Raw genomic sequence first — 106,836 nt, 5'->3', positions numbered from 1 at the left:
TCATGCGGGCCGTCGAGCGGCGACCGGACTAGACCGTCACCCCGGCTCCCGCCGAGTCCCTTCACCAAGCACCGTAGTGGTGCCTGCGAGAAAGATGGTGCCGTAGTGACCCGGCCGCCCGTCCCGCCGTTCACCGCTGAAACCGCCCGCGTCAAGGTGCAGTCCGCCGAGGACGCCTGGAACACCCGCGACCCGCAGCGGGTCGCTCTCGCCTACACGGCCGACTCGGTCTGGCGCAATCGCGACGAGTTCGTCACCGGTCGCGACGAGATCATCGCCTTCCTGACCCGCAAGTGGGAGCGGGAGCTCGACTACGCGCTCCGCAAGGACCTCTGGTCATTCACCGACGACCGGATCGCCGTCCGGTTCCAGTACGAGTGTCACGACGCCGACGGGCAGTGGTGGCGCAGCTACGGCAACGAGCTCTGGGAGTTCGACGCCGAAGGGCTGATGCGGCGGCGGGAGGCCAGCATCAACGACCTGCGCATCACCCCGGAGGAGCGCCGGATCTTCGGCCCGCGCCCGGAGAGTGAGCACGGGCTGTCCATCCCGCTCCGCTAGCTCACGCGAGACGGGCGCGGGCCGCCGCGCGGTCGATCCCCAGGTGGTCGACGAGCTGCGCCACCGGGTCGGGGTGGCCCTGCCCGAGCAGGACGAGCGCGAGCTGCCGGTGCGCCTGCGCCGACCGCGTCTTCAGGGTCGTGCGCTTGATGGCCTGGTTGATGACCGCCCTGGCGCTGGAGGTCAGGGCGGTGCCGGGGACCGGCCGGTGCTTGCGCGGCTTGCGCGGCAGGTCGCCGACGTCGAGGCCGAGCATGCGCAGCGCCTCCCGGTCCAGCTCGGCGAGGGCCGACCGGGCCCGGTCCAGGTCCACGCCGAGGGCCTGGGCCGAGTCGCGATGATGCAGGAGGCCGAGCAGCAGGTGCTCGGTGCCGAGGCGCCGGTCGCCCCGCTGCCCGGCCTCCTCGAACGCGGCCTTCACGACCACATGGAACGGCGTCTTCTCCTTGCCGAAGCCGAACATCGCCCGTCCTCACTTCCCGTATTTGGCGTGCACCGACTGCCGTGACATGCCGAGCGCGTCGCCGATCTGCTCCCACGTCCAGCCCTGCTCGCGGGCCTGCGCCACGGAGATCGCCTCGACCTGCTCGGCCAGCCGGTGCAGCGCACCCACCGCCCGCAGCCCCATCGCGGGGTCGTTCGACCTGATCCGCTCGGCCAGCTCTGTCATGTCCACGCTGTCAGGCTAGATTGACAGTCGCAGATTTGTCAATCTAGCCTGACAAGCATGGAAGATGTGCTGATCGTCGGAGCCGGCCCCGTCGGCCTCATGCTCGCGTGCGAGCTGGGCCTGGCGGGCGTCCGCCCGATCGTGCTGGAGAAGAGAGCCGAACCGAGCCAGTTGCCCAGGGCCAACGGCCTGGGCGGGCAGATCGTCGAATTACTCGACCACCGCGGCCTGCTGGAGACCTTCAGCGAGGGCAGCCTGTTCGCGGGACGGCCGCCCGGCTTCCCGTTCGGGTCGGTGCCGCTGCGGTTCACCGGGGTGGACGACGTGCCCCTGCGCCTGCTGATGATCCAGCAGCCGCGGCTGGAGCGGCTGCTGACCGAGCGCGCGGAAGACCTCGGGGCCGAGATCCGCCGCGGCCGCGAGGTGGTCTCCCTCGACCAGGACCCGGACGGCGTGACGCTCGGGCTGACCGGCGGCGAGATCCGCGCCCGCTACGTCGTCGGCTGCGACGGCGGGCGCAGCCGGGTGCGCGAACTGGCCGGGATCGGCTTCCCCGGCACCACCGACGACGAGGTCCTGCGGCTCGGCCACTTCAGGTTCGACGGCGACCTGTTCGAGGCGCCGGAGACGGGCGGCCTGCGGCAGGGCTGGAACCGTACCCCGCACGGCCGGGTGCTGCTCACCTCGCTCCAGCCCGGCGTGCTCGTCGCCGGCGTCCGCGAGCGGGGCGAACTCCCGGACGGGCCGGTGACGCCTGAGGACTTCCGCGCGGCCGTGCGCCGCGTCCTCGGCCGGGAACTGCCGCTGGGCCCGCCGATCTGGCTGTCGAGTACGGTCGCGCAGGCCAGGCTGGCCGACCGATACCGGAACGGGCGGGTGTTCCTGGCCGGGGACGCCGCGCACCTGTTCCCCGCTGGCGGCTCCGCGCTCAACGTGGGCATGACCGACGCGGCCAACCTGGCCTGGAAACTCGCCGCCGCCCTCCACGGCCGGGCACCCGGAGGACTGCTCGACACGTACGAGAGCGAGCGCCGCCCGGCCGGCGAGCGCACCCTGACGCAGACCCGCGCCCAGGCCGTGCTCGACCGGCTGGACGGCGAGGACGGGACCGCGCTGCGGACGCTGCTCGGCGAGGTGTTCGCGTACGAGCAGCCGGCCCGGCACCTGGCCGCGCTGCTGCACGGCTCCGACGTCCGGTACGGCTCCGGCGGGCATCCGCTGACCGGCCGGTTCGTCCCGGATCTCGCGCTCGCGGACGGGCGGCGGGTGGCCGAGCTGATGCGCCGGGCGCGGCCCGTCCTGCTCGATCTGGGGGCCGGGGTCACGGTCGGCGGCGACGGGATCGACGTGGTCGAGGCGCGCGCCGACGACCCGCCCGCCGACGCGCTGCTGATCCGCCCTGACGGCTACGTGGCCTGGGCGGGCGCGGAAGGGCTCGCGGAGGCGGCCGGCCGGTGGTTCGTGCTGAGGAGATGAACCCGGGCTGCTCGCCGCCGGAGACCGACACTATCCTGTGATATTGCGGCATATCCGGCTGGATGCGCCGTTTCACCAGGTAAGACGGCTTCTGGTACGAGTAAAGCGCTGGCCCCGATCCGTCCGACGAAAGCAACCGATTGAACCTCTCCTCCATCCTTCCGCGCCCGAGAAAGCTCACCGTCACCGCCCTCGCCGCCTGCCTCCTCGCGACGGCGGCCTGCGGCGGCGGCAGCGGCGACACCCCGGCCACCCAGCAGGAGCCCCGCGCCACCGTGCGCCTCGCCCTCGACTGGGTGCCCAACACCAACCACGCCGGGTTCTACCTCGCCAAGGCGAAGGGCCTGTACGAGAAGGCGGGCATCGACCTGCGGATCCTGCCCTACTCGGACGCGCCCTCGGACACCGTGGTCAGCGCCGGGCAGGCCGAGTGCGGGGTGACCGCGCCGCCGTTCGCGAGCATCTCCATCGCCAAGGGCGGCAAGGAGACGATCGTGATGCCGGTAGTGCAGAAGCCGCTCGGATCGCTCGCCGTGCCGGCCGACTCCAAGTACCAGCGCCCCGCCGACCTCGACGGCGCCACGTACGGCGGCTTCGGCTCCGCCGGGGACGAGGAGCTGATCAAGGCCATCATCCGCCAGGACGGCGGCAAGGGAGACTTCACCTACGTCAACCTGACCTCCGGCACGACCGAGGCGCTCTTCGCCGGCCGGGTCGACTTCATCAACGCCTACGTCAACAACCAGCCGATCCTGGCCGAACTGCGCGACAAGCCGCTGCGCGTCTTCCCCTACGCCGACTTCGGCATCCCGTCCTACCCGGGCGTCGTCGTGGCCTGCAACAACGAGTGGCTGGAGCAGAACGGCGACACGGCCAAGCGGTTCGTCGCCGCCTCCGCCGACGGCTGGGAGGCCGCCCAGGCCGACCCCGAGAGCGCGGCGCAGACCCTGATCGACGAGAACCCGGGCGGCTTCGCGACCGACGAGGCCAAGGAGGCCCAGCGCCGGAGCCTGGCCAAGATGGCCGCCGACGGCCTGATCGTCAACGAGCAGGGCCGCGCCGGCTGCCTCGCCGTCGACCAGCTCGACGCCCTCGGCAAGCACCTCACCGAGATCGGCTTCTACGAGGCCTCCGGGGTCGACCCGGCCCCGGACTTCACGAAGATCGCCACCAGCGCCTACCAGCCGGAAGCCTGCGCGACTTCATGATCGTCGTTGAGGGCCTGCGCAAGAGGTTCATCGGCCGCGATCGCCGCCCGATCCCCGTGCTGGACGGGATCGACCTGTCCGCGCGCACCGGGGAGTTCGTCAGCGTGATCGGGCCCAGCGGCTCGGGCAAGAGCACGCTGCTGAACATCCTGGCCGGGCTCGACACCGCCGACGCCGGCCGGGTCGAGCTCGACGGGCGGCTCCTCGAACCCGGCCGCCACGCGGTCGCCTACATGCCGCAGCGCGACACCCTGCTCCCCTGGCGCTCGGTGCTCGACAACGTGGCGCTGCCGCTCCAGATCCAGGGCGTCGGCCGGGCCGCCGCCCGGGAACGGGCCCGCGAGCTGCTGCCCGCCTTCGGGCTGGACGGTTTCGAACGGGCCCACCCGTTCACCCTCTCGGGAGGGATGCGCCAGCGGGCGGCGCTCGCCCGTACGATCATCCAGGACCGCTCGACGCTCCTGCTGGACGAGCCGTTCGGCGCGCTCGACAGCCTCACGCGCAGCGAGATGCAGGAGTTCCTGCTGTCGGTCTGGGCCCGGTACGAGCGGACCGTCCTCTTCGTCACCCACGACATCCGCGAGGCGACCTACCTCTCGGACCGCGTCCTCGTCCTGTCCGGGCGGCCGGCCCGGGTCGTCCGCACCCTCGACATCGACCTGCCGCGCCCGCGCACCATCGAGCTCACCACCACCCCGGAGTTCGCCCGCCTCGAAGCACTCCTGCTCCAGGCGCTCCGCGACTCCTCCACCCTCGACCCCCCCACACCCAGGAGGTCCGGCTCTCCTTGACTTCCTCCCCTTCGTAAACGAAGGGGATTCCCACGGTCGCCCGTGAGGCTTCCTGCTTCACAGCCGGTCGCCTCGTCCGAGAGGACTCTCGTTGAGGTCTTACACCAGCTCCACAGGCGTTTCAGCTCTCCGCCAGCCCGGCGGCGAGCACGTTCCTGGCCGCGTTGACGTCCCGATCGTGAACCGCGCCACACGCGCAGGCCCACTCCCGGACGCTCAGCGGCATCCTCTCCTGCACTGCACCGCACACCGAGCACAGCTTGCTGGAAGGAAACCAGCGATCCACCACCACCAGCGTGCGGCCGTACCACCGGGCCTTGTACTCCAGCATGCAGCGCAGTTCCCGCCAGCTCGCATCAGAGACGGCGCGGGCCAGCGTGCGGTTCTTGACCATGTTGCAAACGGTCAGGTCCTCGATCACGACCGTTTGACTCTCACGGACGAGCCGAGTGGTGAGCTTGTGCAGGAAATCCCGGCGGCGGTCGGTGATCCGGGCATACACCCTGGCCACCTTCAGCCTGGCCCTGGCCCGGTTGGCCGAACCCTTCTCCTTGCGGGCCAGCGCCCGCTGAGCACGGGCCAGCCTGCGCCGGTCGCGGCGCTCGTGACCAGGGTTGGCGATCTTCTCGCCAGTGGAAAGCGTGACCAGGGCGGTGATGCCCGCGTCCACGCCCACCGACCGCTCCACGGGGTCCAGCGGCCGGATCGTCTCCTCGACCAGGATGGACACGAACCAGCGCCCGGCCGCGTCTCGGGACACGGTGACAGTGGACGGCTCCGCCCCTTCCGGCAGCGGGCGCGACCACACGATGTCCAGCGGCGCGTCCATCTTCGCCAGCGTCAACCGGCCCTCGCGCCAGCGGAACGCCGAGCGGGTGTACTCTGCCGACGCCCGGGACTTCCTCTTGCTCTTGAACGTCGGGTATTTCGCCCGCTTGGCGAAGAAGTTCGCGAACGCGGCCTGCAGGTGACGCAGTGCCTGCTGCAACGGCACCGACGACACCTCCGACAGGAAGCCGAACCCGCCGTTGCGCTTCCACGCCGTCAGGGCGGCCGACGACTCCCCATAGGAGACCCGGCGGCCCTGGGCATAGGCGCGGGTACGTTCCTCCAGCGCCTTGTTGTACACGAAGCGGACGCAGCCGAACGTCCGGGCAAGCTCTTCGGCCTGCTCGGGTGTCGGGTAGAAGCGGTACTTGTAGGCCCGCTTCACGATCTGCGCCACACTTCACATTCTGCTTTGACGATCGTTCAAGAGTCGTGTGTTTGCTCGAAACGCCGGTTCGCCTGGCGGCGAATCGGCTGCCCCTGTCCTGCTCGGCAGGGGTCCGATTCCTCCCCCGCCTGAAGGCGGGGTCTCCTCGGAGGCATCCAATGACCACCAGCGTGACCGACCAGATCTGGGCCGTGATGGCGCCCATCTACGACAAGATGCTCGAACTGCCGTTCATCCGCGAACTGCAGGACGGCACCCTGCCGAAGGAGGTGTTCGCCCGCTTCGTCGTCCAGGACACGCTCTACCTGGAGGACTACGGGCGGGCGCTGGCGCTGCTCGGCTCGCGCCTGGGCGACCAGGACGGCCTGATGTTCTTCGCCGGGGCCACCACCCGCGTGATCAACGTCGAGCGCGAGATGCACGGGACGTTCCTCGGCGAGCTCGGCATCACACCCGAGCAGATGGCCCAGGCCGAGAAGATCCCCTCGGTGGCCGCCTATACGAGCTGGGTCAAGCAGGCCGTCGGCATGGGCCGGGCGCACGAGGGCCTGGGGGCCGTGCTGCCGTGCTTCTGGGTCTACCGCGACGTCGGCCGGGAACTGGCCCGGCGCGGCGGCTCGCCCGACCCCGTCTACCAGCGCTGGATCGACAAGTACTCCGGCGAGGCCTTCGGCGCGTCCGCCACCGCAGCCATCGAGCTCGCCGGCCGCGTCGGCGCCGGCCTCGACGAGCGGGGCCGGGCCGAGATGGTCAAGGCCGCCCACCTGGCCACCCGGTACGAGTGGATGCTGTGGTCGGCCGTCTACGAGGACGAGCGGTGGCCGGTCTGAGCCGGCTCTCCCGGGGCGGCGCACTCGTGGCGCCGCTCGCCTTCCTGGCCGCCTGGCAGTTCCTGCCCGGCGTGCTCGGGGTCGACCGGATGATCCTGCCGACCCCGTCGGAGATCGTCGGCCAGCTCGTCGCCACCCGCGAGATCGCCTGGGAGCACACTCTCCACACGCTGGCCGAGACGGTGACGGGGTTCACCGCCTCGGCGATCGTGGCGCTGGCCGTCGCCGTGCTGATGGACCAGGTCGGCTGGCTCAAGCGGGGGCTCTACCCGATGCTCGTCGCCTCGCAGACGATCCCGATCATCGCCATCGCGCCACTGATGATCATCTGGTTCGGGTTCGGGCTGCTGCCGAAGGTGCTCGTCGTCGTCCTGGTGACGTTCTTCCCGATCGTGGTCGCGGTGCTCGACGGGTTCGCGAGCACCGACCCGGACGCCGAACGCCTGCTGCGCACGATGGGCGCGAGCAGGCGCCAGGTGTTCCTGCGCGCCCGGGTGCCGAGCGCGCTGCCCGGCATGTTCACCGGCATGCGGATCTCGGTCTCCTACGCGGTGACGGCGGCGGTCGTCGCCGAGTACGTGGGCGCGGAGCGGGGGCTGGGCATCTGGATGCAGCAGTCCAAGGCGGCCTTCCAGACCGACCTGGTCTTCGCGGCCATGCTCGTCGCCGCCCTCATCAGCACGACGCTCTTCCTGCTCACCAACGCCATCGCCCGCCTGGCCATCCCCTGGCACTACGCCCGGCGCTGACCTCAGCCGTCCTGCGGGAGCCCTCTGTTCTGCTCTCGTTCGTACGCGCGAAGCCCGTCCTCGTCGATCACCTCGCCGGCGGGCGGCGCGGCGATGACCGGAGGGGAGCCCCAGGTGTAGCGGGTGTCGGTCCGCTTGACCAGCGCGCCCACGGTGTCGGTGGTGAGCAGCCGCCTGGGCCGGCCGTCGCGGCCGGTCCAGAGCCGCCAGCTGACCTTTCCCTTGCCGCTGATGGGCCGCCCCGACGTCCAGCCGATGACGGTGGTCTTGGAGATCCTGCTCAGGTCTCTGTACGTGATCGTGCCCCTGTGCAGGAAACCGCCGGTGACCGGGCTTCGGGTGGAGCGCTTGAGCAGGGCTTTCAGCGTGGCCCGGTCGTACACGTCGATCGGCTGCAGGCTGGCGTCCCGGTCCATGTCGCGGCCCAAGCTGCCCCGGTGCTTGCCCGGAAAGCGGACCCAGCTCTTGCCTTCCGGGACCGGGCCGGGGATCTGGGCGGCATGCACGTACACGTTCTTGCCCACGCGGATCACGCGGTAGGGCTTCGCTCCGTCCCGCCAGGTGTAGCCGACGGCCACCGGACCCGAGGAGGCGAGCCTCAGACGGCCCTCGATCCTGGTCGTGCTCGGCTTGCCGCCGAGGACGTAGCGGCTCGTCTCGGAGACGCGGACGCCCTGCTCGTGCCGGGGCGCGGCCGCCGCGGGGGTCGCGGGCACGATCAGCACGGCGGCGGCCAGGGCGACCCAACGTCTCACGTGTTCCTGCCAGGCGATCGGGGATGAGCTGCGATTGTTGCCGACCTACGGAGTTCCGGCAAGACCGGTGGTGAAGGAGATCCACACGTCAGGAGGACAGTCGGGCCGGTTCGGCACCGGCAGCCGGACCTCCGTCCACGCGTCGCCCGCCACCTCGGTCGCGACCCGCCGCCAGAACACGACCGCCGCCGAGTTCGCGTCCTGAAAGGCGACCTTCCAGGGGCCCGGATGCCGGGAGATCACCTCCCGCACGGCCCGCATCCCGATCCCCGACCTTCGCGCGCCCCGCACCACGAAGAAGCTGTTCAGCACCCGCTCCGGCCCGGACAGCGCACGCACGAACGAGAACCCCACAGGCCGGTCGCCCACGGTGAACAGGTACGCCGCCCAGTCGGGGTCGTGGAAGGCCCGGCGCAGCCGGTCGCTGTGGTAGGTGGCGTCGGGGCTGGGCAGCCCGCCCTGGAACTCCGCCATGTCGTGCCGGAACATGAGCCAGAGCCGCTCGACGACGGGACGATCCGCGGCACTCACCGGCCGCACGTTTGCCTGAAAAGTGGTCATAAAACCAATTTCCGGCCGGAAGCAACCCCGGCCGGAAAGGTAAACCTAGCAGGAGTTGTCCTGAGGTGCCGGTGTGCCAGATTCGGACCTTCCGGTGAATCAGCAAGATCAGCACGGCCAGGACTCACACGGCGAGAGCGTCCTCCTTGGCTTCGATGGCGGCCGACAGGTCCGTACGGAGCGCGTACCGGACGAAGGCCACCATCACCACGAGCGCCACCACCGTCGCCAGGCCGAACGCCATCCGCACCCCCCACACTTCCGCCACCACCCCGGCCAGAGCGGCCCCCGGAGGAAGCACGCCCCAGCTCAGCACCCGCGAGGCGGCATACACCCGGCCCAGCAGCTCCGGCGGGGAGAGGTTCTGCCGGATGGTGGCCACAAGAATCCGCCAGATACTCGACCCCGCCCCCGCCACCACCACCCCCACCGCGATCACCCAGGCCGGAGCCCCGACCGCGACGGGCAGCACCAGCAGCACAGTGCCACCCGCATCGGCGATCAGCAGCGTCGTCACCCCGAACCTGCGCCGCAGCCGCTCCACCACCATCGACGCCCCGAGCCCGCCGACCGCCATACCGGTGAGCAGCAGGCCGTACTGAGTGGTGCTCAGCCCGAGCGGCCCGGGCGCGACCGCGTACACGACGAGCAGAGCGGTGGCAGCGGCCCAGACGAGGTTCATCACAGCGGTGTAGAGAGTGAGCGTACGCACCACCGGCTGCCCCCACAGATAGCGCAGCCCCGCGCTCAGGCCACCGCGAGCCGAATCCTGAGGCTCCTCCGCAGGCGTGGCGACTCTTCCGGCGGCCGGCACTTCACCCGGGTGTCCGTGCTCGGTGGTCAGCGCTTCGCCTGGGTTGCTGGGTCCGGCGGTCAGCGGTTCACCCGGGTGGCTGGGCTTGGAGGTCAGCGGTTCGCCTGAGTTGCTGGGCTCGGCGGTGCGGGTTCTGGCCGGTACGGGTGGGAGCGTCATGACGAGGATGCCCGCGATCGCCAGCACGTAGAGGACGGCCCCGGCGCCGGTGGCGAGGGCGAGGGTGGCGGCGGCCAGAAGACCGGCGAGCGGCGGCCCGGCGAGCTGGTTGGTGATGTTGATCGTGCCCTCGATACGGGCGTTGGCCCGGTTGCGCGCGGCGGGAGCGACGATCAGCGGAATGGTCGAGGTCAGCGCCGTATCGACAAGCGTCTCACCCACGCCGAGCAGCACGGCGGCGGCCAGGATCAGCGGCAGTGTGAGAACACCCGCGAGATGGGCGACGGTGAGCCCGCCCAGCACGACCGCGCGGACCAGGTTGACCCCGGCGAGCAGGGCACGCCGATCGACACGGTCGACGATCCATCCCGCGTGCAGCCCGAAGAGCGGCCAGGCCAGCGTGATCGCGGTCGTCACAGCAGCCACCCCGCCAGGCGAGGCCCCAACGCCGATCGCCAGCAGAGGCAGCGTGAACAGCGCCACGCCGTCACCGAGGTTGGCGGCACCGGTGCCGAACCACAGCCCATTGAACGACCGCCCAAGCGACCGGGGAAGAATGCCCATCCATCTCACCTTTCAAAGCCAGATGAACGGTAAGACTCGACCCTCTTACCTGTCAATCGCATTTGATCAGTGAGATAGTGGAGGCATGACCGAGGTGGAACTAGTGGGCAACGCGCTCTGCCTGGACTTCGCCAACACCGTCAACGCCCGCCCCGCCGCCACCCGCGACTGGCTGGCGACCCCCGAGGAGACGCTGACCTGGGCACACGCCGTCGGCCTGCCCATCGAGAACCCCGCCGAGCTCACCCGGACCCTGCCCGAGGCCCGGGAACTGCGCGAGGCGGTGTTCAGAGTGTTCGAAGCCCTGACCCAAGGCAGGCAACCACCGCAAAAGGACCTCGACGCAGTACTGACCACCCACGCCGAGGGCATCGCCCAGGCCAGGCTGCAAGAGCGCGGAGACGTGTACGAGCTCCAATGGGAATCCCCTCGTACGTTCCGCGTCCTGCTGTGGGAGGTAGCGACGTCAGCGGTCGAACTCCTCACCCACGGACCGCTGGACCGGCTCGGCGCCTGCCCGTCGTGCATCTGGCTGTTCCTCGACACGAGCAAGAACCGGCGCCGCCGCTGGTGCAGCATGGCCACCTGTGGCAGCCGCGACAAGTCACGCCGCTACTACGCCACCCGCTCGTCCTAGCTGACTCAGCTCATCGACCGACGCCAGATAGTCGTCCCAGCGGGTCAGCCCGCTGAGTCACCCCAGTCGCTCGTCCCAGCGGGCCAGGGAACTGAGCTACGTCCTACTCTCGTCTTGTCGAGGCCGGTCATCGAGCTACACCAGGCGGGTCGGGTCACTGAGTCACGCCACGCCCACGACATAGCGAGCCAGGTCAGTGAGCGAGGTTCTCCCGTGAGTAGTAGTTGTGCAGGCCGGTCACCTGACGCACCCAGAACGCGTCCTTCTGTGCCCGCGAGGCATTGCGCGGCAGCAGCCCCAGATCGGCCGCGAGGCCGTAGAACCCGCCACCGGCGTCGTTGCCGTCCAGATAGATCACCAGCGCGGAGATCATCAGCTGCGTTTCCGGGAGGTTCCGCTCGACGATGCGCCCGAGCAGATGACCCATCGCACTGCGCCCGTCCTGACGCCCGAAGTCGAAGCCGGGAAGGCCGGTCCGGAGTTCGAGTTCCGTGTTGAGCTCGGTGTAGGAAGTCGTCCCGCCGAGCCGGGCGCGTTCTATCAGGAACTCCAGGCCCGCCTCGATCAGCTGGTCCCAAGTGTCCTCGTCGCGCCCGTATTTGTTCACGTATCGACCTCCCAGGGAAGGGTAACGCTTGGCCACGGGGCGTGAAGGCAGAAAAGACGGGCTCGGTCACTTGATCTCCTTGCGGGAGACGCGGAGGATGCCGAGCGCGAGCGGGACCACGATCCACAGGGTGACCGAGACGGCTAGAGGCGCGAGGTCGGCGGCGGTCAGCTCACCGGACGCCAGGGGAGCGGTGGTGCGGTTGAGGTCGAGCCAGGCGGCCAGGGTCTCGCCGGTCGAGCTGAGCGAGGCCACGGTGTTCCACACGATGGTGGATGTCAGGTGGATGACGATCGCGGCCGGGCCGTTCAGCAGGAGCGCGCCGAGCGCGACTCCGGAGACGGTGAAAATCATGAGCGTCAGGGTCCACCCGGCCACCCCGGCAAGTTCCGCGTTCCATTCGGCGGGGACACCTTGCACGGCACCGGTCACCGCGGTGGCGGGCAGCGCGACCAGCACCGCGAACAGGCACGCCACCACGGTCGCGGCCATCGGCGGGACGGTCTTCGCCACGATCACGCGCCATCTCCTGGGCTCCAGGGCGAACGTCGTCAAAGTCGTACGGTGGCTCCACTCGCCGGTCACCGCCAGGATGCCGAGCACGGGCAGGAGCGTGCCGTAACTGATGCCGGCCGTCCAGATCAGCCGCTGCAGGTCGGGGCCGAGGTAAGCGGCGCGACCGGCGATGGCCGCGACTGCCAGCGCGAGCAGGATCGCAGTGATCACCATCGCGCTCCGGGTGTCGAAGAGCTTGCGAGCCTCAACGGCCAGCAGGCGGGGGAATGGCATGGAAAGCTCCGATCAGCTCAGGTAGTGAAGGGGCTGGTACGCAGTGCGCTTCGATCGGCTCAAGTGGTGAAGAGGGACGGCCGCAGGGTGCTCCGAACAGCTCAGACGGAGGACGGCCAAGGAGTCAGGTCTAGCGAAAATAGACGGCTATCACCAAGGACGCTTCGATCAGCTCGGATGGAGGGCAAGGATCAAGGACGCCCAGATCCTGCTCCTAGTAACGGGCGATGATCGAGAGCATCAGATCTAGCGAAGCTGGCGAGCGGCGACCAACGGCGCTCAGATCAGTTCAGACGAAGGGCGATGGTTACGGGCGCACAGATCAGCTCACATGGAGGGCGATGGTCGAGGGCGCTCGGATCACTTCCTCAACGGGACGGGATGGTCAGGCGGGGCTTCGGTCGGTGGTGGCGGTCAGGGCGAGGAAGGTCTGCTCAAGGCCGCCGCCCTGGTTGAGCTCGGCGGCGGTGCCTTGGACGAGCACCCGGCCTTGGCCGATCACGACGATGCGGTCGGCGACCCGTTCCACCTCGTGCAGCAGGTGGGAGGAGAGCAGCACGGCGCAGCCCGAGTCGGCCAGGTCGCGCAGGAGCACGCGCATCCACTGGATGCCCTGGGGGTCGAGCCCGTTGGCCGGTTCGTCGAGGACGAGGGCGCGCGGTCTGCCGAGCAGGGCGTGGGCGATGCCGAGGCGCTGGCGCATGCCCAGGGAGTAGGCGCCGACGGTGCGGCGTGACTCTTTACGGGTCAGCCCGACCAGATCGAGCACCTCGTCGACGCGGGACCTGGGCAGCCCGAGGGCGATCGCGCCGAGCGTCAGCGTCTCCCGGCCAGTACGCCCGGGGTGGAGGGCGCCCGCGTCGAGCAGCGTGCCGACCTGGCGGCCCGGGGACTCGAGCGCGGGGTAGGGGACGCCGAGCACGGTGGCCGAGCCGGAGGTGGGGCGGCAGAGCCCGGCCAGGATGTGCAGCGCCGTGGACTTGCCGGCGCCGTTGGGGCCGACGAAGCCGGTGACGCTGCCCGCCTCGACGGTGAAGGACACGTCGTCGAGCGCTTTCACGTCTTTGTAGGTCTTGGTCACATGCTTGAACTCGATCACGTGCCCTAGTTCATCGTGAAGGGGCCGGGCCGTTCATCGGAGCCAGGTCGATGATGCGATAGACCCAGGGCGACCCTGCCATCGACCCAGGTCGCTAAAAGCACACCGCGCGTTTTCCTAGGCTTGACGTCGTGCGCCACCACCCCGATTACCAGCCGCCCCTCAGCCGAGGGGACAGCCTGCTGCGTTACCTCGCGGCGCTGGCGCCGATCCTCTTCTACGCAGTGGTCATCACCTGGACGGTGACCCGCCACCCCGAGCGGCTGCCGACCGGCGTGCTCGACCTGACGCTGGGGTTGCTCGGGCTGGTTCTGATCCGCTGGCGGCGCCGCTGGCCGTGGCAGATCGCCGCGGCGACCGTGCTGCTCACCGCCGCGTCGGCCGCGGCGACCGGCCCGGCGTACGTGGCCTACGTGTCGCTGTGCACCCGCCGCCGCTGGCGCTGGATCCTGCCGATCGCGGGCCTGTTCCTGGTCTGCCTGAGCGTCTACTCGCTCGACGACGGCTTCACCCAGCAGGCCATGATCAGCATGGTCAGCGGCGTCACCATCCTCGGTGGCCTGACCGTCTTCGGCCTCTACCTGCGGTCCCAGCGCGACGCCGACCTGGCCGCCGAACGGGCGGAGCGGCAGCGCATCGAGCAGGCCAAGCTATCCGAGCGCACCAAGATCGCCCAGGAGATGCACGACGCGCTGGCCCACCGCATGTCCCTGCTGGCGATGCTCGCCGGCGGCCTGGCCTACCGCGTCGACCTCAGCCCCGAAGAGACCCGCGAGACCGCGCGGGCCATCCAGGTCAACGCCCACCAGTCGCTCCAGGAGCTGCGCACCGTGCTCGGCACCCTCCGCGCCGACGGCGGGCTGGCGCCGCCGCAGCCCACCCTGGCCGACCTGGACGAGCTGTTCCGCGAGGTGCGGGCCGCCGGGCAGAAGGTGCTGGTGGCCGACACCATCGAGCAGCGCGACGAGCTGCCCACCCAGACGGGCCGCAACGCGTACCGGATCGTCCAGGAGGCGCTGACCAACGCCCGCAAGCACGCGCCCGGCAGCAGCGTCACGGTCGAGCTCGCCGGGCGCCCCGGAGAGGGGCTGCGCATCCACGTGGCCAACCCGATGCCCTACGGCGTGCGGGCCGGTCCCGGAGGCAGGCTGGGGCTGGTCGGCCTGGCGGAACGGGTGCGGATGGCGGGCGGCACGATTACCCACGCCCAGCAGAATGGGCGGTTTGTTCTCGATGTCCGGTTGCCGTGGGAGGCTTGACGCTGTGACGCGCGTGCTGATCGTCGACGACGACCCGATGGTACGGACGGGGCTCCGCCTCATCCTGGGCGGCGAGCCCGACCTGGAGATCGTCGGCGAGGCGGGCGACGGTCACGAGGCCATGACCCTGGTCCGCGACTGCCGGCCCGACGTCGTGCTGATGGACATCCGCATGCCCGGCCAGGACGGCCTGGTCACCACCGAGCTGCTGGTCGCCCAGCCGGACGCGCCGCGGATCCTCGTGCTGACGGCCTTCGACGCCGACGACATGGTGCTCCGCGCGCTCCGCCTCGGCGCCGCCGGGTTCCTGCTCAAGGACACGCCACCGGCCAAGATGATCGACGCCGTCCGCGCGGTGGCGGCAGGCGAGCCGGTGCTGTCGCCCAGCGTCACCTACCAGGTGATCGCCGCAGCTACCGGCGGTCACGAACCCCAGAGCGAGGAGGCCCGGCGGGAGCTGGCCAAGCTGACAGACCGGGAGCTGGAGGTCGCCATCGAGGTGGCCAGGGGAAGCTCCAACGCGGAGATCGGCGAACGCCTCTACATGAGCGTCGCGACCGTCAAGGCCAACATCACCCGCATCTTCGCCAAACTCGGCACCGACAACCGCGTCCAGGTCGCCATGAAGGTCCGCGACGCCGGCCTCCTTACCTAACCCTTCTGTACGAAGCCGCCTAAACGGTCTGCGGCCTGTACGGAGTAGCCCCGATTGTCTGCGGCTGCGCGAAGTCGCCTCAAGGGTCTACGGGTCTGTACGGAGTCGTTCCAACGGTCTGCGGCCTGTGCGAAGTCGTCTCAACGGTCTGCGGGTCTGTACGGAGTCGTTCCAACGGTCTGCGGCCTGTGCGGAGTCGCCATCGGTTGTGGCCTGTACGGAGTTGCTTCACCGGGCTGCAGCGGGCGTGTAAGACCGGATCTTCCTGGCGGCCAGGGCGAGCAGGGCGATTGCGGCGACCGCGAAGACGACGTTCCCGGCCAGGTCCACCGCCGGATCGGCGGGAATCGCGGGCGGCTGCGGGAACCCGTGCCAGGCATAGGTGACCACGCCCCCGGCCGCCAGCGCGAACCGTTGCCAGAGCCCCCACCCCGGCTCCCGCGCCCAGCGCACCACCAGCACGCATACGGTGACGTACAGCGCCAGATGCATCACCATGACCAGCCAGCCGCCGAGCGCGTCCAGAAACATCACGGACAACCAGAACACAGCACCCGCCACCAGCGAGAACACCAGCACCGCCCAGCCACCCGGCACCCGCTCAGCCGATCGCCCGGATTTATCTGCCAGACCAGCCCCGGCACGCTCAGCCGATCGTCCTCGCTCAGGCGTCGGACCGGCCTCGGCGTGCTCGGGCTGGGCTGTCGGGCCAGTCCCGCCGCGCTCAGCCGGTTGCTCGGGCTGGGCTGCCGGGCCGGTTCCGCCGTGCACGGCCGGTTGCTCGGGCTGGGCTGCTGGACGAGTCTCGGCGAGCACGGCCGGGTGCTCTCGCTCGGCCGTCTGACCAGCTACGGCGCTGCTGGTTGCCGGACGCCGCTTCAGGGCGATGAACACCAGCAGTCCTGCGAGCAGAGCCGCGCCCACCAACTGCCAGGCCCCCGGCTCGTACGGGTCGATCGTGTACGCGGCTGCCGCTCCCAGCATGAACAGCACGCCGGCGACCACCAGTCCCGGGGTGCGCAGCCAAGGCTCCGTCGCCCGGCCGGGCACCAGTGACTCCATCACGGCGATGGGCACGCAGATGCTGCCCACCACGTGGACACCCAGCACGAACACCGTCCACCAGGCGCTCACCCCCACGCCGGGGATCCAGAGGTACGACTGGAGGTCCATCCCCGCATAGCCGGGGTTGAACAGGGAGCGGGTGACCAGCCCCTCCTCGATCAGGCCGTACGCGACGGCGAGCAGGACGATGCCCGGCCAGCCCGCGCCCCGCCGCCTGGCCAGCTCGCGGACGAGCAGCGCGCCGCCCCCGTACAGCGGCGCCAGGGTGATCAGCGCGAACAGCATGGTGATGGGCAGGTTGCCCAGCAGGAACTCGCCGACGAGCGGCGACAGGAAGAAGAGCCCTAAGGCGGGCGCCACGCGTTTCCACATGTCCACCAGCCTCACTGGGGCGGGGCGCGGCCGGTAGTGACGTTCGTCAGAGCCAGCCCTTGGTCTCCGCGGCGCGCGCCGCCTCCGCCCGGTTGCGGGCGCCCAGCTTGCCGATCGCCGACGACAGGTAGTTGCGTACGGTGCCGTCCGACAGGTAGAGACGGCGGGCGATGTCGGCGATCGTGCCGCCCTCGGTGGCGGCGCGCAGCACGTCGCGTTCCCGGGCGGTGAGCGGGTTGGCGCCCTCGGACAGACTGGCGGCGGCCAGCTTCCGGTCGAACACCCGCTCACCGGCGTGCACCCGGCGGATCGCGTCGGCCAGTTCCCCGGCCCTGGCGTCCTTGACCACGTACCCGGCGACACCGGCGTCCATGGCGCGCCGCAGGTAGCCGGGGCGGCCGAACGTGGTCAGGATGATCACCCGTACGCCGGTGAGCCCGGCCGCGACGGTGAGCCCGTCGCCGCCGGGCATCTCGATGTCGAGCAGTACGACGTCGGGCCGCGACTCGGCGACCGCGGCGGCCACCTCGTCCCCGCGGCCCACCTGGCCGACGACCTCGATGTCCGGCTCCAGGCCGAGCAGCGCCGCCAGCGCCTCCCGTACGAGATGCTGATCGTCGGCGAGCAGCACGCGAATCACGGACTACCTCCCGAGAGCTTGAACGAAGACCTGTGATGGGCGCGCGTCGTCGGCCCAGAGGGGCGTCTAGGGGCTTGGCTCGCGGCACCGGCCGTAGTGTCCGCCGGGCTTGGCGACGGTAGGGAAGGGGCCGGTGTCATGGCGGTGGGGAGGCGTCAGGGGCGGGCGGCAGGGGGAGCCGGGCGTGGAGGCGGAAGCCGCCGGTGGGGGCGGGGGCGGCGTGGAGGGTGCCGCCCACGAGTTCGATCCGCTCGGTAAGACCGCGAAGCCCGGTGCCGCCGGTGTCGCCGGCGGGGCTGTAGTCGGTGTCGGAGCGGAGGGTGGTGTCGGCGCTGGTGCCGCCCTCGGTGACGGCAGGGCTGTGGTCGGCAGCAGGAGTGGGGTCGGAGCGGGTGTCGGTGGCGGCGCGGGCGGTGGTGCCGCCGTTGGTGACAGCAGGAGTGGGGTCGGAGCCGGTGACGAGGCCGGGGGTGGGGCCGTCGTTGGTGATGTCGATGTAGGCGTCGCCGTTCGAGGTGCCGAGGCGGATGTGGCATCGGCGGGCGCCGCTGTGACGGACGACGTTGGTGGTGCCTTCTCGTACGACCCAGGCCAGGACCGGTTCGGCTTCGGCGGGGACCGGGTCGGCGGAGAGTTCGAGGTGGATGCCGGCGGCGGCGAGGGCGCGGCGTGCGGCGGCGAGTTCGCCGGGGAGCGACGGTTGACGGTAGCCGGCGATCGCGTCGCGTACGTCCGAGAGCGCCTGGCGGGACAGCTCCTCGACCTCGCCGATCTCCGAAGCGGCCCGCGCGGGGTCGGCGGTCATCAGTCTGCCCGCGAGCTGGCTCTTCAGCGTCATCACCGCCAGGCTGTGCCCCAGGATGTCGTGCATGTCGCGGGCGAACCGGAGCCGTTCGTTGTCCACGGCGAGCCGTTCCACCTCGGCGTTCGCGAGGGACAGGGCCCGGTTGGCGGCGGCGAGTTCGAGGAAGGCGCGCATCGCCCCGGCGAAGACGGCCACCTGCAGCGGGATCCACCAGTTGTCCGCGAGCGGCGCGCCGAGCAGCGGCAACGAAAGGGTGACGGCGCCGACGGTCAAGACGGTCCCCAGCAGCATGGGCCGTCTGGGCAGGGCCGCGGCCAGCGCCGTGATCAGGAAGAACGACGCGGCGAACACCCACAACTCGCCCAGCGCTACAGCCAGAAGGGCCGCGACCGCGTACATCAGGGCGAGCGCGTACGGGGTCGCGTTCAGATGCGGGCGGGCCAGCGCGGTCCACACGACCCGCAGGTAGAGCGCGGCGAAAAGCAGCAGCCCCACGACGACGAGCCCCACCTCGGCGGCGGACGGCGAGCGGGACAGGAAACCGGGGACAGGCCACACCAGGACGGCAAGGTAGACGGAGGTCCAGAGCCGGCCCTTCATGCCGATCACCCTAACCACGCGGCGACGGGAAGAGACCTGACGAATGTCACGGCACCCCCGCTTGATCTCTCCCGGCGCCGAGGGTTCAGGCTTGGGGGTATGGACGAAGTATTCGACAGCCCCACAGACTGGGTGGCCGAGCACATCCGCCGCTACGTGGAGACGGACGGCGAGAAGGGTCACCTCTTCCAAGGATTCCCGTCGCTGCTGCTCACCACTCGGGGCCGGAAGTCCGGTCAGTTAAGGAGAACGGCCCTGATCTACGCGCAGGACGGCGACCGTTACCTGGTCGTCGCCAGCGCCGGCGGCTCGGACCGCCATCCGGCCTGGTATCTCAACCTGTCCGCCCATCCGGACGTCACCGTGCAGATCAAGGCGGACACTTTCGCCGCCCGCGCCAGGACGGCCACCGCGGAGGAGAAGAAGGAGCTGTGGCCGCGCGCGGTGGCCGTGTTCCCGATGTGGGACACGTACCGGTCGAAAACAGACCGGGACATCCCACTGGTGATCATCGAACGGTCAGGCGGAGACGAGCCCGCGGACGTCGGCGAGAAGCTCGAAGGAGCGTAGCCAGGCCTCGCGGTCGGGGGCCGCGGACACCACGATGAGCTCGTCGGCCTGGGCATGCTCGGCGAACCGGTCGAGATAGTCCTTGACCTCGCCGGGCGTGCCGATGGCCGAGTACTTGGTCATCTGGAGGATCTGCTGCCCGGCGGGCGACTCCAGGATCATGTCGGCTTCCTCGTCGGTGAACTCGCGGTCCCGGCCCAGCAGCAGGCTGACCCGGTTCCGCTTGGCGGCGAGGAACTGCTCTTCGGCCTTCTCCTTGGTGTCGGCGGTGATCACGTTGACGCCGGCGATCACGTACGGCTCGGCGAGCTGCGCGGACGGCTTGAACTCGCGCCGGTAGAGCGAGACCGCCTCCTCCAGCGCCGCGGGCGCGAAGTGCGACGCGAACGCGTACGGCAGCCCGAGCATGGCGGCGAGCTGGGCCCCGAACAGCGAGGACCCGAGGATGTAGAGCGGCACGTTCGTGCCCTTGCCCGGGGTGGCGTCGACGCCGGGGATGCGGGACTCGCCGGTCAGGTAGCCCTGCAGCTCCAGCACGTCCTGGGGGAAGTTGTCGGCCGAGGACGGGGTGCGGCGCAGCGCCCGCAGGGTCTTCTGGTCGCTGCCGGGCGCCCGCCCGAGCCCCAGGTCGATCCGGCCGGGGTGGAGGGTGGCGAGCGTGCCGTACTGCTCGGCGATGGTCAGCGGCGAGTGGTTGGGCAGCATGACGCCGCCCGCGCCGAGGCGGATGGTGCTGGTGTGCGCGGCCACGTGCGCGATCAGCACGCTGGTGGCGGACGACGCGATCGTGGGCATGTTGTGGTGCTCGGCGTACCAGATCCGGTGGTACCCCCACTCTTCGGCACGCCGCGCCAGCTCCACGCTGGCGGCGAAGCTGTCGGCGGCGGTCTCTCCCTTGCCGATGTACGCGAGATCGAGAATGGAGAGAGGCAGAGCCATTGGGACGTACCTTTCGTTATCGGGGTGCACGATGCGTAACCGCCTTGGGGGCGCCGTTATTTCCCGCCCAGCGCGCGGACCCAGAGCCGCACGATGGCGTCCAGGTGTCCGGGGTCGTCGAGCAGGGCGCCGTGGACCTGGGCTTCGACACCCTGGACGGCCAGCAGGGCGGTGACGCCGGGGTCGGGGGCGCCCAGTCTGGCCAGCTCGACGGAGAGCGCGTCCGCCATGCGCCGTTCGGCCTCGCGGAAGCGGGCGACGAGTTCCGGCGTGCGCGGGGCCTGGTCGAACAGCAGGCGGTGCAGTTCCGGCCGGTCCGCGTGCAGGGCGGCCACGCACTCCACCAGGTCGGTCACCAGCCGGGTCAGATCAGGAGGCTCTTCGGCGAACCGGGCGAACACCCGCATGACCTCGCGTTCGGCCGCCTCCAGGTGCAGGTCGGCCAGGGCCAGCAGGAGCGCGTCCTTGTTGGGGAAGTACTGGTAGAGCGATCCGACGGACACGCCCGCCCGGTCGGCGATCTTGTTCGTGGTGGTCGCCGCGTAGCCGTGCCGCTGGAAAAGCTGAGCAGCCGCCTCCAGGATCGCCTCCACCGTCTCGCGTGAGCGCTGCTGGCGGGGCCTTTTGCGGGGCGTGAGCACGTGTCTCCCAATGCGAGTACCAAAAACTGAAGATTACTCGCATTATGGCCTGGTGCTCCCCGAACTGCTCCCCTACACCGCCCGGATCCTGCCGGGCCTCCTCCTGATCGGCGTCTGCTTCGCCCTGGCCCGTGAGCCGCTGCTGCGCATCGTGGCGCTGGTGCTCGGGTTCGTGCTGATCAGGGACGCCATGACACCGCTCGGCTTCTGGCGCATCGGCACCTCCGGCCCGGCGCCGTGGCTGCGCTTCGCCGACGACGCGGGGCTCCTGCTGGTGTTCGGCGCCGTCACACTCCTGCTCACCGCCGCGGTGCTGCGCCTGGACGGCGAGTTGAGAGCGCTGGTGCGCTGGGGCCGCCCGATCACCGCGCTCGCGGGCCTGGGCGGCGGCCTGCTGATCGCGGGGCCGGTGCTGCTGCTGTCGCTCTCCGTCCCGGTGGCCGAGCGCGGCGGGCCGGTCGCCGCGGGCCTGCTGCCCGCCCTGCTGTTCTTCGCCCTGGCCGGCAACCTGGCCGAGGAGGTGCTCTTCCGCGGCCTCCTTCAGGGGTATCTGGAGCGCTCGGGCCCGGTGCGCGCCGCCCTGCTGTCCGCGGTCATGTTCGCCGCCTGCCACGCCTATCTCGCCTCGACGGTGACCGACCTGGGCTGGCCGCTGCTGGCCTTCACCCTCTACGAGGGGCTGATCTGCGCGTTCCTCCGGCTCCGGTACGGTGTCCTGCCGGCCGCCCTCGCCCACGGCCTGGCCATCTTCCTGCTGGCCGCCGGGTAGCATCCGCACTGTGAACCGTCGCATCATCGCCCTTATGGTCATCATCGGGATGGTCGGGATGAGCGGGCTGGCCGTCGTCCTTTCGGCGGTGCAGTCGGCCGGTTGGTGAAGTCGCTGACCTAGAGCGGGATTCGTGACACGATGTCGGTGACTCCGAGGAGTGTCCGATGTGTGACGATCCGCTGCTTCCCGAGCCCGTCGCCCGCGCCCTGGCCGAATACCGTGACCTCCGTGACCGGCACGGAGTGTGCTGGGGTGAAGAGCCTCTTTCGTACGTGGTCCAGGCCTGGGCCACCGTCTTCCTCGAACGCCGCCACGGCTACTGGGACACCGGCATGCGCCAGCTCGCCGAACGCCTGCCCGGCGCCTCGGAGGACGAGATCGACGACCGGATGGGCGAGGTGGACGTGGACCGGGTGGTCCGCGACGCGCTCGGCGGCGAGGTCGTCGCCTCCCTGCCCGCGCTCCGGCTGCGGCCCGGCGCGGTCGCGCTGGAGGCCAGCCCGCGCGTGGTGCTCGGTGACGGGCCGTTCCGTACGTGGTTGCTGCTGGATTCGAGCCGGGACGAGGCGGCCACGGTGGTCGTGGACGGTGAGACGTACGAGATCCCGGCCCGCGGCGCGAAGATCGTCGGCGTGCGGCGGGAGGTCGTCGCCGACGGGGCACCGGTCGACCTCAAGCCGCTGACCAGGCGGGCGGAGGCGGCGGCGGTGCGGCTGCGCGCCGGGTTCCCGTGCCGGTGGAGCGTGACGTCCGCCGACGGCCAGGGCTGGTACCCCGAGGGCGCCCCGCCCAAGGTCGACGGGCGCGGCAGGCCGTACTTCCACGGCGACGACCTCGTGGTGGCCGTGCCTGCCGAGCCGATCACGGTGACGGTGACCAGGGGGATGGAGTACGCCGAGTCCGAGGTCGCGCTGACCCCGGCGGCGGGTGCGGAGACGCCGGTCGAGCTGACCCCCGAGCGGCTGTACGACGCGGCGGCCCACGGCTGGTACGGCGGCGACATGCACGTCCACCTCAACTGGATGGGCGAGGAGCCAGCCGCCCCCGAGTTGGCGGCGAAGGCCCAGCACGGCGAGGACCTGCACGTGCTCAACCTGGTGGCCGGGAACGTGGCGAGCGCCCGAGTCTACGACCGGGAGGCGCTCGACCACTGGCTGGGCCGCGACCTGCCGTGGTCCGACGAGCGCCACCTGGCCAGGATCGGCGTCGAATACCGCAACGACCTGGTCGGCCACGTCGGCGCGTTCGGCCTGAACGCGCTGCCGGAGCGTTTCCACACCGGTTTCGCGGGCGACGCCGACTGGCCGCCGAACGCGGTCGCCTGCGAGGAACTGCGCCGGGCGGGCGCGGTGCTCGGCTACGGGCACCCGTTCCACCTGCCGGTCTCCGACACAGACCCGCCGGAGGCGGGGGTGCAGCGCGGGCGCAACTGCTCGGCCAGGGAGATCGTCGCGGACGCGGCGCTCGGCCTGGTCGACACGCTGGACGTGCTCAACCACTCGTCGATCCAGGGCACGGCCACGGTCTACCGGCGGCTGATCGGGGCGGGCAACCGGCTGGCGGTGACCGCCGGCACGGACGCGGTGCTGTCGTTCTGCCACCGCGGCACCTCGTCGGGCCCGCCCGGCTGGGAGCGGGTGTACGCGAAGGTGGACGGCCCGCTCACCGCCGAGTCGTTCGCCGAGGCGATCCTGATGGGCCGCACGTTCGCCACCACCGGCCCGTGGCTCGGGCTGACCGTGAACGGCCACGGCCCCGGCGACACGCTCGACCTGGCGCCGGGGGAGGAGGTGGAGATCACTGTCACCTCGGTCGGCCCCGAGGTCGAGAACCTGGAGATCCGGACCGCCGACGGCGTGCTGGCCCAGGGACCGCCCGGCCGCCTCACGGCCACCCTCCGAGCGGGCGATCCCACGTACGTCGTCGCGGTCGCGACCGGCGGCCCGCACCAGCGGACCTTCCACGGCAGCGGCGCCTACGCGCACACGAGCCCGGTCTACCTGAACGTGGCGGGCGCGCGCGTGGCGCGGCCCGAGGACGTGCGGTGGTGTCTCGGCTGGCTGGACCGGCTGGAGGAGGTCGTGCGGGAGTCGGGCGTCTTCGCCGCCGAGGAGCAGTACAAGGACCACGTGGCGCTCTACGACCGCGCCCGCGAGGTCTATCGGGCCCGGCTGCGTTAGGCCAGGCAGAGCCCGGCGTCGTCGTCGATGCCCTCCAGGAGGAGGGCGGCCAGGCTGCGGCGCTGGGCCGCGGTGAGGGTCATGGGCAGCACGATCGGCATCAGCTCGACGGCTCCGCCGGGCAGGTGGCGGACATGGCAGGGGACGTGGGAGACGGGGGAGGTGTGAAGCACCCGCTCACTATCGCAGCCGCCACCGACAAGAATGCCGCCATGACGTACGAAAGCGGGCTGCTCGACGTCGGCGACGGCAACCACGTCCACTGGGAGGCGTACGGCGCGCCCGGCGGGAAACCGGCGGTGGTGCTGCACGGCGGCCCCGGGTCCGGCGCGGAGCGGGGCCGGCTGCGCCACTTCGACCTGGAGACGTACCGGGTGGTCCTGTTCGACCAGCGCGGCTGCGGCCGGAGCACGCCCGACGCCGCCGACTTCGGCACCGACCTGTCCGTTCACCACCTGGTCGCCGACTTGGAACTGCTCCGCTAGCACCTGGGCGTCGAGCGGATCACTGAGGGCGTCGGCCGTTACTTCCCCCGCGAGTGGGAGCGGTTCCGCGACGCCGTCCCGCCGAGCCTGCGCGGCGAGCGCCTGGTCGACGCCTACGCCCGCCTGCTCACCGACCCCGACCCCGCCGTCCCCGCGCCTGGTGCGACTGGGAGGACTCGCATGTACGGGTGCGCGCCGATCAGCCGCCTGACCCGCGCTACGCGGACCCCCGGTTCCGGATGCGGTTCGCGCGCCTGGTCACCCATTACTGGAGCCACCACGCCTGGCTGGAGGACGACGAGATCCTGGCCGGCGTGGCGGGACCGAGGGGCGCTGGGCGCGGCGACCGCGCGCTTCGCCGCTACTCGTCGGGGAGCGGGATCCACCGGTGCGCCCAGGTCGCCAGCTCCTCGAACGCCGGCCGCAGGTCGCGGCCCATCTCCGTCAGGTGATATTCGACCTTGACGGGGGTGGTGTCGAGCACCCGCCGCTCGATCAGCCCGGCGGCGTGCAGTTCGCGCAGCCGGCGGGCCAGCATGGTGTCGTTCAGCCCGGGGATCGCGGCCCGGATCTCGGCGTAGCGGTGGGCGCCCTTGGAGATGGCGTGCAGCACGGCGCCCGACCACCGCGCTCCGATCAGCTCCAGGGCGGTGTGGAAGCGGACGCAGACGGTGTGGGCGCTCACGTCCAAGATTCTAATTTTGCTCAACGCCGCTTAGCTACTCAATAATGTTGAGCAGCTACACATTCGCAAGCAAGGAGCGTTCATGTCGAAGCCGGTTCTGCACGTCGTCGTCGCGAGCACCCGCCCCGGCCGGGCCGGCCTGCCGATCGGCGAGTGGGCCCGCGACCGCGCGGTGGCCTCGGGACTGTTCGACGTCGAACTGGTTGACCTCGCCGAGGTCGGGCTGCCGCTCCTGGACGAGCCGCACCACCCCAGGCTCAAGCAGTACGAGCACGCCCACACCAAGGAGTGGAGCGCCACGGTCGACCGGGCCGACGCCTTCGTCTTCGTCACTCCGGAGTACAACCACAGCTTCCCCGCGAGCCTGAAGAACGCCCTCGACTACCTGCACCACGAGTGGCATCACAAGCCGGTCGGGTTCGTCAGCTACGGCGGGGTCTCGGGCGGCACCCGCGCGGTCAACGGCCTGCGCCAGGTGTGCAGCACGCTCCGGATGTTCCCGCTGCTCGAAGCCGTCAACATTCCCTTCCACACCGAGGTGATCGGCGAGGACGGCGCGGTCAAGGCCAGTGAGGTGATGGACAGCGCGGCCGGGGTGATGCTGGCCGAGCTGGCCAGGATGGCGGAGGCTCTGCGCCCGCTCCGGGCGGCTTGACAGGGTCCGGGCCGCCTGGCCGCTCAGCGCTCGTCGTCCGGGAGCAGTTCGTCCAGGACGCGGTTGACGGCGTCGCCCAGCGGGCGGAACGCCTCGGTGAGCGCGTTGGCCAGCGGCCCGAAGATCTCGGTGACCTCGTGCAGCAGGTCGTCGTTCTTCTCTTCCGGTGGTGACCAGCGCATGGCGTCGGCGCTCAGCGTCTCCCACTCGTCGACGACGCCGTCGATGGCGTCGAGCACGTGGTCTGGATCCCTCGACATGACGTTCTCCAGGAGAGAAATCGGGATAACACCACCGTAACCCGTCCCCGGCCGGTCCCGTCAGGCCGGGACGGACACTCCTACGCCGCCCCGGGTCTGCCCGCCGTACCGCTCCTTGTCGGCGGCCAGGTCGAGCGGCCGGATGCGGGTCCGGGCGGCCAGCAGCTCGTCGTCGATCAGCTCGGCGGGCACCAGCCAGGACACCTCGAACTCCAGCCCGTCGGGGTCGCGCGCGTACAGGGCCTTGGTGGTGCTGTGGTCGGAGGCGCCCACCAGCGCGCCCAGCTCGCTCAGCTTGGTGGCGATGCGCTCCAGTTCGTCGAGCGTGTCGACCTCCCACGCCAGGTGGTAGAGCCCGACGGTGCTCCGCCCGGCCTGCGACGGCCCGGCCGCCTCGCCGATCTGGAACAGGCCCAGGTCGTGGTCGTTGGACGAGCCGTCGGCCTGGAGGAAGGCCGCGCCGGGCATCTCCATGACCACGTCGAAGCCGAGGGCCTCGCGGTAGAAGGCGACGCTGCGCTTGACGTCGCGTACGTAGAGAACGGCGTGGTTGAGCCGCTGAACCGGCATGATGATCTCCTTTGAGAGGTTCTGTCCATAAGTGTATGAGAGTTCAAGTAAAAAGTACATGAGGGTTCAAGTACATTGGCAGATGTGACCCGATGGCTGAACGACGAGGAGCAACGCACCTGGCGGAGCTTCCTGGCGGCGACCCAGCTCGTCCACGAGGCGCTGGACCGGCAGCTACAGCGCGACGCGGGGATGCCGCACGCCTACTACATGATCCTGGTGGCGCTCTCCGAGGCCCCCGGGCGCTCGATGCGCATGAGCGAGCTGGCCTCGAAGGCGCAGAGCTCCCAGAGCCGGCTCTCACACGCGGTGGCCCGGCTGGAGGAGCGCGGCTGGGTCCGCCGCGAGCGCTGCCCGGAAGACCGGCGCGGCAACATTGCCGTGCTCACCGACGACGGCTTCGCCGCGCTGGAGTCGGCCGCGCCCGGCCACGTCGAGGAGGTGCGCCGGGCCCTGTTCGACCCGCTCACACCCGAACAGCTCCGCGGTCTCCGGGAGATCTGCGACACGGTACGGAACACGCTGGAGGGGTAGCGGCAAAACTGTCGGCGCCCCCTCGTAGGGTGTCCCGGGTAAGTCAGACGGCTCGACGAGGAGACGGGGATGCACGACGATGAGGCGCTGTTCCGCACGGTTCACGGCATCGCGGGCCAGATGGCGGGTCAGCCCGTGCCCACGGTGATCGACGCCCTGGTGCGGCAGTTGCCCCAGTCCTCCGGCCTCACCGGCGACGACCTGCGGCGCATCGCCGAGGAGATCAGCGTGGGGCGCGACCCGTCGGGGCTGTGAGGGCCAAGCCCCCGCGCTGATCACTGCTCGCGCAGGCCCCAGGGCGACCCGTACGTTTCCAGCAGATCCAGGAACGGGCGCGGCGGGAACGCCTCGGGGCCGAGCACGCCTTCGCCCTTCCACACACCGGAGGCCACCAGCTCCAGGGCGGCGACGGGGTTGATCGCGGTCTGCCAGACCACGGCCTGCGAGCCGTACTCACGCATCGACCACTCGTTGTCGACCACGTGATAGAGGTACACCTCGCGCGGCCGGCCGTCCTTGACGCCCTTCACCCAGGTGCCGGCGCAGGTCTTGCCGCGCATGCGGTCGCCCAGCCCGGCCGGGTCGGGCAGCACGGCGGCCACCACGTCGCGCGGCGACACCTCGGCCGGCCCGAGGCTGGTCGGCACGGTGACCGGCCGGGTGTCCGACAGGCCCAGCTCGCGCAGGGTCTTGAGGCGGGCGACGAACTCCTCACCCAGCCCGTACTTGAAGGTGACCCGCCCGGCGTCCACCCAGCGGGGCACCAGCACGACCTCCTCGTGCTCGACGTTCACGCACTCGATCGGGCCGATGCCCTCGGGGAAGTCGAACACCTCGGGCTCGCTGAACGGCTCGGTGGTGAACCAGCCGCGGTCGCGCTCGTACACGACCGGCGGGTTGAGACACTCCTCGATCGTGGTCCAGATGGAGAACGACGGGGCGAACTCGTAGCCCTCGACGGTCAGGTTCGCGCCGTCGCGGACGCCGATCTCCTCGATCTCGTCGAAGAGCTCGTCGGCGGCGTAGCGGGCGAACACGTCGGACATGCCCGGCTCGACGCCCATGCCGACGAGGGCCAGCCGCCCGGCCCGCCGCCAGTCGTCGTCGCGGGCGAACTGCTCGTCGCCGAGCTTCACCCCGACCTCCTCGTACGGGCGCTCCGGGTGCGGCCTCGACAGCGACATCGCCATGTCGAGGTAGTGGGCCCCGCTCGCGAGCGCCGCCTCGAAGAGCGGCATCACGAAGCGCGGGTCGGTGGCGTTGAGCAGGACGTCGCACCGGTGGTCGCGGAGCAGGCCGGTGATCGCCTCCCGGTCCGCGGCGTCGGCCCGGACGGCGGTGAAGCGGGGGCCGAGCGGGGCGACGGCCGCCCGCGCCCTGGACAGGTCGTAGTCGGCGACCACCATGTGGTCGAAGAACTCGCGGCGGGCGGCGATGCCGGTGATGGCGGTGCCGACACCGCCGGCGCCGACAAGCAGAATGCGCATGATCTCTCCTGGTCAAGGGGGGTGCGAATCCAGGAAAGCCAGTACGCTCGATAACGTCAATGGCGTTGACATAAGGAGCGGCATGTCCAGGCGCGCTGTCCCCGGCGAGGCCCGGCGGCGGCGCAGGCCCACCCGGCAGGGCCAGGTGCTGAGCCACGAGCTGATCATCGAGACCGCACTCCGCGTGCTCAGGGAGCACGGCGCGGCGGGCCTGACCGCGCGGCGGCTCGGGCTGGCGCTGGGCGCCGACGCGAGCGCGATCTACCGCTACTTTCGCGGCATGGACGACCTGACCCTCGCCATCGCCGACGCGCTGCTGGCCTCGGCCCTGCGCGGCTGGCGCGCGACCGGCGACTGGCGGGCCGACCTGCGGGCGCTCGGGCTGAGCATCCACCGGTCCTACCTGGCGCACCCGCAGGCCGCCGTGCTCACCGCGAGCCGGGTCGCGGGCCGCCCCAACGAGGTGGCGGTGGACGAGACGATCCTCGGCATCCTGCGCACCGCCGGCTTCCCCGACGCCGACGCGGTCCGGATCTACCACGCCTTCATCGACCAGAGCCTGGGCTTCGCCGTCCTGGACGCCGCCTCCCTGGCGCTGCCCGAGGCGGCCCGGGTCGCCGACGAGCAGGTCTGGCAGGACACCTACGCCCGCCTGCCCGCCGAGACCCACCCGCACATCGCCGCCACCGCGCCCCTGCTGGTGGCCAGGATGAACGACAGCGGCTACCCGGCGGCCCTGGACATGCTCCTGGACAGCGCCGCCCGGCAACTCGGAGAGAGCTGACCGCCTCCCTGCTGGGATGGACTACGGCGGCCCTTCAACTCAGGGGTCGTGATGGCCGGAATGAACGGCAGCGGCCCTGGGCAGTGCGGTCCGGCGACTCAGGGATCGCTCAGGGTGAGGTCGGGGGCGACGCCGGATGTCCCGGAGCGCGCCGCGCGGAAGACTCACTGTCATGACCAAGGTCTATCCGCTCGTCGCGCTCGCCGCGATCGTGTCGGGGGTGGCCGGGATGGTGTTCGGCCAGTTCGGCCCGGACGCGCGCCTGGACCCGCTGCACACGACGGCGGGCGAGTTCGCCGTGGCCGGACGCGGGGGCGTCACGGCGCTGGCGACGGCGGTGATCGCCCTCGGCTCGCTGGCGCTGCTGGCCGGGCTGCGGGCGGCGGGCGCTCCGGTGAGGGGGACGCCGGAGCGCCTGCTTCTGGTCTGGTCGGGCGCGCTGCTGACGGCGCCGTTCGGGGCGGGCCCGGTCTCCCGGTACGTGACGGTCGCGGCGTTCGCCTGCCTGCCCGCGGCGGGGGCGCTGCTGGTGCCCCGGCTCTCCGGCGATCAGGTGTGGCGGCCGGTGGCGAGGACGGTGGAGTGGCTGGCCCTGGCGGGCGGGCTCGGGGTGCTGGCGCTCACCTACGTGGCGCTGCCCGGGGAGGGGGTCATGCTCGGGCTCGTGGAGCGGTTGCTGCTGGGTGCGGATGTGGCGCTGCTGGCCGTGCTGGCAGTCTGGTTGGTCCGCGTGGTCTGGGGCGGTATAGCAGTCAAATTCACTACATATCACAGATTTATCGCTAGTTGATCTTAAGTCGGCCTCGATGAGTGCTATTCTCTCCGGCGATCTTCTAACCGGGAGCAGGTGTCATGGCATCGGGCAGATCCATCCGATTCAAGATCTCGACGCTGCTCGTCGTCCCGCTGGTCTCCCTGGTGGCGCTCTGGGGATTCGCCGCGAGCACCACGTCCAGGGAGGCGCTGAACCTCCTCAAGGTCGAGGCCTTCTGGACCGGGATCATCGACCACGCGGACTACCTCGTCATCAACCTCCAGACGGAGCGGCTGGCCTCCGCCGAACTGCTGGCGGGCGCCGTCACCGACCCCAGGAAGCTGACCGAGGCCCGCACCAAGGTCGACCAGGTCAGGAAGCTCCTGACGGACGGCGCGATGGCCGAGGACACCCAGGCGGTGCTCACCGATGACATGAAGGCGCGCCTGTCCGCGGTCTTCGAGGCCGTCGACCGGCTGCCGCAGATCAGGAACGGGGTGGACAAGGGGTCGCTCACCCCGCACAACCTGATCGCCGAGTACGCCACCATCCCGGACGCCATGGACCGCCTCTACGCGGCCTTCACCGCCAGCACCGACGCCGAGCTGTCCCGCCAGTCGCAGGGCCTCATCATGGCCGCGCAGGTGCGCGAGCTCCTCAGCCGCGAGCACGCCCTGATCGTCGCGGGCAACTCCGTGGTGGACGGCGACGGCTGGACCATGGACGAGATCCACATGCTGGCCGGCATCGACGGCGCTCGCTCGTACCTCCTCCCCAAGGCGATGGCCAACCTGGACGCGGAGATGCGCGCCCCGCTGGAGCGGCTGACCGCCACCGGGAACTACGGCTCGATGGAGCGCCTGCTGGAGTCGTACATCTCCGGCGACCCGGTGAACCTGGAGCTGTGGCGGAGCACGGTCGAGCCGGTGCTGGAGGAGTTCAACCAGGCCCTCTGGACGACCGGCGAGACCCTGCTGGAGCGGATGGAGCCCGCCGGCATGGCGATCATCGTGCGCGCCGCCGTCGCGGGCGCGCTCGGCCTCATCGCGGTCATCGTCTCGATCTTCCTCTCGGTACGGGTCGGACGGCGGATCTCGCGTGAGCTGGCGGAGCTGCGCGGCTCCGCCCAGGAGCTGGCCGAGGTCCGGCTGCCCGGCGTGGTCGCCAAGCTGCGCGAGGGCGAGCCGGTGGACACCGCCGCCGAGGCGCCGCCGATCCAGGTGGCCCCGGGCGCCACCGGCGAGGTCACCGACCTGGCGAACGCGTTCGACCGCGTCCGCTCCACCGCGGTCGACGCCGCCGTGGAGCAGGCCCGGCTGCGCGAGGGCATCTCCCAGGCGCTGCGCAACCTGGCCAGGCGCAGCCAGTCGCTGGTCCAGCGCCAGCTCAAGCTGCTGGACGAGATGCAGCGCCAGACGGAGGACCCGGAGGCGCTGGAGCACCTGTTCAGGCTCGACCACCTGACCACCCGCATGCGCCGCCACGCCGAGGGCCTGGTGCTGCTGTCCGGCGGCTCGGCCGGCCGGCGCTGGCGCGGCGTCATCGGCATGGAGGACGTGCTGAGCGGGGCCGCCGCCCAGGTCGAGGAGTACACCCGGGTGCGCGTCTACCCGATGCCGGAGTGCGGCGTCTCGGGCGAGGCCGTGGCCGACCTCATGCACCTGTTCGCCGAGCTCATCGAGAACGCGGCCACCTTCTCCTCGCCCGGCAGCGAGGTGTCGGTCCGCGGCGACCTGGTCGGCAAGGGCTTCGCGGCCGAGATCGAGGACCGCGGGCTGGGTATGTCCGACGAGGCCAGGGAGGCGATCAACTGTCGCCTGGCCAGCCCGCCCGAGTTCGACCCGGCGCAGACCGACCAGCTCGGCTTCGCCGTCGTCGGCATGCTGGCGGCCCGGCACGGGGTGAGCGTCACGCTCAAGCCCTCCCCGTACGGGGGGACCACCGTGATCGTGCTGGTGCCCTCGCACCTGGTCCAGCCGCTGCCGGCGATCCGCCCGCCGGAGCCGCCCGAGCTGGAGTCCGTCACCGTGTCGGTGGTCGGCAGGGAGAACGCGGAGAGCAGAGAGAGCACGGCGAGCACGGAGATCAGGGAGATCAGGGAGAGCCCGCCGGAGGAGAGCGCGCCCCGCGGGCAGCGGCCCCCCGCCGGCCCCGGGCCGAGCGAGCTGCCGCGCCGGGTCCGCACCGCCAAGCGCAAGACGGCCGCCCCGTCGGCGGCGGGAGCCGGGCTGCCCCGCCGGGTGCGCCAGGCCAACCTGCCGCAGCAGCTCAGGAAGCCGCCGCAGCCGGACGCGCCGGTCGCGGACCAGCCGCCGCCCCAGCCCCTGTCGGAGCGTTCACCGGAGGAGGCCAGGGCGCTGCTGTCCTCGCTGCAGTCAGGCTGGCAGCGCGGACGGCAGGACAATGACCATGACGGGGGGACGCCATCGTGAGCAACGAGCACGAGTGGGTCGACGAGGAGGCCGGTCCGGTCGTGCGCCCGTACGCGGTGACCCGCGGACGCACCAAGCCAGCCGCCAAGGCGCTGTCGACGCTCGACCTGCTGGCGACCGTGTCGCTCACCGGGCGGCCCGCACCGGCCCACGCGGAGCTGAGCGTCCAGCACCGGCGGCTGCTGAACTGCGTGGTCCAGCACGCCAGGCCGGTCGCCGAGGTCGCGGGCGAGCTGGACCTGCCCGTCGCGGTGGTCCGGGTGCTGCTCGGCGACCTGATCGACTACGACCTGGTGGCCGTCAAGGCGCCGCGGCCCAAGGCCACGACGCCGACGGAGAGCCTCCTGCGCGAGGTGATCAACGGGCTGCGCGCGCTCTAGCCGGTCATGGTCAGCTGCCGGAGCGAGTGCTCCACGAGCGTGATCATGACTTCCTTGGCGGAGTTGCGCCGGCGCACGTCGCACAGCATCACCGGGACGTCGTCGTCCAGGTCGAGGGCGATCCGCACGTCCTCGACGCTGTGCCGTTCGGCGCCGTCGAAGCAGTTGACGGCCACCACGAACGGCGTGCCGCGCTGTTCGAAGTAGTCGACGGAGGGGAAGCAGTCGGTCAGCCGCCGGGTGTCGGCGATCACGACCGCGCCCAGGGCGCCGTAGGACAGCTCGTCCCACATGAACCAGAACCGTTCCTGGCCGGGGGTGCCGAACAGGTAGACGACCAGCCCGTCGCGGATGGTGATGCGGCCGAAGTCCATCGCCACGGTCGTGGTCGTCTTGGTCTCGACGCCGTCGGTGTCGTCGACGCCCACTCCGCGGTCGGACAGCACCTCTTCCGTCCGGAGCGGCCTGATCTCGCTGATCGACCCCACCAGGGTGGTCTTGCCGACGCCGAACCCCCCGGCAATGAGGATCTTGAGCGCGACGGGGTCCTCAGAGAGCACGGAGTCCATTGATCACTTCCTTGAGAATGCCCTCACTCGGGCGCGATCCGGCCGCGGAGGGGGCCGATACCGAGATGAGGCCTTGGTCACGCAGGTCGCCCAGCAGGACGCGGACGACTCCGACTGGCAAGTCGAGCTCGACGGCCACGTCGGCCACCGAGATCGGGTTGCGGGCCGCGCGCATGATGAGCGACTGCTCGGGGGAGAGGTCGTCCCGGGCTTCCCCCACGGCGCGCACGGTCGCGACGAGGTCGAGATTGTCCCCCGACGACCTCGTACGACCTCGGATGAGAGCGTAGGGCCGCACGATGGGCCCGGCGTCCTCGTCCAGCCACTGCGGGGTATCGCTCATGGCATGGCTCGCGGGTTGGTCGTGATGTGCTGGCCGACCCGCTTCACCAGCATCGCCATCTCGTAGGCGATGTGGCCCACGTCGACGTTGGCCTCGGCGAGCACCGCCAGGCATGTGCCCTGCCCCGCCGCGGTGACGAACAGGAACGCCGACTCCATCTCCACGATGGTCTGGCGTACCTCGCCGCCGCCGAAGTGGCGGCCGGTGCCCCGGGCCAGGCTCTGGAAACCGGCGGCCACGGCCGACAGATGCTCGGCGTCCTCGCGGGTCAGCCCCTTGCTGTAGCCGACGGCCAGGCCGTCGGTCGAAAGGATGACGGCCTGCCTGACCGCACCCACCCGGGTGGTCAGGTCGTCAAGGAGCCAGTTCAGCTCACCGGTGTTGGTCGTCGGCACGCTCATGCCTCCCCCTTCTCATCAGCTTCTTCACGTGCGCGCTCCGTTCCCCGCTGGAACGCGGAGAACAGGTCGCGCACCTCGTCGGGAGAGCGTTCATTCTTCCGCTCGGGCTCCGGCTCGGGCGGCGGAGCGTCCTTGAGCCGGGATGACAATGTGGCCTGCCGGACTCGCCTTGGCAAGCCCGCGTGCGTGCCACTGACCACCGCCAGCGCTTTCTTCCGGGTCCGTCCGGGCAGCGAGGGCAGCTCGTCGCTCTTGGCTTCGGGCAGCTCAGGCTGGTCGGTGATGAGCCTGTCCGGCACGAACACGATGGCGGTGGTGCCGCCGAACGGCGATCGCCGCAGCAGCACGTTGATGGAGTGCCGCTGGGCCAGCTTGGCGACCACGAACAGGCCGAGCCTGTCGCTGTCGGCCAGGTCGAACTCGGGCGGCTCGCGCAGCACGCGGTTGTACGCCTCGTACTCCTCCGGCTGCAGGCCGAGCCCGCGGTCCTCCACCTCGACCGAGTAGCCGTTGCTGACCCGGTCGCCGCGGACGTGGACCGCGGTGTCGGGCGGCGAGTAGATCGTGGCGTTCTCCACCAGCTCGGCGATCAGGTGGGTGAGGTCGGCCGCGGCCGAGCCGTCGATCGCGCTGCGGGGCATGTTCGCGACCTCGACCCGGGTGTAGTCCTCCACCTCGGCGATGGCGGCCCGGACGACGTCGATCACCGGCACCGGCTTGCGCCAGGCCCGCCCGGGAGCCGAACCGGAGAGGATGATGAGGCTCTCGGCGTGCCGCCGCATGCGGGTGGTCAGGTGGTCGAGCCGGAAGAGCTCCTCCAGCTGGTCCGGGTCGTGGGTGCGCCGCTGCATGCCGTCCAGCAGCGCGAGCTGGCGGTGGAGCAGGCCCTGCTTGCGCCGGGCCAGGTTGAGGAAGACCTGGCCGAGCCCGTGGCGGAGCGCCGCCTGGCCGACGGCGGCGCGCACGGCCGTGTCCTGCACCGCGCCGAACGCGCCGGCCACGTCGCTGATCTCGGCCGAGCCGGTGACCGCGATCGGCTTGGCCTCCTCGGTGACGTCGATCTCCTCGCCCTTGCTGAGCCGCCTGACCAGGTCGGGCAGGCGCCGCTGGGACATCTCGACGGCGGCGGAGCGCAGGCCCGCCAGCTCGGCGCCGAGCCGGCGGCCGAAGCGCACCGAGATGATGATCGAGGCGAGCACGGCGACCAGGCCGACGCCGCCGGCGACGCCGATCTGGATCCGGGTCGCGGTGGCCGCGTCGGCGGCCCGGCCGCCCAGTTCGGCGGAGATCTGGCCGCTGATCCGGTCGAACTCGGCGATCACCTTGCCGACGGCGTCGTTCCACCGGGCGGTGTCGGGCGGCGGCGCGCCCGTCCTGATGATCCGCGCCTCCATCGTGGCGAAGGTCAGGAACTCCTCGCTCTTGAAGAGGTCCGCGTACGGCTGGCGCAGCTCGACCTCGAGGCCCGCCTGGCCGCGCGCGTGCAGGAACTTCCGGGAGGAGGCGTACTCGGTGAACGCGGTGGTCTCGCCCTCGGTCAGCCGCCCGTCGAGCTGGGCGGCCTGGACCAGGGCGTGCTCCCGGAGCAGGTACTCGTGCGCGTTGCTCATCGTCTGCAGCGCGGTGACCTGCTGGTAGATGGCCAGCTCGGGAGCGGGCGCGAGGTGGTCGTAGAACCGGTACATGGCGTCGAGCAGCCGGTTGTACTCGCTGAGGTCGAGCATCCGGGTGCTGAAGCCGCCGTCGACGCCCGTGCGGATGGCGTGCAGCCGGGACAGCTCGGCCTGGACGGTGTTCAGCGGCGTCCGCATGTCGTCGGTGAGGTTGCGCTCGGCTTCCCGGACGGACTCGCGGAAGTCGTGGAGCGCCGCGTCGGTGCGGGCACGCTGCTCACCGAGCTCGGCGCTGGGCTCGCCGTGCGTGAGCTTGAGCAGTGTCCGCTCACGCTCGGCCTGGAGCTGGACGCCCAGTTCGGTGGAGGTGACGCCGACCGTCTGGTACAGGGACTCCCCGCGCAGCAGCGACCAGCCGTCGCTCACGGTGAGGTTGAGCACGAAGCCCCAGAGCGCGCTCAAGGACAGGAGGGGTAACAGCAGCAACAGAAAGATCTTGAACCGAATTGACCGGTTTTGCGAGCCCATGTCCCAACCTCGGAGTCGAGGGCATTTCCACAAACTGTGTAAATACACCTCCGGAAGATCGCACAGGAGACTAGCACCGATTATGCGTCTCCTGCAGGGGATGAACAGGGATGTTTTACGCGGGCGCGGAGCAAGACTCAAGAAGGTCCCGAACGGGACACGAGGGCATTACCACCTCGTCTCACTCCATCAGTTCCCCGACGGCCCGATGGGCTGCCGTGACGGCGGCGTCCGCCCGCGCCGAGGGCGCCGCGTCCGACCCGGCGAGCGCGATCCGGCCGAACCGCCGCCGCGCCGTCTCCGCCGGTGACGGCCCGTCGGGATGGAACCCGTGCCAGGGCCGGCAGTACTCGGGCGCGTACCCGTGACCCCACCGGTAGACCGTCACCTCCTCGACGTCCCTGCCGGGATCGAAGCCACCGGGCCCGAGCAGCCGCGCGAGCTGGTCGCGCGCCCCGAACTCCAGCGTCTCGTACGGGGTGCGCAGCAGCGCGTGCCGGCCCGCGACCGCCCCTTCGGCGGGACCCAGCTCCGACCGGGAAGGCGTGGCCACCAGGCGCGCCGTGACACCGCCCGCGGAGTGGCGCACCAGCTCGCTCAGCGACCAGTACGCGCCCGTCCAGCGGGTGCGGGCGACGCCGAGCCGCTGCCAGGCGTCCCCGCCGCGCAGCCGCACCAGGGCCTCCACCAGGGGCGTCTTCACCGCCGCGCGCAGCGCCTCACGCTGCTCGCGGGGCAGGTCCTCGACGAGGTACGGGACGACCGCGTGCCAGCAGGCCAGGATCACCGCCCCGGCGGCGACGGACCTGACCCCGTGGCCGTCGAAGTAGGCGACGGTGGCCGAGGACGCGGTCTCGGGCGGGCCGTCGTTCCGTACGGACACGACCGGGCTGGACAGCCGGAGCCGGGCGGAAGTCTGGTCCAGCATCGCCCGGATCAGCCCGTGCACCCCGCCGGGCAGGTGCGCGACCCGGCCCGCCGTGCCCCACTCCTTGGCGACGGTGGGCGCGCTGAACCGCGACGGCTTGCTCGCGTCCAGCCCTAGCCCCCCGAACCCCGGATAGCCGAGCCCCCAGGCGTCCACCGCCCCCAGGGCACGCGTGTCGTACCCCCAGGCGGCGCTGGGCAGGGTCCGCAGGAACCGCTCGGCGTCCGGGTGCACCCGCAGCGCCTCCAGCAGGTAGCGGGAGTAGGTGAATCCGGCCAGCCGCTCGTGCTTGGCCTCCGCCGGCAGCCCGGGGAACGGGTCGGCGGGGTTCGCGTACAGGGCGAGCAGGTCCTCCCTGGCGGCGTCGGCGACCGGCAGCACGCCGATCCACTCGCCGGCCGGCGCGCCGGTGCGGACCAGCACCTCGACCGGGAACGTCTCGCGGTCGCACATCACGCTGTCGTCGGCGCCGCACTCCTGGCAGGGCGCCGCCGCGACGCCCAGCCCGTCGAGCAGGTCGCGGAACTCCGGGGTCCAGGTCGCGGGCGCCGCCATCGACCCCGAGCCGGGGCGCTGGAGATGGCCCCCGGTCGTGTCGTGGTTGTCCAGGATCAGCACGCGCGCGCCGGGGTGGCGGCGCAGCCACTCGTGCGCGGCGCTCACGCCGCTCAGCCCGGCCCCCACCACCACCAGGTCGTAGCGCTCTCCCGTCGGCTCGGGCGGGTCCGCCTGCTGCCAGAACCGGCCGTCGCGCAGCGCGTGCAGCACGCCGAGCGCCTGGGAGGTGTTCCCGCGGAACGCGGCGACCGGCGCCGAGGCGGCGGCGTAGACGGCCCCCGGCCTTGCCGGCCCGGTCAGGGCCGCCGCGCCCGCCGTCACGGCCACGCCGTCGAAGAAGTCCCGGCGCGAAATGGCCCGGCCCATGCCCAGTTCGCGACCCGCTGCCGAACGGCCGATGTCCTCCATGCGGCGATCCTCATGACTCGCCCGGAAAAGGCCGCGCGCGGCGCGCGGCCGGTGGCGGAGTCTTTGCGTTCCCTGGTACGGGAGAAAGGCCGCGCGATCCGTTGCCCCGGGGACGTCATGGCAGCTCACCCGACCTGACGGGCTTCCCGCATAAAGCGATGAAACCGGTGGATAGCGCCGTTGACGGCTTCCGGCGGGCGCGTTTCCTTTAGCGTTTCCCTGAATGCCGTTGACGTGAAATGGAGAACTCATGCTTAAGGCATTTTCCGCCGTATTTCTAAGCATGACGGTCATGGCGGGATGCTCTTCCGGCGAGAAGGCCGACATTCCGGAGCCCGCCGCGTCCGCCTCACAGTCCGCGTCCGCCGACGCGGCCAGGCTCCGCGCCGCGCTCCTGCCGCTGCCCAAGGGCATGAAGGTCGCGTACGGCCCCGAGACGGGCGCGTACGGCACCCTCACCTCCACCAAGCAGGGCATGGAGGCGGTGCGCCAGGCCAAGCTGGAGCACCCCGAGTGCGCGGGCGCCGCCCAGCTCGACGTGGCCCGGCCGGAGATCGCCGAGGCCCCGGCGGCCGCGGTCGGCTACACCTCGTCGCGGGGCTCGATCACCCAGGCCGTGGTCGCGCTGTCGCCGGAGGCCTTCCCCGGGCCGCTGCCCAGCCAGTGCGACGCGTACCAAGCCGAGGTCCGCGGCACCCAGGTCGTCTACCGCACCCGCGACCTGCGGATGCCCCGGCAGGGCGACGAGTCGCGCGCCTACATCACCACCGCCTCCGGCGGCGACCGGCAGGCTCAGATCGGCACGGTCACCATCCGGCGCGGCGGCATGGTGATGAACCTCGTCGTCGTCGGCAACGAGGTCAAGCGCGAGGGCCTGCTGGAGCTCGGAAAGCTCGCCGACCAGAACCTCGCGCAGGCGGCCGCCTGAGTCAGATCAGCACGTGGTCGTCGGGGCGGCCGACGAAGGAGAACTGGGCGTTCCGGGTCAGCTTGATGTGGTCGGCCTGCCAGGTGTGCATGGCGGTGTCGGCGCTGCGCCAGTAGACGAAGTTGAACCGGTCCGCCGAGTAGATCTTGACTCCGTCGTCCTTGAGCCGGCGGACCAGGTTGGTGTCCTCGCCCCGGGTGAGGTCCGCGAAGCGGTACCTGCGGAACATGTCCGCCGTGCCGAGGAACGTCCCGCCCTGCACCAGGAACGAGTAGCGGTGCTCCAGGCCGGGCAGGCGGAGCATGGTGGTGTTGGTGCCTTCGAAGTAGGAGTAGTGGGCGCCCTTGCCCACCAGCTCCGCGTCCGTGTAGTCGAAGGCCCGCACCAGGTCCGACAGGTAGTGCTCGCCGTAGAGGTTGTCGTCGTCCATCTTGGCGATCAGCTCGCCCTCGGCGGCGTCGATGCCCAGGTTCATGCAGGCGCCCAGCGTCAGCGAGGGGTCGGCCGCGAGCACGGTCACGTCGGTGACGCCCGCCATGCGCGCCTTGTCGGCCACCACCACCGGGTCGATGTCCAGGCCGTGCAGCACCATGACCAGCTGCACCGGCCGGTGGATCTGCTTGGCCACCGACGAGATGGCGTGCTCGATCTGGGAGGCGCGGTTGGTCGGCAGCACCACCGAGATCGACCGCGACCGCGGCGTCACCGGCCGGCCGAGCACCTGGAGGATCTGGTCCACCCGGTGCGTGAACAGGTGCTTGTCGAACACCTCGCGCATCGCCAGGTGGCCCATCCGGGCACGCAGCTCGGGGCTGTTGATCAAATGGAGCACCTGGTTGTACGACTCGATCGGCTCGCGCGCGATCGGGATCAGCTCGCCGAACGTCTCCTCGATGGCCCGCGACCAGCCCGACACCACGGGGGTGGCGCAGGCCGACAGCTCGAACACGCGCCGGGCGCACATGGTCGGCGAGTCGAGCACCGAGTTGACGTTCAGGAAGACCTTGTACATTCGGTACGCGGCGAGCATCTGGTCGTAGGGCAGCTCGCCCACGATGTGCGGGCGGTACTTCTCCGGCCAGGCGTACTTCTCGTCCACCTCGCCGTTGCGGGCGAAGATGTGCAGGCCGAGCTCCCGCACCGGGTCGAGCACGGTCTCCATCTGCTCGCGGCGCTCGGGGTGCTTGTCGCGGAAGTACATGCCGGCGAAGACCACGTCGTGCAGCCGGCCCTCGCGCTGCTGGACCGGGTTGTGCACGCGCGGCTGGGCGGCGAACTGGAGCACGTCCACCCGGTCGTGCCCGAGAACCTCGCGATACTTCGGCAGCATGTCACCGTCGCAGGTGAACACGTAGTCGAACAGCTTGGCCGTGTCGATGAAGAAGTCGAAGTTCGGCGGGTCCTCCTTGTTCCAGAAGACCGTGGGGATGCCCTCCGCCTTGCACCAGGCGACCAGCTCGCGCAGCGGCTCCTTGGGCGCGTTGGTGCCGGTCATCTGGTAGCGCCAGCGGCCCTGGTTGCCGTGCCAGGCCGACTCGCAGAAGAGCAGGTCGGGCCGCTTCTCCGCGAAGATCTCCGGCCAGTCCTTGAGCCCGAACTCGATCTGGTCCCACTCGTAGCGGAAGGCCATCCGGGAGAAGTCGTCCAGGATCACCGCGACCTTGAGGTCCGGGCGGTTGATCGGCCCGGCGGGCCACTTGACCGCGGGCACCTTGACCTCGGGCGGCCGGTGGTTGGCCAGCTCGATGGCCTCGTTGACCGGCTTCGGCGGCTTGGGGGCGCGCTCCTTGGACCGGACGGCCCGCAGCACCTTGCCGGGGCTCTTGGACCCTATGGCCTCGCCCAGCTTGAAGGTCCGCTTGGCCTGGGTGGCCTCCAGCTTCCAGGCGGCGTAGGCGGCCTTGGCCTCCGCGATCTCCAGCCGGCGGCGCAGTTCGCGGATCTCCGCGTCGTAGCGCTCGACGACCTTGCGCTCCTCGGGTAGCCAGTTCACCGGTCCGAGGCGCTGGAACGTGGGCTCTTCAGGAGTTTCGGCCATCAGCTATCGCCTATCGCTGGTGCGGGATATGTCATAGTACGGCGAGATCCGTACCAGATTTCGGGATTACTCGGAACGCGTCCCCTGAGCCGCGGGCGACAGGTTGTCTCCTTTCAGCCACGCGGAGATCACCCGCGCGATGCGCGGACCGGCGGCGCCGTCCCAGAGCGGGGGCAGCTCCCCGGCGGGCGTGGCCGCGCCGTCGGCCAGCGCCTTCTCCGCCGCCGCCGACAGCAGAGCGGGCGTGACCAGCCGGTTCGTGCCGTGCGTGATCGTGACCGGGCGCTCGGTGTTGGGCCGCACGGTCAGGCAGGGCACGTTCAGCATGGTGGTCTCCTCCTGCACGCCGCCGGAGTCGGTGACGACCAGCGCGGCGCCCCGTACGAGTGAGAGAAAGTCCACATAGCCCAGCGGGTCGACCACCCGCACCGAGGGGCCGTCGACCAGCCCGGCCTCGGCCAGGCGGGTACGGCCGCGCGGGTGGATCGGGACCACGAGCGGGATCTGCCGGGACACGTCGAGCACGGCCGAGACCAGCTCGGCGGCGGCCTCCGGGGTGTCGACGTTGGCCGGGCGGTGCAGCGTCGCGACCGCGTACCGCTCGGGCAGGCCCAGCCGCTCCACCACCGGGGCCGGGTCCAGGGAAGGCAGCGCGGAGAACAGGCTGTCGATCATCGGGTTGCCGACCAGGTGCACCTTCGAGGCGGGCACGCCCTCGGCCGCCAGGTGGGACAGCGCGTCCGGAGAGGTGGCGAAGAGCAGGTCGGACAGCGCGTCGGTGACGATCCGGTTGACCTCTTCCGGCATCGACCGGTCGAACGAGCGCAGCCCGGCCTCCACGTGCGCGGTCTTGATGCCGAGCTTGGCGCAGACGAGGATCGCGGCCAGCGTCGAGTTGACGTCGCCGTAGACGACCACCAGGTCCGGGTCGTGCTCCTGGAAGGTCTCCTCCAGGCCGATGAGCAGGGCCGCCGTCTGCTTGGCGTGGGTGCCCGAGCCCACGCCGAGGTTGGCCACCGGGTCGGGCAGGCCGAGGTCGGCGAAGAACACGTCCGACATCAGCGCGTCGTAGTGCTGGCCGGTGTGGATGATGCCCTGCCGCACGCCGAGCTCGCCGAGAGCGCGCACGACAGGGGCCGCCTTCACGAAGTTGGGACGGGCGCCCAGAACGTGCAGAACCAGGGGGTTCTCCCTCATGACCTCGCCTTTCATAGCGGAAGGGAAAAAACGCTGCCTATGGTACGGTCACCGCGTGGCATCCGACGCCAGTCCTCCAGACTCCTCGAAAAGTTCGGCTGGGGTGTCCGCGAAGTCCGCCCGGGCCGGCGTCGGGGGGCTTCTCAAGGGCTTCATCCAGCATCCGATCGTCGTCTCGCGCGTGGTCGTGACCAAGGTCAGGTCCGACCCGGTCCGGGCCGCACAGGCGGCCGCCGACGCGATGCCGCCGCGCCTCCGGCCGGTCATCGGCAAGTTCGCCTGGCCCGCCGCCCGCCGCGCCCGCTACGTCGCGCGCAAGCTCGGCATGCGCATGGTCCGCGCGCCCTGGGACGAGGCCAAGGAACACTGGGACTCCGGGCGCGTCAGCATGGCGGCCGAGGTGCTCGAACCGTTCACCAAGTACCCGTTCGTCAGCCGCAGGGCCGCCTATTACCGCGGCGAGCTGGCGGCGATCAGCCCCGACCCGATCCCGCCCGGCCCCAAGGTGGCCATCCTGGAGCGGGTCTCCGGTCGCGTGCTCCACCTCGTCACGAACGCGCTCCCGTACACCCAGGCCGGCTACACGGTCCGGACCCACCGCATCGTCACCGCCCAGAAGGCCGCCGGGCTCGACCCGCACGTGGTCACGAGCTGGGGCTTCCCCATGCTTCAGGGCCACGCGGACGCGACCCCGTACGAGGAGCTGGACGGCATCCCGTACTACCGGCAGATGCCCGACGGCCGCGGCGAGGTGCCGTTCGAGATGCACGGCCGCATGATCAAGGGCGCCGACGCCGTCACCAAGCTCGTCACGGAGCTGCGCCCGCAGGTCCTGCACGCCGCCACCGACCATCGCAACGGCTCGGTCGCGCACGCCGTGCGCGACCGCACGGGCACCCCCTTCGTGTACGAGGTACGCGGGTTCCTGGAGGAGACCTGGGCCTCGCGCGACCCCAAGCGGGTGGGCAGCCAGCGCCACGTGCTCCAGCGCGAGCGTGAGGCGTTCCTCATGCGGGAGGCCGACGCGGTGGTCACGCTGGCCGAGACGATGGCCACGGAGATCGTCGAGCGCGGCGTCCCCCGGGAGAAGATCCACCTGGCGCCGAACGCGGTCGACGACTCGCTGCTCACCGCCCAGTACGACGGCGCCTCGTTCCGCCGCGCGATGGGCATCGAGGACCGCGAGATCGTGGTCGGCTCGGTCTCCAGCATCGTCGCGTACGAGGGCTTCGCCACCTTGCTGCGGGCGGCGGCGCTCCTGCGTGACGAGGGCAACCCGGTGCGGGTCCTCATCGTGGGCGACGGCACCGAGCGCGAGAACCTGCTGGAGCTCGTCGAGGAGCTCAAGCTCACCAGCGCGATCCTGCCCGGCCGGGTGGGGCCCGAGGAGGCCCTCCAGGCGCAGGACGCCATCGACATCTTCGTCTGCCCCCGGGAGGACCTGCGGGTGACCCGGCTGGTCACGCCGCTGAAGCCGGTGGAGGCGATGGCGCTGGGCAAGCCCGTCGTGCTGAGCGACCTGCCGGCCCTGTCGGAGCTGGTCGGCAGCGACGGCGCGGGCGAGCTGGTGGCGCCGGGCGACCCGGCGGCGCTGGCGGAGGCGCTGGGCGCGCTCGCGCAGGATCCCGCGAAGCGGGCCGAGATGGGCGAGGCCGGTCGCGCGGAGGTCGCGGCCAAGCGTACCTGGAGCCGTGTTGCCGAGACTTATCAGGCTCTGTACAGGACCCTTGCCGAATGATGACCTTCGCATTGCCTGTCTGTTCTGACGGGTTCGGACGCATTAGGCGTGAGCTAGGTGGACTTGAGATAACCTTTGCGACCATGAAGTGTTGTTTCCGGCTCCCTAAGGCACAGCTGTGACAGAAATCGACTTGGCTGTCATCGGCCTCGGCTACGTCGGCATGCCCCTCGCCAAAGAGGCGGTGGCCGCCGGGCTGAAGGTCGTCGGCGTCGACGTCGACCCCGCCAAGGTCGACGCTCTGATGGCCGGACAGTCGTACATCGATGACCTGACCGAAGCCGATCTCGAGCACATGCTGTCCAACGGGTTCAGCGCCACCCTCGACGAGGCGATCCTGGCCGAGAGCAGCACGATCGTCATCTGCGTCCCCACCCCCCTGGACGAGGACCACCGGCCCGACCTGTCGGCCGTGGAGAGCGCCAGCAAGGCCGTGGCACGCAACCTGCGCGAAGGCACGCTCGTCGTGCTCGAATCCACCACCTGGCCGGGGACCACGGACGAGCTGGTCCGTCCCCTGCTCGAATCGTCCGGGCTGGCCGCCGGCGAGGGGTTCCACCTGGCCTTCTCGCCCGAGCGCATCGACCCGGGCAACCCCAAGTACGGCCTGCGCAACACCCCCAAGGTGGTCGGCGGCTACACCACCGCCTGCCGCGACCGGGCGACCGCCTTCTACGGGCGCTTCGTCGAGCAGGTCGTCCCCGTCAGCAGCACCCGCGAGGCCGAGATGGCCAAGCTGCTGGAGAACACCTACCGGCACGTCAACATCGCCCTCGTCAACGAGATGGCGATCTTCTGTGACGAGCTGGGCGTCGACCTGTGGGAAGCCATCGAGGCGGCCGCGACCAAGCCGTTCGGGTTCCACAAGTTCCTGCCCGGCCCCGGTGTCGGCGGGCACTGCATACCCGTCGATCCCTCGTACCTGTCCTACACGGTGCGCAAGCTCGGCTACCCTTTCAGGTTCGTCGAGCTGGCTCAGGAGATCAACGAGCGGATGCCCTCCTACGTGGTCGCCCGCGTACAGCGTCTGCTCAACCGACACAAAAAGGCCGTGAACGGCGCCAGAGTCGTTATGCTCGGCGTCACCTACAAGCCGGACATCGCCGACGAACGCGAGACCCCGGCCCTGCCCGTGGCGCGCGCGCTGCTGGAGCTGGGCGCGGACCTCACGTACGCCGATCCGCATGTCAAGGAGTGGTCAGTGGATGGCACGCCCGTGCGGCGTGAGGAAGATCTGGCCGAGGCCGTCGCAGGCGCCGACGTGACGGTGCTGCTGCAACAGCACGCCGCGTTCGACCTGGGCACGGTCGAGGCCAAGGCCAGGCTTGTGCTCGACACCCGCGGTGTGCTCACCGAGGGCGAACGCGTCGAGCGCCTGTAGCGACCGGAGGCAACGCGCGTGCACGTGCTCGTCATGACGGTGGTGCATAACCCCGAGGACGCGAGGATTCTGCACCGGCAGATCCGCGCCCTCGTGGATGCCGGTCATGAAGTCACGTACGCCGCCTCCTACACCGCGCACGGCGTCGTCCCCCGGCCCTGGGTGACCGGCGTGGACCTGCCCCGGGCGGTGCAGCGCAAGCGGATCTCCGCGGTCTGGGCCGCGCGCCGGCTGTTCAAGCGGATGCGGGGCAAGGTCGACCTCGTCCTCATACACGATCCCGAACTGCTGTTCGCCGTCTGGGGCGTGCGCAACCGCCCGCCGGTCGTGTGGGACGTCCACGAGGACACCCCGGCCACGCTCTCCCTGAAGCCGTGGCTGCCGTCCATCCTGCGCCCGCCCGTACGCTTCCTCGCCCGCATGCTGGAGGCCACCGCAGAGAGCAACATGCACCTGCTGCTGGCCGAGACCGCGTACGCGGGCCGGTTCAAGCACGCCCACCTCATCGTGCCGAACGAGACGTGGGTGCCCGACTCGGTCACGCCGCCCGGCGACGACCGGATCGTCTACCTGGGCTGGCTGTCCAGGGCGCGCGGCGTGCACGAAGCCATCGAGGTGGCCCGGCTGCTCCAGCCGTACCGGGTCTCCGTCGAACTGATCGGCTACGCCGACCCGCAGAGCCGCCCGGTGCTCAACAAGGCCGTCACCGAGGGCCTGCTGGAATGGCGCGACTTCATGCCGAACGACGAGGCGCTCAAACGGCTCGACGGCGCGCTGGCCGGCCTGTCGCTGCTGCGCGACGAGCCGAACTACCGCCACTCCATGCCCACCAAGATCATCGAATACATGGCGCACGGCATCCCCGTCGTCACCACCCCGTCGCCCCGCGCCGTCGAACTGGTCGAGCGCTACGAGAGCGGCGTCGTGGTGCCGTGGGAGGACCCCAAGGCGGTGGCCCAGGCGGTGCTGACGCTCCGGGACGACGCGCGCGAACGGCGCGCCCAGGGCGCCCGCGGCTACGCCGCCGCCCGCGCCAACCACCACTGGCCCAACTCCGCCAAGCGATTCGTCGCCCAGCTGGAGGCCTGGGCCGGGGTGAAACGATAGAGCGGCAGGTCTCTCAACGTGCGCTGGCTTTTCGTCCTTCTGGGCGCGGCCATCCTCGCCGCTGTCGCGGCCGTGGTCATCGTGCTGCCCGCGGGTCATGAGGAACCCGCCCCCATCCCGCAGGCCGACCCCGCGCCGTCCCGCTCCGCGCTCAAGCCCAAGGTGGACGAGTTCACCGACCCCTGTGGAACGTTCGAGACCCGCGAGAAGGCGCCCTACGCCGTCTCCGGCTACTGGATCACCCCCACGTCCAACCCCTGCACCTGGCGCCACCAGCTCCAGGAGATCCACAACGTCGGCGGCGACACCGTCATCAGGATCGGGTACGGCCTGCAGTTCCGCACCGTCGACCGCCGCGGCCGCGTCAAGACCCGCGACGGCGCCGTGGACCCGCTCTACAAGGGCTGCGTCGAAGACGGCCTCAGCTGCTACAAAGCCGCCGAACGCGACCTCAAGGAAGCACACCCGGACAACCGCATCGGGCGCGTGTACGTGTACCGCACCGACGAGTCGTTCGGCGACGGCATCTTCCGATGCACACCCATGGAACGGGCCGTCGACGGCGGCAAGAAGAGGACCTACTTCCGCCTCATCGCCCCGCCGGACGGCTCCGACGACCCGACCTGCGACTTCACCAAGGGCACCTCGTACGACCTCATCCTCATCGCCGGCGGGGCCGACGACAGCCTGACCAAGCTGCTCGACCTCGGCGACCAGTTCGGCGTACGGGTCTTCCCCGCGCTGCCGCTGGCGCCGCGCGACCCCGCCAGCCCCATCCGGGCCAACCGCAAGCACATCGGCACCCTCACCACCGTCACCCGCCGCATCCTCCAGGACTACGGCCGTCGCTTCGCCGGCCGGGAATCGCTCGGCGGCGTCTACCAGCCCTTCGAAGTGCAGATGTCCGACACCCTGGCCGCCAACCCCACCCTGGAGGTCTACGCCGACCAGCACCGCATCGTCGCCCAGGAACTCCCCGGCAAACCCATCCTGATCAGCCCCTACCTCGACGGCCGCAAACGCGTCGCCTTCGGCCAGACCCCTGAACAGGTCGCCGAGGGCTTCAAGGCGCTCGCCCGGACCGGGGTCGGCATCATCGCCCCCCAGGACAGCCGCGGCACCGGCAAGGTCGGCCTCTACTGGCCCGACGAACGCGGCGACGAAGTCGACGAGCGGCTGCGCCCCGTCGTCGGCGAGACCACGTACAAGACCGCCTACCACGGCTCCACCCGCGACTACTACCGGGCGATGGCGGTGGCCCGCGACGAGATGATCCAGGCCGGGCACGACGTACAACTCTGGGCCAACGTCGAAGCCTTCGAACCGTCGGGCGACGAACCCTGCGCACGCCAGGGCACCCGGGGCAAGACCGACAAGAAACGCCTCGACCAGGCCGTCACCATGGCGGGCCGGTACGTCCAGAAGATCGTCTCCTACATGTGGAGCGACTTCATGACCTGCGGCTCGCCGTCCGTGGAGTCGGAGATCCTGCGCGACTGGCAGCGGCCCATCGCCGTCGACGCCATCCGCCGAGCCCGCGCCCCCCAGGACGGGCTCGAGGTCCGCGGCTACAACCTCAAGGACGGCACCGTCACCGTCTCCTGGTCGGGCGGCGCCGTGGACCTGGTCGTCTCCGAAGTCGGCTGGCTGGACGAGGACCCGCTGGAGGAACTGCCCCAGCACATGCAGACGGCCTGGGTCCCCTTCGACTGGAGCCAGGTTCCGGCCGGCGAGTGGATCCGCATCCACGTCAAACTCCCCACCGGTCAGTCCACCCACGAACCCCTGCACGTACGCATAGACACCTAAGGTCCTCGCCTTCACGCGCTCCGCGCGAGTCGGGCTCGGGCCCCCGGACCCCCGGTGTGGGCGGGTGTCCGTCCGGGAGTTTCTTGACTACGGCGTTCGGTGGGATGGTCTGGGCGGTGCGTCGTCATCAAAGGTCCTCGCTTTGACGACCACCACGTGCGGTGGGATCGGGTGCGCGTGGGAGGCTCACTCAGAGCCGCTGGGTGAGGTTGAGCATGTTGCCGTCAGGGTCCGTGATGTGGGCGACTCGGTGGCCCCACGGCATGTCCCGGGCCGGGCCGAGCACCTTCCCGCCCGCCGGCGCCACCTGCGGCACCAGGTCGTCGACGCTGTCCACGAACACGGCCACGGTGACCCGCCCCGGCTTCGCCTCGGCGCCCGCCTGGTGGTCGACCAGGCCGAGGCGGGCCCGGCCGAGCCGGAGTTCGAGGAAGAACGGCCCCTTCTCACCCGGCACCCGCATCTCCTCCTCGGCGCCGAACAACTCGACGTAGAAGGAGCGCAGCCGTCCGATATCGGCGGTGCACAGGATCGGCTGGATGGCGAACTCGCTCGACTGGATGCTCATACCAAGGTGGACCGCCGCCGGAACCGAAAATCACCGAACGCCCCGGCCATGGCCGCGTCCGTGAGCGGCCCTTCGCGTCTCAGCGTCCGATACCCGCGCACGATCTGTCGGTGCCGGGGTCTATTGTCATGAGTCATGACACCTGACACGCCTGACCGGCGGTCCTCGATCCTCGTCTGGGTGGCGCTGGGCATCGTCTACGTGGTCTGGGGTTCCACCTACCTCGGCATCGCCATCATGATCGAGACCATGCCGCCCATGCTCAGCGGAGCCATGCGCTTCCTCACCGCCGCGCTGCTGCTCGGCTCCTTCCTGGTGCTCAGGAAGGGCAGGGAGGTCTTCCGGATGACGCGCCGCCAGTTCGGCGGCGCGGCGCTGATCGGGCTCCTGCTGCTGACCGGTGGCAACGGCATGGTGGCCGTCGCCGAGCAGCACATCTCCAGCGGCCTGGCCGCCCTGCTCGTGGCGTCGGTGCCGCTCTGGCTGGTGGTGTTCAGGATCGCGGTACGCGACAGGCCGGGGGTGCTCACGCTGGCCGGGGTGCTCGTCGGTTTCGGCGGCGTGGCGGCGGTCTCGCTCAGCGGCGGCGGGGCGGGCGGCGACGCCACCGGGATCGTGGTCATCCTGCTCGCCTCCGCGTCCTGGTCCGTCGGCTCGTTCCTGTCGGGGCGGATCGCGATGCCGGCCAACACCTTCGCGGCCAGCACGATCGAGATGGTGGCGGGCGGCCTCGGCATGATCGTCGTCGGCACCGTGGCGGGTGAGCGGCTCGACCTGGCGGTGGTCTCGGGGCGTTCCTGGGCCGCGCTGGCGTATCTGGTGCTGGTCGGGTCGCTGGTGGGCTTCACCGCCTACACGTGGCTGCTGGGCAACGCGCCGATCTCGCTGGTGTCGACGTACGCGTACGTGAACCCGGTGGTGGCGGTGATCCTCGGCGTGCTCATCCTGAGCGAGCAGCCGACGGCGCAGATACTGCTGGGCGGCCTGGTGATCCTGGTGGGCGTCGCCCTGGTCGTGTCGACCGAACGGCGACGCCCGGTGAAGACCCCGGAACCGGCCGAGGCGGTGTCTACGACGACCTGAAGGCCGCCGCCGCGGCCAGGAAGGCGTCGTTGGCCTCCGGGTCGCCGATGGAGACCCGGGCGCCCTCGCCCGCGAACGGCCGGACCGCCACGCCTTCCACGGCGCAGGCCGCGGCGAAGTCCATCGTGCGCTCGCCCAGCCGCAGCCAGACGAAGTTCGCCTCCGTCGGCGGCACCTCCCAGCCCTGGGAGATGAGCGTCTCGCGGACCCGGGTGCGCTCCTTCACGACCCGCTCCACCCGCTCCAGCAGCTCGTCCTCGGCCGCCAGCGACGCGATGGCGGCCACCTGGGCGAGGTGGTTGACCGCGAACGGCACCATCGTCTTGCGCACCGCGGCGGCGACCGGCTCGTGGCCGATCAGGTAGCCGACGCGCAGCCCCGCGAGCCCGTACGCCTTGGAGAACGTGCGCAGCACGCAGACGTTCGGCCGGTCGCGGTAGAGGGCGAGGCCGTCGGGCACGGACTCGTCGCGGACGTACTCCCGGTAGGCCTCGTCGAGCACCACCAGCACGTGCTCCGGCACCCGGTCGAGGAAGGCCGCCAGCTCACGCTCGCGGACGGCGGTGCCGGTCGGGTTGTTCGGGTTGCACACGAACAGCATGCGCGTCCGGTCGGTGATCGCCTCGGCCATGGCGTCCAGGTCGTGGTTCTCGTCGGCCAGCGGCACCCGTACCGACGTCACGCCCGCCAGGTCAGCGAGGAGCGGGTACGCCTCGAACGACCGCCAGGCGTAGACCACCTCCACCCCCGGGTCGCCGACGCTCTCGAACAGCTGCTGCGCCACCGTGACGGACCCCGCGCCGAGCGCGATGTGGTCCTCCGGCACCCCGAACCGCGCCGCGATCGCCTCGGTCAGCTTGACCGCGCCCGGGTCGGGATAGCGATGGATCAGCCTCGCCCCCTCCGCGATCGCCTCCTGCACCGACGGCAGCGGCTCGTAGGGCGACTCGTTGGACGACAGCTTGTAGGACCGGCCGTCGGGCGTCATCACGGCCTTGCCCGGCTTGTAGGCCGGCATCGTGTCGAGGATGGGGCGGAAACGAGGCATGTCCTAACGATAGGGCAGCATCCCTCCTGGCCATCCAGCCTGGGTCATTCCTTGAGCGAACGGAGCATCGGCGGATGCAGCAGCTCGGCGGGGCCGCGGCGGTAGAGCTTGGCCGGGCGGCCGCCGTCGCGGGTCGTGGTGGCGCCCGTCTCGACCAGGAACCCCTCCGCCTTGGTCACCTTGCGGTGGAAGTTACGCGGGTCCAGCCGCCCTCCCCAGACGATCTCGTACACCCTCCGCAGGTCGGCCACCGTGAACTCCGGCGGGCAGAACGCGGCCCCCAGCGAGGTGTACTCCAGTTTCGCCCGGGCCCGCTCGACCCCGTCGAGCATGATGCGGCGGTGGTCGAAGGCCATGACGGAGAGCGATTCGACGGGCTGCCAGCTCATGTGCGCCTTCTCCGAGGCGGGCAGGTCGGGGGCGATGCCGAGATAGGCGACGCTGAGCACCCGCTGGCGCGGGTCGCGGTCGGGGTAGCCGTAGGTCTGGAGCTGCTCCAGGTGCACGGGTGCGCCTGGGAGGCCGGCGCGCTCCGACAGGATGCGCTGGGCGGCGGCGGGCAGGTCCTCGTCGAGCTGGATGAAGCCCCCGGACAGGGACCAGCGGCGCAGGAACGGCGGGTTGTCGCGGCGCCACACCAGCGCACAGAGGTTCTGGTTACGGACCGTGAGCACGACCAGGTCGACGCTGACCGGAATGCGCGGGACCATGCCCGCACGTTACACGCTAGGACGCCACCCGGCGCCGACGCCCGTGCTGGGCGCCGACAGAGGGACACCCCTGAAAGGGTTGGCGCCCCCGTCCGAAATGCCATCGATCGGGGGCGACGACAGTCATACCCGTCTCCTGAGCGCCCCAACCGTGAATTAACCGGAAGTCAACCCATCGTCCATACATCTGTGACACGGCGGACGCTGAAGGCCCGCCGCCATCGGAGGGGGAAGGTGAGACGGCGGGCCGGTCCGGGGGGCTCAGCGGGGCCCCAGCTTCTCGACGATCAGCCGGTAGAGCTGGCGCGGCCGGCCGGGCTGCGGCGTCCGGTTCGGCGGCAGCGGCCACGCGAGTCCCTCGTCAACCAGCGTGCGCAGCAGCCGCCGCGCCGTACGCGGCGTCACCCCCAGCATCTTCCCCGCGCTCTCGGCGTCCACCACGGTGTCGCCGCCCTCCAGCTTGGCGGCCAGCCGCGACAGCACCTCCACGCCCTTCGGCTTGAGCGCGGCGGTGCCGGTGGGCGGCATCCGCGGGGCCGGGATGAGCGCCCGCCCCTCCCGGTCCACGGTGAACCCCTGCGCCTGCTTGCCCGCCTGGGTGCGCGCCAGCGCCGCCCGCGCGTGCGACTCGGCGTCGTGGGTGGTGCGCCCCATGCCCACGCCCACCTCGACGGCCAGCCCCAGCTCGTCGCGGATCCGGCCGGCGAACGGGAGCACCCGGAACCCGTCGGTGGCCGTCGCGACCGAGCCGCGGGTGGCGGTCACCAGGTAGCTGTGGTCGTCGATGGGCCAGACGGTGGCGTTCATCCGGTTCGCCTCCTGGACGAGCAGCCGGTGCAGCGACAGCCGCAGCTCCTCGCGCCAGTAGCGGGGCGCCGCCCGGCGGACCGGCTCGCGCAGCGTCGGCACCTCCACGAGCACGACCGTGAGCTGCGACTCCTCCAGCCGGTGGTGCGCGCCGAGCAGCGCCGCGGTGTGCAGGGCGGTGCGGATGGCGGCCGAGGTCGGCTTGACCCTGATGACCGGCACGCCCGCCGTCTGCAGGCGTTCGGCGACGGCGGGCAGGCACGTCAGCGCGCCGGTCGTGGACCCCTGGCGGAGGAGCCGCTCGTGGAAGGCGGCGATCGTGCCGGTCGCCCCGGGCTCGTCGCGGCTGTGCACCTCCGCCGCGGGGATGCCCAGGTCGGTGTACGCCTCCTCGACGTCGGCCCGGCTGACCACGTCGATGCTCACCCGCTGCGGGTCGATCCGCGAGTCCAGCGCCGCCTTGGCCAGCGCCGCGATCAGCGCCGCCCCTCCGGCCTGGACGTACGTGGCGGGCATCGTCAGCACGCCGGAGCGCCGGGCCAGGTCGTAGGGGACCGGGCTGGCGAACAGGCAGGCGTCGGCTCCGGGGCCGAGCCGTGTCACCTTGTCGGGCGCTTCCTGCTCGTCGCGGTAGGCGGCGGCCACCAGGCGGCACGGAAGCGGTGCTGCCGCATGACCCATGAGCATGACCCGCTCGACCAGATCATGCGGCCCGACCACGCCAATGGTGAGATCCGGTGTCATAGTGCCCGGGCGCGACACTCGGGAAGATTCTTCCGCCCTCTCGGCCAATGTTCGTCCCATCCTGCGATCCGTTAGATGCTCTCTTTTGGAACGATCGCTCGCGGGGGCCGTAATGTCACGCCCGACTTTTCCGGAAACACGTTCTGGTTGATCGCCAGAGAACGTGTTTCAGCAGCTCAGCCCGGCTTTTCCAGGGGTTTTCAACCTCCTGAAATCTCTCGTGTAATGTCCGCGCCGAGAGCCCGCATTCGCTGCGCGAGATGTGCGTGTCCGCGGTCGATGAGGTATCCGGAGTCGATGACGGTCTCGCCATTGGCGGCCAGCCCGGCGAGCACCAGGGCTATACCCGAACGCAGATCGTGAGCGGTTACCTGAGTTCCGGTCAGCGGCGTCGGGCCGCGCACGATCGCCCGGCTGCCCTCGACCTCCACGTCGGCGCCCATCTTGTTGAGCTCGCCGGCCAGCGCGAAGCGGCCGTCGAAGATGCGCTCGTGGATGTAGCTGGTGCCATCGGCCAGCGCGGCGACCGTCATCATCGGCGACTGCAGGTCGGTGGCGAAGCCCGGGTACGTGTCGGTGATGATGTTGATCGGCCGCAGCGGCCGGTCGCAGCGCACCTGCAGCACCGCGCCCTGGCGGGCGAAGTCGACGCCCATCTGCTCCAGCTTGTAGCGGACCACGCCCAGGTCGAGGCCGGTGCCGACGAGGCTGACCTCGCCCTGCGTGATGGCCGCGGCCATGGCGAACACGCCAGCGTCGAGCCGGTCGGGCATCACGGTGTGCTCGACGGCGTGCAGCTCGTCGACGCCCTCCACGGTGATGAACCCGGTGCCGCCGCCGCTGATCCGCGCGCCCATCTTGGTGAGCATGTCGATGACGTCGAGGACCTCGGGCTCCAGCGCCGCGTTCTCGATGACCGTGGTGCCCTTGGCCAGCGCGGCGGCCATGATCAGGTTCTCGGTGCCGGTGTGGGAGGGGGTGTCGAGGTAGAGGGTGGCGCCGGTCAGCCCGGACGCCTTGACGTGGATGACGGTCTCGCCCTCGTCGACCACCGCGCCCAGGCGCTTGTAGCCCAGGTAGTGGAAGTCGAGGTTGCGGCTGCCGAGGTTGCAGCCGCCGACCCCCTCCACGATGGCCTCGCCCAGCCGGTGGAGCAGGGCGGGGGTGAAGAGCACCGAGCCGCGGAACCGGCGGGCGATCTCGGCGGGCAGCACCGGGCTGGTGAGCCGGGAGGCGTCGATGACCAGCGTGCGCTCGGACTCGTGCAGTTCGACGTAGGCCCCCACGGCCTGGGCCAGCTCGACGGCGCGGCGTACGTCCTCGATGATCGGGACGTTGCGCAGGACGGTGCGGCCCTCGGCCGCGAGGAGCGCGGCGCCGATCATCGGCAGCACGGCGTTCTTGGCGCCCTGGATGAAGGCGGTTCCACGCAGGGGGTTGCCACCGCGCACGCGGTAACGGACCATTTGGGGCGGCTCCTTGAGAGTTCAACGTGAGGCTCGGCCAACAGTAGCCGCTAACACCACCGTGCCCGGCCGAATCATCCGGTAAAGGCAACCCCGGTGATGCGCTCGTATGCCTCTCGGTATCGATCGCGGGTACGTTCGACCACGGAATCGGGGAGCCGCGGTGGGGGAGTTCCTGACTCCTTGTCCCATCCGGATTCCGGCGAAATTAGCCAATCTCGTACAAATTGCTTGTCAAAGGACTGCTGTGGCCGGCCCGGCTCCCACTGGTCCGCCGGCCAGAACCGCGACGAGTCAGGAGTCAGCACCTCGTCGCCGAGCGTCAGCACGCCGTCGGAGTCCCAGCCCAGCTCGATCTTGGTGTCGGCGACGATGATGCCGCGCTCGCGGGCGATCTCCGCCCCTCGCTCGTACACGGCGAGCGTGACGCGGCGCAGCTCCGCCGCGAGTTCCTCGCCGACCTCCGCCACGACGCGCTCGTACGAGATCGGCTCGTCGTGCTGACCCGCCGGCGCCTTCGTGGACGGCGTGAAGATCGGCTCGGGCAGCCGCGACCCGTCCTCCAGCCCCGGCGGCAGCGGCACGCCCGACACGGCGCCCGTGGCGCGGTATTCGGCCAGCCCGCCCCCGGTCAGGTAACCCCGGGCCACGCACTCGATCTGCACCATCTTCAGCGGCTTCACCAGCACGCTGCGCGCGTCGGGCCCCGGCGCCACGACATGGTTGGGCACCACGTCGCGCAGCCGGTCGAACCACCAGAGCGACAGCTGGGTCAGGATCGCGCCCTTGCCGGGGATCTCGGACTCCAGGACGTAGTCGAAGGCCGAGATCCGGTCGGAGGCGACCATCAGCAGCAGGCCCTCGTCCGTCTCGTACAGGTCGCGGACCTTGCCCGAGTGGAGGTGCCTCATCGGGCGATGTCCGTGCGGTAGTGGGAGCCGCGCATCCGGATCCGCTCCACCAGCGCGTACGCGTTGCGGCGGGCGGTCTCCTGGTCGGGGCCGGTGCCGACGACGTTCAGCACCCGGCCGCCCGCCGAGACCAGCTCGCCGTCTCGCTCCGCGGTGCCGGCGTGCAGCACGTAGGCGCCGTCCACCGGCTCCAGCCCGGTGATCACGTCGCCCTTGACCGGGGCGGCCGGGTAGCCCTCGGCCGCGACGACCACCGTCACCGCCGCGCCCGGCTTGAACACCGGGTCCAGCCCGAGCTCGCCGGTCGCGCACGCCATCAGCAGCCCGCCCAGCGGCGTCTCCAGCCGGTCGAGCAGCACCTGCGTCTCGGGGTCGCCGAACCGGGCGTTGAACTCCACCACCTTCGGCCCCTTCGCGGTCAGCGCCAGCCCCACGTAGAGCACGCCCTGGTAGGGCAGCCCGCGCCGGCCCAGCTCCGCGATCGTCGGATGCACGACCTCGCGCATCACCTGGTCGGCCAGGCCCTCGGGCACCCAGGGCAGCGGCGTGTAGGCGCCCATCCCGCCCGTGTTGGGCCCCGCGTCGCCGTCGTAGGCCCGCTTGAAGTCCTGCGCGGGCTGGAACGGCACGGCCGTGCTCCCGTCGCAGAGCGCGAAGAGCGACACCTCGGGGCCGTCGAGGTAGTCCTCGATCACGACCCGGCCGCACGCCCGCGCGTGACGCCGCGCCGTCTCCAGGTCGTCGGTGACCACGACCCCCTTGCCGGCGGCCAGCCCGTCGTCCTTGACCACGTACGGGGCGCCGAACTCGGCGCATGCCGCCTCGATCTCCTCGGCGGTCTCGCAGACCCGCGCCTCGGCCGTGGGCACCCCGGCGGCGCGCATGACCTCCTTGGCGAAGGCCTTGGAGCCCTCGATCATGGCCGCCTGCCTGGACGGGCCGAAGCAGGCGATGCCCGCCTCCCGCACCGCGTCGGCCGCCCCGGCGACCAGCGGCGCCTCCGGGCCCACGACGACGAGGTCGACCGCCAGCCGCTTCGCCAGCCCGGCGACGGCCTGCGGGTCGACCGGATCGACGGCATGCAGCTCGGCGACCTGGCCGATCCCGGGGTTGCCCGGGGCGCAGTGCACCTCGGTGACCTGCGGATCCAGTCTGAGCGAACGGCAGAGGGCGTGCTCGCGCCCTCCGGAACCAATGACGAGTACGCGCACCCGTCCATTCTCGCAGCCCCGGCCCCCTGGACCGGCCGCACCCCCGTGCCGGGGGATTGGGAGGCGCCGCCCGGGGCAGAGGGCTCTTCCAGAAGAACCGGAAGGGTTCCGGTTCTTCTGTGGTTCCCGGCGACCGGACGACGAGTACAGTCAGGATCGTTCCCCCGACCGTGGTAGATTAGGGCGGCTTATTGGCGTCTCATGTGATTGGAGGTGGTCCGGGTGAATCCTGGTGATCCCAGTAGTACGTGCTCGATCACGTACACGCGAACCCCCGACCACTCCAATCCGGCAGCCTGATCGTGCCTCCACGCAGTCGCGTTTGTTGAAGAGGTGATTTCCGCATCACGCGTGGAGCGTGCCAGGTCGGGCGGAAAGGGACTGCCATGCGTTCGTCCACGCTTTTCCGTCGCATCAACCGCCACCCCGTGCAGCCGCATCAGCACCGCCAGCACCGGCCACCGGTGACCGAGCGCCGCGTGCCGCCCGTCGACTCGGTGGTGGAGTACGCCGCGTACATCGACGGCGAGAAACTGCGCCCCGCGGGCATCGACGAATCACTGGCCCTGGTCCGCAGGCACAACGACCTCACCGACGGCGCCAAGGCGTTCGTCTGGGTGGGTCTGCATGAGCCCGCGGCGCCGGAGGTCGAGTGGCTGGCCGAGGTCTTCGGGCTGCACCCGCTCGCCGTAGAGGACGCCGTCAAGGCCCACCAGCGCCCCAAGGTGGAGCGCTACGGCGACTCGCTGTTCATGGTGCTGAAGACGCTCGCGTTCCTCGACGACCAGCCGGCCGGCGAGGTCATCGCCACCGGCGAGATCATGATCTTCCTGGGCCCCGACTTCGTGATCACCGTCCGCCACGGCCCGCACTGCCCGCTCTCCCACATCCGCGAGCGCATCGAAGACAGCCGCGAGCTGCTGGCCCGGGGCCCGGCGGGCGTGCTGCACGCCATCGCCGACCACGTCGTCGACCGCTACCTCCAGGTCACCGACCTCATGCAGCTTGAGCTGGAGGAGGTCGAGGCGGCGGTGTTCGCGGACGTCAGCTCCCGCGACATCAACCGGATCTACCAGCTCAAGCGCGAGATGATCGACCTGAAGCGGGCGGTCACCCCGCTGCAGGCGCCGCTGGCCGCGCTGCCGCAGCGGCGGGTGATCCCGTCGGAGATGCGGGAGTACTTCCGCGACGTCGGCGACCACCTGTCGCGGGTGTGCGAGCAGGTGGAGTCCTCCAACGAGCTGTGCAGCTCGATCCTCCAGGCGGCGCTGGCCCGCTCGAACACGCTGGCCAACGAGGACATGCGCAAGATCTCGTCCTGGGTGGCCATCCTGTCGGTGCCGACCATGATCGCCGGCATCTACGGCATGAACTTCGACTTCATGCCGGAGACCCGCGAGGCATGGGGCTACCCGGCGGTGCTGGGCGTGATGGTCACGATCTGCGTGCTGCTCCACCGCGGCTTCCGCCGCAACGGCTGGCTCTAGACGCCGACCGGCCTGAGCGGCCCGACTGGCTCGGGCAGCTCCAGCCCGCGCTCCCGCCACAGCTCGCGCATCCGGTCGGGATAGTCGGTGACGACCCCGGAGACGCCGAGGTCGAGCATGCGGGCCGCGAGCGCGGTGTCGTTGACGGTCCAGACGGCGACGTCCAGCCCGGCCGCCGCGGCCTGGGCCATGAGCCGCTCGTCGACCATCAGGTGCTCGGGCGAGAGCGTGGTCGCGCCGGCGGCACGGGCGGCGGCGGGGACGTCGTCGCCGAGCGGGCCGTTCCAGTCGAGCGTGTCGAGCTCGATCAGCGCGAAGCGCCGCACCTCGGGCGCCAGCTCGGCCACCCGCTTGATGATCCGCCAGTCGAAGCTCAGGATCGCCGCGTTGTGGAGCCTGTTGTGCCGGTCGAGCTCCTCCAGCACCAGCGCCGTGAAGTCGTCCGGCGGGGACGACAGCTCCGGCCGCTTCGGGTCGGACTTCAGCTCGACGTGCAGCCGTACGCCCGAGGCCTGGTAGGCGCCCACCAGGCCCAGCACGGCCCCGAGCGTGGGCATGCGGGTGTCGGGCAGCGCCACCTGGGTCAGCGCGAACGGGTCCTGCGGGTGGCGCGGGTAGCGCACGCCGACGTCGAGCGTGCGCAGCTGCGCGAGGGTGAGCGAGTTGATCGGTTTTCCGACGTACGGGAAAGCGGGGTCGTCAGGCGTGACCGGGCGCGTGTCGGCGCTCGTGACGGCGGAGACCGTGAGGTCGTGCGTCAGCACGATGCGGCGATCGGCGGTGAGCGCGACGTCGAGCTCGAGCGCGTGCACCCCGAGCTCCATCGTCCGGCTCATGCCCGGCAGCGTGTTCTCAGGCCAGAGGCCTCTCGCACCCCGATGACCATGTATCTCAACGCGCACACCCGGGACCCTATCGGTCAGGGGGTGCCTTGAGGCAGTGCCACGCCGTGTCCTTTTTATACCGATTGCGGGATAACTACGGCTGGTCGAACTCCCATGTGTAGACGACCTGGCCCGTTTCGGGCGCCCCGCCGGCGCTCTCGTAGGTGGCCCGGGCCGGTTCGTCGTCCTGGCCGGTGGCGGTCCAGTGCCCGTGACAGCCCCGCTCGCGCGCCAGCCGGGCCAGCGCGGCGACCAGCGCCCGGCCGATGCCCCGGCGGCGGAACCGGTCGTCGACGCCGAGCTCGTACAGGAACATCTCGGTGCCCTTGTCCGGGTGGGTCATCTCCACCCCGGTCGCCATCCCCGCCGGCACGCCGTCCACATAGGCGATGAGGAGGTGGTGGCCCTCGTCCGCGAGGAACCTCTCGGCGGCCTCCCGGACGGGCGGCGCGTCGAAGAGGTGGCCGGCCGCCTCGACGGCTTCGAAACGAGTGACGCGCCTGATGTCCATGGAAGGAGGGTAAGTGCGCGTTGTCGCACCGTGCACCTGGTTTTTGCGCAAAAAATCGAACAAAGGTGCAATAAGCTGGCAACCATGACGAAGGCTCTCGAAGCCACTCAGGTCGATACCGTGCGGGCCTGGGTGGACGGGTGGACGGTCTCCCGCGGCACCCCGCCGCCGGTGACCGAACCCTGGGGGCTCCGTGTGGACGTGGGACTGCCCGGTCACGTCGCCCGCCACATCGTCCCCGTCCCGACACCCGCGATCATCCGGCGGCTGACCTCCGCGATCACCGAGCCGGGCACCTGGCTCAAGCTCTGCGCCCCGGCCGAGCTGATCGCCCCCTGGCTGCCGCCCGGCTGGGCCATCGACCCGCCCGAATACCTGATGACCGCGACCCTGACCCGCGAGGAGGCCGCGGCGCCGCCCGGCTACAACCTCGCCGTCACCACCCGGTCCGGCGTCACCGTCGCCCGCCTGCTCACCGACGCGGGCGAGATCGCCGCCCGCGGCCAGCTCGCCACGGCAGGACGGGCGGCCGTGGTGGACCACGTCGAGACCGCCGAGGCGCACCGGCGCCGCGGCCTCGGCGGCATCGTCATCAAGACCCTCGCCGCCACCGCCGTCTCCCGGGGCGCCACCACGGGTGTCCTGGTGGCCACCCCGGAGGGCAGGAAGCTCTACGAGAGCCTCGGCTGGCGGCTCCGCTCGCCGATGACGGCGGCGGTGCTCACCTAGATCAGCGAACGGATCACCAGGGTCTGGTCGCGGCCCGGGCCCACGCCGATGGCGGAGATGGGTGCGCCGCTCATCTCCTCCAGCGCCCGCACGTACGCCTGCGCGTTCGGCGGCAGGTCCTCGAAGGACTTCGCCTCCGTGATGTCCTCCTGCCAGCCGGGCAGCTCCTCGTAGATCGGCTTGGCGTGGTGGAACTCCGTCTGCGTCATCGGGATCTCGTCATGCCGCACCCCGTCGACGTCGTACGCCACGCAGACCGGGATCCGCTCCAGGCCGGAGAGCACGTCCAGCTTGGTGAGGAAGAAGTCGGTGACGCCGTTGATCCGGGTGGCGTAACGGGCGATCACCGCGTCGAACCAGCCGCAGCGCCGGTTCCGGCCGGTCGTGACGCCGAACTCGCCGCCCGTCTGCCGCAGCCACTCGCCCATCTCGTCCTCCAGCTCCGTCGGGAACGGGCCGGAGCCGACGCGGGTGGTGTAGGCCTTCAGGATGCCGATCACCCGGGTGAGCCGGTTCGGCGGGATGCCCGCGCCGGCGCAGGCGCCGCCCGAGGTCGGCGAGGACGAGGTGACGAACGGGTAGGTGCCGTGGTCGATGTCGAGCAGCGTGCCCTGACCGCCCTCCAGCAGCACGAACTTGCCCTCGTCCAGCGCCTTGCTCAGCACCAGCGAGGTGTCGGCGATGTGCGGCTTGAGCCGCTCGGCGTACCCGAGGTACTCCTCCACGACCGCGTCGGCGTCGATGCCGCGCCGGTTGTAGACCTTGGTGAGCACCTGGTTCTTCTCGCTGAGCGCCATCTCGATCTTCTTGGCCAGGATCTTCGGGTCGAGCAGGTCCTGCACCCGAACGCCGACCCGGTAGATCTTGTCGCCGTAGGCGGGGCCGATGCCCCGCCCGGTGGTGCCGATCTTGGCCTTGCCGAGGTAACGCTCGGTCACCTTGTCGAGCGCCTTGTGATGCGGCATGATCAGGTGCGCGTTGGCCGAGATGAGCAGCCGCTCGGCGGAGATGCCCCGCTCGGCCAGCCCGTCGATCTCCCCGAGCAGCACGCCCGGATCGATGACCACACCGTTGCCGATCACCGGCACCACGTGCGGAGAGAGAATCCCCGTCGGCAGCAGGTGCAGCGCGTATTTCTGATCGCCGATGACCACGGTGTGGCCAGCGTTGTTGCCACCCTGATAACGGACGACGTAATCGACGTCGCCACCGAGCAGGTCGGTGGCCTTGCCCTTGCCCTCATCGCCCCACTGGGCACCCACGAGAACGGCAGCCGGCATGGTGAGATCTCCCGAACACAAAACGAAACCCCTGACGCAAGCGCGACAGGGGCTCTTGCGTGGAGAGACTACCTGAGTGGGGCTTATCACCCAAAGGGCTACCCCTTGGTCAGCGCGTCATAGCCCGCCTCAGAGCTCTCCTTGAGGAACTGCAGGCACCTGTCGGCCTCGTCCTTCTCCCCGATCGCCTGCGCGGCCCTGCTCAGCGCGTACAGGCAGCGCAGGAACCCGCGGTTCGGCTCATGCTCCCAGGGAATCGGCCCGTGGCCCTTCCAGCCGTTGCGGCGCAGATGGTCGAGCCCGCGGTGGTAGCCCGTACGGGCGAAGGCGTAGGAGGTCACAGCATGGCCCTGGGCGAAGGAATCCTCCGCGAGCGCGGCCCAGGCGGCAGGGTAGGCGGGGAAACGGGCGGCCACGTCGGCGGCCTTGGCGCCGGATTCGAGGGCCTCCCTGGCCTCGGGCGTGTCCGGCAGGTGAGTCGGGGGCGGCCCGGCGAGAAGGTTTTCCATATGACAAGTCATACCCGCCGGGCCGCCGCCGTGGCTACGTGAGCTTCGTCCCGCTGCTCTTCAGGTGCTCGCACGCCTCGACGACGCGGGCCGCCATCGCGGCCTCCGCCGCCTTGCCCCACGAGCGCGGGTCGTAGGTCTTCTTCTTGCCGACGTCGCCGTCGACCTTCAGCACGCCGTCGTAGTTGCGGAACATGTGGTCGGCAACCGGGCGGGTGAAGGCGTACTGCGTGTCGGTGTCGATGTTCATCTTGACGACCCCGTACGAGATCGCCTCGTGGATCTCCTCCAGCGCCGAGCCGGAGCCGCCGTGGAAGACCAGGTCGAACGGCTTCTCCTTGCCGTACTTGGCGCCGACCGCCTCCTGGATCTCCTTCAGCACGCTCGGCCGGAGCTGGACGAAGCCCGGCTTGTAGACGCCGTGCACGTTGCCGAACGTGGCGGCCAGCAGGTAGCGGCCCTGCTCGCCCAGGCCCACGGCCTCGGCCGTGGCCAGCGCGTCCTCGGTCGTGGTGTAGAGCTTCTCGTTCATCTCGCCGACGATGCCGTCTTCCTCACCGCCGACGACGCCGATCTCCATCTCCATGATGATGTTGGCGCGGTGGCACTTGTCGAGGAGCTCCTTGGCGATCTCCAGGTTCTCCTCGAGCGGCACGGCCGACCCGTCCCACATGTGGGACTGGAACAGCGGGTCGAGGCCCTTCGACACCCGCTCCAGCGAGATGTCGATGAGCGGGCGCATGAAACCGTCGAGCTTCTCCTTGGGGCAGTGGTCGGTGTGGAGCGCCACGGTGACCGGGTACTTGGCGGCGACCACCCGGGCGTACTCGGCGAGCGCCGTCGCGCCGGTCACCATGTCCTTGACCGTGGAGCCGGAAAGGTACTCGGCGCCACCCGTGGAGACCTGGATGATGCCGTCGCTCTCCGCTTCGGCGAAGCCGCGCAGCGCGGCGTTCAGCGTCTGAGACGAGGTCACGTTGATCGCCGGGTAGGCGAACCCGCCTGCCTTCGCCCGGTCGAGCATCTCGGCGTAGACCTCAGGAGTCGCGATGGGCATGAGTCATCTCCCTAGAAGTAACGGCTTCGGTATCAAGTATCCCGGGTCCCGTCCCCGGGGCGGTAGGGCGACGCGGGCTTGGGACCGCTCCACCATTCAAACCCATCGGGAAATGCGGCTTACCATTGGATAGTCTCAGCGGGTGGGACGCCACAGGTCTGATCCGATGGGCCTCGCCCGCCTGGCGCTCGCCGGGCTGGCGGTGGGTGCCCTGCTGGTTCTGCTGTTCATCGGCGGGCGGGCGCTGCTCGACTCGCTGGACACCGGGGAGGCCGCACCCGAGCCTCCATCCTCGACGCCCGCCACCAGCATTCCGGTGCCGACCCTGCACATCGAGTGCGTGGCCGACGTCTGCCCGCTCGTGACCGTACGCGTCCCCGGCGGAGACGTGCTGCAGCACCGCGAGATGACCAAGGGCGAGGAGGTCAGCTACTTCGAGCCCGAGCTCGACGTGGTGCTCACCGACTCGGGCTCCGTGCGCGTCACCGAGAACGGTCATCTGCGCCCGCAGGGCGAGACGGGGGAGCGGGAGGCGTTCACAGTCCCAGATCCTGGGGAGTGAACGCGGTGCGGTAGTCGAGCCCCTCCTCCGCCATCCGGGCCGCGGCCCCCCGGTCGACGACCGCGGCCACCGCGACCACCTCGGCGCCCTCCTCGCGCAGCGCCTCGACCGCCGTCAGCGAGGACGAACCGGTCGTCGAGGTGTCCTCGACCACGAGCACCCGGCGGCCCTTCACGTCGGGGCCCTCCACCCGGCGCTGCAGCCCGTGCACCTTCTGCGCCTTGCGCACCACGAACGCGTCCAGCCGCCTGCCCCGCGCCGCCGCCACGTGCAGCATGGCCGCCGCCACCGGGTCGGCGCCGAGCGTCAGCCCGCCCACCGCGTCGTAGTCGAGGTCGGCCGTCAGGTCGAGCAGCACGCTGCCCACCAGCGGGGCCGCCACCCCGTCGAGCGTGATGCGGCGCAGGTCGAGGTAGAAGTCGGCCTCCTTGCCCGAGGAGAGCACCACCCGGCCGTGCACGACGGCCTTCTTCTTGATCTCGGCCAGCAGGCTGTCGCGGTCACTCATGGCTTCAGCTTAGAGCGCGCCGCCGACGGCAAAGAGGGGCGCCCGGTTTAGCCACGGGCGGTAGTGCGGAATGACTCCACGGGCAACCGTTCGTAACTGCGAGGTCACGATGAGTGTGGAATCACCGCAGAGCGACGCACAACTCCTCCATGCCGTCAGAGGGGGTAATGCCACCGCATACCGGCTGCTCCGCGAGCGCCACGCCGCCGCCGCCCGTGCCCTGGCCGGCCAGTTCGTGCGGGATGAGGAGGAGATCGAGGACGTCGTCGCCGAGGCGTTCACCCGCGTCCTCGACGAGGTCGGGCGCGGCGGCGGCCCGGAGTCGGCCTTCCGCACCTACCTGCTGGGCGTGGTCCGGCGCACCGTCCACGACCGCACCCGCGTGACCCCCGCCCCACCCGACCCCGCCCCGCCCGCCGACCCGGTCTCGGCCCGGCTCGAAGGCTCGCTGATCGCGCAGGCCTACCTGTCGCTGCCGGAACGCTGGCGCGCCGTGCTCTGGCACACCGAGGTGGAGAACGCCCGCTCCGCCGACGTGGCGCCGCTCCTCGGGCTCTCGGCCAACGGCGTCGCCGCGCTGGCCTACCGGGCTCGCGAGGGCCTGCGCCAGGCCTACCTGCAGACCTACCTGACGGGCGCGCCCCCGGCCGAGTGCAAGACGGTGCTCGGCAAGCTGGGCGCCTACGTGCGGGGCGGCCTGACCCGGCGCGAGTCCCGCGCGGTGGACGAGCACGTGCGCGACTGCCCCAACTGCAACACCGTCCTGCGCGAGCTCACCGACGTCACCCGCGGCCTGCGCACCGTCGTCGGCCCCCTCGTGCTGGGCGCCGCCGCCACCGGCTACCTGGAGGCCATCGCCCGCACCGCCCCCGCCCAGGGCCCCGCGCGCCTGCTCGGCCGCCTGTGGGGGAGGAAACGGCTGGTGGCGGCCACCGGCGCGGGCACGGTGATGGCGGTCGCGGCAGCCTTTGCCGTGGTGTCCAGCCCCGACCTCGCCGTCCGTCCCACCGTCGCCGCACACCCCCGCTCCTCCGACCCGTACGACCACGTAGGCCCGTACGGCGAGAAAAGCCCGAACCCGGCCGCATCCAGCGGCGAGCCCAAATCCGGCGGCACCGTCGACCCCCAGGACACCACCGACCAGCCCGAGCCCGGCGACCGGCCCCAGTCAGACGCCCCCTCAGGCCATCCCCCCGCACTCGTCCAACCCCGGAAACCCCCAAGCTCCACACCCGACGATGAGCCCTCTGCGTCCGAGGAAGAACGTGCCGGTTCCGCTTCCAAGGGCAGGCACCCCGGTGGCGGCCAGGGTTCCGCATCCGCTGAGCAGGGCAGCGGATCCCCGGCCGGTGAGCGTAATCGGGTCCGGGCGCGGGACAGGGCCGAGGCCTCCGTTCCCGGCGCGCACCGGGCCCGCCTGCGCTCCTCCGTCGCGGTGATGGGCTCTCTGGTACGAGGCGAGCCGGGCATCGTGGTGATGCGCCTCCGCAACACCGGAAAGTCGCCCACCCACGACATCTACGCCGCCATCGAGCTACCCCCCGGCGTCACCCTCGCCCCGCGGACGAACCCCATCGCCGAAATACCGCGGACAACCCCTCACAAGCCCGGCACCATCCAGAGAGTCACGGAGAAATCCCCTGCCCAGCAGGGAGGCTCCGCGCTAAGCGCCGTACCCGGAGAAGGGGGAGCGGTGCAGTGGGCCGCCGCCGTACCCGGAGAAGGAGGAGCGGTGCAGTGGGCCGCCGCGAGGGACGCCCACGGCCCTGAGACGAGAGAAGCAGGGAACCCGGCGACGAGGAAGGCAGGGAGTCCCGGGACGAGAGAAGCAGGGAACCCACAGGCGAGGGAAGCCCGGAGTCCAGAGCCGAGGAAGGCAGGAAGCTCTGGGGCGAGGGAGGCCGGGAACGGGTGGCGGTGTCAGCCGGTGCGGGGTGGGGCGCGGTGTGCCAGGGAGCCGCTGGCGCCGGGCCGGGCCACGTCGGTGTTCCTGCGGGTGCGGGTGGCCGGGGACGCGCCGTTCGGAGCGGGGCCGAAGGCGCGGGTCGAGGCGGGTGACCTGCGGCTGAGCGCGCGGACCCGAGTGGGAGTGCGGGAGTCGGGGACGCCTGCCAGGTTCGCCGCCGACGGGAAGGTGACCGTGCGAGCCGTCGGGAACGGCCTGCTGACCTGCGAGGACGAGCGCGGGTGTGAGGAGGCCGCGCGGCACGACGGCGACCGGCTGCCGCTGCGCCCGCTCGACGACGACAGGTCCCGGCGGACCGACGTCTCCAGCGCCGCCCGCCTCACCCTGCCCAAGGGCGGCCGGATCATCTGGGCGGGCCTCTACTGGTCGGCCACCGCCGACAAGGCCGGCCCGATCAAGCTGAAGCCGCCCGGCAGGGGCCGGTACGTGACCGTCCGCCCCAGTGAGGTGGCCTGGCAGGAGATGCCCGACGGCCCCGCCTACCAGGCCTTCGCCGACGTCACCGGCCTGGCCGCGACCGCCGCGAAGAGCGGCGCGTGGTGGGCGGCCGACCCGCCGATGACCGGGCCGGGCCACGCGGGCTGGAGCCTCGTGGTCGTCGCCACCGACCCGGCCGCACCGTACGGGAACGCGCTCGTCCTCGACGACGCCCGGATCGTCGGCAGCGACAGCCCGGTGCTGAAGGTGCCGCTCGGCGGGCTGCGGCCCGCCGGCGCGCCCGCCCGGGTGGAACTGGTCACCTGGGAGGGGGACGCCCACCTGGGCGGCGACCGGGTGTCGCTGGGCGCCGGGCCGGTCACTCCCGAGGGCGGCGGCCGCGACGCGGGCAACGTCTTCGACGGCTCGGCGAACGGCACCTCCGCCATGACGTTCGGTGTGGACGTCGATACGCTGAGCGACACTCTCTCCGCCCGTCCCAGGCTGGTGATCGCGGGGAAGAGGGACGTGGTGATGTTCGGGGCCGTGGCTGTGAGCGTGCCCGCGCATCGCTGACGGAGAACGGGACAAACTGGTACGGTTCGCCTAACGGGTCTGGCTTCACGCCGGTCGAGGGGCGAATCGTCGGGATTAACCCTCGCGCGATCAGCCTCTTTCACTACCCTGGGACAGGGCCGCCGAGTCCGGCTCTGACGGTGCAGAGCCAGCAAGTCGGACCACCACGAAAGGGGCGGTGTCAGTGGATCGCTGCGCGCTGTTCGTCGACGCTGGCTATCTGCTGGCTGATGGCGCGATGGCGGTGCATGGCACCCGTCATCGCGAGTCGGTCTCCTGGGACTATCCGGGGCTGCTGCAGCTGATCTCGGGCCTGGCGCGCGAACGCACCGGCCTGCCGCTGCTGCGCTGCTACTGGTACGAAGCCACCATCGAAGGCCGCCGCACCCCCGACCACGACGTGCTGGCCGACATCCCCGGCCTCAAGCTCCGCCTGTCCCGCATCCGGCCCGGCCGCCGGGAGGGCGTCGACGCCCAGGTCCACCGCGACCTGATGACGCTGGCCCGCAACAACGCCATCTGCGACGCGGTCGTGGTGAGCGGCGACGAAGACCTCACCCAGGTCATCTGCGACGCGCAGGACCTGGGCGTCCGGCTGACCGTGGTCCACATCGCCGCGGAGGGGAGCTGGGCCGCCTCGCGCTCGCTCCGGCAGGAGTGCGACGACCTCATAGAACTGAGCGCCGGCAACCTGCGTTCCTACGTGTCGCTGGTGAGCGGGGTCGCCGAGTCCCACAGCGGCCCGCAGCCCGTCAGCAACGGCCACGGCGCCCACTCGCTGCCGCCCGCGGCCACGCCGTCGCCGCTGCCCGCCGCGCCCGCGCCCGGCTCGCTGCCTCCGGCCCCGGCCAGCACCGGCAGCCATGCCGCGCCGCGCTCCTCCGGCAACCAGTCCCAGCCTGCCAACCCGCCGCCCGCGCGCGCCCAGTCACAGGCGCCCTCGCTCCCCACGTACACCTTCCCCTCCGACCAGCTCGCCCAGCCGCAGCAGCAACCCCAGCAGCAGTCACAGCCGCAGCAGTCACAGCCGCAGCAGTCACAGCCGCAGCAGTCACAGCCGCAGCAGTCACAGCCGCAGCAGTCACAGCCGCAGCAGCCGGCCGCGCCGGCGACCGGGTCCATCCCCCAGCAGTCGCCCACCACGGGGCAGTTCTCCTCCCCGTCCAGCGCGGGCACCTACCAGCCCACCGGGGCCTACTCGGGTCCGCAGCCCGCGCCGGTGCAGCAGCAGCCCGCGACCTCGTCCTCGGGGGCGACGACGCTGGCCGACGCGGTCAAGGCGGCCCACCGCGAGGGCCACGACTTCGGCGAGTCCGTCGCCCGCGACGCGCCCGCGCTCTGGCTGGAGGCGGTGCTGGCCCGCAAGCCCCGCATGCCGTCCGACCTGGAGGCCAGACTGCTGCAGGGCTCCTCACTGCCCATCGACTTCCTGCTGCACGACGAGGTCCGCCACGCCCTCCGCAGAGGCTTCTGGGACGCCTTGGAGCGGGCCCGGAGCTAGTGGGTGGGGTGACGAGGTCCGCCACGCGTTGCGCAGGGGCTTCTGGGACGCCCTGGAGCTAGCGGGCGACGGGACCGTCCGAGGTCAGGCCTTGAAGCTGACGCACTTGTAGAAGCCGCCGCCCGGTATGTTGGTCTTCTTCCTGAGGCACCCCTTGTAGGTCTCTCCTGAGATCAGGCGGTACCCGTCCGTGTAGGAGGTGCCGTTGATGTCGACGCTCGTATAGCTCCAGTTGCCGACGTACAACTGCAGGTCGTAGTTCTTGTTGGCGGTGCTGGACGGACTGCTGATCCGCGCCCAGACGTACGAGGCGCTGCCGTACTTGCCCTTGCGCAGTTGCAGGGTTCCGAGGTTGGTGTTGGCCTGGATGCGCGTGGACACGTTCTTGGCGTACTTCGGAGCCGAGGCGGACCAGTTGGAGGCCGCCGCAGCCGGGGCCGAGCCGAGAAGCGACAGGGCCAGTCCGGCGGTCGCGGCGATGGCTGCGGACTTCGTGAATCTCATGACGTTCCTAAGTTCAGTGATCTCTTGGGACGGAACGCCACGGTAACGATGAGCGGTATATCCGGAGTATGTCGTGAAATGCGGATGTCAGGTCAGGGCGTCGAAGCCCGCTCGGAGCTGGGTGACCCGGTTGGTGAGGTCGGTGAGGGGGGCCGTCAGAGTCGGGTTCTTGGATTCCTGGGCGAGCTGACGGACGCGGGCCAGCTCCTCCTCGACCCCGGCGAGGCGGCGGGAGAGCTCCGAAAGAACCGCGCCCTGGTCGCCGGCTTCGGGCGGCAGCTCGTTGCCGAGCCGTTCGCGCAGCAGCGCCGCCTGCTCCTTCAGGCGCTTGTTCATGTTGTAGATCTCGGCGAACACCGACACCTTGGCCCGCAGCACCCACGGGTCGAAGGGCTTGGTCAGGTAGTCGACGGCGCCCGCCGCGTAGCCGCGGAAGGCGTAGTCGGGGGCGCTGTCGACCACGGTCAGGAAGATGATCGGAATGTTGCGGGTCCGCTCGCGGCGCTTGATGTGGGCGGCGGTCTCGAAGCCGTCCATGCCGGGCATCCGCACGTCCAGCAGGATCAGCGCGAACTCGGTGTTGAGCAGCGCCTTCAGCGCCTCCTCACCCGATCTGGCGCGCACCGGCACCAGGTCGAGCGAGCTGAGGATCGCCTCCAGCGCGATGAGGTTCTCCTCACGGTCGTCCACGAGGAGGATCTTGGCCCGATCCGGCATCGTCACTCCCCTTCCGCTGGTGAGTCGGAGGCCCGGCCCCGGCTGAGCCAGCCGCGCAGCCGCTCCAGCAGCCGGTCGACGTCGACGGGCTTGGGCACGTAGTCGGAGGCGCCGGAGGCGATGCTCTTCTCCCTGTCGCCCCGCATGACCTTGGCCGTCAGCGCGATGATCGGCAGGTCGGCGAACTGCGGCATGCGCCGGATGGCGGAGGTCGTGGCCCAGCCGTCCATCTCCGGCATCATGATGTCCATCAGCACGAGCGCGACGTCCTCGTTCCGTTCGAGCTGCTCGATCCCCTCCCGGCCGTTCTCAGCGTAGACGACCGTGGCGCCGTGCCGCTCCAGGACGCTGGTCAGCGCGAAGACGTTGCGGATGTCGTCGTCGACGATGAGGATCTTGGCGTCGCTGAGCGGGTCGTCGCCCTGCCACTGGCCGGTCTCGACGGGCGCCTCGACCAGCTCGGGCAGCGGCAGGTCGAGCGGCATCGACGACGGCGGCTCGGGGATCACGGGCGGCTCCTCCACCGAGGCGGTCACGACCTGCTGCCCGCCGCTGCGCGGCCCCTCGGCGGCGCTGATGGGCAGCGGGCCGGTGTAGGTGGCCGGTAGGTAGAGGGTGAACGTGCTGCCCTTGCCGACCTCGCTCTCGACGTGGATCTCGCCGCCGAGCAGGCGGGCGATGGACCGGCAGATCGACAGGCCCAGGCCGGTGCCGCCGTACTTGCGGCTGGTCGTGCCGTCGGCCTGCCGGAACGCCTCGAAGATGACGTCGCGCTTGTCGGGCGCGATGCCGATGCCGGTGTCGATCACCTGGAAGGCGAGCAGGTCGTGGGCGATGCGCAGCGAGTCGTCGTCGAAGTCGACGTCGGGGGAGGCGGGCACGACGCGGAGCTTCACCTCGCCCTTCGGGGTGAACTTGACCGCGTTGGACAGCAGGTTGCGCAGCACCTGCTGGAGCCGCTGCTCGTCGGCGCAGAGCTCGTGCGGCACGTTGGGGTCGATCTCGACGCTGAACTCCAGCCCCTTGTCGGCCGCCAGCGGCCCGAACGCGGCCTCCAGCAGGTCGATCATCTTGGGCAGCGACACCTGGGCCGGGTGGATGTCCATCCGGCCCGCCTCGACCTTGGACAGGTCGAGCATGTCGTTGATGAGCTGGAGCAGCGCCGAACCGGCGCCGTGGATGGTGCGGGCGAACTCGACCTGCTGCGCCGTGAGGTTGCCCTCGTTGTTCTCGGTCAGCAGCTTGGCCAGCACGAGCAGGCTGTTGAGCGGCGTGCGCAGCTCGTGCGACATGTTCGCGAGGAACTCGTTCTTGTAGCGGGAGGAGACGGCGAGCTGCTCGGCGCGCTCCTCCAGCGTGCGGCGGGCCTGCTCGATCTGGAAGTTCTGGATCTCGATGGCGCGGTTCTGCTTGGCCAGCAGGGCCGCCTTGTCCTCCAGCTCGGCGTTGGACCGGCGCAGCTCCTCCTGCTGGCGCTGCAGCTCGTCGGAGCGCTCCTGCAGCTCGCGGGTGAGCCGCTGGGACTCGGTCAGCAGGTCCTCGGTGCGGGAGTTGGCGATGATCGTGTTCATGGTGACGCCGATGTTCTCCACCAGCTGCGTCAGGAAGTCGAGGTGGACTTCGCCGAACGGGCTGAAGGAGGCCAGCTCCAGCACGCCGAGCACGCGGTTCTCGAACAGGATCGGCAGCACCACGATCTGCGCGGGCGTCGACTGGCTGAGCCCGCTGTCGATGGTGATGAACTTCGGCGGCACGTCGTCGAGGACGATGTGGCGGCCCTCGGCCGCGGCCTGGCCGACGATGCCCTCGCCGAACGAGAACCGCGTCCGCGGCCCACGGTCGGGCCGCACGCCGTAGCCGCCGATCAGCAGCAGCTGGCGCTCGTTCTCCGGATCGACCGAGTAGAAGGCGCCGTAGCGCGCCGACACGAGCGGCGTCAGCTCGCTCATCGTCAGCTTGGCCACCTCGAACAGGTCGCGGTGGCCCTGCATGAGCCGGGAGATGCGGGCCAGGTTGGACTTGAGCCAGTCTTGCTCCTGGTTGGCCTGGGTGGTCTCGCGGAGGTTGGCCACCATCGAGTTGATGTTGTCCTTCAGCTCCGCCAGCTCGCCCTGCGCCTCCACGGCGATGGAGCGGGTCAGGTCGCCGCGGGCCACGCCGCTGGTGACGGCGGCGATGGCGCGCACCTGCGTGGTCAGGTTGCCGGCCAGCTCGTTGACGCTCTCGGTGAGCCGCTTCCACGTGCCCTCGACGCCTTCGACCCGGGCCTGGCCGCCGAGCTGGCCTTCGGAGCCGACCTCGCGGGCGACGCGGGTGACCTCGGAGGCGAACGAGGAGAGCTGGTCGACCATCCGGTTGATGGTGGTCTTCAGGGCGAGGATCTCGCCCTGGGCGGTGACGTCGATCTTGCGGGTGAGGTCGCCGTTGGCGACCGCGGTGGTGACCTCGGCGATGTTACGCACCTGCGAGGTCAGGTTGTTGGCCATGAAGTTGACGTTGTCGGTGAGGTCCTTCCAGACGCCCGACACGCCTCCCACCCGGGCCTGACCGCCCAGCTTGCCCTCGGTGCCGACCTCGCGGGCGACGCGGGTGACCTCGTCGGCGAAGGACGAGAGCTGGTCGACCATGGTGTTGAGGGTGTCCTTGAGCTGCAGGATCTCGCCCTGGGCGTCGACGGTGATCTTCTTGGACAGGTTGCCCTGGGCCACCGCCGACGAGACCGCGGCGATCTGGCGCACCTGCGAGGTCAGGTTGTTCGCCATCGAGTTGACGTTGTCGGTGAGGTCCTTCCAGACCCCGGACACGCCCCGCACCTGGGCCTGGCCGCCGAGCTGGCCCTCGGTGCCGACCTCGCGGGCCACCCGGGTGACCTCGGAGGCGAACGAGGACAGCTGGTCGACCATCGTGTTCATGGTCGACTTGAGCTCCAGGATCTCGCCCTGCGCGTCGACGTCGATCTTGCGGGTGAGGTCGCCGTTGGCGACCGCGGTCGTCACCTGCGCGATGTTGCGGACCTGGTACGTGAGGTTCCGCGCCATGGAGTTGACGTTGTCGGTGAGGTCCTTCCAGACCCCGGACACGCCCTTCACCTCGGCCCGGCCGCCCAGCTTGCCCTCGGTGCCCACTTCGCGGGCGACGCGGGTGACCTCGTCGGCGAAGGACGAGAGCTGGTCGACCATGGTGTTGAGGGTGTCCTTGAGCTGCAGGATCTCGCCCTGGGCGTCGACGGTGATCTTCTTGGACAGGTTGCCCTGGGCCACCGCCGTCGCCACGGTGGCGATGCTGCGCACCTGCGAGGTCAGGTTGTTGGCCATGAAGTTGACGTTGTCGGTGAGGTCCTTCCAGACGCCCGACACGCCCGTCACCTGGGCCTGCCCGCCGAGCTGGCCCTCGGTGCCGACCTCGCGGGCCACCCGGGTGACCTCCTCGGCGAACGCCGAGAGCTGGTCGACCATCGTGTTGACGGTGTTCTTCAGCTCGAACATCTCGCCCACCGCGTCGACCGTCACCTTGCGGCTCAGGTCGCCCTTGGCGACCGCGGTGGTCACCACGGCGATGTCGCGCACCTGCGCCGCCACCCGCGACGACATGGTGTTGACCGCCTCGGTGAGGTCGCGCCAGCTGCCGGACATGCCGCGCAGGTTGGCGCTGCCGCCCAGCCGGCCCTCGGTGCCGGCCTCCCTGGCCACCCGGGTCACCTCGGAGTTGAACAGCGCGAGCTGGTCGACCATGCCGTTGATCGCCTTGCCCAGCCGGCGCACCTCGCCCCGGGCCGAGCGGTCGAGGTCGATCCGCCGTGACAAGTCACCCTTGGCGACGGCGTCGATGACGTCGGCCGCCCCCGTCACCGGGCTCACCAGCGCGTCGATCAGCATGTTGACCGACTCCACGCTCTCCGCCCAGGCCCCGACCCCCGGGCCCGGCGTCAGCCGCTCACCGAACCGGCCTTCCTTGACCACTTCCTTGCGCACCCGGGTGAGCTCGTTCGAGAGGTGCTCGCGACGGTCGGCCACTTCGTTGAGAAGCAGCCGCACCTCGCTGAGGATGCCCGGAGCCGAGTGCGGGACCCGGCGCCGGAAATCGCCGTCACGCCAGGAGTACAAGGTCTCCAGGATCGGGACGAGATCGGACTCGGTATATGTCCTCTCCTCAGGACTTGTCGCGGCCTTGGCCGTGGTCATGGGGCCTCCTTCACTCGCGGGTGACTCCGGCGAGTGATTCAAGTCTTTCACGATGTGTAGCTCGTAGTCCTGTCCTTGGATTTACCCCAAGTCAGCGGGAAGTGTGGTAAGCACGTGAGGATGACTGCTTCTCCCCATGCGGTGCTAGCTGCGACGTTCGCGGCCGGCGAGTCGGCTGTGACCGACGCGATGAGGTTCACGCGCGAGGTGATGACCGCGTGGGCCAGCGGAGGCGTGCTCCCCATCGCCGAGCAGGTCGCCGGGGATCTCGCGGGGCAGGTCATCGACGAGCCCTTCGAGATGCTCTGGCGCCACCTGGGCGGGTCCGTCCAGGTCGAAGTGAAGCAGCGGAACACGTCACAGGGCGATCAGAAGGCTCCCTCCGTGCACGTCGAGGAGTGGGGGATCACCTTCTCGGGTGATTCCCGTGTCCATTGGGCCAGACTCACGCTACCCGGCGCGCACGACAGCTCGGGAGCCGTCGAGTGGCAGCAGAGCGGGCGCGGGCCGCACTGGCTCGGGTTCCTCGCCGACGCCAGCGACCTGCTCGCGGGCACCCTCGACCCCGACATGGTGCCCGCCATCATCGCCCAGATCGTGGTGCCGCGGCTGAGCCACTGGTGCGCCGTCTACACGGCCGACACCGCCGCCTCGCCGCTCCGCCTCGTCTACCTGTGGCACGCCGACGAGGCCCGGATAGACGGGCTGCGCGAGCAGCTCGCCGAGCTGGACCTCGAAGCCGTCGGCACCGGCATGAGCTCCACCTTCCACCTGGGCGACAACGAGGTGCTCGCGGTCCCGCTCACGGCCCGCGGCCGGGGGCTCGGCGTGATGTGCCTGGGGCGGCCCGACCGGTTCCCCGACGACGTCATCCAGTTCGCCGAGGACATCGGCAGGCGCGCCGCGCTCGCCGCCGACAACGCCCGCCTCTACGCCCAGCAGGCCGCCGCCAACCGCGCCCTGCAGCGCAGCCTCCTGCCGCCCAGCGAGCCCGAGGTGCCCGGCCTCGACTACGGCGTGGTGTACGAGCCCGCCGGCGAGGCCAACGAGGTGGGCGGCGACTTCTACGACCTGTTCAAGGCCGGCGACGACTCGTGGCGGTTCGCGATCGGCGACGTCTGCGGCACCGGCCCCGAGGCCGCCGCCGTCACCGGCCTGGCGCGCCACACCCTCCGCCTGCTCGCCCGCGAGGGGTACGGGGTCGCGGCCGTGCTCGGCCGGCTCAACCAGGCCATCCTCGAAGAGGGGGAGCGCGCCCGGTTCCTCACCCTGCTCCACGGCGACATCACGCCGGCCGACGACGGGCTGGAGATCCGCCTGGTCTCGGCCGGGCACCCCGAGGCGCTGCGGCTGAAGTCCAGCGGGGTCGTGGAGCCGGTCACCACCCCGCAGTCGCTGCTGGGCGTCTTCCCCGAGGTCGTCTTCGAGGCCGACACCATCCATCTCGACCCCGGCGACGTGCTGCTGGCGGTCACCGACGGCGTCACCGAGCGCCGCGCGGGCGGCCGGCTGCTCGACGACGACGGCGGCCTGGCCAAGATGCTCGCCGAGTGCGCCGGGCTGTCGGCCCGGGCCGTCGCGGAGCGCATCCGCCGGGGCGCCGCCGAGTTCGCCACCGAGCCCAGCGCGGACGACCTGGCGATCCTGGTGCTGCGCGCCCGCTAGCGCCGGTTCACGTGCTTGCGGGCGAACTCCAGCTGCAGCGCCGTCTGCGCGATCCGCTCGGCGACCACGAGGTTCCCCTGTACGGCGTCGTACGTATAGACCTCATGCTCGCAGCCGCGCTCGGCGAGCAGGGCCACGTACTTGCGGATCTGGCGCGGCGGGCAGCGCGTGTCGTTCTCGGCGGCCAGGATCAGCACCGGGCTCTTGACCTGGTCGACGTAGGTGATGGGGGAGCCGGCCGCGTACCGGTCCGGCTGCTCCTCGGGTGAGCCGCCGAGCAGGGCGCGGTGGTAGGCGCGCAGGCTCTCGTTCTCGTCCTCGTACGAGGTCCGGTGGCAGGCGATGGGGACGGCGGCGATGCCGGCGGCCCAGAGCCCGGGCTGCGTGCCGAGACCGAGCAGCGTGAGGTAGCCGCCCCAGGCGGTGCCCGCCAGCACGAGCCGGTCGGGGTCGGCGATGCCGGCGTCGATGACGGCCGAGCGCACCGCGGTCACGTCGGACAGCTCGATCTGGCCGACGTCGCCGTGCAGCGCGTCGCGCCAGGCCGTGCCGTAGCCGGTCGAGCCGCGATAGTTGACCCGGACCACCGCGAAGCCGGCGTCCACCCAGGCCGCCACCTCGGGGGAGAAGGCGTCCCGGTCGTGGCTCGCGGGGCCGCGGTGCAGGAGGAACACCGCCGGGTACGGGGCGCCGCCGTTCTCCGGCCTGGAGATCAGGGCGTGGATGCGCCCGCCCGGGCCCTCGACGTCGAGGTCCTCCACGGGGACGCTCGGCGGGGCGGCCGGGCCGCCGGCGTTGAGCACGACCTGGCCGTTGGTGGAGCGGATGACCGGCGGGCGGGACGCGCTCGACCAGGAGTACTCCACGTGACCGCCGGGGCGCGGGCGCGCCTCCTCGATGACGCCGTGCGGGGTCTCGATACGGGTGAGCCCGCCGCCCGCCAGGTCGTAGCGGTAGAGGTGGCTGCGGGCCCGGTGGCCGCGGTGGATCAGCAGGGCGCGGCCGTCGTGGTACCACTCGGCCGTCATCTCGCCCTCGTCCTTGAGCCAGATCTCCCGCCGCGCCCCCGACACCGGGTCCCAGACCAGCGGCTCGCCGCGGCGGCGGCGCTCGTGCAGGACGAGCAGCCGGGAGTCGCCCGGGACGGGGGCGAAGCCGAGCCCGACCACGCCCTGTCCGTGGCCGTCGTGCAGTTCGCCGACCACGGCGCCGGACTGGCGGACGACGCGGAGCGCGGGGTGGCGGAAGCCGCCGTACTCGCCGTGGTTGATCGCGATCAGCTCGCCGTCCATCGAGATGCCGCCCGCCCAGGCCGCCTCGGGGTGCTCGTACAGCAGCCGGGCGGGCTCGCCGTCGCGCACCAGGTGGACGCGGAAGGCGCCCTCGCCGGCCAGGCTGATCGCGGCCGGGCCGGTGGAGGAGAGGGCGATGCCGGCCGTCTGGCCGGGCGGCAGCTCGGGCGCGACCGGCTCGTCGGGGCCGCCGCCGAAGGGCTGGCGCAGCCACGTGCCTTCGCCGTCGCCGCCGGTGTCGGCGAACCAGTAGATCCAGCGGCCGGTGGGGTCGATCGCGGCGTGGGCCGTGCCCCAGGGGCGGTCGGTCACCTGGCGGGTGGCGCCGTTCGCGCGGTCCCAGGCGTAGACCTCCCACGTGCCGGTGGCGTTGGAGAGGTAGATGGAGCGGTTGGGGGCGAGCTGGGCGTAGGAGGGCAGCGACATACGCGACGCGCGGAACCTGGCCTGCCAGCGTTCCTCGGCCTTCATCCGCCGCGCTCCCCTCCGTGGGCGCCCCTCGCCGTTCTCCTCGGCGGCGGGTTGCCGTCCAGTATTACGCCTGCGTCGCGGAAATACTCCGAAAATGTGGGGGAATTTGGGACTAAACACCCCATCAGCAACACCAGTCTCATATATCCGTCAAGCTGGCTACCTTGCGTTAGATGTCGCTTCGAAGGTAGATAGGTGAAACTCCGCCCTCGCCGTCACCTTTTCCCGCCCTTCCGGGAAAACCCGCGCCATCCCCTCGTCCAGCTCCTCCGCGCCCAGGTGCCAGGCGCTCGGCCCCATCCCCACCACGGCCCGCACCTCGTCCTTCCCGAGCGTCAGCCCGAACGCGACCACCCGCCGCTCCACCTCGGCGAACCCGTCGAGGCTCCGCGCCACCCGCCGGTCCTTGTCGGCGTCGACTGACAACAGCCCCAGCTCCTCCACCAGCGGGCTCAGATGACCGGGCGCGGGCGTCACCACGACGACCCGCCCGCCGGGCCGCAGGATCCGCCGGAACTCGGGCCCGTTCCGGGGCGCGAACACGTTCATCACCACGTCGGCGACCCCGTCCCTGATGGGCAGGCGCCGCCACACGTCGGCCACGAACGCCCCCAGCCGGGGATGCGCCCGCGCGGCCCGCCGCACGGCGTGCTTGGACACGTCGAAGGCCAGCCCCACGCCGCGCCCGGCCGCGTCGAGCACGGCCGCCGAGTAGTGACCCGTGCCGGCGCCGGCGTCGACGATGACCGGCCCGGCCCCGCGATCAGGACCACCGTACGCCCTCCGGCCCGCCCCGTCAGGCGACTGTGAAAACGATTCAGTATGGCTCGCCAGGACCGCCTCCGCCAGGACGCTCTCCAGCGGCGCGTAGTGGCCCGCGGACAGGAAAGCGGCCCGGGCCGCCACCATCTCCGCGCTGTCGGCCGTACCGGGCGGGCGTGAGCCGACGAGCAGGCTCACATACCCCTGCCTGGCCACGTCGAAGGAGTGGCCCCGGGGGCAGCGGAGCGCTCCGGGATCGAGCCGGAGCGGCTGCTCGCAGACCGGGCAGGCGAGGTGTTCGACGATGTCGGCCAGCATGCCGCCATTCTCCCGTCGATCGGAGGAGGCGCCGCGTCACGTGGTGGCGGCGGCCCGGACCAGGAAGTCGGCGTTGGAGGCGGTCTCCTTGAGCTTGCCGACCAGCAGCTCCATGCCCTGGTGGCGGTCCAGGCCGGTCAGCGAGCGGCGCAGCCGCCAGACGATCCGCCGCTCCTGGTCGGGCAGCAGGATCTCCTCGCGGCGGGTGCCGGAGGCGTCCAGGTCGACGGCCGGGAACACGCGGCGCTCGGCCAGGTCGCGCACCAGGTGCAGCTCCATGTTGCCGGTGCCCTTGAACTCCTCGTACAGGCTGTTGTCCAGGCGCGAGCCGGTGTCGACCAGAGCGGTGGCGAGGATCGTGAGGGAGCCGCCGCCGGCCACGTTGCGCGCGGCGCCGAAGAAGCGCTTGGGCGGGTGGAGCGCGGCGGCGTCGAGGCCGCCGCTGAGCGTCTTGCCGTTGGCGGGGGCGGTGTTGTTGTACGCGCGAGCCAGCCGGGTCAGCGAGTCGAGCAGCAGGACGACGTCGCGGCCCTGCTCGACCAGGCGCTTGGCGCGCTCGACGGCGAGCTCGGCGATGGCGGTGTGGTCGCGGTCGGGATGGTCGAAGGTGGAGGCGAAGATCTCGCCCTGGATGCCGGCGCGCATCTCGGTGACCTCCTCCGGCCGCTCGCCGACCAGGAGGACCATGAGGTGCGCCTCGGGGTGGTTGCGGGTGACGGCGGCGGCCAGGGCCTGCAGGACCATGGTCTTGCCCGCCTTGGGCGGCGCCACGATGAGGCCGCGCTGGCCCTTGCCGATGGGCGCGAACAGGTCGATGACGCGGGTGCTGAGCGACTCGGTCTCCAGGCGGAGGCGTTCGTCGGGATGCACCGGCGTCAGGTCGGCGAAGCGCGGCCGGTCCTGCCAGCGGCTCTCGCCGTTGACGGCCTCGACCCCGACGAGCTTGCCGCGGTCGGACGTGGCGGTCACATGGTCGCCGGGCCGGAGCCCGTACCGCCTCACCCGGTCGGCGCTGAGCCGCAGGTCAGCGGATGAAGGCAGATGATTCGTACGGAGAAAAGCGGACTTGTCCCGCACGTCCAGCAGCCCGCTGGTGACGTGAACAGACATGATGAACCCCTTTGAGGGCATTACCGGTGGGAAGCACACCGGCGCGTGTGGAAAAGGAAACCCGGGCCCGCACGGAGAGGAGGGAACACCCGGAAGGAAGAGCGGCGGAGCTGAAGCTCGACGCCACCGGCAACGTATCACACGTCGCTGGTCATGGAACGCCTAGCCCTCTCGGGCTATTCCCGGGGCATTCTCGTGTCTTCGCGCGCGTGAGGCGAGGCGGAACGTAACAATGTTCTTCTCGCCTTCCTGTCCGGCCCGGACCTGGTGACCGCAAGCGCCCTGAAGGACCTTTGCAATGACGGCGAGGTTCCATAACGAGCAGACGAAACCCTTGGGGGACGACATGACCAGCACCCGCTGCCCACGGTGCCACAACGAGCTGGACGAAGGCCCGATCATGTACCGGTGCGCCACCTGCCGGCGCGCGGTCTTCGCGGCCGATCTGGAGAACGAGTTCGTGCCGGGGGAGCCCGTGGCCGCCTAGCCTGGGGCGCATGCCCCACAGACCGCAGCACGTGGCAGGCGTCGAGGTCACCCCTCTCTGCGACGCCGTAGGCCCGATGGGCGAGGCGATCCGACGCCCGCTCGCCGAGACGTTCCCGGGAGCCGGCCTCCCGGAAGAGCCGTGGATCCTGCACTTCCACTGCTACCTGCTCCGCGACAGCGCAGGCCGCCTGACCCTGGTCGACACCGGGATCGGCGGCACCGACTCACCGGCGTCCCTCTGGGCGCCGGTCCCCGGCGCGCTGACCGGGGAACTCGCCGCCGCGGGCGTCGCGCCCGCCGACATCGGCACCGTGATCCTCACCCACCTGCACAGCGACCACGCGAGCGGCACCGTGACGGACGGCCGGCCGGTGTTCGAGAACGCCCGCCACGTGATCCAGCGGGCCGAGCTGGACACCGCCGCAGGCGCCATGGCCGACCAGGTGCTCAATGTGATCAAGGGCCAGCTTCAGGTGGTCGACGGGGACGCCGAGGTCGCGCCCGGCCTGCACGTCCACCTGACCCCGGGCCACACGCCCGGCCACCAGATCGCCCGCGTCGGCGACCTGGCGATCACCGGCGACCTGGTGCTCCACCCGGCGCAGCTCGCCGACCCGTCCGTGCGCTACGTCTACGACGACGACCAGGAGCGCGCCGCCGCCACCCGGGCCGAGGTGCTGGCCGGGCTGCGGGCCGAGCGCGCGCTGCTGGCCACGGCCCACTTCGCCGAGCCGTTCGTCCGGCTCTGACCCTCTGTCAGCGGCCGGCCAGCGCGGGCTGCTCGGCCAGCAGGCTGGAAGGCAGCATCACCCTCGCCGTCAGGCCCCCGTACGGCGAGGGCGCCAGCGCCACCTTGATGCCGTGGCGGAAGGCCAGCCGGCCGACCACGAACAGCCCCAGCCGGTCGCTCTGCGCCAGGTCGAACTCCGGCTTCTCCGCCAGCCGCGCGTTGAGCTGGTCGAGCTCCTCGCGGGGCAGGCCGAGCCCGCGGTCCTCCACCTCGACCGTCAGGCCGTGGGGGGTCGCGGTGGTGCGCAGGTCGACGCGGGTGCGCGGCGGCGAGAACAGCGTCGCGTTCTCGACCAGCTCGGCCATCAGGTGGGCCACGTCGGTCACGGCCGAGCCCACGAGCGAGACCGGCGGCGGCTGCAGCACCTCGACCCGCTGGTACTCCTCCACCTCGGCCACGGCCGCCCGCAGCACGTCGTAGATCGGCACCGGGTTGCGCCAGCCGCGGCCCGGCTGCTGGTCCGACAGGATGATCAGGCTCTCCGCGTGACGGCGCATGCGGGTGGTCAGGTGGTCCAGCTTGAACAGGTCCTCCAGCGTCACCGGGTCCTCGGTGCCCCGCTGCATGCCGTCGAGCTGCATGAGCTGGCGGTGCAGCAGCGACTGGTTGCGGCGGGCGAGGTTGACGAAGACCTGGTTGACGCCGTGGCGCAGGCCGGCCTGGCTGAGCGCGGCGTCGACGGCCGTGGTCTGCACGTCGTTGAAGGCCTGCACGATGTCGTGCACCTCGGACGTCTCCGCCTTGATCTCCAGCGGCTCCACCTCGGCCCCGGCCGGAGGCTTCGCGCCGGACCGCAGCTGCTCGACGAGCCTGGGCAGGCGCACCGTGGCCAGATGGGTGGCGGCGTCGCGCAGCCCGGCGAGCTCACGTACGAGCCGCCGGCGGAAACGGAGCGACAGCAGGATCGAGGCGAGCACCGCGATCAGGCCGACCCCGCCCGCGACGCCGATCTTCGCCAGGATGCCGGTAGCCGTCGGGGCCACCCGCTGGGCGTACGCGGCGAGGGTGGTGCGCTGGTGCTCCTCGACGGCCCTCCACAGGTTGGCGGCCTCGACCGGCCAGGTGGACGCGTCCTTCGGCAGGCGGCGGACGACCGACTGGCTCCGCAGCGCGTCCTCCGTCGCCAGGAACTGCTGGTAGCGCGGGGAGCTGACCAGCTCCAGGTAGGGCCCGCGCAGCCCGCCGTCGAGCTGCGTCAGCGACTGCGAGTAGAGCAGCCGCCGGGTGGCCGCCCACTCGGCGAACGCCTCGCGCTCCGCGTTGGACACCCGGCCCCGGCTCAGCACCACGGAGATCATGGCGCGCTCGCGGGAGAGCATCTCCTTGGCCTCGTTCAGCATGGCCAGCGCCCGCGCGTTGCGGTAGAGGGACAGGTCGGGCACCAGGATCATGGCGTCGTACAGGCGGAAGGAGGCGTCGACGATCTGGTTGTAGCCGTTGATCATGTCGAGCGGCGTCGGGTTGGGCCCGTCGACGTCACGCCGGATGTGGGGGAGCCGGTCGAGCTGCCGGAACAACGTGCCGAGCTGCGCGTTCATCGCAGGGGTGAGGTCGCCCTGCTGGGCGGCGAGCTCGCGCAGCTTTCTGGCCGCCGTGTCGGTCAGGCTGCGCTGGATCTCCACTGTCTCCGGGTTGCGCTTGGCCAGGATGTACGTGATCGAGGACAGCCGCTCGTTCTGCAGCTGGGTCGTCAGCTCGGCGGACGGCTCGGCCAGGTTGGTGACCAGCTCGTCCGTCTCCAGCATCCGGAGGCCGTCGCCCGCCGTCAGAGCCGCGGCGAACGCCCAGAGACCGACCAGGGAGGTCAGCGGGACGAGCAGGAGGATGAGCAGCTTGATCGCGATGGGACGGCCACGTGTGGGGGGCATGCGACCTCCGGAGGCATGTGCAGGCGCCTCGCAGATTACACCCCAACGCGAGAGAAGGTCATGCGGCGGCGCGAGGGCTCGGCGCCCCCGCGCCCGCGGCCGTCACCGCCTGGTTTCCTCGGCGCGGCCCGCGACGAGCCGGTCGTCGCCCGGGTTCGCCGCGGTGGCCGCGCGCCGGTCCGCGGTGCGCCGCTCGGTCGGCTCGTCCACCGCGGCGCGCCGGCTGGTCTCCTGCTCCTTGTCCAGCTTCTCCTGGAGCCGGCGCTTCTCCTTCTCCAGCTCGGCGACCCGGTGGGAGGCGTCGGCCCTGGCGCCCCGGAGCGCGCGGCGCTGCCTGGCCGCCCGGCGCGAGCCGAGCGTGATGAGCCAGAGCCCCAGCAGCAGCGTGGCCGACGCGGCGGCGCCGGCCAGGAACATCTCGATGTGGTCCGGCTGGAAGGTGTAGCCGAACACGTCATAGCCGGTGCCCTCTTCGGTGAAGACCAGAATGGCCGCACCGGCCCCGAGGATCACCAGTAACAGACCCAGGAAGATCATCCGCACTCACCCCTTGTCGTTCAGAAGGGACGTCCACCTGCCCCGCAGGGGTGGGGATATGCGCCAGGATCGAGGGATGAGACCAGGTCCGGGCGAGGTGCGACTGCCCCCGCGCGATGGCCTGGAAGGGCCCCGAGACCACCGACGAGGACGCCCGGCGGATCATCGGCGCGGGCTGCGGCGACCGGGTGCACGCCATCGAGTACGCCTGGCTCAAGCCGATGCTGGAGGCCGAGCTCTACGCCTACCGGCTGCCCGCCGACGGTTTCGTCCCCATCGGCGACCCGCCGCACGCGATGGTGTCGACGGAGCCGGTGACGCCCCTCGGACCGCCCGAGCCGGTGGGCGACCTGGTCGAGCTGCACGAGCGGGCGGGCATTCAGCTCCGGCTGCTCAGCAGCCTCTGGCCGTTCTGGGACGAGGTGATCGCGAGCAGCCTGGAGTTCAGCGGAATCCGGCTGCGGAACGCTCGCCGATGAGCCCGATCAGCTCCTCGGCCGTCATCGACCCGGGCCGGCGCCGCTCGCGGGCGAACCGGTTGGCCTCGCGCCGCAGCACCTCGTTGACCGGGGTCGGGATGCCCAGCTCGCGGCCCAGCAGGACGATCTCGCCGTTCAGGTAGTCGGCCTCGATCGAGCCCGAGCCCCTGGCCAGGCTCTGCCAGGACGAGCCGCCGCTGCGCGCCGCGCCGCCGATCGCGCGCATGTCGACCCGCCCGTCGCGCTGCGCGCGCTCCTCTTTCTGGGTCGAGTACGGGATGCCGGCGGCCTCCAGCACCCCGGCGCCCTCGTCTCTGACCTTGTCCAGGATCGGACGGGCGGCGGGGTCGGGCCCGCACAGCGCCTCGACGGCGTTGGCCAGGTTGGTCAGCAGCTTGCCGTACTTCCACCGCATGACCTCGGGGGAGGTCACCCCGACGAGCCGGCTGCGGTCGAGGTCGGTGGCGAGCTGCTTGGCCAGCTCGTCGGAGCCCGACGGGTAGCGGCCGACGTGCAGCAGCCCCGAGCGCGGCCAGCCGTAGGCGGCCACGACGCCCGGCTCGGTGTGGAGGGCGGGCAGCCACACGCACATGCCGTAGACCTGCTCGAACCGGCGCAGCGCGGTCCGCTCGTTGGCCACGCCGTTCTGCGCGCAGACCACGGGCAGGTGGCGCGGCCACGGGTCGAGCGCGGTCACCGTGTCCTGCGACTTGGTGGCCAGGATCAGCACGTCGCCGTCGCGGACCGGCACCGGCCGGTCGGTCACGGGGACGCGGAGGGTCTGGTCGCGGCCGGGGGTGATCAGGCGCAGGCCGCGCTCGCGCAGCGTCTCGTAGTGGGCTCCGCGGGCGACCAGCAGCACGTCGTGGCCGCCCTGGTGCAGCCGGGCCCCGATGGTGCCGCCTACCGCTCCTGCGCCGATCACGATATATCGCATCTTAAGGGGTGTCACCTTTCATTTGGCGAGCGCCACTTGGGCCCTGGGGACGGAAGAGGCGCGAAATCGCTCCCGGATGATGGTCTTCAGCACACGCCAGCCGTCGCGCAGCGCGTGCAGGTTGCTCTCGCCGTGGACGCGGCAGCGCTCGTGACTGGGCACCTCCCGGACGACCAGCCCGGCCTTGACGGCGCGGATGTTCATCAGGGTCTCGATCTCGAAGCCGTCGCAGTCGAGGGCGAGCGCGTCCAGATGGCGTGCCCAGAAGGCGTTGTAGCCGTAGCACAGATCGGTGTAGCGCGTCCCGTACAGCAGGTTGGTCAGGCCCGTGAGCGCGCGGTTGCCGAGCGAGCGCAGCGGGCTGAGGTCGTCGGAGCCGCCACCGGGCACGTACCGCGAGCCCTTGGCGAAGTCGGCGCCGGAGGTGAGCGCGGCGACGAACGAGCGGATCTCGTGGCCGTCGGTGGACCCGTCGGCGTCCATCATGACGATGATGTCGCCCTTGGCCGCCGCCGCGCCCTCGATCAGCGCGTTGCCCTTGCCGCGCCTGGTCTGGGCGACCACGCGCAGGCCGGGGCGCAGGCGGCGGGCGACCGCCGCCGTGCCGTCGGTCGAGCCGCCGTCGACCAGGATCACCTCGTCGATCCAGGCCGGGAGGGCGGCGAACACGTGTGGTAGGTTCTCTGCCTCGTTCAGCGCCGGGACGATGACGCTGACGGTGGCGGGGAAGGGCTGCTCGTTCATGCCGGCCAAGGTCCCTCCACGCGCATGCAGAACACTTGCTGACGCCTTGCATCGAACGCGGGTCCGGGGGGTCGTCAACCATCCTGTGACCTGGGAACATATCGGGAAAATTCCGCTCTTACCGGCGATCGTCCGGTTGGGTCATGTGAGCTTGACAAACCCCTGCCGCATGTGCTGGCGATCACCGCGCCAGGCCCTCCCAGCCGAGCCTGCGCCTCGCGTCAGACGCGGGCCTCCGCCGACCGGGCCAGGATCTCCTCGACGGTCTCGGCCGGCGTCTGGCGGGAGGTGTCCAGCCACAGGCCGAGGCGCGGCGTGTCACGGCGCAGCGCCTCGTCGAGCGCCTCCACCGTCCACGTCCCGTACGCCTTCTTCGCGCGCCCGCGCTCCCGCCGCGCCACCGTCTCCGCGTCCGGGGCGAGCACCACCACCATCAGCGGGCGGGTGCGCACCGATTCGACGAAGTACGCCAGTTCAGGGCCCAGCACCACGTCCTGCACGACGGCGGTGAAGCCCTCCGCCGCGTACATGTCGGCGACCGCGGCGGCGATCCGGTACCGGAGGCGGAGCTGGCGCACCGCCTCCTCCCCGGAGTGAGGGGTGATCGGCTCGGCGCCGCCGACCACCATCCGGCGGAACACATCGCCCCGTACGTGGGCGGCCCGGGGCAGGCGTTCGGCCAGCGCCTGCGCGACGGTCGACTTGCCCGCGGCCTGGATGCCGGTGATCAGGTAGACGGCGCTCACGCGCCGATCAGTTTCCGCACCCGCTCGGCGCCCACCGCCAGCAGCAGCGTCGGCAGCCGCGGCCCGGTGTCGCGGCCCACCAGCAGCCGGTAGAGCAGCGCGAAGAAGGCCCGCTGCGCCGTCTTCACCTCGGGCGTCGGCTTGGCGTCCACCGCCAGCCCGGCCCGCAGCTTCGGCACCCCGTACACCAGCGTGGTCAGCCCCTCCGGCGACCAGTGCTCGTCCAGGCCCTCCGACAGCATCCGCAGCGACTCGCGCTCGCCCTCGCCGAGCGAGCTCAGCAGCTCCTCGTCGGGCGACTCGCGCACCCGCGTGCGCTGCTCGGCGGGCACGTGCGTGTCGATCCAGGCCTGCGCCCGATCGAGCCTCGGCCGTACCTCGTCCAGCGTCGCCACACCGTCGAGATCGCCGAGGATGCGCCGGATCTGGCCGCTGTCGCCGGTCGTGACGTCGGCGATGGAGGCCAGCGTCCGGTACGGCACCGGGCGGGGCGTGCCGGGCAGCGGGCCCCGCGAGGTGCGCACGGCCCGGTGGTGCGCGGACAGCTCGGCGGGCTGCGCCGTTTCCTCCCGGACCTTCCGCCCGAGCGCGTCCCACTCGTCGTACAGCCGGTGGATCTCCTGGTCGAAGGCGATCTTGAAGGACTGCGACGGCTTACGGCGCGCGTACAGCCAGCGCAGCACCGGCGCCTCCATGATCCGCAGCGCGTCGGACGGAGTCGGCACATCACCCTTCGAACTGCTCATCTTGGCCATGCCGGTGATGCCGACGAACGCGTACATCGGCCCGATCGGCCGCTCACCGCCGAACACCGGCCCGACGATCTCCCCGCCGACCACCCAGGCCGACCCCGGCGAGTGATGGTCGACGCCCGACGGCTCGAACACCACGCCCTCGTACGCCCAGCGCATCGGCCAGTCGACCTTCCACACCAGCTTGCCCCGGTCGTGCTCGGCCAGCCGCACCGTCTCCCCGAACCCGCACGCGCAGCTGTAGGCCAGCTCGGTCGTGTCGTCGTCGTACGCGGTGACCGTGGTCAGGTCGCGCTCGCACATCTCGCAGTACGGGCGATACGGGTAATAGGCGCCGGGCCGCTCCTCACCCTCCTTGGTGCGGTAACGGGACAGCACCTCGTCGATGCGGGCCCGCTCCCGCATGGCGGTCAGGATCTGCTCCCGGTAGGCGCCCGAGGTGTACTGCTCGGTCTGGCTGATGCCGCGGTAGTCGACGCCCAGCTCCTCCAGCGCCGCGACCATGGGCGCCTTGAAGTGGTCGGCCCACGAGGCGTGCTCGCTGCCGGGCGGGGCGGGCACCGAGCTCAGCGGCTTGCCGATGTGCTCCGCCCAGGACGGGTCCACGCCCGCCGGCACCCGGCGGAACCGGTCGTAGTCGTCCCACGACAGCAGGTGGACGCACGGGTGCCCGCGCCTGCGGATCTCGTCGGCGACCAGGTGGGGAGTCATCACCTCGCGCAGGTTGCCCAGATGGATCGGCCCCGACGGGCTGAGACCCGAGGCGCAGACGATCGGTTTGCCCGGCGCGCGACGCTCCGCCTCGGAGATCACCTCATCCGCGAACCTGGACACCCAGTCGGTCTCCGTGCTGTCAGCCACGCTCATCGCGCCATTCTTGCGGTTGTGCGGAGCACAGGCCAACGGGATTGACCTTTCCTCACTCCCCGGTCGTGCCGTCGATCCGCTCGCGCAGCAGGTCGGCGTGGCCGTTGTGCCGCGCGTACTCCTGAACCAGATGGATCAGGACGCCCAGGTGCGACACGTCGCTCCCGCGCCGCGGATGCTTGGCGAGCTCGTCCAGCGGCAGCGCGGCCGACACCTCCCGGGCCCGCTCGACCTCCGCCTGCCAGACGGCGAACACCTCCCCGGCCGAGACGTCGTCCACCTCCTCGAAGTCCGCGTCCTGCCGGGTGTCCTTCCCCCACAGCCGCGGCACGTCCTCCCCGTCCAGGACCTGCCGGAACCAGACCCGCTCCACATGTGCCATATGCCTGACCAGGCCCAGCAGGGACAGATTCGACGGCGGCGCGGCCCGCTCGCGCAGCTGCTCTTCACTCAGGCCCGCGCACTTGGCGGCGAGCGTCGCACGGTGCCAGTCGAGCCAGCCGTAGAGCATGGCGCGCTCGTCACCGGCAAATATCGGGAGATTACGTTTCATCCGGGCAAACTAGCGCACCGCCTCCCCTGAGGACGGGTGCGCTGCGAGACTTGCGGCATGGTGGATGCCTCGGTCGTGACGGCCATCATCTCGGCGACAGGCGGAGTCGTGGGCGCGCTCAGCGCCCTGGGAGGCGTCGCGCTGACCAACCGGGCCGCCGCCCGCAAGGAAGAACGGGAGGCGCGGCGGAGGCGGGAGGAACAGCAGGCCCAGGCGTGCGAGCAGGCGTTCGGCGACCTGCTGGGCGGAGTGCTCAAGCTGCGTCTGCAGGTCGAGGTCGCGGCCCACCACCCCTGGGAGGACATGAACGACAGGCTGTCCGCGATCGCGGCACAGGCCGCGACCGTGGGCGATCTGGCCTCCCGGGTGGTCGTGCTCCGCCCGGCCGCCGCCGGGGCGGCGCGTGCGCTGGCCACCGCCGCGTACGAGCTGGCGAGCCACGCCACGCGGCATACCCGGATGCGCTACTCCGAAGGCCAGTTCTTAGACGGGGAGATGCAGGAGAAGCCGTCGTTCACGCTGCTGGACCAGTGTGTCGACGACTTCTTACGGGTGACCGTCGAACCAGAGGGCGGTCAGGAGCTCGCCGAGTCCAGAAGCTGAACGGCCGCGGCGCGCTGGTGGCGGGTGAGCGCGGGAGCGGTGGCGGCCAGTGAGAGGTGGGCGAGGTCCGCGGCTCCGGCGTGGTCGCCGCTCAGTGCCCGCACGCGGGCCGCGTAAAAGAGCGCCGGACCGTTCTCCGGCCCGGCCCCGAGCGCGGCCGTCAGGTCGGCCTCTGCGTCGCCGGGCCGTCCCCGGCCGGCGAGGGCGAGGGCCCGTGCGGCGCGTCCTTCGGGCCGCAGTTGCCGCCCGACCTGGTCGAGGTCGCCCAGCGCACGCTCCGCCTGGCCGAGATCGGCCAGCATCTCGCCGCGGGCGCGCAGGGCCTCAAGCGTGTGAGGGCCGGTGTTGAGCACCTCGGTGAGCACCGTCACCCCGGCGGATCCCTGGCCTACCCGCCACAGCATCCGGCCCAGCCCGGTCTGCAGGGACAGGTCGCCCGGCAGCCGGTCGACGGCCGAGCGCATGGTCTCGACGGCCTCCACATCCAGGCCCTGCGCCAGGTGAGCGTGGCCGATGGCGGCGAGCAGACCGGCGACCGCCGCGTTGTCCTGCAAGGCCTCGGCCAGGGCGGCGGCGGCCCGGTAGCAGGTGACGGCCCCTTGCGGGTCACCGCGCAGATAGGCCAGGTCGCCCAGGCGGGACCGGGTCCGGGCCAGGAACGTGAGGTCTTCCTCGCCCACCTCGGCGACGGCGGGGGCGAGCAGGTGCTCGGCGACCTCCAGGTCTCCCCTGAACAGCGCGGACTCCGCCGCCGACAGGCGCTCCCACGGGCCGGTGTCGCCCTGCCGCAGATCGGGGACGTCCAGCCGCATGAGCGGGTCGGCCAGGCGATCGTGGTGGAGCCGGTAGGAGCCGTCGAAACCGAGCACGTACCTGTCCTGGAGCGCGGGGAGCACGGCGGCGGGCAGCCCCTCGCCCGCGGCGCTCTCCGCGGTCGCGGTGCCCGCGACGAACGTCCGCTGCAGCCAGGACGCGAGCCGCAGCGCCGGGACACCGTGCCCGGCGGCCACGTCGGCGATCGCCCGGCCGCAGAACTCCCGGAGCGACGGCTCGACGCCGGGACGCGCGTGGACGTCCTCGGCGGTGATGGCCGTCGCGTCGCCGGGCAGCGACGCCCACAGGCGGGAGCAGACCACCTGCAGCAGCACCGGGTCGACGGCTTCGGAATCGGCGGCGACGGCGGAGACGATCTCCTCGGCCGCGCCGTCGGCATACCATCTCCCGCTTCCCAGGACCGGCCGCTCCACGGCCTCCAGGGCGTCGGCCCTGGTGAGCAGGTCCAGCCGGTAGGGATCGAGCGGACCGAGCGCGGCTTCGAGCTCGGGCAGGCGTTCCTCTCGCACCGACAGGAGGAGGTGCAGGCCGGGCAGCTCGGTCACGGCCTCGCGGAGCTGGGCCAGGAAGCCGTCGCGGTGGGCGTCGAGGCGGGCGTGCCGCTCGAAGACCTTCTCCACCTGGTCGATGGCGACGAAGAGAGGATCGGGACGGCCGAAGCCCTCGGCGCGGAGGAACTCGTACAGCGAAAGCCCGGCGAGGTGGCCCGGTGGCGTCCCAGGCGCCCAGGAACAGAGCAGCGCCAGCGTGTAGGGGTTGTGATCGGGCAGCGCGGCGAGCGTGGGCGGGGGCGGCGCGAAGGGGCGGCCCACGGGCAGCACCCTGGCGCCCCGCGCGGCGGCCTCCGGGACGAGCTTCGCGTGGAGCAGCGAGGACTTGCCAGAGCCGGGCGGCCCGGTGAGCACGCTCAGGCCACGTCGCCGCCAGCGGCCGGCGAGTGTGGTTACCGCCTCGGCGCGCCCGAAGAACTGCCCGGACTCATGCGCGCGAAAAGGACGGACGCCGACGTACGGCTGCCGATCGACATAAGGGGCCATCACGCTGACAGTCATCGCAGCGATCCCATTCGAAATGGGGGTCCTGCAAGCAGGATCGGCTTCGGGTAGAGGCCGGCCAGGTTGGACAGCCCCGCGAAGACGGGAAGCCGCATCGGCCGGGTGTGCGATTGCCATGGAGAAGATGGCGTGTGCTCGGAAATGCTGCCGCCTCCTCTCACTGGAATCATCGGCCGCCCGGCGGAGCCCGGTCGGACGTATGACGTGAGTTTATGCCGGTGGCTGGCGCGCTCATGCCGCGACCCACCGCTAAGGCAAGGCACGTGTCCGGTGGTGCGCGGTAGGGCCGCATACCTGCCGCCTTCCGTCGAAGGGGATGGCCGCATTCCGTGTCGAGAGGGGTCATATGCTCTGTTGGAACCCGAGAAGGGATCCGCTTTGGCTGAGTGCCCTCTTCACTGCCTGGCCGAACGCGGACGGGTCCCCCGCGGCGAGCGCCGCGATGTCGCGGAGCGAGTGCCCGGAGAGGTCGAGCAGGCCACCGTCCCCCTCATCGACTTGCTCGTGCAAGCGAACCTCCCGTCTCTCCACTGCCACTCCAGACCTTGCTTCGTGAAGGCTTGCCTGCCCAGCATCGCTCATTAGGCGGCCCTTGCCTAGGGCACGACTTGGTGGCCTGTTACAGCGTGACCAGCGTGAATTATCGGACAGAAGATCATCCATCAATGCGAGTGTCCCTGCTATGTCGTTTATTGATGCTCTAGGTAACTATGTGGAGAAAATAGCCAAAATGGGGCTTAGGAGGGGAGATGTCGCTCAGCCGTCGCGTCGCGTGTGGCTGTGCTAGGAGGTATGGACCACGGTTGCTACGATCGGTCCGTGACGGGTTCTCGGGCGCTGGGGCGCGGTGTATCACCGGAAGTGTGGGGCGAGAAAATACCGCCACGCAATAAGAACTTCACCGGCCGGGAAGGGCTACTCGAAAAGCTACGCGACGGGATCGCATCCGATGTGACCGCGGTCGTGCCGCACGCGCTCCACGGCATGGGCGGGGTCGGCAAGACCCAGGTCGCGGTGGAATACGCCTGGCGTTATCAATCGGAGTACGAGCTCGTCTGGTGGATCTCCGCCGACCAGCCGCTGCTGGTGCCTGCGGCGCTGGCCGCGCTGGCGCCCCGGCTCGGCCTGCCGCCCGCTAAGGCGGTCGGCATCGAGGACACCGCCGCCGCCGTGCTGCACGCGCTGCGCCGCGGCGAGCCGTACAGCCGCTGGCTCCTCATCTTCGACAACGCCGACCGCCCCGAAGACATCAACCAGCTCATCCCACGCGGCCCTGGCCACGTCCTCATCACCTCGCGCAACCAGGAGTGGCGCGCCGTCGTCGAGACCGTGCACGTGGACGTGTTCACGCAAGGTGAGAGCGTCCAGTTCCTCCATCGGCGCGTGGCGCGCACCCTGCGCGAGGCCGACGCCCAGCGGCTGGCCGACGAACTGGGCCACCTGCCGCTCGCTCTGGAGCAGGCGGGCGCGCTGCAGGCCGAGGCGGGCATGTCGGTCGACGAATACCTGCAGCAGCTCGCCAAGCACATGTCGGACACGCTGCAGATGCCCAAGCCGACCGACTACCCGCGGTCGATGACGGCGGCTTGGAAGCTCTCGGTGAGCCAGCTCGAGCAGCAGATGTCCGAGGCGGTCGAGCTGCTGCGCTGCTGCGCGTTCTTCGGCCCGGAGCCCATCCCGGTCGACGTCTTCCGCTGGGGAGTGTCCCGCGACGTGGGGCCGGGTCTCCAGCAGCTTCTGGACCAGCCGCTCCTGCGCAGCAGGGCCATCCGGGTGATCGGCCGCTACGCCCTCGCCAAAATCGACCCTGAGACCCGCACCCTCCAGGTCCACCGGCTCATCCAGGCGCTGCTCCGCGCCGACCTCGCCGAGGAGGAGCACGAGCGCTACCGGAAGGTGGTCCACCTCCTGCTGGCCAGCTCCATGCCGGGTGACCCGGACGACGAGACGAAGTGGCTCCGCTACGGCGAGCTGGTCCAGCACATCGTGCCCGCCGACGTGGCGTCGTCCCGCGATCCGCAGGTGCGTGACTTCGCGCTCAACATGGTTCGCTACCTCTACATGTCCGGTCAGCACCAGACCAGCCGCACGTTCGTGGAGAGTTTCCTCGATCAGTGGACCAAGGACTCGGGCCCCGATGACCCGCACGTGATCGCGGCGCAGGCGCTGCTCGGCAGCGTCCTGCGCCAGCTGGGCGAGTACCCGAGGGCCTACGAGACCGACCGGCTGGCGCTGGAGCGTTCGCGCCGGGTCTTCGGCGCCAACCACGAGAGGTCGCTCTTCATTTCGAGAGGATTCGGTGCCGACCTGCGCGCGCTTGGCGACTTCGACCGGGCGCGGGAGCACGACGAGGAGGTCCTGCGCGGGCACCAGGAGGTGTTCCCGCCCGACCACGTCGAGCTGCTGGCCGCGATGAACAACCTGGCCCTCGACTACGCTCTGATCAGCCGGTACCAGAGCGCGCGGGCGATGCACGAGGACGTCTTCACCAGGTCGAGCCGGGCGACCGAGGGCAGCAAGGTCGCCCTCCTCCTCCACTGGGGCAACCTCGCCCGGGTCGTGCGGCTCTGCGGTGAGTACGAGGAGGCCTGCGACCTCGGCGAGGAGGCGCACGCCTTCGGCATCCAGGAGCTCGACGTCGAACACTGGGTGACGCTGCGCACCGCCAAGGACCGCTCGATCGCGCTCCGCCGGGCGAACCGCTACGACGAGGCGCTCGAGCTGGCTCAGGACGTCTTCGACCGCTGCACCCGGCTCTACGGGCCGAGCCACCCCGACACGCTGGCCGCCGCCATGAACCTGGCCAACACCCTGCGCACCACCGGCCAGATCAACGCCGCCTTCGAGCTGGCCCTGGAGACGATGAACCGCTATCCCCAGGCGTACGGCGAGGATCACCCGTACAACCACGGCTGTGTCGGTAACCTCGCGCTGCTGCACCGCGTGCGGGGAGACGCCGAGAGCGCGCGCAAGCTCAACGACCAGTGTCTGCGCGGCCTCGACGCCCGGCTCACCCGTGACCACCACTACTCACTGACCGCGGCGATCAACCTGGCCAGCGATCTGACGGTGCTCGGCGAACTCGACACCGCCCAGTCACTCAGCGAGGACTCGCTCACCCGGTCCCGTCAACTGCTCGGTGAGACCCACCCGCTCACCCTGGGCTGTGCCGCCAACCTGTCCGTGGTTCTGCGGCGCCGGGGCGAGAGCGCGCGGGCCGAAGAACTGCAGGCCCAGACCCTGACGCTCCTCGCGCGCGTGCGCGGCTCCGACCATTCCGACACGCTGGTCGCGGCCGAAGGCAGGCAACTCGACTTCGACTTCGACCCGCCGCCCATCTGATCGGCTGCCTCATGGCCGCAGGCCAGGGTTGGCCCGGCGCCAGCGGTCCAGGTGGCGCTCGACCTCCTCACGGGCCCGGGCCGCGGCGGCGGGCGGCACCTTCTCGTGCAGCCAGACGGCCAGGACCTTGCGCATGTGGGCGGCGAAGTGCTTCCCGGCGGGCGTCAGCAGGCCGGACGCGGTGATGGTGGCCACGGTTCGATAGGCGCCTACCCGCCATCGGGCGAACTCGCTCTGCGCGAGCATGGCCCGGTCGCCGCGCTCGTACGCGCGCTGACGCCGCCAGAACCCGCTGACCCCCAGAAAGGCGTACGCGCCCTGGATCAGGCCGCCGATCGGCCGGGGGTCCTCCCGCCAGGGTGCGTAGAACCGGGCGCTCTCGTCGGGTTCGGTCAGCCGGACGATGTTGAGCAGGGCACCCAGCTTGGCGTGCTGGACCTCGTGCGCCAGCGTCGCGGCGAGCGTGAGCCCGTCCGGCGGGGCCGACAGGCACACGGCGCCGAAGGTCTCCAAGGCCGTCCCGCTCGCTAGCCCTTCCGCGGGCGCGCGGAGCGGGGTGACCACACGATGCGCCACCTCGATCTCCGCGGCCGTCACCTGATGGTGGGCGGTCAGGATGCGCCAGGCCTCCTCCAGTGCGGAGCGCCAGCCCGGAAGCTCGCTCTCGGGCAGCCGGTCGGCCGCGTCCGCCTGCATGCGGTACGGGTCGACGTCGTCGAGGGCGAGGTCGAGGACCCGGCCGCCGGCGGAGGCGGTCAGCCGCCGCACGCCGCGCCAGCCCGGGGCGTCGCGGGTGTGGTCGGCGGGGATCGTCACGCGGACATGGCTGCCCAGGATCTCCGCGCCGCGGGGCGTGGACCGCACGGTGACCGTGTCTTCCGGGGTGACCGCCTCGCCCAGCGACGGCAGGTGCAGCGTGCCGCCGCTCGGGCGTACGTCGATGGAGAGCGGCGCCCGCGCCCTGATGGCGGCGGCGGCCGTGACCGCGGCCAGATGATCGGGGCGGGCCCGCGCCGGATCCTGGTCGAGGGCGAGCAGGGTGGCGCGCAGCCAGGCGCCGACGGCCGGATAGCGCAGCACGTCCTCGACCGCGCCGGGGGCTTCGTCCTGCAGCGCGGCGAGGCGGTCGTAGGCAGCCGCGGTCAGGCCCGCCGCAGGATGACCCGTCGCCGAGGCGCTCTCCACGATCCCGCGCAGCAGCAGCAGGTGCTTGCTCAGTTCGATGGCGGCGAGCTTGCGCACGGCTCCGGCGCCGCCGCCTCCGGCCGCCAGCGAGGCGAACATCTCGTCGGGTACGCGGTGCCTGCGGAGCGTCATCGAAGCCTTTCCAGTCGGGCGGCCAGGTCGGCAGCCACGACCCCGCTGATGTGCCGGATGAGCGCCAGCAGGTCGGGGCAGTACACAGACGGGTTGGCGAAGCCGCTGCCCGCGCGGTAGCGGTGGGCGTACTGGCCGCCGCCGCAGACGTCGCGGACCTCGCACGCCCGGCACTCCGGGGCCAGGGCGGCCACGCCGCTCTGACGGACGGCGGTCTCGGGCAGGAGCAGGGCGTCGTCGAAGGTGTTGCTGCCGACGTGCAGCCCCGTACCGGCGGCGCCGGGGGAGGCCGATCGCACCGTATCGGAGAGTTCGATGGTGCCGTCGGTGTCGATCACGAGGACGGTCGCCGGGGCCAGGCCGACGGTCTCGCTGCTCGACGGGGCTCCGAACAGGAGTTGGATGATGTCGCTGAAGAGGCGGACCTCGGTCTCCATGCGGGGTGCGCCGTACCAGCGGTCGAAGGCGGCGATCAGCCAGTCGGCGTACGGGGTCGCCGCCGCGCCGGGGGCGCGGCCGGGGGGCGGGAGCGACCAGTTGCCGAGCGGGAGGAGGAAATCGATTCTGGGCGGGCGGTGTTCGAGTAAGGCCTCATAGGTCTCCACCGGGTCGTTGCGCAGATCTATTGTGCAGAGAAGGCCGCTGAACAGGTCGGGAAAGGAATCGCGGAGCAGGCGCAGGGATTTGGTGACGGCGGCGTGGCTGCCTTGGCCGTTGGCGTATTTCCGGTGCCGGTCGTGGGCTTTCCGGTCGCCGTCGAGACTTACCGCTACGGAGATGTCGAGTTCGGCGAATCTGCGGAGGAAGCCGGTGTCGAGCCGGGCGCCGTTCGTCTGGATCCGGGCGCCGACGCGGGCGGCCCCGCCGACCGCGTCGCGCGTGGCGGTGACGAGGTGGGCGAGGAGGTCGGGGCCGGCGAGCAGGGGTTCGCCGCCGTGCAGGATGAGCTCGACGGAGGGCAGGCCGTGGGTGCGGACGTGCTCGGCGACGCGTGCGGCGACCCGGCTCGCCGTGGCGGGGGTCATGCGGACGGGCTGGGCCCGCCAGCTCTGGTCCGCCATCTCGTAGACGTAGCAGTACGTGCAGGAAAGGTCGCATCTGCTGTTGACTTTGACCACGAATTCGCGAAACGGAGTGGGCGACCGCCCTCCGTCCGCAGGGATTTCCGGCCATTCATTGCGGCCTGCGCGGTCCATCGATCCGAGGTTCGCCGCCACGCCCTGATCAACTCCCGAATGAGCCTTCGGCGCGTCGTTGCGCGATCGATTCATGGACCACAAACCACTATGAGCGGGTCAAAGGATCTCGTCAAACCTCGGAACGGGCGGTTCGGGAGGCTCCAGATTCCCTGGGAGTAGTAGCCGTTCGGATAGTCGGGCGGGGGGTGCGGAGATAGGTTGGCTGGACCCCGCCCCAGGTAAGGACGGTCGTCATGTCGGCGCAGGCGTCGCTGAAGGTCTCACCGCGCAGGATTCCCGCGGTCGCGCACCCGTCCCCTCTCCTGGTCTGGGCGTTACGTCGTCGGCCGTGCTGTTATCTACCGGTTAAGTTACGTTTGTCTGGCTGCGACGGCCGTCACCGCGGTCGTGCGCAACGGGGGAGAGGGAAGCACGCGGAAGGAAAGGCAGCAGGTCGCGCATGAGTGTCGTGGCAACCGGCATCAAGCGGAGAGTACGGCTCCTGGGTCAGGCGCTACGCCCCCCGAAGCAACTGAAGGCGGAGGCGAGCAAGCCCAAGACCCCTGAGAAGAAGAGCCCGCGGCCGCCCAAGCGCGTGCAGGTCGTCGACTACAGCGTCCCGATCATGCCCCGCCTGGTCGAGTCGCCGGTTTTCGTGATCGCCTCGGTGCGTTCCGGTTCGACGCTGCTGCGTACGGTGCTCAACAGTCACACGCGCATCCGCGCCCCGCACGAGCTGCACCTGCGCACGCTCCGGGTGCAGCCGACTCCGGGATTCTCGGAGGAGGCGATGCTGGAGCTCGGGCTCGACCAGGTGGAGCTGGAGCACGTGCTGTGGGACCGCATCCTCGGGCTCGAGCTGCAGCGCAGCGGCAAGGAGATCATCGTCGACAAGACCCCGGGGAACGTGTTCACCTGGGAGCGGCTCAAGTACGCCTGGCCGAAGGCGAAGTTCCTCATCCTGCTGCGCCACCCGGAGGGCGTGGTCTCCTCGCTGGAGAACCGTAAGAGCAACACCGCGAGCCGCGAGACGCTGGAGGCGAACGCGGTCAAGTACTTCGAGCCGCTGGAGAAGGCGCGCAAGACCGTCGGCGGGCTGACGCTCCGGTACGAGGAGCTGACGGCCGAGCCCGAGCGGGTCACCCGGGAGGTCTGCGACTACCTGGGCGTGCCGTGGGAGCGGGAGATGCTCGACTACGGCAAGCACGACCACGGACGTTTCCTGCCGAACCTTGGCGACCGGAGCGACAACATCAAGTCGGGACGGATCCAGCCCGCCCGCACCTTCGACGGCATCGACTCGCTGTCGCCCCGGCTCGCCGAGTACGCCAAGGCGTGGGGTTACGCCTGACCGATGAGCGGGCGGCGGCGGGAGGCCGCCGCCCCGTTCACTGTTGCGGGCGGAGCGCCATCCAGATCACGACGCAGTCTTCCTCGCTGGGGTTGCGCCAGGAGTGCGGTTGCTGGGTGCGGAAGTGGAGGGCGTCGCCGGCGGTGAGCACGTAGGCGGTGTCGCTGACCGTGAACGCCAGCTTGCCCGAGAGCACGTAGAGCAGCTCCTCACCGGGGTGGCCCATCGGCTTGCTGCCGCTGCTCGCGCCCGGGAGCACCGTCGCGACGGCGGCCGCCATGAGGAAGTCGCCGTACGGTCCGGTGATCGAGGCCAGGTCGAGCCCGGCGTGGGAGGTGTAGATGGGGCGCCTGTCGGCCGGCCGCGTGTAGATCGTCGGTAGGTGATCGTCGTCATCCTCGACGAAGTACGACACCGGGAGCCCGAAAGCCGCGGCAATCTTGAGCAGGGTCGTAATGGTAGGGACCATGTCGGATTGCTCAATTTTGTGAATCGTGGCCGCGGAGACATCGGCCCGCTCTGCGAGTGACTGAAGCGAGTAGCCGTGCTGCTTGCGGAGCGCCTTGACTTTCGGACCTATGCCGGAGACGACTTCGGCCACTCGCGTGATCACACGGAACCTCCGCCATGTCCACACGTTTCACGTGTTATCGATCGTCCCTTGTCCACATCTTGACGGTACCGTACCCCTACGTCAAGTATGGTGAATAGAAATTTGAGCATGCTCAATGACGTAGCGTCCGAGGGAGCGAGCGGAGATGGCCAGGCGAATCGTTGTTGTAGGCGGTGGCGCCGCGGGGATGGGCGCGGCGGGGGCTGCCAAGGGCACAGACCCGAAGGCAGAGGTCATCGTCTTCACGGAGTACGAGGACGCCGCGTACAGCCCCTGCGGGATCCCCTACGTCCACGGCCGTGAGATCCCCAGCTTCGACTCGCTGTTCATGGCGACCAAGCAGCACTACGTCGATCAGGGGATCGACATCAGGTACGAGACCAAGGTCGCGAGCATCGACGTCAAGGCCAAGACGGTGACCACCACCGACGGCACCGTCGAGCGCTACGACTCGCTGGTCCTCGCGACCGGCTTCAACTACGCCGACCCGGAGTTGTCCAACAGCGACCTCGGCGGCGTCTACTACGTCAAGAACATCCGCGAGGCGATGGAGTGGGACAAGGTCCTCGACACGGTGAAGACCGCCGTCGTGGACGAGGCGACCCCGCTGGGGACCGAGATGGTCACCTCGCTCGCCCACCGCGGCATCGAGACCCACCTGGTCGACCCCAACCCGTGGGCCATGTCGATGGCGACGGACCCGGACATCATGGAGCCGGTCCAGGAGTCCTGGATCGAGATGGGGGCCAAGCTCCACTTCAACACCAAGGTCACCGGGCTCGTCGGCGACAACGGCAAGCTCAAGGAGGTCACCACCTCCCAGGGCACCATCAAGGCCGACCTGGTGGTCGTCGCCACGAAGAAGGTCCCCAACGTCGAGCTGGCCACCGCCGCGGGTCTCAAGACCGGCATGAGCGGCGGCCTCATCGTGGACGGCCAGATGCGCACCTCGGTGAGCGGGGTGTTCGCGGCCGGCGACTGCGTCGAGATCCCGCACGGCGTCTCCAACGTGCCGATCCAGGGGCTCTCCGGCAGCCACGCCTACGCGCAGGGCAAGGTGGCCGGGACGAACGCGGCGGGCGGCAAGCGCGAGTACCAGCCCGTCTACGTGCCCTGGGGCATGGTGGCCGGCAAGTGGATGATCGGCGGCGTCTCCTTCAGCGAGACGCTGGCGACCGCGCTCGGCATGCCCTTCATCGTGGGCAACGCGCAGGGCATCTCCCGGGCCCGCTACTACCCGGACGTGAAGCCGGTCAAGGTCAAGCTCCTGGCCGAGCCGGAGCACGGCCGGCTGATCGGGGCTCAGCTCGTCGGCGGCGAGGGCATCAAGGAGCGGGCCGACTTCCTCGCCATGGCCGTACGCACCGGGATCACGATCCACGATCTGGCCACGATGGAGAACGTCTACAGCCCGCCGATCGGCGCGCTGAACGAGCCCATCGCGCTGGCCGCGCAGAACGCTCTCACCAAGTTTGGAGGGTGATGTGGGGCTGACTCGCTGGGTCCGCCAGACCTCTGAGCACTATTTGATGATCGACGCGCAGGACAAGGTGGCCGCCAAGCTGGGCGCCCCCCGTCCTCTCCCCCCGCGCGGTGCGGAGATCTTCTGGCGTCGCATCTACGTCCCGATCTTTCACCGGCTGCCCCTGAAGCTGCGCAACGCGGTCATCGCCCGCATGCCGGGGAGCCACCAGAAGACCTGGAAATCGCAGCCGCCCTCACGAGGTCCTGCGGTCTGACTTGAACCGACCGAAGAACGAGTGAATGCACAAAGGAGTGACATGTCCAGCCAGCGGGTAACCGTTCCGACTCCTGTCGAAGGCGACGTTCTCTGGGACACCAGCGAGAAGGTCTTCCCTGACATCAAGGCCAACGAGGGGGAGAAGGCCACGGTCTTCATCCACTCGGTTCCCTTCGAGGGCTCCGTATCCCTCGTCAACCTCATGACCTCCACGCGCCTGCAGCGCAAGGGGTTCAAGCTGACCATCGTCCTCTATGGCCCCGCCGTGCTGCTCGGCGCCGCCGGCCGCGGCTACCCGGAGGTCGGCAAGGAGGGCTTCCCGGGCAACCTTGCCGTCAACAGGCAGATCAAGACGCTCCTGGAAGAGGGGGCGACCATCTACGCCTGCCGGTTCGCCATGGGCGCGCTCTACGGCATGCGTGAGGACGACCTGATCCCCGGGATCAAGGCGTTCAACCCGCTCGACGTCCTCGACGCCGGCCTGACGGCTTGGCGGGAGGGCCACTTCCAGCTCAACACCTGGACTATGTAATGGCTAAGGCACCTGCTAGACACGCTGACGGACACCGGCACATCGGTGTCATGCCGGCCTTCCCGTTCTACGGCGGCCCGCCCGTCAACCCGGACGTGAAGGCCCGCGGCACCATCGACGAGCTCCTCGCCGACATGGACGCGGAGGGCACCGAACGGGCCCTGGTCATCCCCAACTACGGGGTTCCCGACCCGAGCCACTCGTTCTCGTTCAACGAGCTCGTCGTCGAGGCGGCGGCCCGGGACGACCGGCTCCGCGCCGCGCTGTGGGCGTCTCCGCGCCCGCAGGACGCCGAGCTGACCGACAAGGCGCTGGCGCTCGTCGGTGAGAACGGCGTCAAGGCCCTGAAGATCAGCTTCCTGCTCGGCGGGTCCGTCGAGGACCCCGAGTGCCAGGTCCAGCTCGACAAGATCTTCGCCGCCGCCAAGGCCAACAACCTCGTCGTCCACGTGCACACCTCGCCGGGTGCGCAGTCGGACATCGACAAGGTCGGCCAGCTGGTGGACAAGTACGGCGACGAGGTACCGGTTCACCTGGTCCACTTCGGTGGCGGGGTGAGCGGTCACATCAAGCTGATCGGCAAGCGGTTCTTCGACTGGATCGAGGCCGGCAAGAAGGTCTACACGGACCTCACCTGGTCGGTCGGGTTCGCTCCGTACTGGCTCGCCCAGGAGATCGAGCGGCGCGGCATCGGCGGCGACCGCGTGCTGTTCGCCTCCGACCTGCCGTGGGGCGACTTCGCGGGCGAGTACCACCGCATGATCGAGGCCGTCGGCGACGGCGAGCTGGCGAACCTCGTCTTCAACGAGAACTTCGACCGGCTCTACGGCTGACGTACCACAAGGGGGCCGCGGGTCCCGGGGCATCGCCCCGGGGCCCGCGGTCTGTTCTGTTTCATAGGCCCCTGCACCGAAGGAGCGAGATTGGCAAGATCAGGAGATTCGAACGAGGTCGTCGCGCGGTGGGAGGGCGGCTGGCGGGCGACCGTCCAGGCCGGCCCGTTCTCGTTCGCCGTGGACGAGCCTGAGGAGGTCGGCGGGACGTTCACCGGTCCGATGCCGACGGAGTACTTCCTGGGTTCGCTCGCGTCCTGTTACGCGCTGGCGCTGGCGTGGTCGGCGCGGAAACGCGGGATCGAGCTGCCCGACCTGGAGGTGTCGGCCGTCGGCGAGTACGACGGCCCGCGCTTCAAGCAGATCAGGCTGACCGTGAACACCAGCCTCCCCGTCGAGCAGCTGGAACCGCTGCTCGCCCCGGCCTCACGGGTCTGCTACGTGTCCAACACGCTGGCCCACGCCCCCGAGATCGACGTCCGCCAGGCCGACGTCTGCGCCTGACAAGCGGCGGGGGCGCACCCCCTCCCCGGAGCACGCCCCCACCATCTCGGACTCAGTTCCCCGCCTCCAGCTTCGCGTCCAGCGCCATCAGCGCGGAGACGAACGCCTGGACCGGCGCCGTCGCCACCCCGGCGCCGACCTGCCCGCTGCCGTCGGCGTTGTGCAGGATGCCCGTCGTCACCTGCGGGGTGATGCCGAGCTCGACGACCTTGCGCACGTCGACGCCCACCGGTGAGCCCCGCATCCCCCACACCGGGATCATGAAGCGGGTGGAGTTGCCCACGCACACCTGGTGGAGCTGCTCGGTCAGCTCGGCCGCGGCTGCCATCGTGCCGCCGACGATCTGCGCCACCGCGGGCGACCCGGCCGCGGCAGCGCCGCCGAGCCCCACGAGCTCCAGCACCGAGCTGTCCCCGATGTCGGGGGCGGCGTCGGCCTCGCTCCGGCCCGGGTGGTAGAGCGCGCGCTCCACCATCGGCGCGGGCGCCAGGTGCCAGTCGGAGGACGGCCCGGCCAGCCAGGCGGCGAACTCGGTCCCGTTCCGCGCCATGCCGACCACGATCGAGCTGTTCTCGACCTCGGACGCCCAGGCGGCCAGCGCGCGGGCGGCGGCCATCGCCAGGGTGAGGAAGAGCAGGTGGTTGCCCGACATGAAGGTCGCCGCCTCGCCCCGGCGGGGATGGTCGCCGGTCACCAGCATGGGCAGCAGGTTGCGCAGCAGCAGGTTGGTCGCGGCCTGGGTGCGGACGTGGACGTCGTCGCCCATCGCGACCGCCTGCGCCGCCAGCGACATCACGTCGGTCGGCCCGTGCTTGGCCACCGCGTCGGCGAGCACCGGGCCGACCACCTCGCGCAGCAGCACCAGCCGCTCGATCGCGCCCGGCGTGTCGCGGCCGAACCAGGCCACGTCGCCCGGCCCCTGACCGATCGGCGCGTAGGTGGTGATCCCGGCCTCGGCGAGCTCGACGGCCCACACCGGGGTGCCCGGGCCCATCGCCGTCGCCATCGGCACCACCACGCCGTGCGCGTTGGCGGGCTCCAGCCGTACGGAACCGTCACGCATCAGGGCGTCGGCCTCGTCGGGACTGCTCGCCCAGCCCTCGGCGCAGATCGCGGCGCGCATCGAGCGGCGGAGCGGGTCGACGGTGTCCTCGACCGCGATGCGCGGGCCGCAGTGCAGGATCACCCGGCCCTCGGCCAGCACGGGGATGACATCCCGGGCGGTCCGCACGGCCACCATCTGCGGCGCGCCCCGGTCCAGCCGCCGCAGGACCTCCTGGTTGGCGGCGTCGATCTTCTCCGCGTGCTTGCCGTACAGCCGGCGGAGCGCGGCGACCACGTCGGGGTCGCCGCCGGCCGGGATCCGCCAGTCCACCTGGACGACCGGGCGCCGCTGCTCGGTGATCGCCTCGGCGAACAGCGGGAGCCCGACGTTGACGACGTTCACCTCCCCGGGCAGGCGCACCGGGGTGGCGGTATCAGTGCCGGTCATCGTTGTCTCCTTTGTTGTCGGTCCCCTCTGAGGGGTCAGCCTTGAGAAAGTTCTCCGCGAGCTCCACCAGCGCGGCCTCGGCCTGCTCGAACGAGTCGCGCGCCGCCCTGGCCCGGCCCAGCAGCGCCTCCGCCTCGGTCGCGCATTCGGCGGCCATCGCCTCGACCACCGGCGGCGCCGCCCCGCCGGCCAGCGTCCGCGTCTCCACGATGTGGCGGGGGTCGAGGATCTCGGAGAGGTCCCGGCCCTCCAGCCCGAGCGAGATGCCCGCGTACTGCTGGGCGGCGGCCTCCAGCCGCTCGGCGTTCAGGTCGATGCCGCGCAGCCCTTCCCTGCTGGCCTGGCGCACCGCGATGCCGACCACCTGGTAGGCGGTCCGGTAGTCCACCTGGCAGGTCTGCATCACGTACTCGGCGAGGTCGGTGGCCTGGCTGAAGCCGGATTCCAGGGCCTCCCACATCCGGTCGGCGTTCACCGTCATGCTGCGGATGACGCCGCTGGTCAGCCGCGTCGTGCGCAGCGCCAGATCCAGCGCGCGCGGGATCTCCCCGTACGCGTAGATCAGGTTGTCGCTGCGGGCCGACGGGCTCTTGCTGACGGCGAGGAACCCGGTGAGCCGGCCGATCAGCGTGCCCGACGCGCCGCGGATGATCGACAGGGCGTACGGGTTGCGCTTCTGCGGCATCAGCACGCTGGAGCGGCTGAACCCGTCGGCGATGGTGATGTAGTCGAACTCGTTGCTGGCCCAGATCTCCAGGTCCTCGGCCAGCTTGCTCTGCGTGGTCAGCAGGCTGGACGCGTGCGACAGCGCGGCGATGAGCCCGTCGATCTGCCACATCGCGTCGCGGGTGTGCTGGATGTAGCCCTCGAAGCCGAGCAGTTCGGCGACCCTGCTCCGGTCGGCCAGCAGGCGGCTGCCGTTGACGCAGCCCGCCCCGCCGGGGCTGGTGTTCACCCAGGCGAGGGCGTCCATCAGCCGCTCGGCGTCGCGCAGGACCGGGTAGGCGAAGCTGACCAGGTAGTGGCCGAACGTGGAGGGCTGCGCGTGCTGCAGGTAGGTCTGGTCGGGCAGCCACGTCCTGCTGTTGGCCCCCGCGACCCGCGCGATGGCCTGCGCGAGCTCCGCCGACGCCTCCACCAGGTCCTCCAGGACGCTCCGCACGTGCAGGCGCAGCGCGATGCGGACCGCCTCACGGCGCGGGCGGCCGGCGTGCAGCCAGCCGGCGTCGTCGCCGATCTGGGCGGTGAAGTACCGCTCGCGCGAGTTGTACGGCTCGCCGAACGCCGGGTCGTACGGGAAGTCCTCGGCAGGAGTGCGGACCGCCCGGAGCAGCACCCGGACGAGCTGCTCGGCGGCCTGGTAGGGGACGACCCCTCGTTCGTACAGGTCGATGAGGTGCGCGAGGTCGGCGAGGTTGAGGCCCGCGTGCAGCAGCGGCGAGTCGGCGTTCTCCAGCTCGAACCCGCTGTCGATCAGCTCCTGGGCCGGGCCCTCCACAGGCGGCCCCAGCCGGTCGAGCCCGCCCCGGTGGTGTGCCGAGGGTGCGGACGGCAGTCCGTCGTCGATCATCGTGCCTCCCATCCGGCGACGGCGTCCAGCAGGCCGCCGGTGTGCCAGAGAACAGTGGTCAGGTCGGGGTCGTGGCGTCGTTCGCCGAGGATGCGGGGGAGCGCGCCCACCGCCTTCGCGGTGTAGACCGGGTCCAGGACGACTCCGGCGGTGCGCAGCGCGATCCTGGCCGCGTGCTCGCCCTCCTCCGAGGGGCGGGCGTGCCCGGGGCCGCGCGCGTCGTCGACCACGACGTCCGCGGGGGCAGGCGGCTCGGTGCCCATCAGGCGGGCGCAGCCCTGGCCGAGTTCGAGCACCCGCCGGGCGGTCTCCTCCTGGGGTCTGCTCACCGAGGCGCCGCGGATCAGCAGCCGGCGTCCCAGCGCCACCGCGCCGGAGACGAGACCGGCCTGCGTGCCGCCCGAGCCGGTCGCCACCACCACCAGGGCGGGGCCGTCGAGCTGGGCGTCCAGCTCCAGGGCCGCCAGGTGGAAACCGGTCGCGCCGAGCGGGGTCGCGCCGCCGCGCGGCACGGCGAACCCGCCCAGCTCGCCCGCCACCCTCTCGATCTCGACGTCCACGAAGGAACGGTCCGGGTCGTGCGTCCACCGGATCTCGGCGTCCCAGTGGCGGGCCGCCAGCAGGTTCGGGTGCGGGGTCTCGGGGGGTGATCCGGCGTAGATCAGTACGCAGCGCAGGCCCGCCCAGGCGGCGGCCGCGGCGGCGGCCTGGCAGAAGTTCGAGCCGGGCGTCCCGCCGGTCACCAGCACCTCCGCGCCGGACTCCCGTGCGGCGGCGACCAGCGTCTCCAACTGGCGCGCCTTGTTGCCCGCGACCGCGAAACCGGTGAGGTCGTCGCGCTTCATCAGCAGCCGCCCGCGCACACCCAGCGCCTCCGCCAGCCGCGGCGCCTCCACCAACGGCGTCGGCAACACCGCCAGCTCGACCCGGGAAGGCACCTTCGCCTCGCCCTCCCCGGCCTCCTGAGCCGCCGGGGACTCCCGGGCCGCCCGCTCCTC

General features: G+C 70.9%; 101 protein-coding genes and 1 pseudogene (1 of these 102 running past the window's edge). 43 read left to right on the top strand and 59 right to left on the bottom strand.

Features of this window, described 5'->3' with window-relative positions; translation table 11 throughout:
* Positions 1 to 105 precede the first annotated feature (105 nt).
* A complete protein-coding gene (locus tag AB0J42_RS20250; protein WP_364296489.1) occupies positions 106 to 561 on the top strand; it encodes a nuclear transport factor 2 family protein in 456 nt (151 codons plus the stop codon).
* Between the two features lies 1 nt (position 562).
* Here AB0J42_RS20250 and AB0J42_RS20245 read toward each other — a convergent pair whose 3' ends face one another.
* Together AB0J42_RS20245 and AB0J42_RS20240 are read right to left on the bottom strand one after the other, a co-directional pair.
* Positions 563 to 1,024: a Clp protease N-terminal domain-containing protein gene (locus AB0J42_RS20245; protein WP_364296487.1), complete on the bottom strand. Its 462-nt coding sequence runs from the start codon at positions 1,022 to 1,024 to the stop codon at positions 563 to 565.
* Positions 1,025 to 1,033: 9 nt separating this feature from the next.
* Entirely contained in the window at positions 1,034 to 1,231 is a 198-nt protein-coding gene (locus AB0J42_RS20240; protein WP_364296495.1) for a helix-turn-helix domain-containing protein, read from the bottom strand.
* 57 nt (positions 1,232 to 1,288) lie between these two features.
* On the opposite strand from AB0J42_RS20240, the gene AB0J42_RS20235 reads away from it, so the two are divergent.
* The 3 genes from AB0J42_RS20235 (at position 1,289) to AB0J42_RS20225 (ending at position 4,706) form a co-directional block, all read left to right on the top strand.
* Positions 1,289 to 2,707 carry an FAD-dependent monooxygenase gene (locus AB0J42_RS20235; RefSeq protein ID WP_364296485.1) on the top strand — a complete coding sequence of 473 codons (1,419 nt, stop codon included), beginning with the start codon at positions 1,289 to 1,291 and terminating at the stop codon, positions 2,705 to 2,707.
* 140 nt (positions 2,708 to 2,847) lie between these two features.
* Positions 2,848 to 3,915, top strand: a complete 1,068-nt coding sequence (locus tag AB0J42_RS20230; protein ID WP_364296483.1) for an ABC transporter substrate-binding protein — start codon at positions 2,848 to 2,850, stop codon at positions 3,913 to 3,915.
* A complete protein-coding gene (locus AB0J42_RS20225) occupies positions 3,912 to 4,706 on the top strand; it encodes an ABC transporter ATP-binding protein (RefSeq protein WP_364296482.1) in 795 nt (264 codons plus the stop codon). Before AB0J42_RS20230 ends, AB0J42_RS20225 begins: the two co-directional genes overlap by 4 nt.
* Before the next feature lie 49 nt (positions 4,707 to 4,755).
* Here AB0J42_RS20225 and AB0J42_RS20220 read toward each other — a convergent pair.
* Positions 4,756 to 5,931: pseudogene (locus AB0J42_RS20220) on the bottom strand (RNA-guided endonuclease TnpB family protein); the annotation flags it as partial.
* 149 nt (positions 5,932 to 6,080) lie between these two features.
* Here AB0J42_RS20220 and AB0J42_RS20215 point away from each other — a divergent pair.
* Both AB0J42_RS20215 and AB0J42_RS20210 read left to right on the top strand, forming a co-directional pair.
* On the top strand, positions 6,081 to 6,752 hold the full coding sequence (locus tag AB0J42_RS20215; protein WP_364296480.1) for a TenA family protein: 672 nt from the start codon (positions 6,081 to 6,083) through the stop codon (positions 6,750 to 6,752).
* Positions 6,740 to 7,501, top strand: a complete 762-nt coding sequence (locus AB0J42_RS20210) for an ABC transporter permease (protein WP_364296478.1) — start codon at positions 6,740 to 6,742, stop codon at positions 7,499 to 7,501. The genes AB0J42_RS20215 and AB0J42_RS20210 overlap by 13 nt, the downstream gene beginning before the upstream one ends.
* A gap of 2 nt (positions 7,502 to 7,503) precedes the next feature.
* On the opposite strand, the gene AB0J42_RS20205 is transcribed toward AB0J42_RS20210, so the two are convergent.
* From AB0J42_RS20205 to AB0J42_RS20195, 3 genes are all read right to left on the bottom strand, one after another.
* Positions 7,504 to 8,256 carry a hypothetical protein gene (locus AB0J42_RS20205; protein ID WP_364296476.1) on the bottom strand — a complete coding sequence of 251 codons (753 nt, stop codon included), beginning with the start codon at positions 8,254 to 8,256 and terminating at the stop codon, positions 7,504 to 7,506.
* A 45-nt stretch (positions 8,257 to 8,301) separates the two neighbouring features.
* Positions 8,302 to 8,787 carry a GNAT family N-acetyltransferase gene (locus tag AB0J42_RS20200; RefSeq protein ID WP_364296474.1) on the bottom strand — a complete coding sequence of 162 codons (486 nt, stop codon included), beginning with the start codon at positions 8,785 to 8,787 and terminating at the stop codon, positions 8,302 to 8,304.
* Positions 8,788 to 8,941: 154 nt separating this feature from the next.
* The gene (locus AB0J42_RS20195) at positions 8,942 to 10,354 is read right to left on the bottom strand and encodes an MFS transporter (RefSeq protein WP_364296472.1); all 1,413 of its coding nucleotides are present in this window, start codon (positions 10,352 to 10,354) and stop codon (positions 8,942 to 8,944) included.
* Positions 10,355 to 10,439: 85 nt separating this feature from the next.
* Here AB0J42_RS20195 and AB0J42_RS20190 point away from each other — a divergent pair, with 85 nt between their 5' ends.
* Positions 10,440 to 10,991: an ABATE domain-containing protein gene (locus AB0J42_RS20190; protein WP_364296470.1), complete on the top strand. Its 552-nt coding sequence runs from the start codon at positions 10,440 to 10,442 to the stop codon at positions 10,989 to 10,991.
* 193 nt (positions 10,992 to 11,184) lie between these two features.
* Here AB0J42_RS20190 and AB0J42_RS20185 read toward each other — a convergent pair whose 3' ends face one another.
* The 3 genes from AB0J42_RS20185 to AB0J42_RS20175 all read right to left on the bottom strand — a co-directional run bounded on the left by AB0J42_RS20185 (position 11,185) and on the right by AB0J42_RS20175 (position 13,486).
* Entirely contained in the window at positions 11,185 to 11,634 is a 450-nt protein-coding gene (locus tag AB0J42_RS20185; RefSeq protein ID WP_364296468.1) for a hypothetical protein, read from the bottom strand.
* 30 nt (positions 11,635 to 11,664) lie between these two features.
* Complete coding sequence (locus AB0J42_RS20180; protein ID WP_364296466.1) at positions 11,665 to 12,387, bottom strand: ABC transporter permease; 723 nt, start codon at positions 12,385 to 12,387, stop codon at positions 11,665 to 11,667.
* Between the two features lie 385 nt (positions 12,388 to 12,772).
* Positions 12,773 to 13,486: an ATP-binding cassette domain-containing protein gene (locus AB0J42_RS20175; RefSeq protein WP_364296464.1), complete on the bottom strand. Its 714-nt coding sequence runs from the start codon at positions 13,484 to 13,486 to the stop codon at positions 12,773 to 12,775.
* 131 nt (positions 13,487 to 13,617) lie between these two features.
* On the opposite strand from AB0J42_RS20175, the gene AB0J42_RS20170 reads away from it, so the two are divergent.
* Positions 13,618 to 14,745: a histidine kinase gene (locus AB0J42_RS20170; RefSeq protein WP_364296462.1), complete on the top strand. Its 1,128-nt coding sequence runs from the start codon at positions 13,618 to 13,620 to the stop codon at positions 14,743 to 14,745.
* A 4-nt stretch (positions 14,746 to 14,749) separates the two neighbouring features.
* Positions 14,750 to 15,400: a response regulator transcription factor gene (locus tag AB0J42_RS20165; RefSeq protein WP_364296460.1), complete on the top strand. Its 651-nt coding sequence runs from the start codon at positions 14,750 to 14,752 to the stop codon at positions 15,398 to 15,400.
* 228 nt (positions 15,401 to 15,628) lie between these two features.
* Here the strand turns inward: AB0J42_RS20165 and AB0J42_RS20160 are convergent, their stop codons facing one another.
* The 3 genes from AB0J42_RS20160 to AB0J42_RS20150 all read right to left on the bottom strand — a co-directional run bounded on the left by AB0J42_RS20160 (position 15,629) and on the right by AB0J42_RS20150 (position 18,882).
* Positions 15,629 to 16,837 (bottom strand): hypothetical protein, encoded by a 1,209-nt coding sequence (locus AB0J42_RS20160; protein WP_364296458.1) that lies wholly within the window; start codon positions 16,835 to 16,837, stop codon positions 15,629 to 15,631.
* Positions 16,838 to 16,883: 46 nt separating this feature from the next.
* Positions 16,884 to 17,477, bottom strand: coding sequence for a response regulator transcription factor (locus AB0J42_RS20155; protein WP_364296456.1), 594 nt, complete (start codon positions 17,475 to 17,477; stop codon positions 16,884 to 16,886).
* Positions 17,478 to 17,613: 136 nt separating this feature from the next.
* Positions 17,614 to 18,882, bottom strand: a complete 1,269-nt coding sequence (locus tag AB0J42_RS20150; protein ID WP_364296454.1) for a histidine kinase — start codon at positions 18,880 to 18,882, stop codon at positions 17,614 to 17,616.
* Positions 18,883 to 18,981: 99 nt separating this feature from the next.
* Here AB0J42_RS20150 and AB0J42_RS20145 point away from each other — a divergent pair, with 99 nt between their 5' ends.
* Complete coding sequence (locus AB0J42_RS20145) at positions 18,982 to 19,452, top strand: nitroreductase family deazaflavin-dependent oxidoreductase (RefSeq protein ID WP_364296452.1); 471 nt, start codon at positions 18,982 to 18,984, stop codon at positions 19,450 to 19,452.
* Here the strand turns inward: AB0J42_RS20145 and AB0J42_RS20140 are convergent.
* Both AB0J42_RS20140 and AB0J42_RS20135 read right to left on the bottom strand, forming a co-directional pair.
* Positions 19,402 to 20,391: an LLM class flavin-dependent oxidoreductase gene (locus AB0J42_RS20140; RefSeq protein ID WP_364296450.1), complete on the bottom strand. Its 990-nt coding sequence runs from the start codon at positions 20,389 to 20,391 to the stop codon at positions 19,402 to 19,404. The genes AB0J42_RS20145 and AB0J42_RS20140 overlap by 51 nt on opposite strands.
* Positions 20,392 to 20,447: 56 nt before the next feature.
* Entirely contained in the window at positions 20,448 to 21,032 is a 585-nt protein-coding gene (locus AB0J42_RS20135; RefSeq protein ID WP_364296448.1) for a TetR/AcrR family transcriptional regulator, read from the bottom strand.
* 52 nt (positions 21,033 to 21,084) lie between these two features.
* On the opposite strand from AB0J42_RS20135, the gene AB0J42_RS20130 reads away from it, so the two are divergent.
* Both AB0J42_RS20130 and AB0J42_RS20125 read left to right on the top strand, forming a co-directional pair.
* The gene (locus AB0J42_RS20130) at positions 21,085 to 21,801 is read left to right on the top strand and encodes a CPBP family intramembrane glutamic endopeptidase (RefSeq protein WP_364296446.1); all 717 of its coding nucleotides are present in this window, start codon (positions 21,085 to 21,087) and stop codon (positions 21,799 to 21,801) included.
* A gap of 167 nt (positions 21,802 to 21,968) precedes the next feature.
* Entirely contained in the window at positions 21,969 to 23,984 is a 2,016-nt protein-coding gene (locus tag AB0J42_RS20125) for a CehA/McbA family metallohydrolase (RefSeq protein WP_364296444.1), read from the top strand.
* Here AB0J42_RS20125 and AB0J42_RS20120 read toward each other — a convergent pair.
* Complete coding sequence (locus tag AB0J42_RS20120) at positions 23,981 to 24,157, bottom strand: hypothetical protein (protein ID WP_364296442.1); 177 nt, start codon at positions 24,155 to 24,157, stop codon at positions 23,981 to 23,983. The two genes, AB0J42_RS20125 and AB0J42_RS20120, sit on opposite strands and share 4 nt — an antisense overlap.
* Positions 24,158 to 24,196: 39 nt before the next feature.
* Here AB0J42_RS20120 and AB0J42_RS20115 point away from each other — a divergent pair, with 39 nt between their 5' ends.
* The gene (locus tag AB0J42_RS20115) at positions 24,197 to 24,469 is read left to right on the top strand and encodes an alpha/beta fold hydrolase (protein WP_364296440.1); all 273 of its coding nucleotides are present in this window, start codon (positions 24,197 to 24,199) and stop codon (positions 24,467 to 24,469) included.
* Between the two features lie 361 nt (positions 24,470 to 24,830).
* Here the strand turns inward: AB0J42_RS20115 and AB0J42_RS20110 are convergent, their stop codons facing one another.
* Positions 24,831 to 25,154 (bottom strand): helix-turn-helix domain-containing protein, encoded by a 324-nt coding sequence (locus AB0J42_RS20110; protein WP_364296438.1) that lies wholly within the window; start codon positions 25,152 to 25,154, stop codon positions 24,831 to 24,833.
* Positions 25,155 to 25,236: 82 nt separating this feature from the next.
* On the opposite strand from AB0J42_RS20110, the gene AB0J42_RS20105 reads away from it, so the two are divergent.
* Positions 25,237 to 25,809: an NAD(P)H-dependent oxidoreductase gene (locus tag AB0J42_RS20105; RefSeq protein ID WP_364296436.1), complete on the top strand. Its 573-nt coding sequence runs from the start codon at positions 25,237 to 25,239 to the stop codon at positions 25,807 to 25,809.
* Between the two features lie 23 nt (positions 25,810 to 25,832).
* Here AB0J42_RS20105 and AB0J42_RS20100 read toward each other — a convergent pair whose 3' ends face one another.
* Positions 25,833 to 26,069 carry a hypothetical protein gene (locus AB0J42_RS20100; RefSeq protein WP_364296434.1) on the bottom strand — a complete coding sequence of 79 codons (237 nt, stop codon included), beginning with the start codon at positions 26,067 to 26,069 and terminating at the stop codon, positions 25,833 to 25,835.
* A 60-nt stretch (positions 26,070 to 26,129) separates the two neighbouring features.
* Positions 26,130 to 26,639, bottom strand: a complete 510-nt coding sequence (locus AB0J42_RS20095) for a VOC family protein (protein WP_364296432.1) — start codon at positions 26,637 to 26,639, stop codon at positions 26,130 to 26,132.
* A 75-nt stretch (positions 26,640 to 26,714) separates the two neighbouring features.
* On the opposite strand from AB0J42_RS20095, the gene AB0J42_RS20090 reads away from it, so the two are divergent.
* Together AB0J42_RS20090 and AB0J42_RS20085 are read left to right on the top strand one after the other, a co-directional pair.
* Complete coding sequence (locus AB0J42_RS20090) at positions 26,715 to 27,173, top strand: MarR family transcriptional regulator (protein WP_364296430.1); 459 nt, start codon at positions 26,715 to 26,717, stop codon at positions 27,171 to 27,173.
* A gap of 69 nt (positions 27,174 to 27,242) precedes the next feature.
* The gene (locus AB0J42_RS20085) at positions 27,243 to 27,428 is read left to right on the top strand and encodes a hypothetical protein (RefSeq protein ID WP_364296428.1); all 186 of its coding nucleotides are present in this window, start codon (positions 27,243 to 27,245) and stop codon (positions 27,426 to 27,428) included.
* A gap of 20 nt (positions 27,429 to 27,448) precedes the next feature.
* Here the strand turns inward: AB0J42_RS20085 and AB0J42_RS20080 are convergent, their stop codons facing one another.
* Entirely contained in the window at positions 27,449 to 28,660 is a 1,212-nt protein-coding gene (locus tag AB0J42_RS20080; RefSeq protein WP_364296426.1) for a saccharopine dehydrogenase C-terminal domain-containing protein, read from the bottom strand.
* An 82-nt stretch (positions 28,661 to 28,742) separates the two neighbouring features.
* Between AB0J42_RS20080 and AB0J42_RS20075 the strand changes: the two genes are divergently transcribed.
* From AB0J42_RS20075 to AB0J42_RS20060, 4 genes are all read left to right on the top strand, one after another.
* Complete coding sequence (locus AB0J42_RS20075) at positions 28,743 to 29,444, top strand: TetR/AcrR family transcriptional regulator (protein WP_364296424.1); 702 nt, start codon at positions 28,743 to 28,745, stop codon at positions 29,442 to 29,444.
* Between the two features lie 172 nt (positions 29,445 to 29,616).
* A complete protein-coding gene (locus AB0J42_RS20070) occupies positions 29,617 to 30,234 on the top strand; it encodes a DUF998 domain-containing protein (RefSeq protein WP_364296422.1) in 618 nt (205 codons plus the stop codon).
* A 62-nt stretch (positions 30,235 to 30,296) separates the two neighbouring features.
* Positions 30,297 to 32,630: a nitrate- and nitrite sensing domain-containing protein gene (locus AB0J42_RS20065; RefSeq protein ID WP_364296420.1), complete on the top strand. Its 2,334-nt coding sequence runs from the start codon at positions 30,297 to 30,299 to the stop codon at positions 32,628 to 32,630.
* Positions 32,627 to 33,010: a DUF742 domain-containing protein gene (locus AB0J42_RS20060; RefSeq protein ID WP_364296418.1), complete on the top strand. Its 384-nt coding sequence runs from the start codon at positions 32,627 to 32,629 to the stop codon at positions 33,008 to 33,010. The genes AB0J42_RS20065 and AB0J42_RS20060 overlap by 4 nt, the downstream gene beginning before the upstream one ends.
* Here AB0J42_RS20060 and AB0J42_RS20055 read toward each other — a convergent pair.
* From AB0J42_RS20055 to AB0J42_RS20035, 5 genes are all read right to left on the bottom strand, one after another.
* Positions 33,007 to 33,579: an ATP/GTP-binding protein gene (locus AB0J42_RS20055; RefSeq protein ID WP_364296416.1), complete on the bottom strand. Its 573-nt coding sequence runs from the start codon at positions 33,577 to 33,579 to the stop codon at positions 33,007 to 33,009. The two genes, AB0J42_RS20060 and AB0J42_RS20055, sit on opposite strands and share 4 nt — an antisense overlap.
* Positions 33,560 to 33,922, bottom strand: coding sequence for a DUF742 domain-containing protein (locus AB0J42_RS20050; protein ID WP_364296414.1), 363 nt, complete (start codon positions 33,920 to 33,922; stop codon positions 33,560 to 33,562). The genes AB0J42_RS20055 and AB0J42_RS20050 overlap by 20 nt, the downstream gene beginning before the upstream one ends.
* Positions 33,919 to 34,323 carry a roadblock/LC7 domain-containing protein gene (locus AB0J42_RS20045; RefSeq protein WP_364296412.1) on the bottom strand — a complete coding sequence of 135 codons (405 nt, stop codon included), beginning with the start codon at positions 34,321 to 34,323 and terminating at the stop codon, positions 33,919 to 33,921. Before AB0J42_RS20045 ends, AB0J42_RS20050 begins: the two co-directional genes overlap by 4 nt.
* Positions 34,320 to 36,422 (bottom strand): ATP-binding protein, encoded by a 2,103-nt coding sequence (locus tag AB0J42_RS20040; protein ID WP_364296410.1) that lies wholly within the window; start codon positions 36,420 to 36,422, stop codon positions 34,320 to 34,322. The genes AB0J42_RS20045 and AB0J42_RS20040 overlap by 4 nt, the downstream gene beginning before the upstream one ends.
* A gap of 223 nt (positions 36,423 to 36,645) precedes the next feature.
* On the bottom strand, positions 36,646 to 38,358 hold the full coding sequence (locus tag AB0J42_RS20035; RefSeq protein WP_364296408.1) for an NAD(P)-binding protein: 1,713 nt from the start codon (positions 38,356 to 38,358) through the stop codon (positions 36,646 to 36,648).
* A 292-nt stretch (positions 38,359 to 38,650) separates the two neighbouring features.
* On the opposite strand from AB0J42_RS20035, the gene AB0J42_RS20030 reads away from it, so the two are divergent.
* Entirely contained in the window at positions 38,651 to 39,286 is a 636-nt protein-coding gene (locus AB0J42_RS20030; protein WP_364296406.1) for a hypothetical protein, read from the top strand.
* A 1-nt stretch (position 39,287) separates the two neighbouring features.
* Here the strand turns inward: AB0J42_RS20030 and AB0J42_RS20025 are convergent, their stop codons facing one another.
* On the bottom strand, positions 39,288 to 41,324 hold the full coding sequence (locus AB0J42_RS20025) for a glycosyltransferase (RefSeq protein ID WP_364296404.1): 2,037 nt from the start codon (positions 41,322 to 41,324) through the stop codon (positions 39,288 to 39,290).
* Positions 41,325 to 41,390: 66 nt separating this feature from the next.
* The gene (gene wecB, locus AB0J42_RS20020) at positions 41,391 to 42,521 is read right to left on the bottom strand and encodes a UDP-N-acetylglucosamine 2-epimerase (non-hydrolyzing) (RefSeq protein ID WP_364296402.1); all 1,131 of its coding nucleotides are present in this window, start codon (positions 42,519 to 42,521) and stop codon (positions 41,391 to 41,393) included.
* Between the two features lie 103 nt (positions 42,522 to 42,624).
* On the opposite strand from wecB, the gene AB0J42_RS20015 reads away from it, so the two are divergent.
* The 4 genes from AB0J42_RS20015 to AB0J42_RS20000 all read left to right on the top strand — a co-directional run bounded on the left by AB0J42_RS20015 (position 42,625) and on the right by AB0J42_RS20000 (position 48,556).
* The gene (locus AB0J42_RS20015; RefSeq protein WP_364296400.1) at positions 42,625 to 44,259 is read left to right on the top strand and encodes a glycosyltransferase; all 1,635 of its coding nucleotides are present in this window, start codon (positions 42,625 to 42,627) and stop codon (positions 44,257 to 44,259) included.
* A gap of 118 nt (positions 44,260 to 44,377) precedes the next feature.
* Positions 44,378 to 45,640, top strand: a complete 1,263-nt coding sequence (locus AB0J42_RS20010) for a nucleotide sugar dehydrogenase (RefSeq protein WP_364296398.1) — start codon at positions 44,378 to 44,380, stop codon at positions 45,638 to 45,640.
* An 18-nt stretch (positions 45,641 to 45,658) separates the two neighbouring features.
* Positions 45,659 to 46,747: a glycosyltransferase gene (locus AB0J42_RS20005; protein ID WP_364296396.1), complete on the top strand. Its 1,089-nt coding sequence runs from the start codon at positions 45,659 to 45,661 to the stop codon at positions 46,745 to 46,747.
* An 18-nt stretch (positions 46,748 to 46,765) separates the two neighbouring features.
* Positions 46,766 to 48,556: a DUF4434 domain-containing protein gene (locus AB0J42_RS20000; protein ID WP_364296394.1), complete on the top strand. Its 1,791-nt coding sequence runs from the start codon at positions 46,766 to 46,768 to the stop codon at positions 48,554 to 48,556.
* A 190-nt stretch (positions 48,557 to 48,746) separates the two neighbouring features.
* On the opposite strand, the gene AB0J42_RS19995 is transcribed toward AB0J42_RS20000, so the two are convergent.
* The gene (locus tag AB0J42_RS19995) at positions 48,747 to 49,124 is read right to left on the bottom strand and encodes a glyoxalase superfamily protein (RefSeq protein WP_364296392.1); all 378 of its coding nucleotides are present in this window, start codon (positions 49,122 to 49,124) and stop codon (positions 48,747 to 48,749) included.
* 135 nt (positions 49,125 to 49,259) lie between these two features.
* On the opposite strand from AB0J42_RS19995, the gene AB0J42_RS19990 reads away from it, so the two are divergent.
* Positions 49,260 to 50,207, top strand: coding sequence for an EamA family transporter (locus AB0J42_RS19990; protein ID WP_364296390.1), 948 nt, complete (start codon positions 49,260 to 49,262; stop codon positions 50,205 to 50,207).
* Here AB0J42_RS19990 and hisC read toward each other — a convergent pair.
* The 6 genes from hisC to purD all read right to left on the bottom strand — a co-directional run bounded on the left by hisC (position 50,194) and on the right by purD (position 57,104).
* Positions 50,194 to 51,255 (bottom strand): histidinol-phosphate transaminase, encoded by a 1,062-nt coding sequence (gene hisC / locus AB0J42_RS19985; protein WP_364296388.1) that lies wholly within the window; start codon positions 51,253 to 51,255, stop codon positions 50,194 to 50,196. The two genes, AB0J42_RS19990 and hisC, sit on opposite strands and share 14 nt — an antisense overlap.
* 44 nt (positions 51,256 to 51,299) lie before the next feature.
* Positions 51,300 to 51,965, bottom strand: coding sequence for an NUDIX domain-containing protein (locus tag AB0J42_RS19980; protein ID WP_364296386.1), 666 nt, complete (start codon positions 51,963 to 51,965; stop codon positions 51,300 to 51,302).
* Positions 51,966 to 52,226: 261 nt separating this feature from the next.
* Positions 52,227 to 53,516 carry a GTP cyclohydrolase IIa gene (locus AB0J42_RS19975; protein ID WP_364296384.1) on the bottom strand — a complete coding sequence of 430 codons (1,290 nt, stop codon included), beginning with the start codon at positions 53,514 to 53,516 and terminating at the stop codon, positions 52,227 to 52,229.
* 200 nt (positions 53,517 to 53,716) lie between these two features.
* Positions 53,717 to 54,982, bottom strand: a complete 1,266-nt coding sequence (murA, locus tag AB0J42_RS19970) for a UDP-N-acetylglucosamine 1-carboxyvinyltransferase (RefSeq protein WP_364296382.1) — start codon at positions 54,980 to 54,982, stop codon at positions 53,717 to 53,719.
* Positions 54,983 to 55,056: 74 nt separating this feature from the next.
* A complete protein-coding gene (locus tag AB0J42_RS19965; protein ID WP_364296380.1) occupies positions 55,057 to 55,893 on the bottom strand; it encodes a phosphoribosylaminoimidazolesuccinocarboxamide synthase in 837 nt (278 codons plus the stop codon).
* A complete protein-coding gene (purD, locus tag AB0J42_RS19960; RefSeq protein WP_364296378.1) occupies positions 55,890 to 57,104 on the bottom strand; it encodes a phosphoribosylamine--glycine ligase in 1,215 nt (404 codons plus the stop codon). Before purD ends, AB0J42_RS19965 begins: the two co-directional genes overlap by 4 nt.
* Before the next feature lie 464 nt (positions 57,105 to 57,568).
* Between purD and corA the strand changes: the two genes are divergently transcribed.
* On the top strand, positions 57,569 to 58,591 hold the full coding sequence (corA, locus tag AB0J42_RS19955) for a magnesium/cobalt transporter CorA (protein ID WP_364296376.1): 1,023 nt from the start codon (positions 57,569 to 57,571) through the stop codon (positions 58,589 to 58,591).
* Here corA and AB0J42_RS19950 read toward each other — a convergent pair.
* A complete protein-coding gene (locus AB0J42_RS19950) occupies positions 58,588 to 59,493 on the bottom strand; it encodes a glycerophosphodiester phosphodiesterase family protein (RefSeq protein ID WP_364296374.1) in 906 nt (301 codons plus the stop codon). The two genes, corA and AB0J42_RS19950, sit on opposite strands and share 4 nt — an antisense overlap.
* A gap of 76 nt (positions 59,494 to 59,569) precedes the next feature.
* Positions 59,570 to 59,986 (bottom strand): GNAT family N-acetyltransferase, encoded by a 417-nt coding sequence (locus AB0J42_RS19945; RefSeq protein WP_364296372.1) that lies wholly within the window; start codon positions 59,984 to 59,986, stop codon positions 59,570 to 59,572.
* 84 nt (positions 59,987 to 60,070) lie between these two features.
* Between AB0J42_RS19945 and AB0J42_RS19940 the strand changes: the two genes are divergently transcribed.
* Positions 60,071 to 60,715 (top strand): GNAT family N-acetyltransferase, encoded by a 645-nt coding sequence (locus tag AB0J42_RS19940; RefSeq protein WP_364296370.1) that lies wholly within the window; start codon positions 60,071 to 60,073, stop codon positions 60,713 to 60,715.
* On the opposite strand, the gene AB0J42_RS19935 is transcribed toward AB0J42_RS19940, so the two are convergent.
* The 3 genes from AB0J42_RS19935 to fbaA form a co-directional block, all read right to left on the bottom strand.
* The gene (locus AB0J42_RS19935; RefSeq protein WP_364296368.1) at positions 60,712 to 61,995 is read right to left on the bottom strand and encodes an adenylosuccinate synthase; all 1,284 of its coding nucleotides are present in this window, start codon (positions 61,993 to 61,995) and stop codon (positions 60,712 to 60,714) included. The genes AB0J42_RS19940 and AB0J42_RS19935 overlap by 4 nt on opposite strands.
* Positions 61,996 to 62,093: 98 nt before the next feature.
* Positions 62,094 to 62,516, bottom strand: coding sequence for a DUF3151 domain-containing protein (locus AB0J42_RS19930; RefSeq protein ID WP_364296366.1), 423 nt, complete (start codon positions 62,514 to 62,516; stop codon positions 62,094 to 62,096).
* Between the two features lie 22 nt (positions 62,517 to 62,538).
* Positions 62,539 to 63,561 carry a class II fructose-bisphosphate aldolase gene (fbaA, locus tag AB0J42_RS19925; protein ID WP_364296364.1) on the bottom strand — a complete coding sequence of 341 codons (1,023 nt, stop codon included), beginning with the start codon at positions 63,559 to 63,561 and terminating at the stop codon, positions 62,539 to 62,541.
* A gap of 142 nt (positions 63,562 to 63,703) precedes the next feature.
* On the opposite strand from fbaA, the gene AB0J42_RS19920 reads away from it, so the two are divergent.
* Positions 63,704 to 64,123: a hypothetical protein gene (locus AB0J42_RS19920; protein ID WP_364296362.1), complete on the top strand. Its 420-nt coding sequence runs from the start codon at positions 63,704 to 63,706 to the stop codon at positions 64,121 to 64,123.
* Here the strand turns inward: AB0J42_RS19920 and AB0J42_RS19915 are convergent.
* The gene (locus AB0J42_RS19915; RefSeq protein ID WP_364296360.1) at positions 64,098 to 64,631 is read right to left on the bottom strand and encodes a phosphoribosyltransferase family protein; all 534 of its coding nucleotides are present in this window, start codon (positions 64,629 to 64,631) and stop codon (positions 64,098 to 64,100) included. The genes AB0J42_RS19920 and AB0J42_RS19915 overlap by 26 nt on opposite strands.
* A gap of 109 nt (positions 64,632 to 64,740) precedes the next feature.
* On the opposite strand from AB0J42_RS19915, the gene AB0J42_RS19910 reads away from it, so the two are divergent.
* Together AB0J42_RS19910 and AB0J42_RS19905 are read left to right on the top strand one after the other, a co-directional pair.
* Positions 64,741 to 67,590 carry a sigma factor gene (locus AB0J42_RS19910; RefSeq protein ID WP_364296358.1) on the top strand — a complete coding sequence of 950 codons (2,850 nt, stop codon included), beginning with the start codon at positions 64,741 to 64,743 and terminating at the stop codon, positions 67,588 to 67,590.
* Between the two features lie 184 nt (positions 67,591 to 67,774).
* Positions 67,775 to 69,091 (top strand): NYN domain-containing protein, encoded by a 1,317-nt coding sequence (locus AB0J42_RS19905; protein ID WP_364296493.1) that lies wholly within the window; start codon positions 67,775 to 67,777, stop codon positions 69,089 to 69,091.
* Between the two features lie 84 nt (positions 69,092 to 69,175).
* Here AB0J42_RS19905 and AB0J42_RS19900 read toward each other — a convergent pair whose 3' ends face one another.
* The 3 genes from AB0J42_RS19900 to AB0J42_RS19890 form a co-directional block, all read right to left on the bottom strand.
* Complete coding sequence (locus AB0J42_RS19900) at positions 69,176 to 69,595, bottom strand: hypothetical protein (RefSeq protein ID WP_364296356.1); 420 nt, start codon at positions 69,593 to 69,595, stop codon at positions 69,176 to 69,178.
* An 87-nt stretch (positions 69,596 to 69,682) separates the two neighbouring features.
* Positions 69,683 to 70,312, bottom strand: a complete 630-nt coding sequence (locus tag AB0J42_RS19895) for a response regulator (protein ID WP_364296354.1) — start codon at positions 70,310 to 70,312, stop codon at positions 69,683 to 69,685.
* Positions 70,313 to 70,314: 2 nt separating this feature from the next.
* Positions 70,315 to 74,493 (bottom strand): HAMP domain-containing protein, encoded by a 4,179-nt coding sequence (locus AB0J42_RS19890; RefSeq protein ID WP_364296352.1) that lies wholly within the window; start codon positions 74,491 to 74,493, stop codon positions 70,315 to 70,317.
* Positions 74,494 to 74,670: 177 nt separating this feature from the next.
* Between AB0J42_RS19890 and AB0J42_RS19885 the strand changes: the two genes are divergently transcribed.
* Positions 74,671 to 76,158, top strand: a complete 1,488-nt coding sequence (locus AB0J42_RS19885; protein ID WP_364296350.1) for a SpoIIE family protein phosphatase — start codon at positions 74,671 to 74,673, stop codon at positions 76,156 to 76,158.
* Here the strand turns inward: AB0J42_RS19885 and AB0J42_RS19880 are convergent.
* The 3 genes from AB0J42_RS19880 to rho all read right to left on the bottom strand — a co-directional run bounded on the left by AB0J42_RS19880 (position 76,155) and on the right by rho (position 80,111).
* The gene (locus tag AB0J42_RS19880; RefSeq protein WP_364296348.1) at positions 76,155 to 77,921 is read right to left on the bottom strand and encodes a prolyl oligopeptidase family serine peptidase; all 1,767 of its coding nucleotides are present in this window, start codon (positions 77,919 to 77,921) and stop codon (positions 76,155 to 76,157) included. The genes AB0J42_RS19885 and AB0J42_RS19880 overlap by 4 nt on opposite strands.
* A 159-nt stretch (positions 77,922 to 78,080) precedes the next feature.
* Positions 78,081 to 79,001 carry a putative RNA methyltransferase gene (locus tag AB0J42_RS19875; RefSeq protein ID WP_364296346.1) on the bottom strand — a complete coding sequence of 307 codons (921 nt, stop codon included), beginning with the start codon at positions 78,999 to 79,001 and terminating at the stop codon, positions 78,081 to 78,083.
* A 36-nt stretch (positions 79,002 to 79,037) separates the two neighbouring features.
* Complete coding sequence (gene rho, locus AB0J42_RS19870; protein WP_364296344.1) at positions 79,038 to 80,111, bottom strand: transcription termination factor Rho; 1,074 nt, start codon at positions 80,109 to 80,111, stop codon at positions 79,038 to 79,040.
* 298 nt (positions 80,112 to 80,409) lie between these two features.
* On the opposite strand from rho, the gene AB0J42_RS19865 reads away from it, so the two are divergent.
* Together AB0J42_RS19865 and AB0J42_RS19860 are read left to right on the top strand one after the other, a co-directional pair.
* Entirely contained in the window at positions 80,410 to 80,598 is a 189-nt protein-coding gene (locus AB0J42_RS19865; protein WP_364296342.1) for a hypothetical protein, read from the top strand.
* Positions 80,599 to 80,608: 10 nt separating this feature from the next.
* Entirely contained in the window at positions 80,609 to 81,349 is a 741-nt protein-coding gene (locus AB0J42_RS19860) for an MBL fold metallo-hydrolase (protein ID WP_364296340.1), read from the top strand.
* Positions 81,350 to 81,356: 7 nt separating this feature from the next.
* On the opposite strand, the gene AB0J42_RS19855 is transcribed toward AB0J42_RS19860, so the two are convergent.
* Positions 81,357 to 83,258, bottom strand: a complete 1,902-nt coding sequence (locus AB0J42_RS19855; RefSeq protein WP_364296338.1) for a nitrate- and nitrite sensing domain-containing protein — start codon at positions 83,256 to 83,258, stop codon at positions 81,357 to 81,359.
* 102 nt (positions 83,259 to 83,360) lie between these two features.
* Positions 83,361 to 83,795, bottom strand: coding sequence for a hypothetical protein (locus AB0J42_RS19850; RefSeq protein ID WP_364296336.1), 435 nt, complete (start codon positions 83,793 to 83,795; stop codon positions 83,361 to 83,363).
* 116 nt (positions 83,796 to 83,911) lie between these two features.
* On the opposite strand from AB0J42_RS19850, the gene AB0J42_RS19845 reads away from it, so the two are divergent.
* Complete coding sequence (locus tag AB0J42_RS19845) at positions 83,912 to 84,274, top strand: DUF6886 family protein (protein WP_364296334.1); 363 nt, start codon at positions 83,912 to 83,914, stop codon at positions 84,272 to 84,274.
* On the opposite strand, the gene AB0J42_RS19840 is transcribed toward AB0J42_RS19845, so the two are convergent.
* From AB0J42_RS19840 to AB0J42_RS19820, 5 genes are all read right to left on the bottom strand, one after another.
* Positions 84,240 to 85,199 (bottom strand): 2-dehydropantoate 2-reductase N-terminal domain-containing protein, encoded by a 960-nt coding sequence (locus AB0J42_RS19840; RefSeq protein ID WP_364296332.1) that lies wholly within the window; start codon positions 85,197 to 85,199, stop codon positions 84,240 to 84,242. The genes AB0J42_RS19845 and AB0J42_RS19840 overlap by 35 nt on opposite strands.
* A gap of 30 nt (positions 85,200 to 85,229) precedes the next feature.
* Positions 85,230 to 85,955 (bottom strand): glycosyltransferase family 2 protein, encoded by a 726-nt coding sequence (locus tag AB0J42_RS19835; protein ID WP_364296330.1) that lies wholly within the window; start codon positions 85,953 to 85,955, stop codon positions 85,230 to 85,232.
* 221 nt (positions 85,956 to 86,176) lie between these two features.
* Positions 86,177 to 86,701 (bottom strand): AAA family ATPase, encoded by a 525-nt coding sequence (locus AB0J42_RS19830; RefSeq protein WP_364296328.1) that lies wholly within the window; start codon positions 86,699 to 86,701, stop codon positions 86,177 to 86,179.
* Positions 86,698 to 88,320 (bottom strand): lysine--tRNA ligase, encoded by a 1,623-nt coding sequence (lysS, locus tag AB0J42_RS19825; RefSeq protein ID WP_364296326.1) that lies wholly within the window; start codon positions 88,318 to 88,320, stop codon positions 86,698 to 86,700. The genes AB0J42_RS19830 and lysS overlap by 4 nt, the downstream gene beginning before the upstream one ends.
* A 52-nt stretch (positions 88,321 to 88,372) precedes the next feature.
* Complete coding sequence (locus tag AB0J42_RS19820; RefSeq protein ID WP_364296324.1) at positions 88,373 to 88,873, bottom strand: DinB family protein; 501 nt, start codon at positions 88,871 to 88,873, stop codon at positions 88,373 to 88,375.
* Between the two features lie 57 nt (positions 88,874 to 88,930).
* Here AB0J42_RS19820 and AB0J42_RS19815 point away from each other — a divergent pair, with 57 nt between their 5' ends.
* Positions 88,931 to 89,476: a hypothetical protein gene (locus tag AB0J42_RS19815; protein ID WP_364296322.1), complete on the top strand. Its 546-nt coding sequence runs from the start codon at positions 88,931 to 88,933 to the stop codon at positions 89,474 to 89,476.
* Here AB0J42_RS19815 and AB0J42_RS19810 read toward each other — a convergent pair.
* Entirely contained in the window at positions 89,449 to 91,362 is a 1,914-nt protein-coding gene (locus tag AB0J42_RS19810; RefSeq protein ID WP_364296320.1) for a tetratricopeptide repeat protein, read from the bottom strand. The genes AB0J42_RS19815 and AB0J42_RS19810 overlap by 28 nt on opposite strands.
* Positions 91,363 to 92,157: 795 nt before the next feature.
* Here AB0J42_RS19810 and fxsT point away from each other — a divergent pair.
* Complete coding sequence (fxsT, locus tag AB0J42_RS19805) at positions 92,158 to 94,707, top strand: FxSxx-COOH system tetratricopeptide repeat protein (RefSeq protein WP_364296318.1); 2,550 nt, start codon at positions 92,158 to 92,160, stop codon at positions 94,705 to 94,707.
* A 9-nt stretch (positions 94,708 to 94,716) separates the two neighbouring features.
* Here fxsT and AB0J42_RS19800 read toward each other — a convergent pair whose 3' ends face one another.
* Positions 94,717 to 96,024, bottom strand: coding sequence for an HEXXH motif domain-containing protein (locus tag AB0J42_RS19800; protein ID WP_364296316.1), 1,308 nt, complete (start codon positions 96,022 to 96,024; stop codon positions 94,717 to 94,719).
* The gene (locus AB0J42_RS19795; RefSeq protein ID WP_364296315.1) at positions 96,021 to 97,142 is read right to left on the bottom strand and encodes an FxsB family cyclophane-forming radical SAM/SPASM peptide maturase; all 1,122 of its coding nucleotides are present in this window, start codon (positions 97,140 to 97,142) and stop codon (positions 96,021 to 96,023) included. Before AB0J42_RS19795 ends, AB0J42_RS19800 begins: the two co-directional genes overlap by 4 nt.
* Before the next feature lie 520 nt (positions 97,143 to 97,662).
* Between AB0J42_RS19795 and AB0J42_RS19790 the strand changes: the two genes are divergently transcribed.
* Positions 97,663 to 98,553: a sulfotransferase gene (locus AB0J42_RS19790; RefSeq protein WP_364296313.1), complete on the top strand. Its 891-nt coding sequence runs from the start codon at positions 97,663 to 97,665 to the stop codon at positions 98,551 to 98,553.
* A 37-nt stretch (positions 98,554 to 98,590) separates the two neighbouring features.
* On the opposite strand, the gene AB0J42_RS19785 is transcribed toward AB0J42_RS19790, so the two are convergent.
* Positions 98,591 to 99,154, bottom strand: a complete 564-nt coding sequence (locus tag AB0J42_RS19785) for a cupin domain-containing protein (RefSeq protein ID WP_364296311.1) — start codon at positions 99,152 to 99,154, stop codon at positions 98,591 to 98,593.
* 157 nt (positions 99,155 to 99,311) lie between these two features.
* On the opposite strand from AB0J42_RS19785, the gene AB0J42_RS19780 reads away from it, so the two are divergent.
* The 5 genes from AB0J42_RS19780 to AB0J42_RS19760 all read left to right on the top strand — a co-directional run bounded on the left by AB0J42_RS19780 (position 99,312) and on the right by AB0J42_RS19760 (position 102,776).
* Entirely contained in the window at positions 99,312 to 100,649 is a 1,338-nt protein-coding gene (locus AB0J42_RS19780) for an FAD-dependent oxidoreductase (RefSeq protein WP_364296309.1), read from the top strand.
* A 46-nt stretch (positions 100,650 to 100,695) separates the two neighbouring features.
* Positions 100,696 to 100,905 carry a hypothetical protein gene (locus tag AB0J42_RS19775; RefSeq protein WP_364296307.1) on the top strand — a complete coding sequence of 70 codons (210 nt, stop codon included), beginning with the start codon at positions 100,696 to 100,698 and terminating at the stop codon, positions 100,903 to 100,905.
* Between the two features lie 42 nt (positions 100,906 to 100,947).
* The gene (locus AB0J42_RS19770; protein ID WP_364296305.1) at positions 100,948 to 101,439 is read left to right on the top strand and encodes an MSMEG_0572/Sll0783 family nitrogen starvation response protein; all 492 of its coding nucleotides are present in this window, start codon (positions 100,948 to 100,950) and stop codon (positions 101,437 to 101,439) included.
* Between the two features lie 50 nt (positions 101,440 to 101,489).
* Positions 101,490 to 102,272, top strand: a complete 783-nt coding sequence (locus AB0J42_RS19765; RefSeq protein ID WP_364296303.1) for an amidohydrolase family protein — start codon at positions 101,490 to 101,492, stop codon at positions 102,270 to 102,272.
* 90 nt (positions 102,273 to 102,362) lie between these two features.
* Positions 102,363 to 102,776, top strand: a complete 414-nt coding sequence (locus tag AB0J42_RS19760; protein WP_364296301.1) for an OsmC family protein — start codon at positions 102,363 to 102,365, stop codon at positions 102,774 to 102,776.
* Between the two features lie 52 nt (positions 102,777 to 102,828).
* On the opposite strand, the gene AB0J42_RS19755 is transcribed toward AB0J42_RS19760, so the two are convergent.
* The 3 genes in view from AB0J42_RS19755 to AB0J42_RS19745 are tightly spaced (each overlapping or abutting the next) and all read right to left on the bottom strand, a layout consistent with a single transcriptional unit that may run on beyond the window.
* On the bottom strand, positions 102,829 to 104,268 hold the full coding sequence (locus tag AB0J42_RS19755) for a DUF1116 domain-containing protein (protein WP_364296299.1): 1,440 nt from the start codon (positions 104,266 to 104,268) through the stop codon (positions 102,829 to 102,831).
* Positions 104,255 to 105,838: an argininosuccinate lyase gene (locus AB0J42_RS19750; RefSeq protein ID WP_364296297.1), complete on the bottom strand. Its 1,584-nt coding sequence runs from the start codon at positions 105,836 to 105,838 to the stop codon at positions 104,255 to 104,257. The genes AB0J42_RS19755 and AB0J42_RS19750 overlap by 14 nt, the downstream gene beginning before the upstream one ends.
* Positions 105,835 to 106,836 carry the 3' portion of a pyridoxal-phosphate dependent enzyme gene (locus AB0J42_RS19745; protein WP_364296295.1) on the bottom strand. It continues 99 nt past the right edge of the window, so the window shows 1,002 of its 1,101 coding nt (coding positions 100-1,101); its start codon lies beyond the right edge, outside the window; the stop codon is at positions 105,835 to 105,837. The genes AB0J42_RS19750 and AB0J42_RS19745 overlap by 4 nt, the downstream gene beginning before the upstream one ends.

Origin of the sequence: Nonomuraea sp. NPDC049649 (assembly GCF_040675175.1) — a bacterium.
GTDB lineage: Bacteria > Actinomycetota > Actinomycetes > Streptosporangiales > Streptosporangiaceae > Nonomuraea.
Note: the sequence above shows the minus strand (reverse complement) of the source record. Positions and strands in the feature narration are given on the sequence as shown.

Bases quoted from the DNA above. Each gene is read 5' to 3' on its own strand.
- AB0J42_RS20245 (WP_364296487.1), bottom strand. From the start codon at position 1,024: ATGTTCGGCTTCGGCAAGGAGAAGACGCCGTTCCATGTGGTCGTGAAG.
- AB0J42_RS20240 (WP_364296495.1), bottom strand. From the start codon at position 1,231: ATGACAGAGCTGGCCGAGCGGATCAGGTCGAACGACCCCGCGATGGGG.
- AB0J42_RS20235 (WP_364296485.1), top strand. From the start codon at position 1,289: ATGGAAGATGTGCTGATCGTCGGAGCCGGCCCCGTCGGCCTCATGCTC.
- AB0J42_RS20225 (WP_364296482.1), top strand. From the start codon at position 3,912: ATGATCGTCGTTGAGGGCCTGCGCAAGAGGTTCATCGGCCGCGATCGC.
- AB0J42_RS20215 (WP_364296480.1), top strand. From the start codon at position 6,081: ATGACCACCAGCGTGACCGACCAGATCTGGGCCGTGATGGCGCCCATC.
- AB0J42_RS20195 (WP_364296472.1), bottom strand. From the start codon at position 10,354: ATGGGCATTCTTCCCCGGTCGCTTGGGCGGTCGTTCAATGGGCTGTGG.
- AB0J42_RS20190 (WP_364296470.1), top strand. From the start codon at position 10,440: ATGACCGAGGTGGAACTAGTGGGCAACGCGCTCTGCCTGGACTTCGCC.
- AB0J42_RS20180 (WP_364296466.1), bottom strand. From the start codon at position 12,387: ATGCCATTCCCCCGCCTGCTGGCCGTTGAGGCTCGCAAGCTCTTCGAC.
- AB0J42_RS20160 (WP_364296458.1), bottom strand. From the start codon at position 16,837: ATGTGGAAACGCGTGGCGCCCGCCTTAGGGCTCTTCTTCCTGTCGCCG.
- AB0J42_RS20150 (WP_364296454.1), bottom strand. From the start codon at position 18,882: ATGAAGGGCCGGCTCTGGACCTCCGTCTACCTTGCCGTCCTGGTGTGG.
- AB0J42_RS20145 (WP_364296452.1), top strand. From the start codon at position 18,982: ATGGACGAAGTATTCGACAGCCCCACAGACTGGGTGGCCGAGCACATC.
- AB0J42_RS20140 (WP_364296450.1), bottom strand. From the start codon at position 20,391: ATGGCTCTGCCTCTCTCCATTCTCGATCTCGCGTACATCGGCAAGGGA.
- AB0J42_RS20125 (WP_364296444.1), top strand. From the start codon at position 21,969: ATGTGTGACGATCCGCTGCTTCCCGAGCCCGTCGCCCGCGCCCTGGCC.
- AB0J42_RS20115 (WP_364296440.1), top strand. From the start codon at position 24,197: ATGACGTACGAAAGCGGGCTGCTCGACGTCGGCGACGGCAACCACGTC.
- AB0J42_RS20105 (WP_364296436.1), top strand. From the start codon at position 25,237: ATGTCGAAGCCGGTTCTGCACGTCGTCGTCGCGAGCACCCGCCCCGGC.
- AB0J42_RS20100 (WP_364296434.1), bottom strand. From the start codon at position 26,069: ATGTCGAGGGATCCAGACCACGTGCTCGACGCCATCGACGGCGTCGTC.
- AB0J42_RS20095 (WP_364296432.1), bottom strand. From the start codon at position 26,639: ATGCCGGTTCAGCGGCTCAACCACGCCGTTCTCTACGTACGCGACGTC.
- AB0J42_RS20085 (WP_364296428.1), top strand. From the start codon at position 27,243: ATGCACGACGATGAGGCGCTGTTCCGCACGGTTCACGGCATCGCGGGC.
- AB0J42_RS20080 (WP_364296426.1), bottom strand. From the start codon at position 28,660: ATGCGCATTCTGCTTGTCGGCGCCGGCGGTGTCGGCACCGCCATCACC.
- AB0J42_RS20075 (WP_364296424.1), top strand. From the start codon at position 28,743: ATGTCCAGGCGCGCTGTCCCCGGCGAGGCCCGGCGGCGGCGCAGGCCC.
- AB0J42_RS20070 (WP_364296422.1), top strand. From the start codon at position 29,617: ATGACCAAGGTCTATCCGCTCGTCGCGCTCGCCGCGATCGTGTCGGGG.
- AB0J42_RS20065 (WP_364296420.1), top strand. From the start codon at position 30,297: ATGGCATCGGGCAGATCCATCCGATTCAAGATCTCGACGCTGCTCGTC.
- AB0J42_RS20055 (WP_364296416.1), bottom strand. From the start codon at position 33,579: ATGGACTCCGTGCTCTCTGAGGACCCCGTCGCGCTCAAGATCCTCATT.
- AB0J42_RS20050 (WP_364296414.1), bottom strand. From the start codon at position 33,922: ATGAGCGATACCCCGCAGTGGCTGGACGAGGACGCCGGGCCCATCGTG.
- AB0J42_RS20045 (WP_364296412.1), bottom strand. From the start codon at position 34,323: ATGAGCGTGCCGACGACCAACACCGGTGAGCTGAACTGGCTCCTTGAC.
- AB0J42_RS20035 (WP_364296408.1), bottom strand. From the start codon at position 38,358: ATGGAGGACATCGGCCGTTCGGCAGCGGGTCGCGAACTGGGCATGGGC.
- AB0J42_RS20030 (WP_364296406.1), top strand. From the start codon at position 38,651: ATGGCGGGATGCTCTTCCGGCGAGAAGGCCGACATTCCGGAGCCCGCC.
- AB0J42_RS20025 (WP_364296404.1), bottom strand. From the start codon at position 41,324: ATGGCCGAAACTCCTGAAGAGCCCACGTTCCAGCGCCTCGGACCGGTG.
- wecB (WP_364296402.1), bottom strand. From the start codon at position 42,521: ATGAGGGAGAACCCCCTGGTTCTGCACGTTCTGGGCGCCCGTCCCAAC.
- AB0J42_RS19995 (WP_364296392.1), bottom strand. From the start codon at position 49,124: ATGAGCATCCAGTCGAGCGAGTTCGCCATCCAGCCGATCCTGTGCACC.
- AB0J42_RS19990 (WP_364296390.1), top strand. From the start codon at position 49,260: ATGACACCTGACACGCCTGACCGGCGGTCCTCGATCCTCGTCTGGGTG.
- hisC (WP_364296388.1), bottom strand. From the start codon at position 51,255: ATGCCTCGTTTCCGCCCCATCCTCGACACGATGCCGGCCTACAAGCCG.
- AB0J42_RS19980 (WP_364296386.1), bottom strand. From the start codon at position 51,965: ATGGTCCCGCGCATTCCGGTCAGCGTCGACCTGGTCGTGCTCACGGTC.
- AB0J42_RS19975 (WP_364296384.1), bottom strand. From the start codon at position 53,516: ATGACACCGGATCTCACCATTGGCGTGGTCGGGCCGCATGATCTGGTC.
- murA (WP_364296382.1), bottom strand. From the start codon at position 54,982: ATGGTCCGTTACCGCGTGCGCGGTGGCAACCCCCTGCGTGGAACCGCC.
- AB0J42_RS19965 (WP_364296380.1), bottom strand. From the start codon at position 55,893: ATGAGGCACCTCCACTCGGGCAAGGTCCGCGACCTGTACGAGACGGAC.
- AB0J42_RS19945 (WP_364296372.1), bottom strand. From the start codon at position 59,986: ATGGACATCAGGCGCGTCACTCGTTTCGAAGCCGTCGAGGCGGCCGGC.
- AB0J42_RS19940 (WP_364296370.1), top strand. From the start codon at position 60,071: ATGACGAAGGCTCTCGAAGCCACTCAGGTCGATACCGTGCGGGCCTGG.
- AB0J42_RS19935 (WP_364296368.1), bottom strand. From the start codon at position 61,995: ATGCCGGCTGCCGTTCTCGTGGGTGCCCAGTGGGGCGATGAGGGCAAG.
- AB0J42_RS19930 (WP_364296366.1), bottom strand. From the start codon at position 62,516: ATGACTTGTCATATGGAAAACCTTCTCGCCGGGCCGCCCCCGACTCAC.
- fbaA (WP_364296364.1), bottom strand. From the start codon at position 63,561: ATGCCCATCGCGACTCCTGAGGTCTACGCCGAGATGCTCGACCGGGCG.
- AB0J42_RS19915 (WP_364296360.1), bottom strand. From the start codon at position 64,631: ATGAGTGACCGCGACAGCCTGCTGGCCGAGATCAAGAAGAAGGCCGTC.
- AB0J42_RS19910 (WP_364296358.1), top strand. From the start codon at position 64,741: ATGAGTGTGGAATCACCGCAGAGCGACGCACAACTCCTCCATGCCGTC.
- AB0J42_RS19900 (WP_364296356.1), bottom strand. From the start codon at position 69,595: ATGAGATTCACGAAGTCCGCAGCCATCGCCGCGACCGCCGGACTGGCC.
- AB0J42_RS19895 (WP_364296354.1), bottom strand. From the start codon at position 70,312: ATGCCGGATCGGGCCAAGATCCTCCTCGTGGACGACCGTGAGGAGAAC.
- AB0J42_RS19890 (WP_364296352.1), bottom strand. From the start codon at position 74,493: ATGACCACGGCCAAGGCCGCGACAAGTCCTGAGGAGAGGACATATACC.
- AB0J42_RS19880 (WP_364296348.1), bottom strand. From the start codon at position 77,921: ATGAAGGCCGAGGAACGCTGGCAGGCCAGGTTCCGCGCGTCGCGTATG.
- AB0J42_RS19875 (WP_364296346.1), bottom strand. From the start codon at position 79,001: ATGCTGGCCGACATCGTCGAACACCTCGCCTGCCCGGTCTGCGAGCAG.
- rho (WP_364296344.1), bottom strand. From the start codon at position 80,111: ATGTCTGTTCACGTCACCAGCGGGCTGCTGGACGTGCGGGACAAGTCC.
- AB0J42_RS19865 (WP_364296342.1), top strand. From the start codon at position 80,410: ATGACGGCGAGGTTCCATAACGAGCAGACGAAACCCTTGGGGGACGAC.
- AB0J42_RS19860 (WP_364296340.1), top strand. From the start codon at position 80,609: ATGCCCCACAGACCGCAGCACGTGGCAGGCGTCGAGGTCACCCCTCTC.
- AB0J42_RS19855 (WP_364296338.1), bottom strand. From the start codon at position 83,258: ATGCCCCCCACACGTGGCCGTCCCATCGCGATCAAGCTGCTCATCCTC.
- AB0J42_RS19850 (WP_364296336.1), bottom strand. From the start codon at position 83,795: ATGATCTTCCTGGGTCTGTTACTGGTGATCCTCGGGGCCGGTGCGGCC.
- AB0J42_RS19845 (WP_364296334.1), top strand. From the start codon at position 83,912: ATGGCCTGGAAGGGCCCCGAGACCACCGACGAGGACGCCCGGCGGATC.
- AB0J42_RS19835 (WP_364296330.1), bottom strand. From the start codon at position 85,955: ATGAACGAGCAGCCCTTCCCCGCCACCGTCAGCGTCATCGTCCCGGCG.
- lysS (WP_364296326.1), bottom strand. From the start codon at position 88,320: ATGAGCGTGGCTGACAGCACGGAGACCGACTGGGTGTCCAGGTTCGCG.
- AB0J42_RS19820 (WP_364296324.1), bottom strand. From the start codon at position 88,873: ATGAAACGTAATCTCCCGATATTTGCCGGTGACGAGCGCGCCATGCTC.
- AB0J42_RS19815 (WP_364296322.1), top strand. From the start codon at position 88,931: ATGGTGGATGCCTCGGTCGTGACGGCCATCATCTCGGCGACAGGCGGA.
- AB0J42_RS19810 (WP_364296320.1), bottom strand. From the start codon at position 91,362: ATGACTGTCAGCGTGATGGCCCCTTATGTCGATCGGCAGCCGTACGTC.
- fxsT (WP_364296318.1), top strand. From the start codon at position 92,158: ATGGACCACGGTTGCTACGATCGGTCCGTGACGGGTTCTCGGGCGCTG.
- AB0J42_RS19800 (WP_364296316.1), bottom strand. From the start codon at position 96,024: ATGACGCTCCGCAGGCACCGCGTACCCGACGAGATGTTCGCCTCGCTG.
- AB0J42_RS19790 (WP_364296313.1), top strand. From the start codon at position 97,663: ATGAGTGTCGTGGCAACCGGCATCAAGCGGAGAGTACGGCTCCTGGGT.
- AB0J42_RS19780 (WP_364296309.1), top strand. From the start codon at position 99,312: ATGGCCAGGCGAATCGTTGTTGTAGGCGGTGGCGCCGCGGGGATGGGC.
- AB0J42_RS19775 (WP_364296307.1), top strand. From the start codon at position 100,696: ATGATCGACGCGCAGGACAAGGTGGCCGCCAAGCTGGGCGCCCCCCGT.
- AB0J42_RS19770 (WP_364296305.1), top strand. From the start codon at position 100,948: ATGTCCAGCCAGCGGGTAACCGTTCCGACTCCTGTCGAAGGCGACGTT.
- AB0J42_RS19765 (WP_364296303.1), top strand. From the start codon at position 101,490: ATGCCGGCCTTCCCGTTCTACGGCGGCCCGCCCGTCAACCCGGACGTG.
- AB0J42_RS19755 (WP_364296299.1), bottom strand. From the start codon at position 104,268: ATGACCGGCACTGATACCGCCACCCCGGTGCGCCTGCCCGGGGAGGTG.
- AB0J42_RS19750 (WP_364296297.1), bottom strand. From the start codon at position 105,838: ATGATCGACGACGGACTGCCGTCCGCACCCTCGGCACACCACCGGGGC.